The sequence below is a fragment of the Idiomarina xiamenensis 10-D-4 genome (assembly GCF_000299895.1).
Lineage (GTDB): Bacteria > Pseudomonadota > Gammaproteobacteria > Enterobacterales > Alteromonadaceae > Idiomarina > Idiomarina xiamenensis.
Window position 1 is genome coordinate 1 of the sequence record NZ_AMRG01000007.1, and the last position, 115,343, is coordinate 115,343.

Here is a 115,343-nt window from a genome sequence, read left to right on the forward strand (position 1 = left end):
CGGTAGCCGGTGCACAAGTCGCAGGTGTTAGCGGCAATCCGGTATTCGCCGTGGTGCAATTTGAGTACACATCGCGCAACGGCGCGGGCGACTCTATGTACGGCCGCTTACCGTCACCGATTGCGGTGTTGACACTGGATCAGAACCCCGCCAACGGCGCCCTTAAATTAGTTAAATACCATAATATCGACACGGCTCCGGTAAACGGTTTGTGGATCACTTGCGGTGCCAGCCTATCGCCTTGGGGTACGCATTTGTCTAGCGAGGAATACGAACCGGATGCTAATGCTCCCGACGATCCCGTGTTTCGTCAATATTGCCGCAACTTATTCGGCAATGAGCAACAAGGTAACCCGTACGACTATGGTCACTTGCCCGAAGTGACCGTGCACCAAGACGGCACTGGCTCGGTAGTCAAACATTACAATCTGGGGCGTATTTCACATGAACTGGTACAAGTCATGCCCGACCAGCGTACCGTGCTGATGGGTGACGATGCCACCAACGGTGGTTTGTTTATGTTTGTCGCTGATAAGCCTCGCGATTTGTCAGCGGGTAGCTTATACGTGGCGAAGTGGTTGCAACGCACTAAGGTGGGCCCTGGCTCCGCCGATATTAGCTGGATCAAGTTAGGTCATGCGACTAGCGCCGAGGTCAAAGCGCTAATCGATAACGGCATTACCGCGCAAGATATTATGGATATTCGTGTTAGCGACCCCAATGATGACAGCTATACCCGCATTCCCTTCAGTGGCAGCATGAATTGGGTCAAACTCAAGCCCGGTATGCAACAAGCCGCCGCTTTTTTAGAAACCCATCGTTACGCAGCGGTCGGTGGTTCATTAGGCTTCACTAAAATGGAAGGCACCACCGTCAATGCCGCCGATAAGAAAGCCTATTCGGCCATGTCCTACGTGTATAAAAGCATGACCGATGGTAGTACCGATATTCAGGTTCAAGGTCCCAACGCTGGTGCCGTCTATGAGCACAACTTAAGTGGCGACCAAAAAGATAGCGACGGCCAAGCTATCAATAGTGAGTGGGTATCGGTACATATGTCGGTGCCGCCCGCCTTAGTCGGTGAAGATTTGGAAAAAGCGGATGACTTAGGCAACACGGCAAACCCTAATCGCATAGCGAATCCCGATAACCTCAAGTTCTCGGAGCAACTTCGCACGCTGTTTATCGGTGAGGACAGCGGCAATCACGTCAACAACTTTCTCTGGGCTTATCATGTCGATAATGGTCAGCTAACACGCATTATGTCGTGTCCGGCTGGTGCCGAATCGACCGGCTTACATGCAGTTGATGAAATCAATGGCTGGACTTATATCATGAGCAACGTGCAACACCCGGGAGATTGGGAAAGTCCGTTACACGATAAAGTACGGGATAAACTGCAACCCTTGATTGATGCCAATTATCGTCATGGTTATAGCGGTTGTGTCGGCTATATCACCGGTACGCCGCAGCTTAATACTCAGCAGTCCTGATAAAAAAGCCTCAGCCAGCTCACGCTTGGCTGAGGCTTTCATTGCAACATTCTGTGCTATTTATATTCGACCGACACTACTTCGTATTCGACTTCGCCGTTTGGCGTGGTGACCACGGCGACATCGTCAACTTCTTTACCGACTAAGGCGCGAGCGATAGGCGAGTTCACCGAAATCAGATTCTGTTTGATATCGGCCTCGTCGTCACCGACGATCTGATAGCTCACTTCGTCTTCGGTGACGGTATTAAACACCGTTACTGTTGAGCCAAAGATAACCCGGCCGTTGTTCGGCATTTTGGTCACGTCGATGATTTGCGCGTTAGATAACTTGGCTTCGATTTCCTGAATACGGCCTTCGCAAAAACCCTGTTGTTCACGCGCCGCGTGATATTCAGCATTCTCTTTCAAGTCACCATGTTCGCGTGCATCGGCAATCGCCTGAATAATACGCGGGCGGTCTTCCGTTTTTAGGCGCTTCAATTCTTGTCGCAATTTTTCTGCGCCACGTTCCGTCATTGGAATCTGGTTCATACTAGGGCAACCCTCTTGTGCAATTCTTGAACCGAGCTGACACGCGCCCGGTCATCTGCAGTGTGCGCTTTTACTGTCGCAAACGCAGCATTTAAAGTGGTGGTATAAATCACTTTGTTCAGCAACGCTTCACGCCGGATATATACCGAATCTTCGATCGCCTGACGCCCCTCAACGGTGTTGATGATGTAACTATATTCACCGTTTTTGATAGCATCGACAATATTCGGACGGCCTTCTTGCAACTTATTCACCACACTACAGCTAATATCAGCAGCGCGCAGAATGTCCGCAGTACCACGAGTCGCTTCTAACTGGAAGCCTAGTGCAATCAGACCACGTGCTAAGTCTACCACAGGTTCTTTGTCACTGTTACGCACCGACAACAAAGCTTTGCCTGACTTGGCCAAGGCCTCACCAGCACCAAGGTTAGCTTTTGCATAGGCTTCTTCAAAACTTTCACCAACGCCCATGACCTCGCCGGTGGAACGCATTTCAGGGCCGCGAATCGGGTCAACACCTTGGAACTTGGCAAACGGGATGACCACTTCTTTGACCGAATAATACGGTGGAATGATTTCTTTGACGTAGCCTTGTTGCGCTAAGCTCTTACCAACCATGACGCGCGCTGCGATCTTGGCTAACGGTACACCGGTGGCTTTCGACACGAAAGGTACAGTACGTGCCGCACGTGGGTTAACTTCGATGAGGTATACCTCATTGTCTTTAACCGCAAACTGCGCATTCATCAAACCATTCACATTCAGTTCGAACGCTAATTTGCGCATTTGTTCACGTAACTGCGCTTGAATGTCGTCGCTTAACGAGTATGGCGGCAACGAGCAAGCGGAATCGCCTGAATGCACGCCGGCCTCTTCGATATGCTGCATGATGCCACCGATAAGGACATCTTCACCGTCGCAAATGGCGTCGACATCGACTTCGATAGCGTTACTAAGAAAACGATCCAGCAATACCGGCGCGTCATTTGATACTTTTACCGCGTCGTTTAAGTAACGACGTAAGTCGGCTTCGTCATAGACCACTTCCATGGCGCGGCCACCCAATACGTATGATGGCCGTACAACCAGCGGATAGCCGATACGCTTGGCTTCTGACAGCGCTTGCGAAATCTCGGTCACCGTCGAGTTCTCCGGTTGTTTCAGGCCTAAACGTTTGACTGCCGCCTGAAACCGCTCACGGTCCTCGGCTCGGTCAATAGCATCCGGTGCCGTACCAATAATAGGTACGCCGTTAGCCTCTAAATCGCGTGCCAGTTTCAACGGTGTCTGACCACCATATTGCACGATAACGCCCTTCGGCTGTTCGATAGCAACGATTTCTAATACATCTTCCAGCGTGATCGGCTCAAAATATAAGCGGTCAGAGGTATCGTAGTCGGTCGAGACCGTTTCTGGGTTACAGTTGACCATGATGGTTTCGTAACCATCTTCGCGCATCGCTAGTGCCGCATGTACACAACAGTAATCGAATTCGATGCCCTGTCCGATACGGTTAGGCCCACCGCCGATAACCATGATCTTATCGCGATTTGATGGTGCCGCCTCACATTCTTCATCATAGCTGGAGTACATGTAAGCGGTGCTTGAAGCAAATTCAGCCGCACAGGTATCAACGCGTTTATAAACCGGACGAATACCTTGTTTGTGACGCTTTTTGCGCACTTCTTTTTCACTCACGTGCAAGATCTGTGCAATACGTTTATCGGCAAAACCACGCTTTTTAAGTGCTCGCATCACTTCGCTAGTGACGCCGGTCAAACCCATCTCGCTGAGCTCTTTTTCACAGTTAACCAAATCTTCGATCTGCACCAAATACCATTCGTCGATGCGCGTCAGTTCAAACACCTCACGCACCGACATGCCCAACCGGAAAGCATCAGCGATATACCAAATACGCTCGGCACCCGGCTCTTTCAGTTCGCGGATAACACGCGCTTGCGCATCATCATCTTGGGCATCGACAATGGGGTCAAAACCGGTTGCATCCAGCTCCAAACCGCGCAACGCTTTTTGCATCGATTCTTGGAAATTACGACCAATCGCCATCACTTCGCCAACCGACTTCATCTGCGTCGTTAAGCGGTCGTTACAACCGGCAAATTTTTCAAAGTTAAAACGTGGGATCTTGGTGACGACATAATCTAATGCCGGCTCAAACGATGCCGGTGTGACACCGCCGGTAATTTCGTTTTCTAACTCATCCAACGTATAGCCGACAGCCAACTTCGCTGCCACTTTGGCAATTGGGAAACCGGTGGCTTTCGACGCCAGTGCCGACGAACGCGAGACGCGCGGGTTCATTTCGATAATGACCATACGACCGGTATCCGGATTGATACCAAACTGTACGTTAGAACCGCCGGTTTCGACGCCAATCTCGCGTAACACCGCCATCGCTGCATCACGCATGATTTGATATTCTTTATCGGTCAGCGTTTGCGCCGGCGCCACGGTAATCGAGTCACCGGTATGAATACCCATCGGGTCGAAGTTTTCGATGGCACAGACGATAATGCAATTGTCATGCTTATCGCGCACCACTTCCATTTCATACTCTTTCCAACCCAACAACGACTCGTCGATTAACAGCTCGTTAGTCGGTGATAAATCAAGGCCACGCTTACAGATTTCTTCGAACTCTTCGCGGTTGTATGCAATACCACCGCCACTGCCACCCATGGTGAACGATGGTCGAATAATACAGGGGAAACCTAAGCGTTCGAGAATATCGAAAGCTTCTTCCATGCTATGCGCTAATTCAGCGTTAGGCGTTTCTAAACCGATTTTTTTCATCGCCTTATCAAAGCGGTCACGGTTTTCGGCTTTGTCGATAGCATCGGCATTAGCGCCGATCATCTCGACCTGATACTTGTCTAAAACGCCGTGCTTGTCTAACTCTAGCGCGCAGTTCAGTGCGGTTTGTCCACCCATGGTCGGCAAAATCGCATCAGGGCGCTCGATATCAATAATTTTTGCCACCACTTCCCAATGAATCGGCTCAATATAAGTCGCATCGGCCATCTCTGGGTCGGTCATGATGGTAGCCGGGTTCGAGTTTACTAGAATGACTCGATAACCCTCTTCGCGCAGCGCCTTACAGGCTTGTGCGCCAGAATAGTCAAACTCGCAGGCCTGACCGATAACAATTGGGCCAGCGCCGAGAATAAGAATACTTTTTATGTCTGTACGTTTTGGCATAGCGTCGCGTTTGTCCCGTTAAATTCGTCAATTCACAGTGCGCAAACGCCCGGCTTAGGCGCGGGCGCTCATCAGTTCAATAAAGTGGTCAAACAATGGCGCTGCATCGTGCGGACCAGGGCTAGCTTCGGGATGTCCCTGAAAGCTAAAAGCCGGTTTATCGGTACGATGAATGCCTTGTAAGGTGCCATCAAACAACGATACATGAGTGATTTTCAGGTTATCGGGTAGGCTCGCTTGATCAACTGCAAAACCGTGATTCTGACTGGTGATCATCACTCGACCACTGTGTTCGTCTTTGACCGGGTGGTTAGCGCCGTGATGACCAAACTTCATTTTTATCGTGCGCGCACCACTGGCTAGTGCTAACAATTGATGGCCTAAGCAAATACCGAAGACTGGCAGTTCACTATCGATCAAGGTTTTAATCGCACGGATAGCATAATCACACGGCTCAGGGTCGCCAGGACCATTAGACAAGAACACGCCATCGGGATTTAACGCTAACACCTCTTCAGCCGGTGTTTGGGCTGGCACTAGCGTTACTTTACAGCCACGGTCAACCAACATCCGTAAAATGTTGCGTTTAACGCCGTAGTCGTACGCCACGACGTGGAATTTCTGCTCGCTCAATTCGCTAAAGCCTAGCCCTAATTGCCAGCTACCTTGCTGCCAAGTGGTGGTCTCTTTAATACAGACTTCCTTGGCCAAATCCATACCTTGTAAACCAGGAAACTGCTGAGCTTTTGCCAACGCCGCATCGACATCTAACTCGGTGCCTGCCGGTAGCGCCATGATGCAACCGTTTTGAGCACCTTTCTCGCGCAAAATACGGGTTAAACGACGGGTATCAATATCTGCTATGGCGACCACATTGTTGGCGCGTAAATAGTCAGACAATGACTGCTGGTTACGAAAGTTACTGGCAATCATCGATTGGTCACGAATAATCAGACCTTTTGCCCAAACCCGGTCGGATTCGGTGTCTTCTGAGTTAGTGCCGTAATTGCCAATGTGGGGATAAGTGAGGGTAACGATCTGTTCTGCGTAGGAGGGGTCGGTGAGAATTTCTTGATAGCCGGTCATCGCCGTATTAAAAACCACTTCCCCGACTGCCGACCCATCAGCACCCAACGCGGTGCCGTGGAAAACAGTGCCATCTGCGAGCACTAGAATGGCCCTGCTAGCGGATTGACTCGCTAAAATGCTCAAAGGTAACCTCCGTACATAAAAAAACGGGTGAATCAAGTAATTTGACTTCCCCGTTTCGTGTTATGGTTCGCGTATAAACCGCGTTACTCCTGCCTTCTTTAGCCTTATTGTCAGCCTAGCTGTCGAAACCGATTGCGGGCAAATATCGCCGGCAAACTGAATCTGGCAAATTGGACGTAGTGTATTAAAAAATTCACTTTTCGTCTAGCGCTAATTAACCCGCCATGAGCAAATCTGGCGCAGTTTATGCTTAACATCTGTATAGCGTTGCCAGCAGTTCGTTAACACCGGTTTAATCAGACGTTTTCAGTAACTCTGCCAGTGCAGCCTCAATACCCAGCATATCACTCATTTTATAACGTCCCGGCGCTTGTTTCATTAACCAAGCGGCGGCGCGCAGCGCACCATCAGCGAAAACCTGTCGATTAGCCACTCGATGGGTAATTTCGATGCGCTCATTGTCATCGACAAAGTAGGCACTATGTTCACCGACAATATCTCCAGCACGCAAACAGGCGAAACCGATGCTGCCGGTTTGCCGTTCACCCGCACCGCGTATACCAGCGCTAACGTCAGCTAGGCGTTGGCCACGCCCCGCCGCCGCGGCTTCGCCAAGCAGTAACGCGGTACCAGAGGGAGCGTCCAGCTTGCGCTTATGGTGTGCTTCGACAATTTCGATGTCGGCTTCGGCCAGTACCTGACTGCTGATACGCACTAATTGCTGCAACAGATTCACACCCACGCTGGTGTTAGCCGCGTACAATACCGGCACCTTTTTTGCGGCGGCATCTAACAGACGTTGGTCGGTATCTGATAAGCCAGTAGTGCACACCACTATCGGTAATTGTTGACGTTGTGCCAGTGCCAAATTATCGGACAGTGCTTGCACGCTGGAAAAGTCGACGATGACATCACAATGCGACCAGTCAACTTGGTTGACCGCGACTACGTGTTGCTGCTCGGCAAGTGCCGTTGACTGTTCCCGCACGATACCGATAACATCGATATCGCGCGCTGCGGCGGCACGGCTTAATGCTTGTCCCATACGACCAGAGGCGCCTAAAATAGCAAGTTGCATGAACATCCTTGATAGTCGTTATTGATGTAGCTGCTTATGCTACTGATTTCTGGCGTCGGCTGCCAACAAAACCTGCTCATCGACTTGTCCCTCAGATCGTCCCACGACTAGCGCCACCATCATGTCGCCGGTGACATTGGTCAAGGTTCGTACCATATCAATCACGCGGTCGATGGCAGCAACGAAAGCGATCCCCTCTAATGGCAAACCCACAGCGTTCAGGGTAACTGTCAGCATGACCATAGCGGTGCCCGGTACGCCAGCGGTTCCCACCGAGGCTAAGGTTGCGGTAGTAACGATTAACAGATAATCCATCCACTGCAGCGGAATATTGTACAATTGCGCGATAAAAATCGCTGCAATGGCCGGATAAATGCCACCACAACCGTCCATGTTGATCGTCGCACCGAGTGGTAATACGAAGCTGGCATATTCTTTAGAAACCCCAAGCCGTTCGGTAACCGCCTTGTGCGCCGCAGGCAAACTGCCGAAACTACTACAGGTGGTAAACGCCACGACTTGGGCATCGAACACGGCTTTAAAAAAACGCCAAGGGCTGACCCCGCCAGCAAAGCGCACAAAGCTACCGTACACCAATACGATATGAAGCAAGCACGCCAAATAGATAGCACCGACGAATTTGAGTAACGGCAACAAGCTCGCTAAACCATAGCTACCGACGACCCATGCCATCAAACCGAACACCCCTAATGGAGTTAATTGCAATACCATTCGGGTGATGCTGTACATCACTTCGGCGCCACCTTTGATACTACGTTGCAGCGCCGCAGCCGGCTCGCCGACACGATTAATGGCTATTCCTACCAACGCCGCAAACACCACAATTTGCAGCACGTTACCTTGCGCTAATGCAGCAAACGGGTTGACTGGGACCATATTCAGCAACACTTGTGCCGCTGACGGGACTTCTTTTACCACCGCGGCACCTTTTACCAAATGCTCGGTGGGAGTGATATCGAGCAATGAGCCGACCGTTAAGCCGATGACGCTGGCAATCACAGCCGTTAGCAAAAACAGACCGATGGTTTTGACACCTAAGCGACCTAATTGCTGCGAGCTTTGCAGGCTGGTGATAGCGCTGACGATGGCACAAAAAATTAATGGCGCAACGAGCATTTTAATGGCGCTAATAAATAAATCACCGAGTGGCTTCATCGCCATACCGATGTCGGCGTCGATAACCGCCACGACTACACCTAATACGAATGCCGCCAACACCCGTTGCCAAAACGGAATTGCAAACCACCACTTAAGCATCGCTGGTTCCTGCTACGCAAGATAAAAGAAAGGCCGCCACATTAACCAATGTGACGGCCTTGAGAAAGTCGATTTTGCTCTATCTTATAGCGATTGCTTTTGACCGAGATATCGGCTTAAGGTCGGCGACAGTTGGGTAAATCACCTTGTTGCTGACGCCGTTGATAAATTGGCGTGACTTCGGGTAAGCGTTTTTCAATCGCGTTGATACGGCTTTGTGGCGAGGGGTGAGTCGATAAAAACTCCAGCGGCGCTTTGCCTCCTTGCGCCGCCATATTACGCCACAAGTCGGCGGCTGCAGCTGGGTCAAAGCCGGCTGCAGCCATGTAGTCCAAACCGAGCGCATCGGCCTCTGATTCATGCGTACGCGAGAACGGCAAAATTACCCCCACTTGCGTACCCAAGCCTAAACCGGCCATGATCAAGCCAGCGGTATTGTTATCGGTATTGCCAGCAATGTAAGCGCCAGCCACCTCAAGCCCTAAGCCGGCAACCATGTTAGTGGATAACCGCTCATTACTATGACCGGCAATAACGTGGCCGATTTCATGGCCCATCACCGCCGCCAATTGTGCTGGCGTTTCGGCGACTTTTAACAAACCTTGATAAACGCCGATATGCCCACCCGGTAAGGCAAATGCATTCACCTGATCAGACACGAATACATTCACTTCCCACGGCTGTTCTGCATAGGGTGCAGGAAGTTCGGCAATCAACGCATCAGCGATACATTGAACGTAAGCATTGACCTTAGCATCTTTGCTAACTTGTTCCTGAGCTTTCATCTCCTGATAAGATTTATCACCCATTTGATCAAGTTGTGAGCTCGATAATAATTGCAACTGCGAACGCCCCGTTGGCGATTGTGCGCAACTTGCTAAAATCGCTGCCGCGGCGACCGCAGTCAGGGTTAATACCCAACCCTTAACGCTGCTCACGCTTAACTTCCGTGCTTTTACCATGGTTTTATCCTCTATTGACACCGCTTGCCCGAGTCAATCAATTACGCCAACTCGCCTTAACTGCGCAAATCGTCGAAAAACTTTTTCACACCGTCGAAAAAGCCTTTCTCTTTGGGACGATAACGCGCGGCTTCGTCGCCTTCACCCATCGAACTTTCTAATTCGCTGAGTAGATCTCGCTGACGGTCAGACAAATTCACGGGTGTTTCGATTAACACCTTGCAAATCAAATCGCCAGTAGCACCTGTGCGTACCGACTTAACGCCCTTGCCGCGTAATCGGAACAAGCGTCCAGTTTGTGTTTCTTGCGGTACTTTTAGCTTCACTTTGCCGTCGAGTGTCGGTACTTCAATTTCGCCACCTAGGGCCGCTCGCGTAAAGCTCACCGGTACTTCGCAATATAGGTTATTACCGTCGCGTTTGAAAATTGGATGTTCGCGAACGTGAACTTGTACGTATAAATCACCTGCTGGAGCACCATGCTCGCCCGCTTCACCTTCTCCGGCTAAGCGAATGCGGTCACCGGTATCAACACCAGACGGAATTTTCACCGACAAGGTTTTGGTCTTTTCGACACGGCCATGGCCATGACAGGTGCGGCAAGGATCTTTGATCACTTGACCGGTACCACGGCAATGCGGACAGGTTTGCTGCACGGCAAAAAAGCCTTGGCGCATCTGAATCTGACCGGAGCCGTGACAATGACCACAAGTTTCTGGTTTACTGCCCGCGCGAGCACCGCTACCGTTGCAGTCTTCGCAATTGACTAAGGTCGGAATTTTCAATTCAACCGACTTACCGCGTACCGCATCTTCCAACGATAACTCTAAGTTGTAGCGTAAATCAGCGCCACGCTGAGCTCGTGTTTGTTGGCGTCGTCCGCCACCAAAAATATCGCCAAAAACATCACCAAAGATGTCAGCAAAATCGGCACCGCCGGCGCCGCCGCCAAAACCACCACCACCGCGCGCTGGATCAAAAGCATCGTGGCCATATTGATCGTATGCACGACGTTTGTCGGCATCGGCCAACACTTCGTAAGCCTCGTTAACCTCTTTAAACTTGATCTCTAGCGCTTTATCGCCCTTGGTACGGTCTGGGTGATACTTCATCGCCAGGCGTTTATAGGCTTTTTTGATATCGCGCTCGCTGGCGTCGCGAGCGACACCCAGCACTTCATAATAATCGCGTTTCGCCATCGTCCTAATACTTCCGCTCTGTTAAACAAAAAACACGGGCATTACCGTTGGTAACACCCGTGCACTGCGACTGGTATGCACCAACCGATTACTTCTTGTCGTCGTCTTTGACTTCTTCAAACTCCGCATCGACAACATCATCAGCATCCTGCTTGGCGCCGCCGCTATCGGCTGCGTCCGCCGCGCCCTGCTGTGCTTGCTGCTGCTGAGCCGCTTCCATCAATTTTTGCGACGCCTCTAACAAGGCTTGTGATTTCTGGTCGATAGCGTCTTTATCGGTACCTTTTGCCGCTTCTTCCAGTTCATCAGCGGCTTTCTCGATGGCTTGTTTGTCTTCTGCTGGCAATTGCTCACCGGCTTCTTCCAATTGCTTACGCGTTGCGTGCACTAAACCATCGGCTTGGTTACGCGCCTGCACCAACTCTTCGAACTTTTTATCTTCGTCCGCATGAGCTTCGGCGTCGCGTACCATTTTCTCGACTTCAGACTCGTCCAGACCAGAAGACGCCTTAATGGTAATTTTCTGCTCTTTACCAGTGTCTTTATCGCTCGCCGATACGTGTAAGATACCATCGGCATCAATATCAAATGTCACTTCGATTTGTGGCACGCCACGTGCTGCCGCACGAATACCTTCAAGATTAAACTGACCCAGTGACTTGTTATCAGCCGAACGCTTACGCTCACCTTGTAACACGTGAATGGTCACCGCCGATTGATTATCTTCCGCAGTCGAGAACGTCTGCGACTTCTTGGTCGGAACCGTGGTGTTCTTTTCAATCAGCTTAGTCATCACGCCGCCCATGGTTTCGATACCTAGCGACAATGGCGTGACGTCCAGCAACAGTACGTCTTTAACATCACCTTGCAAGACACCGGCTTGTACCGCGGCACCCACAGCAACCGCTTCGTCAGGGTTAACGTCACGACGTGGCTCTTTACCAAAGAAGTCAGTCACCACCGCTTGCACTTTAGGCATACGGGTTTGACCACCCACCATAATAATATCGTTAACGTCGCCAACCGACAGATCGGCATCTGCCAACGCTTGTTTCAACGGCTCTAAGGTACGTGAAATCAAATCTTCAACCAGTGACTCTAACTTAGCACGAGTCACTTTAATTGCCATGTGCTTAGGACCCGACGCATCAGCCGTTACATACGGCAAGTTGACTTCGGTTTGCTGTGCTGATGACAATTCAATTTTGGCTTTTTCAGCGGCTTCTTTTAAACGCTGCATAGCCAACGGATCTTTACGTAAATCGATGCCTTGGTCTTTCTTGAACTGCTCGACCAAATAGTTGATTAAACGGTTATCAAAGTCTTCACCACCCAGATGGGTATCACCATTAGTGGCCAATACTTCAAAGGTGTGCTCACCCTCGACTTCGTCAATTTCGATGATAGAAATATCGAAAGTACCACCACCTAAGTCGTAAACCGCGATAACGTTATCGCCCTTTTTCTTGTCCATGCCGTATGCCAACGCCGCCGCGGTCGGCTCGTTGATAATACGTTTAACTTCTAAGCCAGCGATACGACCGGCATCTTTAGTGGCCTGACGCTGTGCGTCGTTAAAGTAAGCCGGTACCGTAATAACCGCTTCGGTTACTTTTTCACCCAAGAAGTCTTCGGCAGTTTTCTTCATTTTTTTCAGCACTTCGGCTGAAATTTGTGGTGGCGCTTTCTTATCGCCCGCCACTTCTACCCAGGCATCACCGTTATCGGCTTTAACGATACTGTAAGGCATGATGCTGATATCACGTTGAACTTCATCATCTTCAAAACGACGACCGATCAAACGCTTAATCGCAAACAAGGTTTTATTAGGGTTAGTCACCGCCTGACGTTTGGCCGGTGAACCCACTAAAATTTCGCCATCATCGGTGTATGCAACAACCGATGGCGTGGTACGGTCACCCTCGGCGTTTTCGATAACGCGCGCTTTACCGCCGTCTAATACGGCTAAGCAAGAGTTCGTTGTACCTAAATCAATACCAATAACTTTACCCATAATTCCTCTCCAACAATTCTGTGCCAGAAAATATCTGTTACCTGTTATTTGGGGACTTTTGCTGCTATTTCAATACCCCAAGCAGGGTTATTACTAAAAATATTGCGCCAATATTCGGCCGCAGACAATTAAGCTTCGGTGTCCACACCACCACTATTACGAGCCACCATCACCATGGCTGGGCGTAACAAACGACCATTTAACTGATAGCCCCGTTGCATCACCGCCATCACCGAGTTATTCGCGTGTGCTGTCGACTCTTGCATCGACATCGCTTGGTGCAAGTCTGGGTTAAAGGCTTCGCCCTCTTCACCCACCGCGGCCACGCCAAATTTTTCCAACGTAGCAACCAAGCCTTTATGCGTTAGCTCGATGCCCTCGACAAAGTTTGTCGACACGTCATCACTGGTCTGCGCCAGTTGCAAAGCGCGTTCCAGGTTATCAACCGTACTTAATAATTCAGCGGCAAATTTTTCGAGCGCAAACTTTTGCGCTTTTTCTACATCTTGAGCAGCGCGACGACGTACGTTCTCGCTTTCTGCAGCGGCACGTAATACGCTGTCTTTCTGCTCGGTGAGCTTAGCTTCAGCTTTGCTCAGCGCCAATTCCAGCTCAGCCACGCGTTGTTGTAGCTGTGTTTGCTGCTCTTGGTCACCTTGCTCACCTGGCTGTTCAGGCTGTGCCGAGGCATTTGCCTGTGCTTGCTCAGTCTGCTGCTCAGCGGCAGTATCCTGCTGCGTGGACTGAGTCTGCTGTTCGGACGTATTTTTGTCACTCATCGCATTCACTCTTTAATCGTTGCTGATTGATGATGCCTAGTTATGGGGATTGCCCCGACAGTTTCAAGGGCTAATATTGAAACGCAGCATTATTCAGCGTAATTTTAACCGTCGATGGCGAACGAGAAAGGATCACGGTGATGGCCGACGCGCATTTTTCTACCATAGGTTTGCTGGGTAAAGCCCACCACGAGGACGCCCAGAAAACATTACTAAAGCTATATAAAGCGCTGACCGACAGCGGTTACGATGTGCTCATCGAGGAGCGTTGTGCCGAGCAATTGCATTGCGATAACAATGGTCAAGTGGTGAGCTTGGCTGAGCTAGGGGAACGTGCGCAATTAGCTGTCGTGGTGGGTGGTGACGGTAACATGCTAGGCGCGGCACGGGTGTTATGCGAGTACGACATTGGCGTCATCGGCGTAAACCGCGGCAATCTTGGCTTTTTGACCGATTTGAGCCCAGACAATGTGTTAGAGCCGTTGCATGAAGTGCTGGCGGGACACTATGTGGTAGAGCATCGTTTTTTATTAGCCGCTGAGGTGATCACTAGTGGCAGTAGTGCCGGTTTGGGTCGCGCCATCAACGAAGTCGTATTGCATTCTGATAAAGTAGCGCACATGATCGAATTCGAGGTGTACGTCGATGATCACTTTGTCTATAGCCAGCGCTCCGACGGCCTGATCGTCGCGACACCAACCGGCTCAACCGCCTACTCGTTATCCGGTGGCGGTCCGATTTTGACTCCCAATTTAGACGCTATCACCCTGGTGCCGATGTTTCCGCATACCCTCAGTAGTCGCCCGGTGGTGTTAGACGGCAACAGCGAGATACGCCTGCGTGCCGCATTTGACAATGATTTACTACAAATCAGTTGCGACGGTCATGTGCGCATGGCAGTACATCCCGGTGACGATATCTTGATCCGTAAACATCCGCGCTCGTTAAAGCTGATTCACCCTGTCGGTTACAGTTACTTCCATGTATTGCGTAATAAATTGGCTTGGGGCAGCCGCTTGTTTTAACAGCAACTGACAACACCTATAGAAAATTTTGACGCAGCACTTGCGTTCTGCCAGAACTACTGTATAAATACTGTATATAACTACTGTATAAATACACAGTCTGCGGAGGGTCGCATGCTTACCGAACTACACGTTAAACATTTTGCTGTGGTCAAATCGCTGAGTATTGAATTTAAACAAGGGATGACCGCCATTACCGGTGAAACCGGCGCTGGTAAATCCATTGCATTAGATGCCTTGAGCTTGTGTCTAGGTGACCGCGCCGATGCCCAAGCGGTACGCCCCGGCGCCGATAAAGCCGAAGTGATTGCCTGCTTTCAAGTTACTCTCGACAGCCCTGCGTATCACTGGTTACAAGCCCATGAATTTAATACCGATGACTGTGTCTTACGTCGCGTAGTGACACGCGAGGGGCGTTCAAAAGCATGGATCAACGGCAGTCCAGTACCGGCTGCACAATTAAAAAGCTTAGCGCCGCTATTAGTCAATATTCACGGCCAACACGAGCATCAGCTGCTAACCCGTGACGAACATCAGCTACAGTTATTAGATCAGTATGCCGGTCACAACTCATTGTTAATGCAAGTCACCGAGCGCTATCAGCAGTGGGCACAACTGCAACGTGAATGGAAACAACTTAAGCAACAGCGGCAAGAATACGAGGCGCAGCGCCAACTGCTGCAATATCAGGTCTCTGAACTGGATGAATTCGCCTTAGCTGAAGGTGAATTTGATGATATCGAAGAGCAACATAGACGCCTTGCGCATACAGCAACGCTGGCCGATGAAAGCCTATTTGCATTAAACGCCATTTATGAAGGTGAGCACAATAACGCCTTTAGTTTGATTCAAACCGCACTCGAGCGTTTACGTCAACAACTGAGTATTGATAATGGCCTACAGGGTGCGGTTGATATGCTCAGTGAAGGTGCAGTGCAAATTGAAGAAGCGACCCGAGAACTGCGCCATTACCAAGAGTCTCTCGATAGCGATCCAGCGTTGTTAGCGCACTTAGACAAGCGTATGAGCGGTGCCCTGCAACTCGCCAAAAAGCATCAAATTGAGCCAGCGCAACTGTACCAGCATCATCAGCAATTACGCCAACAACTGCAAACTATCGACGCCGCTGGCGAACGCAGTGAAGGCTTGGAAACTGCTATCGAACAAGCACGGCAGCAATATCGGCAAGCGGCTCAACAATTGTCCGAAAGCCGCCAGCATGCCGCTCAACAATTAGGTCAGCGCATTAGCGACAGTATGCAAAAACTCAACATGGCGCATGGTCGCTTTGTCATTGAGGTTGAGCATCAGGCGCAAGCGGCAGCGACAAAATCAGGCACCGATGAGATCAGCTTTATGGTCAGCACAAACCCTGGTCAACCATTGCAGCCGTTAGCAAAAGTCGCTTCGGGCGGTGAATTATCGCGTATCAGTTTGGCGATTCAAGTGATGACCTCAACCCAACTGACCACACCAACGTTGATGTTTGACGAAGTTGATGTTGGCGTGAGTGGACCAACAGCAGCAGTTGTCGGCGCCATGCTGCGTAGCCTAGGTGCGCAAGCGCAGATTATCTGTGTTACTCACTTGCCACAAGTCGCGGCCAAGGCACACCAGCAGTTGCTGGTCAGCAAATTAACCGACGGACAACAAACCGAGACGCAGGTGCTGGCGTTAAACCACGACGACCGCATACAGGAATTAGCACGCTTGCTCGGTGGCGATCACATTACCGCTACCACCCGCGCCAACGCGGAAGAGCTGTTAGCGGGTTAGCGGAACTGCACAATGTATCTATGGTCTATCTAGCAAGAATTCCTTGGCGGCTCTGGTCAACCTGAGCCGCTTTGTTTATTATCGGGTCAGCATCATTTACTCGCATTACAGAATCAAAGTTAGGTGAATATGAAAGCAGTGTTAATGGGGGCCGCGGTATTATTACTGAGCGGTTGCTCAACCTTAGATAAAATGGTTTATCGCATCGACATCCCGCAAGGTAACTATTTAGAGCAACGTGATATCGATAAATTACGTATCGGTATGAGTAAAGAGCAAGTTGCCTTTGTGTTGGGTAAGCCGGTTTCAGCCAATGCGTTTAACCAAGACGTATGGCACTACGTGTATCAACTCGATCCGAACAGTGGCGATATTTATCGTCGCGAAGCCATTTTAACCTTCACCGATGGCGCCTTAAGCAATTATGAAGGCGATTTTGACCTACCCGAAGATTTTAATACACCGCTTGATCAGTAAGCTCACTTAAGCAGTAATAAAATGACGGTGCTGGCAGCAGCGCCGCTTTTTTAACTCAGTTAGTTATGGAAGACGAGGTCGTTACTCACTCAGCTGCGTCGAAACGCCAGAACAAGGAACAATAGCTTATGCCCACAGCGGTGAAGAGCGCTAACCACGAGGTCATTAGTAGTCCCTTAGATCAACGCCAGTACCAGTTACTGCAGCTAGCTAATGGTTTGCCGGTAACCGTGGTGCATGACCCAAAGGCGCAGCAAAGCGCTGCCGCGATGGCGATTAACGCCGGTCATTTTGACGACCCGCAAGACGTGCAGGGGTTGGCTCACTTCCTTGAGCATATGCTATTTTTAGGTACCCAACGCTATCCCGAAGCGGATGACTATCAGCAGTTCATCAGTCAATATGGCGGCCACCATAACGCTTGGACCGGCACCGAGTTTACCAATTTTTATTTTAATATCGACAGTGAGCAGTTTGCGCCTGCGTTAGCACGCTTTTGCGAATTCTTTAAGCAGCCACTATTTAGCCAGCATTGGATAGAAAAAGAGCGACAATCTGTTGAGTCTGAGTTTCGCCTTAAACAACAAGACGAATTACGTCGGCTGTACCAAGTACACAAAGTAACTGCCAATCCCGCGCACCCATTTGCCAAATTTTCGGTCGGTAACCTGCAAACCTTACAAGACACAGCTGACAAAACCTTACAACAGCATCTGCAAGCCTTCTTTAGCGAACACTATTCAGCCAATCGTATGAGCTTGGTGCTCGTTGGCCCGCAAGCGCTAGAGGAATTGGCCCAACTGGCACAACATTACTTTGCCGACGTAGCCAATCACGGCCGTGAAAAGCTCACCGTTAATGAACCGTTATATCGTCCTGAGCAGTTGGCAACTTGCATTTATATGCGACCGATTAAGGTGGCCCGGCGATTAATACTCACCTTCCCGCTGCCCAGCATTGATAACGACTATCGCTACAAAACCACCAGCTTTCTGGCGCACATTATCGGTTACGAAGGCCCTGGTAGCTTGTATTCGGCACTACGACAACGACAGTGGGTGACCAGCCTGTCGGCGGGTGGCGGTATTAGCGGCAGTAACTTTAAAGATTTTAATGTCAATTTGCAGTTAACCGAGTCCGGTTACGAGCAGATAGAAGCCGTCACACGCTGGGTACTTGCCTACATTCGGCTGATCGAGCGGCAAGGGTTGGAAACGTGGCGTTATCAAGAGCGCCATAACACCGTGGCACTGCGTTTTCGCTATCAAGAGCCAACCCGCCCGCTAGATTTGGCGGCGCAATTAGCCATTAACCGCTTTCATTATAGCGCTGAAGATATCGTCTACGGCGATTATCGTATGGATGGTTTAAACATCGAGCAAGCGCAGCAAACACTAGCCTTGATGCAAGTCAATAACCTACGTATGACGGTCATTGCTAACGATGTGCCAGTCGATCAGGTGACGCCACTATACGATGCCGAATACAGTATGGTGCCATTAACAAAACAGCAGCGCTTTGCGCTACAGCAAGTGCCCGACGACTTTCATGCGCAGCTACCGGCACCCAATCCATATATTCCAGAAGACTTGCAAGCACAACCATTGAGCAAAGCAGATGCTGCGAAGCTGAGTCATCCACAAGCCCTCATTAGGCAATGCGGCTTAACCATCTGGCACTATCAAGATCCCGATTTTCGGGTACCCAAAGGCCATATTTACGTCAACTTTTTAGCTGCCAATGTGGTTAAAGATGCACGCCACTTTGCCATTGCCAGGCTTTGGTGTGAAATGCTCATGGATGCCCTAAACGAAGCTTGCTATGACGCCGAAGTGGCCGGTTTACATTTTAATATTTATCCGCAACAAACCGGTATTAGCGTGCATTTAACCGGCCTATCGGCTGGCTTATTGACATTGCTTAAACAGATTTTGGTGGCGTTCAAGCATGCAGTCTTAGATCCATCACGCTGGCAATCGTTAAAACACAATTTAATGAGTAACTGGCGCTCAGCGCACACGCACAAGCCGGTTAACCAATTGTTTGCCGAGCTCAATCATCGTTTGCAACCGGGCTGTTTTCCGTTGCTAACGTTAGCTGAAGCGATCGAAGATTTGAGCTTTGCGGAGTTTCATCAAACCGCCGAGCAACTGTTGCAACAAGTCGAGGCAGTAGCCTTATGTCATGGCGACTGGCAGGCTGACGTTGCCACCGAGTTACAGCAATTGTTAGCGCAACATGTGCACTGTAATGATACTCGCGATCAATTGCCGCATGTGCAGATGTTAGCACGCGGCGAACAACAGGAAACGCTAGCCACGCAACATAACGACAGCGCCATCGTGCTTTATAATCAAGGCCAACAAGACGATTTGCACGAACAAACTGGCTACATGCTACTCAATCACTTGCTCGGTCCGGACATTTTTACGCGCCTGCGCACGCAGCAGCAACTGGGCTATCTGGTCGGCAGTAGCTATTTACCCATGCGCCGCCATCCGGGCTTGCTCATTTATATTCAATCGCCTAGCCATGAACCAGCGCAGTTAAGAGAACATATTAGTCGTTGCTTACAACAATTAGTTGCTGAATTGGCACATTTACAAGCCTCAGAATGGCAAGACGCCTGCGCCAGCATTTGTGCGCAAATTAACGACAGTGACCCTAATTTACGGGTTCGTAGTCAACGTTTTTGGGGCGCCATCAGTCTTGGTGATGAGTGTTTTGACCGTGCTCAGCAGATACAACAGTCACTACAACGATGGGATCAAGCCGCACTGTTACGTTTTGCCCAACAGCGCTTGTTGCAACAGCCTGCAAATTTGTGGCTAATGAGCGATTGAGGCTTTTGACAGGGTTAGGTAATTTCGTTACTTTAGGTTAATAATAACGATAAGAGCTATGCCACGTTATGCTGGCGATTGGCTCAGCCGAGGATCAAGTGTGTGCCTGACCCGTTTTAGCATGTTCCGACGCACCCGCGTGGGCTGGCTAGTTGTGCTTTTTTATAGCACGTTGCTAATGGTTTCATTGCCAAGTCAAGCGCGTGCCGCAGTCGCTGCCACAGCGACTAACACCACAACAAAGACTACGACCAATAGCATAAAAAGCACCGATGCCCTGCCGCCGCAACCGCGCTTTGAGCATTATTCAATTAGCGATGGCTTATCACAAAGCACCGTATTTGCCATCAACCAAGATCGCCGTGGTTTTTTATGGTTTGCGACGTTAAATGGCTTGAATCGTTTTGATGGTTACAGTTTTACTAACTATCACCACCATCGTAACGATCCGAACAGCCTACCTGACGACTTTATTCGCACGCTGTTAAATGATAGCCACGGCAACTTATGGGTGGGCACCCAAAACGGCTTGGCACGTTATCAAGAAAGTCAAAACAACTTCATTCGTTATGGGCTGGAACAAGGCTTAGCCGATAATGAAGTCTGGGATATTTTTCAGGATCGCGAGGGGCGTTTATACGTAGCGACCGCTAGCGCGCTGCATCGTTATGACAGCGAAACCGACGACTTTAGCGCGTTAACGTTAACCTACCAAGGTCAGCCATTACGTGAAATCAAACACATTTTCCAAGATAGCCGAGGCTTACTCTGGTTAGGCACTTTTGATGACGGTATTTACTTATGGCAACGAGAAAGTGGCCAAGTTTATCGCAGCCAACAAGATAACCCTTGGCAAATTAATATTGATGCCAACGCCCTATTCGATATGGCGTCGATCGATGGCGACTATTGGTTAGCCACCGATAATGGTATTTACGTACTGAATAAAAGTTACCGTGTCTTGCATCATTATCGTCAGCAAGACGGTATCGGTAGCAACCGCATTCGATCCATTCAAGCGGTCTCCGACCATTATGTCTGGGCAGCCAGCGAAAATGGCATGGCGCAAATTGACCGCAATAGCCAACACATTCGATTAATTCAAGAGCGCGCAGAACAACCTCACGGATTATCAAACAGCTTCATTTACACATTATTCAAAGACCAGGCAAATACACTGTGGCTAGGTACACTGGGCGGTGGTGTTAATCGTTACAATGCACTGGCCACGCAAGCCGAACACTACAGTAAACTCAGCGATGGCGACTACGGCTTAAGTGACGACATGGTCTGGCATTTTGAAGCGGCGGCTGATGACGGTATTTGGATAGCGACACAACATGGCGGGTTGAACCTGTTTCATACTCGCGATTATCGCTTTGAGCATCACTTGAGCGATATTAATCAGCCGGTCTGGTCAGTGGTCAGGGGCTTACAAGATCGGCTCTGGCTGATCATCGGCAACCAAGTCGCATGGTACGACCCCGAGCAACGTGAATTGCACCCATTGACCAACCAATCAACCGCACCGCTAATCGACTTAAGCTATATTAATGACGCCATGTGGTTAGTTGAGAACGGTAATACCTTGATGCGCATTCGTGCTGACGGTGACGATGGTTTTCGCATTAACCGTTATCCCGTCACTGGGGTGGCCGACGATATTACCGCGTTGGCCGCCGATGTCACTGACCAAGTCTGGATAGCCAGCCGTAATGCATTGTTACGATTCGATATTCGCCGCGGTGAAGTGATTGAACGCATTACTCAATTAGGGCAAACCCCGGTTGACGCTTTAACCGTCAGTCACATTGAGCGTTACGGCGAAAATCTGGTTATCGCAACACTCAATCAAGGCGTGTTCATCTATAATTTGCTGACCGAGGCCGTCAGCCCATTGAACAAAGCTACGGGCGCGCTGGCCGACAACGTCATCATCGCTATGCAACATAGTCATCAGTCTTTATGGATAATGACCCGCAATGGCGCCAGCGAAGTGGATACCGATGGCCATATTAAGCGCCAAATAGACTACCGTAGCAGTAGCGACAACGTTGAATTGAATAACGCTTGGGTTTCCCCGCGTGAACACATATACCTGGCCACCACCAACGGTTTCATTCGGGTTCTACCTAATGCAGTGAGTGAGCCGGCAGCCGCGCTTAACGTCGAGCTGACACAGTTTTTATTACTCAACAAAGCGGTATCGATTAGCTCGCTTGATGAGCGCAACCAGCAACAGCTGTTAAGTGCCGACAACGTCTATGTGAATTACGGCCAATCGCCGTTAAGCATTGAGTTTGCCGCGCCTAATAGTGTTAACCCGAAAGCCCTGAGCTATCGTTATCGCCTATCCGATGTCGACAACGACTGGGTCGTTACCAGCGCCAATAACCGCCGCGCAACTTATACCAACTTATCTCCGGGCAGCTATGAGTTCGCGGTGCAAGCCTCTAGCGACGAATTGAATTGGTCTAACGCTCGTCGTATTACGCTGCATATTGGCTACCCTGTTTGGCTGCAACTGCCTGCTATTGCCGGTTATGCCGGCCTGTTTTTGGTGGCATTACTCATCTTGACGCACATTTTTAACGCCAGACGACAAAATGCCCGGCAATTATTGCACAGTGAAGAACGCCTAAAATTAAGCCTTTGGGGCAGCGGTGATCAACTCTGGGATTGGGATATTCCCAACCATGTGTTATTTCGGCAAAACACTTGGCGCCACTTCACCGAGTTTCCAATCGATGGCGAACGAGTAGGCACCGAACAGCAACCATCGAATATTCATCCGCAAGACAAAGCTCGCATTCAAGAAGCGTTGCGAGACCACCTACAAGGTTTGTCAGAACACTACGAAGTGACTTATCGCGTGCGTCACGGCGAACAATGGTTATGGTTGCTGGATCGCGGCAAGGTTGTCGCTCGAGATGAGAGTGGTCAGGCGACTCGGATGACCGGCACCTTAAAAGACATTACCGATATTGTCGCCGCGCAAGAACGTATTCGTATGTTAGCAACCTCGCTGACGAATATCTCCGATGGTATTTGTATCTACGACCAGCGTTTTATTATTTGTGAAGTCAATAACGCCTTCGAACGCATTACCGGCTTTACCCGCGAGCAAGTCATCAATCAGTCGTTCAAGTTACCGCTTTATAAGCCGGCTTATATCGAACAAATTAAACAACGTTTAGCGAGCGAGGGTAGCTGGCATGGTGAGGTTATGGACAAGCGAGCCGATGGTAGCACTTACCAAATGGAGCTTACCATAGACTGTGTACGCGATGACGCCGGCGATATTAGCCTTTACGTCGCTAGCTTCTCGGATATCAGTGAACGCAAAGCCGCCGAAGTGGAGCTACGCCGCTTGGCTAATACCGATACGTTAACCGGTCTACCCAACCGCTCTTACTTTCAGGTCAGTCATTCCAATCTGGTGCGTAAGCGTTTGAAGCATGCGTTGTTAGTATTTGATTTGGATAACTTTAAGAAGATTAATGATTCGCTGGGTCACGAAGTCGGCGACCACCTGCTCTGCCAAGTGGCGGAGCGACTTAGCGATATTGGCCGGGCACAGGATACGCTATATCGCTTGGGCGGCGACGAATTTGGCTTGTTGTTAGAGGATTGCACCGATTTAACGGTGATCACATCGACCGCCAAAACCATTAACCAACGTCTAGCCAAGCCATTCCATATTGCCGAGGCCGAAGTGGTGGTGACTAGCTCGATCGGCATCGTGGTTTATCCGAACGACGGCAACTCCTCTCAGGAGCTTCTGCAAAATGCCGATAACGCGATGTACCACGCCAAGCGTGAAGGCGGCGACCGCTATCAGTTCTTTAGTGAATCAATGAACCAAAATGCGGTACGCCGTTTACAGCTTGAGGGACAGCTGCGACGGGCGCTAAAACAAAATCATTTAACCGTTTATTATCAACCGAAAGTCGACATTGCTAGTGGTAATATTTGCGGCTTAGAGGCGCTAGCGCGTATTGAGCTACCCGATGGTCAGGTCATCAGTCCGGCTGATTTTATTCCGTTAGCGGAAGAAACCGGGCTGATTGTCGAACTCGGCGAAAAGGTCATGCGTCAGGCTTGTCGTGATATGAAGGCCTTCTTGGCCAGCGGTTTACAGCATTCCCGCGTGGCGGTCAACCTCTCTGCGCGGCAGTTCGCTCTCACCGATTTAAGTCAGCGGCTGCTGAATATTCTGCAACAAGAGCAATTAGCGCCGCAAATGTTAGAACTGGAAATTACCGAGGGCATCGTGATGCCCGATCCCGAGCACGCGATTACCTTAATGACCGCGTTGTCTGAACAAGGTATTCATTTAGCCCTCGATGACTTTGGTACCGGATACTCATCACTGGCCTACTTGAAACGCTTTCCGATTCACAGCCTGAAAATTGATAAAGCTTTTGTGGACGATATTAGTCACAACGATATTGACCGCAACATGGTGGCATCAGTTGTCGCTATGGCACATCATCTGCAACTGACCGTTGTCGCCGAGGGCGTGGAGAGCGCTGATCAGCTAGCCGTATTGCGCACCCTTGGCTGTGACCAAGCACAAGGTTATTACTTTGCTAAACCGCTTAATGCCAGCGAATTCAGACAGCAATGGTTACCGCGTTAACATCGGCAAACGCTTGCCGCCATTTTTTTGGCGGCGAGTGGATGCCGCATAAAAACCGCACAGAAAATCTAACCAATTGATTTTAAAGAATTATTTAAATTAACTTGTCTTGAAAAAGTTGGCACGGATATCGCATTAACCTTTATGAAGATAATCGTGTTACCGGGTAGCCCCAATCTGCACGGTAACGACTTTACGACATAAAGGAGAGTAGAATGATTTCTTCATTAGTACTTGCGGCCTTGTTACAAGCCAACACAGTTGCCACTGCACCTGTAGCGACAAGCATTGATAAGCCAGCCGTGACGATTTCTGAAACTAAGCAATCGGCACAACCTGAGCAATTGTCTGCGCGTAAGCCTGGCAAGATCCGCATTTAAAAGATAACTCAATTATCTGCATTCCCAATAAGGCAAACGCCGGGTCATTCGACTCGGCGTTTTTTCTAGCTATTCACGCGAATAAAATCGATCAGCGGCTTAGGGGAAAAATAATGCGGCTTGAGCTTGTCGGCATTTTAACCAACTGAGACGTTTATGTGTTTGTAATAGCGGTAAACCAAAAGGCCCCATCAATAAACCGAGTAATGCCCAACGCTTTGCCCCCATACCGTTCATAGACGCTTGCACGTAGCAAAAACAAGCAGAAGATAATGACAGTGTTAGTGCTAAAACCACAACTCGACTCCGTTTACGACTGTTTAAATAGTATACAATCGAATTCGAAAAATCTCACTGGGTTAGATGCTATATCGACTGTTAGGGGAATGTTAGGCAGGACAACCGCAGCTTGTGCGGAAACTTGTGCGGCAAAAAGACCAGCTTCAAGTCGAAGCTGGTCTGTTGCTGATCATCAATAAAAACGCTCACCGGCTGCGGCCATTTGCTGCAGTTTTTCGGCTGGCTTAAATTGTTCACCATGCTCGCTTTGCCATTGTTGTAACTGCGTTAATACCGTATCAATGCCTAGGCTATCCATGTAACGGAAGGGACCACCACGGAACGGCGGAAAGCCGATACCGAAAATGGCACCAATATCACCGTCACGCGCACTACGAATAATACCTTCATCAAGGCAATAAACGGCCTCGTTCAGCATCGGTAATACACAACGCATGGCAATTTGCTGCTCTGATAGTTGACCCGACGGCTCGACCGCCAAGGTTTTATACACACTATCATCGACTTTCTTACCCGACTGCTTGCCACCATAAGCATAAAAACCTTTGCCGTTCTTCTTGCCTTTGCGGTCATCGTCTAACAGCCGTTGAAACGCCTGTGGCGCTTGAAAGCGTTCGCCCAGCTCGGCGGCTAATATCGGTGAAACTTTGGCAGCCACATCAATACCGACTTCATCCATGAGTTTCATCGGCCCGACCGGAAAGCCAAACTTAACTAACGCCTTATCCACCTTCTCGATCGGCTCTCCGGCTAACACCAGTCGCGCCGCTTCATTCATATATGGCGCTAAGATACGGTTCACATAAAAACCAGCGCCATCTTTAACCACAATCGGTGTTTTACCCTGTCGGCGAGCAAAAGCTACCGTGGTGGCAATGGTTTTATCCGACGTACCAGCATGAGTTATGATTTCTGCCAACGGCATTTTTTCTACCGGAGAAAAATAATGTAAGCCGATGACTTGCTCGGGACGCTGCGCATTAGCCGCGATCTTGGTGATCGGTAGCGACGAGGTATTGCTCGCAAAGATGGTGTGCTGTGCCGCATGCTGCTCAATATCAGCCACCATTTTTTGCTTTAACTCAATATCTTCAAACACCGCCTCAATGACGATATCGGCGCGCTCAAAGCCACGGTAATCCAAACTGCCACTCAGGCGTAGCATGGTGGTTTCCAGCTCGTTACGAGTGATATGTTTGCGCTTCACTTTTTTCAATAAACGCTCATAGCTGTAATGCAATGCGCTAGCGATACCCTTTTCGGCAATGTCTTTAATGCGTGTCGGCGCTTTTGCATTCACAGCCGAGACATAAGCGATACCGCCGCCCATCAGACCACCGCCTAACACGCCAACGCGCTCGACTTTTTCCGGTTTCACGCCATCGGCGCCGGTCTCTTTTTTCATCGCCGTAGTAGCAAAAAAGATATGCCGTAATTGGCGCGATTGCTCAGTCATCGCTAAGCGGCCAAAATGCTCAGCCTCACGCGATAAGCCCTCTTTAAAACCTTGCTCTTGGCCGACTTTAATACTGTCGATGATGGCATCAATCGCGGGATAGTTGCCATGTGCTTTGGCCTGCGCTTGCTCTCCGGCCTTTTTAAAAATGAAATTGCGTCCAATTGACGTGCCTTCCAACAACTTGTTGATGCCACTATGCTTGACCTTGGCACGCCGCGGTTTACTGCTTAGCGCAAGCTGTTTAGCTGCCTCCAGCAGAATACTGCGAGGTACAACATCGTCAACCAAACCGGCCTTACGCGCTTGCTTAGGACGTAGTTGTTTACCCGTCAAGATCATCGTTAAGCCTTGCTGAATACCGACAATACGCGGTAATCGCTGGGTACCACCGGAGCCGGGTAACAAGCCTAGCTTGACTTCCGGTAAGCCTAATTGGGTACGCTCGTCATCGCTACAAACGCGGTAATGACAAGCCATGGCTAACTCTAAACCGCCACCTAAACAAGCACCGTGAATCGCCGCAACCACCGGCACCGGTAGCTGCTCGATGCGATCGAACATGGCCTGCCCTTGCCGTGCTAAGCTTTCGGTGTCACCAGCAGTTTCACACGCGTCGATCATGCCAATGTCGGCACCGGCAATAAACGAACTCGCTTTGCCGCTGCTAATAACAACGCCGTTAATGTCGCTGTTACCCTCAAGCTGCTGCAAGATTTCGCCAACTTCCTCAGCGAAACTGCTTTTTAAGGTATTCATTGACTCGCCGGGCACGTCAATGGTGATCAGTGCTAAACCTTGCTCATCAATACTCAACTGAAACGCTTTTTCCATGCTCATTATTCAGTCTCCAAAATCATTGCTGTACCTAGCCCACCGGCTGCACAGGCGGTAGTTAAACCGACCCCACCACCGCGACGGCGCAATTCATGCAAGGTCTGCGTGATCATGCGAGCGCCAGTTGCCGCAAACGGATGTCCATAAGCCAGCGAACCACCCAACACATTAAATTTATCAGGGTCGATTTCACCAATGGCTTCACTACGTCCCAGTTTTTCTTGGGCGAAGGTTTTACTGGCAAACATTTTTAAGTTCGCCAGCGTTTGCGCAGCAAAGGCCTCGTGCATATCGATCAGATCTAAATCGTTGAGCGTCATGCCAGCCCGATCCAATGCCATTGGCGTCGCATAAGATGGCCCCATGAGCATATCCTGCCACACATCAATCGCCGCAAAGGCGTAGCTGCGAATATATCCCAATGGCTGATAACCGAGGGCTTTAGCACGGCTTTCGGTCATGAGCACTAAAGCCGCGGCACCGTCGGTCAGTGGCGTACTATTGGCGGCGGTAACCGAGCCATGTTTGCGGTCAAAAACCGGCTTTAACTTGGCTAATTTTTCGAGGCTACCGTCTTCGCGAATATTGTTATCTTGCTTGATAAAGCTACTGTACGGTTCCGGATAAGCGGTCATCACCTGTTGATCGAGATAACCATTCTGCCACGCCTGATGTGCGTATTGATGCGAACGCAGCGTCAATTTATCTTGATCGGCGCGGCTAATATGATGACTTTTTGCCATTTGTTCGGCGGTATCACCCATGCTTAAACCGGTGCTGTATTCAGCAATAGCGGGTGGCACCGGTAATAAATCTTTGAAGCGCAGGGCCTTTAAAATGCCCAGTTTTTGGCCGAAACTACGCGCTTTGTTTAAATCTACCAAAGCCCGCGCTAAGCGTTTACTAACGCCTATCGGTAACACCGATGACGAATCTGCCCCGCCGGCGATACCCACCTCAATGTTGCCCGCCAATATCGATTCAGCGACACTCACGGTCGACTGAAAACTGGTCGCACAGGCTCGTGACACACTGTAAGCATCGGTGCTCACCGGTAAGTTGGTCGCTAATACGATTTCTCGTGCAATATTAGGGGCTTCAGGCATTTGCACCACCTGCCCAAACACCAGTTGCTGTACTTCCTGAGGGTCTAAATTAAAACGATTAAGCAGTTCCTGCACCACCATACGACCTAAATCGACGGCTGGAACACCATGGAACGCCGACGCTTGTTTAGCGAACGGCGTACGTAACCCGGCGACGATGGCAATGCGGTCACCTGCGGCTGTTTGCAAACGCTGAGTTGCCGACATAGAGAACTCCCTTTAAACTGAAATCGGCCCAACTACTGGTCAGACCACATACACAGTTACAAATTTTAACGCCTTACGGTGAAGATTCATACCGTTGTTTTCGGTAAAGTGTCAAAACAGATTATCGAGCAATGGGCTTCGATAGTAATCTAGCTACCAAGCGTAGCTGTTTTTTCTGCAAAAAACAGTGTTGGGAGTCGCATGGCCTTAGAACAAATTAAAGCCCTTCATGACTATTTAAACAGTCAGGTATTAGGGCAACCCGAATTTACCGAGAATCTACTCATCGCTTTATTGGCCGATGGTCACTTATTAGTCGAAGGCCCACCCGGTTTAGCCAAGACGCGTGCGGTTAATGCCTTAGCACAAGGCGTTGAAAGTAATTTTCATCGAGTACAGTTTACACCCGACTTATTACCTGCCGATTTAACCGGTACCGATATTTATCGTCCTGAAACCGGTCAGTTCGTGTTTCAACAAGGACCGTTATTTCATAATCTAATTTTGGCCGATGAGATCAACCGCGCGCCGGCTAAAGTGCAATCGGCGTTATTAGAAGCGATGGCTGAGCGGCAAGTAACGGTTGGTCAGCGCACCTATCCGTTACCCGACTTGTTCATGGTGTTGGCGACGCAAAACCCGCTGGAGCAAGAAGGCACTTACCCACTGCCTGAGGCGCAGTTAGATCGTTTTCTGATGCACTTGAATCTGGACTATCCAGATGCCGAGACCGAACGCAAAATTTTACAGTTAACCCGTGGCGAAACTCTGCACGGCCAAGCCAGTATGCCGCAGCCCTTGAGCCAAGCGGCGCTATTCGCTGCGCGACAAGAAGTGATGCAACTGTATGTTGACGATGCGGTAGAAAATTACTTAGTCGAGCTGGTCATCGCCACCCGTCAGCCGCAAGCCTACGATAGCCAATTAGCTAACTGGATAGGTTACGGTGCTAGCCCGCGTGCCACCATCGCTTTAGAGCGCTGTGCGCGGGCCAAAGCGTGGTTAGGCGGACGTGACTTTGTCACCCCGGACGATGTCATCGCGGTGTACTTTAACGTATTGCGCCACCGTATTTTACTCAGCTATCAAGCCGAGGCCGACGCGATCAGCAGCGATCAAGTATTAACTCACATCCTTAATCAGGTGCCCGCGCCGTAATGACAAGTACTGCCGACTGGTTGCGAACACTACACAGTGACGGGGTGCAACCAGCCATGACCGAACTGCTGTATTACCGCAGTAAAGTCCCCGCATTTGCGCGCCACGCGCGACTTACACCACGCCAAGGCATGGCCGGCGGCTTGGTTAGCCGCAGTAAAGGCCGCGGTATGGAGTTTGACGAAGTCCGGCATTATCAGGCTGGCGACGATGTACGCGCTATCGACTGGCGCGTGACTGCGCGAACCGGGCAAACCCACACGAAGTTGTATCGCGAAGAAAAAGAGCGGCCGGTATTTATTGTGACTGACTTGTCGGCATCGCTATTGTTCGGCTCACAGTTGTTGTTAAAGTCGGTGCAAGCTTGTCATTTAGCCGCCGCACTGGCTTGGCAAGCAGAGCAACGCGGTGACCGAGTTGGTGGCTTGGTCTTTAACGGTCAGGGTCACCAACAACTAAAACCGACCGCCCGCCAGCGCGGCGTACTGCATTACCTTCATAGCCTGCTGGCCATACACCAGCAAAGCCTGCAACAATGGCAGCAACAAGCTGACGAGCAGACGCCAAGTTATCGGCTTGAGGACGCCCTACAGCAGCTTCGGCAGCTGGCGAAGCCCGGTAGTATTATTCACATTATCAGCGATAGTTTTCAGTGTCAGCACGGCTTACAAAGCTTGGCTGGGCTACGTAAACACTGCGATATTCGGTTATATTTATTGACCGATCCGCTCGAGTTACAATTACCCAGTAGTTTACAACCACAACCACTGGATATTAGCGATGGCCGTCGCCAGCAAACGCTGTGGTTAGATCAAGCCACTCGACAACGCTATTCGGAACAAGCCGGAGAACGCTTACAACGCGCACAAACGGCTTGCCGACATGCTGGCATTCGTGCCATCACAGTATCGGCGGCTAGCGCCCTTGAGCAGCAATGGCCGGAGTTAATGCGATGATGCAAACTGCTGACTTAAGCCAACTTCAAGATATCGTCGAAACCAGCGAGCCGAGCTGGTGGCCCCCCGCACCTGGCTGGTGGGTGCTGGCCGCCTTAGTGCTGGTCATTATCACGGCCTCAGTCATACTACTACGCCGATACATCCGTCGCCGTCGAGTCAAGCGCTTGGCCTTGAGACAGTTACGTCAACTCGATAACGATTGTCGTGCCAGTGACATTACGTTGTTGTTAAAACAGGCCGCATTGGCTTACTTTCCACGACAACAAATCGCCGCTTTGCAAGGACGTCGCTGGATCGAGTTTCTAGTTGGCGGGCTACCGTCGTCACAACAACGCACTGCGTTAATCGCAGACATTGAAGGCCAACTGTATAGCGCGCAGGGCGACACCAGCGCCTACCGCGGCTTAGCTCACGACTGGTTGACTAAAGCATTACCGCCGAAAACGTCAAAACCGACGCCAACGGAGGTCTCATGATCAGTTTACAATGGCCCTGGTTGTTACTGTTACTGCCGTTGCCATGGTTGTTGCGTTGGCTGTTACCGCCGCGCCAAGTGCGTCGTGACGCACTGCGCATGCCAACGCTATTAGCCGACGCGCAAACCAGTGAACAACCGTTACAACGGCGCTGGCCGTTGTGGTTAGCCACGCTAATTTGGTTATTACTGGTGCTGGCTGCGGCACGTCCTGAGCGTTTGGGTGAGCCGCTTCCGGTGCGTAGCGATGCACGTGAAATGATGCTCGCGGTAGATTTGTCGGGCAGTATGGAAATCGCCGACATGACATGGCAAGGCAATCGCGTCGATCGCTTAACCATGGTGAAGCACGTGTTAGGCGATTTCATCTTACGTCGAGAAGGTGACCGTTTGGGGTTGATCTTGTTTGGCGATACCGCCTTTTTGCAAACGCCAATGACCTACGATCGTGAAACCGTGCAACAAATGCTTGATGACAGCGTCATTGGCTTAGTCGGACAGCGCACCGCCATCGGCGACGCCGTGGCGCTAGCAATCAAACGTTTTCGTGATAAAGGCGACACTAACCGGGTGGTTATTCTACTCACCGATGGTCAGAATACGGCTGGTAACATCATGCCGCAACAAGCACTGGAATTAGCGCAAGCTTTTGATGTCAAAATTTATGCTATTGGTGTAGGCGCTGATGAAATGGTGGTCGAAAACTTCTTTGGCCGACGACGGGTTAACCCTAGCAGCGACTTAGATGAGAAATTGCTGTCCACATTGGCCGAAAGCACCGGTGGGCAGTTTTTTCGCGCCCGCAACACCGCCGAACTGGAGCAGATTTATCAGCGCTTGGACGAATTAGAGCCGGTCGCGGGCGACAAACAACCGCTACGCCCGCGTACCGCGCTGTTTTACTGGCCACTGGCTGCCGCATTAGTACTCTCGGTGCTGTATGCGCTGCTTATCTGCGGCATCAGTATCGGTCATCACTACCGCCAGAAAAAGGGTCAGCAACGAGCTAACGAGGATAAACAACATGGCTGATTTTCATTGGTTAAGGCCCTGCTGGTTAATCGCTCTATTACCGTTACTGCTACTGTACATCGTACTGTGGATACAGCAGCGTCGCACGCAGGGCTGGCAGCAGTGGCTGGCCCACCATCTAACACCATTGCTGATCGAGAAGCGTGGCGGCGCCATCCGTCATGGCTTACTACATTGTTTGGCCGTGGCTTGGGTAATCGCTACCGCCGCCATGGCAGGACCCACCTGGCAGCGCCTGCCACAGCCGGTATATCAGTTACAAAGCGGACAAGTTATTGTCATGGACATGAGTTTATCGATGCGTAGCGACGATATTGAGCCGGATCGCGTGGCGCGTGCGCGGTTCAAGGCCATGGATTTACTTAGAGCCGGCTTAGATGGCGATACTGGCTTGGTCGCTTATGCTGGCGACGCTTTTGTTATCAGCCCGTTAACTAGCGATAAGCAGAATCTACTGACGCTGATCCCTTCGTTATCGCCAGAAATCATGCCAGAACCCGGTAGTCATCCACTACGAGGACTTACACAAGCGCAGCAACTACTCGCTAACGCGGGTTACGAGCAGGGTGATATTTATTGGATAACCGACGGTATTCAGACGCGCGACCAACAAGCCATCGTACAATTTATTCGGCAGCATGATATTCGACTATCAATATTGGGCGTTGCCACCGAAGCCGGTGCGCCTATTCGCTTGCAAGATAAGCGTCTATTGAAAGACCGCACTGGCGCCGTGGTGGTACCCACCATCAATCATCAGCGCTTACGCGGTTTAGCCGAACTCAGTGGCGGCCGCTACGCGGCAGTCAGCGCCGACGATAGCGACATTAGCTACTTAACCTCACAAGCACCATTAAGCTTAGATAGCAACGATAACGAACAGTCACGAGAAGGCGACCAGTGGCAAGATAATGGCGCGTGGTTAACCCTATTGTTACTGCCTCTAGCGCTGCTGCCTTGGCGCCGTGGCGGGGCTCTAGGTGCGCTGACCTTGCCGCTACTTTGTTTTAGCTTATTAAGCGGTGCGTTATTGCCCAGTTCGGCAGCCTATGCCCAAGAAAACTGGTGGCAACGACAAGACCAGCGAGCGCAGCAGGCTTATCAAGAAAAGTCCTATGACAAAGCGCAGCAGCTGGCGGAAGACCCCTTACTACGTGGTAATGCCGCCTATCGGCAGCAACAATATGAACAAGCATTAACCGACTACGCCCAAGTCGATAGCGCCCAAGGTTGGTACAATCAAGGCAATACCTTGATGCAGTTAGAACAGTACACACAAGCGGTTAATGCCTATAAAGAAGCACTACAAAAACAACCTGATTTCGCTCAGGCAAAACAGAACTTAGCGCTCGCCGAACAGCTAAAACAGCAGCAGCAACAAGAACAACAGCAGCAAGGAGAGCAGCAACAGCAGGGGCAAGGTCAAGCCGGGCAGCAAGGCCAACAAGGCGAGTCCGGTGAGCAGCAAGACGGCGAGCAGCAAGATAACCAACAGTCTGAGCAATCCCAATCCTCGCCAGCCGATCAGCAACAACCGGGCGATCAGCAACCACAAGCGCAGCAGCCGCAGTCGCAGTCGCCAGAACAACAGCAACAGCAGCAAGCTCAACAAATCGCCGAGAATGACGAGGGTGAGGATGAGCAGCAACCTTGGCAACAACATATGCAAGACTTGGACGACGAGCGCGCTAGGCAACTGGAACAGTGGCTTAATCGAGTGCCCGACGATCCCAGTATTCTGTTACGTAATAAAATGCAATTGGAGTACCGGCAACGTCGCTTAGAGCGTCGTCAGCCACCGCAAGGAGTCGATGAAGAATGGTAAGGTTATTGATTATATTGGTCTGTTTAATCAGTAGTTGGGCGGCGCAGGCAGAGATTACCGAGGTTACCGCGAGCATCGATAAAAATCCGGTGGTGGTGAACGAGAGTTTTGTCTTACGCGTGGAAGTTAACGACGACGTTAATGCGGACCAATATCAACCCAGTCAATTATTCGACAACTTTGTCGTCGGACGCACCACCACCAGTCGCGAAACAGCGGTCATTAATGGTTATTTGACCAAAAAAACCCGCTTTACCACGGTGTTAATTTCACAGCAGCCGGGTAACTTTATTATTCCACCAATCCGCATTGGCAATGCGCAAAGTGAAGCCATTGACCTGAAGGTGTTAAAAGCCGGCAGCCAGCCGGCAGGGCGCAGTGACCGCATCGCCTTTATGACCGCACAATTGAGCCATGATAGCGTCTATGTGCAACAGCAAGTGAGTTATATCACTAAGCTCTATTTAGCCGCCGACTTAAATAAAGGCGCGTTAAGTAAGCCGCAATTAGACGACGCTGATATCTATCAAATTGGACAAGACCAAGAATCCAGCGAGATGATCGACGGCCGCCGCTACCGCGTGTACGAACGTCGTTATCAAATTACCCCTAATCGCTCGGGCGAATTTGACATCACTGGCGCGCGTTTTGACGGAGAGGTTTACACCGACCGCAGCCAAGCAATGTTCTCGTCGTTTTCCGGAACCCAGCCAGTTAGCGCTATTGCGCCCTTGCAAAAGCTAACGGTGAAGCCGATGCCCAGCAATTGGCAAGGGGCATGGTTACCCAGCGATTTGGTCACATTAAGCCGCGAGTTCAATCCGGATAGCGATAGCATTAAAGTTGGCGAACCGGTCACCGTCACCATGATGTTAACGGCGGTTGGGGTAAAACCCGAGCAGTTACCCGAGTTGAAGTTGCCTCTGCCCGACCAACTAAAAGTCTATCCCGATAACGAGAACACCGATCAGTTCACTCGTAATGGCACCCATATTGCGCAAAAAACCGTCAGCTTTGCTGTCATCGCTAACGCGGCGGGCGAATTTACCATTCCCGCGATGCGTATTCCTTGGTTGAATACCCGCACCGGTAAAACCAACTACGCTCAGGTGCCAGCAAAAACGTTACAAGTGACCGGCACAGCCGAACAAGTGGATACCCGCAAGCTCGAGAATAGCCAAGCAACGCCAACTCAGCCCACAGCTAGCGTTGAGAATGACAGCCAAGACAGCGACAGCAACGCTAGCGACAATGATGTCAGTAGCAATAGCTTACCAGCGTTCTGGTTATGGTTGAGTGCTGGCTTAGCCCTACTGTGGCTGCTGACAGTGTTATTATGGTGGTGGAGTCTTCGTCGTGCTCATCAGCAACGCCTGCAACACCAGCAACAACGCCAACGTCAGCAACTACAGCGAGTATTGAAGCCATGGCAAGCATTGCAGCGCGCCTGTCGCGATAATCAAGCCGAACCAGCGGCACAAGCTTTATTAGCTTGGTATCAGCAACATAGCGGTAAACCGGTACATCGCCTCAGCGTGGTCGCAGAGGATTTACAAGACGCCGAACTGAGTGCGCAATTACAACGCTTACAGCAGCACCTTTACGGCACCCGACAAGCTCAAACGGCTGATTGGCAAGCGGGTAAAGCGCTATATCAAGCATTAAAACGTGCTGTCGCTGAACAACAGCGGCAGGCCCCCGCAGACGACGCTAACGCTCTCCCTCAGCTTTATCTGCGCTGACCGCCATCACCCTGTCTCACGAATATAAAAAAGCCCGCTTGGTAGCGGGCTTTTTATTATCACGTTAACGCCTCAATAGGTATCGGCGAGGTTTGATCCGGTATTACAGATTACGCGGATAGCGCGTGATCTCGGCGTCGGCCTTGAGTGCTTCCATAAAGGCTTGGAATTCACTTTGAATCTGGCGATTCGCTAAGCGCTCACGTAGTGCCTCAAACTGTTCAGGGTCGACGTTACCGTCTTGCACTTGTGTCAGTTTGATGACGGCGACATTACCGTTATTCATGGCGACCGTATCGATACTAGGCTGAGCATCGCTGGGCTGTGCCATACTGAACAACGCGTTGCGCAGGTTAGCCGGTAATTGCCCTTGCTGACGAGTCACGCTATCGATGCTTTTTAATTCCTGCGACGGCGCTTCGCCATTCAGCCAAGCATCGGCAATTCGCTGCGCTTCCTGCATCGCTAATTGCTGAGCTTGTTCGGCACGCAACTGCTGTTCGATGCTTGCTTTAACCTCTTGCAACGGTTTAACCGCTACTGGCTCATGTTCGGTAACACGGAACACTAAGCTACGCTCACCCAGATCCACCACTTCGCTATTGAGCTTTTCATCGACCGCTTGGCCCGAGAAAATCTGCGATAAGAGTTGCGCATCGCTAAGCGGGGTTGGTGCATTGTTACGGGTAAACCAATCGCTTTGACGAACAGTCAGATCTAACGCTTCTGCGGCTGGTTGCAAACTATCAGGCGCTTCAAAACTCACTTCGGCTAACGTTTGCTGCTGCTCGAAGTATGCTTTATCGACGGCTTGCTCGCGCATTTGCGAGACTAATTCCTCACGCACGTCAGCAAATGGCTCAACCGTGCCCTCACGCAAATCGGTCAACTTGATCAGGTGATAGCCAAACTCTGTCTTGACAACATCGCTAACATCACCCACGTTTTGCAGTGCAAACGCCGCGTCTTCAAAGGTTTCCCCCATAGTACCGCGCTCTAGCCATTCCAAATCGCCACCGGCTTCCGCCGAGAAGGTGTCATCTGAGTTTTGCTGCGCTAAATTGGCGAAATCGGCGCCGTTTTCTAATTGCTGCTTGATGTCGTCAATTTTAGCTTTAGCGGCGGCTTCATCGTCACCAAATTCAATCAAGATGTGCGATACACGACGCTGCTCAGGAGTGCTATAACGATCTTGATTATCATCATAAAACTGACGCGCAGCACTCTCGTCAACATCAACCGTTTGCGCTAATTGCTCACGGCTAATTTCGACGTAAGCGACTTTGACCCGCTCTGGCGTTTCAAACTGTGCTTGGTTAGCTTGGTAATAATCGTTTACCGCTTGCTCGTCCAGCTCCACCTGCTGCATGAACGGCTCAATCGCTAAGGTCACATATTCACCGCTACGGGTTTGCCCTTGCAAGCGTTGGAACGTTGCTAACTCATTAGGCAGCATAAACGACGAAGTAACCACGCCCTGCATCAATTGCGAGCGCACCATATCGTTCTGCATCGCTTGCGCAAAACGTTCAGGGGTGTAGCCCATCTGACGTAAACTCAGCAAGTACATGTCGTTGCTGAACTGACCTGCTTCGCGGAACGCAGGAATGTCACGAATAGCTTTTTTCACCTGCTCAATGGAAACACGCATACCATTGTCTTTGGCAAATTGTTGAGCGAGTTTTTGTTCGATAAGTTGCTCTAACACACCACGACGCATCTGCTGCATATAGCCATCGTCGGCAGCTAAGGTGTCATAAAAGTCACCAAGTTGCTGCTGCATTCGCGAGCGTTCATTATCGAATGCCCGATCATATTCAACCTTACTGATATCTTCGCCATTGACAGATGCCACATTGACCTCAGCACTGCCACCGATATAAGAACTAATACCTGCCAAAGCGAAGGTAAAAATAATCAATACCAGGATGGCTTTCACAGCAAAGCTGTGCTGCGAATTCTCACGTATCCTGTCCAGCATAACCTGTTAATCCTCAAGTTCTGACAAATCGACGCTATTATAGCGACTTGTTGAAAAAACTCACTGCCTAAATAACAAATAACCCGAGGCGAGCCTCGGGTTACTAACGGTCACTATGGGTCATTAACGACTCAGAGTGAGATCAAGAAAAGCGTCCGAAGACGCTTTTCTGAAAGACATTCGCTTAGTTGACTGAGTCTTTAAGCGCTTTACCGGCTTTAAAAGATGGTACTTTTGCAGCAGCGATTTGAATCGCTTTACCAGTTTGAGGGTTACGGCCAGTGCGAGCTGAACGCTCACGTACACTGAAAGTACCGAAACCAACCAGAGCTACTTGCTCACCATTTTTCAGAGCGTCAGTTACTGCATCGATAAATGAGTCCAGAGCACGACCAGCAGCAGCCTTAGAAATATCCGCACCCGCCGCAATTTTGTCAATAAGCTGAGACTTGTTCACAGTATCATCCCCTTAGATTGTTATTATCAAGTTCCATCAGAACCATTCAATATGAAATGGGCCTTAGGTGTTTATAGCAAGCCTGAAGTTTCAGTTCAAGCCTATCCATGAGTTAAAGGATTTCCAATTCCAAAGTACTCACTTCCTTGTTACACAAGGGCTAGAGTTACTTTAATTGCTAGGCTACCACAGTATTTGCCGTTGAAAACCCTTTTTTTTACTTTTTTTGACGAAAGAATGCGGCCTAGCGCATTAAAACCACGCTATAAGCCGCATTTCTTGGTTACTTATCGACTTTAGTCGCAGCCTCAACAGGGTCTCTTTCAAGTGCAACTTTTAACACTTCGTCTATCCATTGCACGGGTTGAATGGTTAAATCGCGTTTGACGTTATCGGCGATTTCTTTTAAATCACGCTCATTATCTTTCGGTATTAAGACATGCTTAATACCGCCGCGATGTGCCGCCAATAACTTCTCTTTTAAGCCGCCAATCGCCAACACTTCACCACGTAATGTGATTTCACCGGTCATCGCCACATCCGAACGTACCGGAATTTGCGTGAACGATGACACTAAAGCCGTGACCATCGCAATACCGGCACTCGGCCCATCTTTCGGAGTCGCGCCCTCAGGTACGTGTACGTGAATATCACGCTTCTCATGGAAGTCTTCGGCAATCCCCAATTTGTCGGCTCGGCTACGAACCACAGTTAATGCCGTTTGAATCGACTCTTGCATGACATCGCCCAGCGAGCCAGTAGAGGTGATCTTACCTTTACCTGCTACATTGGTCGCTTCGATGGTCAACAAGTCACCACCCACTTCGGTCCATGCCAGCCCGGTCACTTGACCAATCTGGTTACTTTCCTCGGCTTTACCGTAATCGAAACGTTGTACGCCCAAGAAATCCGATAAGTTTTCATCGGTAATTTCGACATGGTTGAGCTCGCTATCCAGCAGAATCGATTTCACCGCTTTGCGACATAACCGCGATAGTTCACGCTCAAGGTTACGTACCCCAGCCTCACGGGTATAGTAGCGGATGATGCCGATGATGGCTGAATCTTGTACGGTGATCTCTTTACGTTTTAAACCATTGCGCTCAATTTGCTTGGGTAACAAATGTCGCTTCGCGATGTTCAGCTTTTCATCCTCGGTATAACCCGAAAGACGAATAACTTCCATGCGGTCAAGCAACGGCGCTGGAATATTCATGCTGTTGGAGGTCGCCACGAACATCACGTCAGATAAGTCGTAATCGACCTCTAAATAATGGTCGTTGAATGTGGTGTTTTGCTCTGGATCGAGCACCTCTAATAACGCTGATGCCGGGTCGCCACGCATATCGGCCGACATCTTATCGATCTCATCCAACAAGAACAGCGGATTACGCACACCCACTTTGGACATTTTCTGAATGAGTTTGCCAGGCATCGAGCCAATGTATGTACGACGGTGACCACGGATCTCAGCCTCATCGCGAACACCACCCAACGCCATACGCACATACTTACGCCCGGTGGCCTTAGCAATCGACTGCCCCAGCGACGTCTTACCGACGCCTGGCGGTCCCACCAAGCACAGAATGGCACCGCGTACCTTGCTAGTGCGTTGCTGCACGGCGAGGTACTCGATAATACGTTCTTTTACTTTTTCCAATCCGTAATGGTCGGCATCAAGGATCTTTTCAGCGTTTGCCAAATCTTTTTTGATGCGCGAACGCTTCTTCCAAGGTACCGCCACCATCCAATCGATGTAGCCCCGCACCACCGTCGCTTCTGCCGACATCGGCGACATCATTTTTAACTTCTGCAGCTCAGCCTGTACCTTGTCGCGTGCTTCCGCAGGCATGGCGGCGTCTTCGATCTTTTTCTGCAGTGCTTCAAATTCGTCGGCGCCGTCTTCACCCTCACCCAGCTCGCGTTGAATGGCTTTCATTTGCTCATTCAAATAATATTCACGCTGACTCTTTTCCATCTGCTTTTTGACTCGCGCACGAATGCGTTTCTCAACTTGCAGAATATCGATTTCACTTTCCATTAACGCCATCAAATACTCTAAGCGTTCACGGACATCAGTAATTTCTAAAACGTGTTGCTTATCTGCCAGTTTCAGCGGCATATGTGCCGCCATGGTATCGGCCAAGCGGTCGGCATCATCAATGCCCGACAGCGAGGTCAGTACTTCCGGTGGAATTTTCTTGTTCAGTTTGACGTATCCTTCAAACTGGTTCATGGCAGAGCGCACCATGACATCTTCTTCTTGCTCGGGCAGCGCCTCGGAGGCTAAGTAATGCAGCTCGGCACGGAAAAAATCGTCGCTGTCTTCAAATTTATCGATAGCGGCTCGCTGTAAACCCTCGACCAATACCTTGACAGTACCATCGGGTAGTTTTAATAACTGCAAAATTGTCGCGACTGCACCGACAGGATAAATGTCGTCTGCCGCAGGCTCATCGACAGAAGCGTCTTTTTGTGCCGATAAGAAGATTTGCTTGTCGTTATCCATGGCCGCTTCTAAACAGCGAATAGATTTTTCGCGGCCGACAAATAAGGGAATTACCATGTGCGGATAAACCACTACATCGCGTAATGGCAGAACTGGCATACTGACTCGTTCTGTACGCTCTTCACTCATATGACTCTCCACGGGGATCGGGTCGGGAATTGTTATCTCTTTAATATGCGGCCTTCGGCGGAAAGTTCAATAGAAAACATAAAAAAGGGCCTTAATGGCCCTTTTTTGCATGATTTCTACGCTTAATTGGTGATTTATTCACCAGACGCCTGTTTTTCCTGACTGCCATTTTGATAAATCAGGATAGGATCAGACTCCCCCTTAATCACCGATTCATCAATGACCACTTTGCTGACATCTTGCATCGACGGTAATTCGTACATGATATTTAACAATACCGCTTCAACAATTGAACGTAAGCCACGAGCACCGGTTTTACGCTCCATCGCCTTACGAGCAATGGCTCGTAACGCATCCTCACGGAACTCTAATTCGACGTCTTCCATCTCGAACAATGCCGAGTACTGCTTGGTCAACGCATTTTTCGGTTCGCTTAAGATTTGCACCAAAGCATCTTCATCCAATTCATTCAGTGTCGCTACCACCGGTAGTCGACCAATGAACTCGGGGATCAGGCCGTAACGTACTAAATCTTCTGGCTCAACTTGCGCAATCACTTCGCCTTCAGCGCGCTGGTTCTTACTCTTCACATCAGCACCAAAGCCAATGCCGGTACCCGTGGCTAGGCGCTGTTCAATGACCTTATTCAAACCAGCAAAAGCACCGCCACAGATAAATAGAATTTTCGAGGTATCGACCTGCAAAAACTCTTGTTGCGGGTGCTTGCGTCCACCTTGCGGCGGCACCGAGGCAATGGTGCCCTCAATCAGCTTCAGCAATGCTTGCTGTACGCCCTCACCCGATACATCTCGAGTGATCGATGGGTTTTCTGATTTACGCGAAATTTTGTCGATTTCATCGATGTAGACAATACCGCGCTGGGCTTTTTCAACATCGTAATCGCATTTTTGTAGCAATTTTTGGATGATGTTTTCAACATCTTCACCGACATAACCGGCTTCGGTTAAGGTGGTTGCATCTGCCATCGTAAAAGGCACATCAAGAAAACGCGCCAAGGTTTCGGCTAAGAACGTTTTACCCGAGCCAGTAGGACCAATTAGCAGAATATTACTCTTACCCAATTCAATTTGGTCTTTCTGCTTCGCGTTCGTGCGCAATCGCTTATAGTGGTTATACACTGCAACAGACAATACTTTTTTAGCCAACTCTTGGCCAATCACATAATCATCCAAATGGTGACGAATTTGCTTCGGCACCGGCAGCTCATCCTGCACTTGTTTGGGCGAGATATTTTGTATCTCTTCTTGCAGGATATCGTTACACAAGTCGACACATTCATCGCAAATAAAGACCGACGGCCCAGCAATCAGCTTCCGCACTTCGTGCTGGCTCTTGCCGCAAAAAGTACAGTACAGCGGCTTCTCGCCGTCACCTTGGGTTTTATCTGTCATAGCTATCTCCAAGCTTGGTGATAAGGTACAACTCAGGCTTCCTCACCACGCTGACGCAAAATACCGTCGACTAATCCATAGTCGACAGACTGCTCTGCAGACATGAAGTTATCGCGATCGGTGTCTTTCGCGATGACGTCGTAATCCTTACCGGTATTATCGGCAAGCATCCGATTCAACTTGTCTTTTAAATACAGAATCTGTTTGGCGTGAATTTCAAAATCCGACGCCTGGCCCTGAAAACCACCTAATGGTTGGTGGATCATGACCCGTGAGTTGGGTAAGCAATAACGTTTGCCTTTGGCGCCACCGGCCAACAAGAACGCGCCCATACTGGCAGCTTGTCCCATACAAACCGTGCTGACGTCAGGCTTGATAAAGCGCATGGTATCGTAGATCGCCATACCCGCAGTAACCACGCCACCCGGTGAATTAATATACAAATAAATATCTTTGTCGGGATTATCCGACTCTAAGAATAATAATTGCGCCACGATCAAGTTGGCCATGTGGTCTTCAATTTGACCACAGCAAAAGATAACGCGTTCTTTTAATAAACGCGAATAAATGTCGTATGAACGCTCGCCACGCGAGGTTTGTTCCACGACCATTGGAACCAGTTGAGCTAGCGGATCCTGCAAGTCACTGTTCATTATTGGCTTTCTCCTGAAAACAAAAATGGCTCGTATGCCACAACATACGAGCCATTAAAGCAAGTGGATGACGTAACCGTCAACGCTTATTACTGTTGCTGCGGGTTCATGATCTCGTCGAAGCTGGCTTTTTTCTCGGTGACCGAGGCCTTATCGAGGATCAAATCAATCGCTTGTTCTTCCAAGGCAATGTTGCGGACTTGCTGCATCATTTCTTGGTTGCCTTTGTAATATTCGATCACTTCTTGCGGATCTTCATAGGCAGAGGCTTGAGTCGCGATGATGTCTTCAACCTTCGCTTCGTCAACTTTCAGTTCATTACCGCGGATCACTTCGCCCAGCAACAAACCAACTTTAACGCGCTCTTTTGCTTGTTCTTCGAACAAATCAGCAGGTAATTCAGGCATGTTTTGCTGAGCACCACCAAAACGCTGCATAGCTTGACGACGCAGGTTATCGATTTCTTGGTCGATCAAGGCTTTTGGCATCTCAACGTCGGCACTATCAGCCAGACCTTTCAATACTTGCTCTTTGATCTTACCTTTTAACGCGTTGCTAAGCTCACGCTCCATGTTTTTACGCACTTCAGCTTTCAGCGCGTCAACACCACCTTCTTTAACCCCAAACAGCGCGACGAATTCGTCGTTCAGTTCAGGCAGTTCACGCTCCTCAACCGTTTTCGCGGTGATCACGAACTGCGCTTCTTTACCTTTCAGGTTTTCCGCGTGATAGTCGTCAGGGAAGGTCACTTCGATGGTTTTCTCTTCACCGGCTTTGATACCGATGACGCCGTCTTCAAAACCCGGGATCATGCGGCCTTCGCCTAGTTCTAAAGCGAAGTCAGAGGCTTTGCCACCGTCAAATTCTTCACCGTCGATCGAGCCTACGAAGTCCATTGTGACTTTGTCACCTTTTTTCGACTTACGTTTAACGCTCTTCCAGCCCGCATGTTGCTTGCGTAAGGTTTCCAGCATATTGTCAACATCAGCGTCGGTAACTTCAACGCTAGGCTTTTCAACCTTGATGTTTTCCAAGCCAGTCACTTCAACCTCTGGATACACTTCGACAGTAGCGACGAATTCCAAGTCTTTACCGCTTTCGTTGACCTTAGGTTCGATAGCTGGCGCGCCTGCAGGGCTTAACTTTTCCTGCATGACCGCTTCAAAGTATTTGTTTTGCATCAAATTAGATGCTGCGCGAGCTCGCGCTTCACGGCCAAACATTTTCTGCAGCACGTGAGGAGGAATTTTGCCCTTACGGAAGCCGTTAACACGACGATGACGATACTCGTCTTTTAACAAGCGTTTTACTTCATTATCAATTGTTTCGGCCGGTACCGTGATGGTTAAACGGCGCTCTAAGCCTTGCGTAGTCTCTACAGAAACCTGCATTTCTTGTACCTCGGTTTCAATCTTATAATGCCTCGCCATAACGGCTAGGGGACGCGAAAAATGACGCAGCATTATAGCGACCTCAATGGCATCAGTCGAGGGATAGCCGCATTTTTTTATCATCCTTTAACCAATGGCGGATCAAGCCCATGCTATAATTGGCCTTTATTGGTCTATCGCAATTGAATTTTATGCCTGATAACGATACTGCAACGGCGCTCATGCAAGCTTGGCTGCGTGACTTCATCATTGCACTTAATTTATGTCCCTTTGCCAAAAAAGAAGTCGAACGCCAACGCGTCGCCTATCGACCATTTAACGCCAGTGCCGACGAGTCAATTGAGGTTTGTGCGTTACAAGCGATAGCCGCCGCCTGTGAAGAGCTAGATAATCAGCCTGATATCGCTACCAGCTTGGTTTTTAACCCCGCACAACAAATGGATTTCCTACATTATTTGGATGTCTTAAATACTGCCGAAAGGTTGTTACAGCAACTGAATTACGAGGGTATTTATCAGTTAGCCAGCTTTCACCCCGATTATTGTTTTGCTGATAGTGATGCTGATGATCCGGCTAACTACAGTAATCGCGCCCCCTACCCTTGTTTTCATCTATTACGCGAACAACAGCTTAGTCGTGTACTTGAGCAATACCCCGAACCGGAGCGTATTCCCGAAACCAACATTGCGCGCTTACGCGAATTAGGTAAAGAAAGCATTTGCGCTAAACTTGATAGCAGTTATGCTAGCGCCGTTGCTGCTCAAATTGACAGTGATTAAACCACTCAAAGACGAGGACGCTTGATGCCAGCCGCACTTCCCGACAACGAAGCTAGTCGCCTATTAGCGCTACACGATCACGAGATTTTAGACACCCTGCCAGAGCAACTTTACGATGACATTGTTGAGCTAGCGAGTGCGATTTGTGAAACACCGATAGCGTTAATATCGTTAGTTGACGGGTATCGCCAATGGTTTAAAGCGCAAGTCGGATTAGACGTCTGTGAGACACCACGCGAGCAAAGCTTTTGTGCCTACGCCATCTTACAGCCGAGCGATATCATGGTGGTGGAAGATGCCCATTTAGACCCGCGCTTTCAACACAACCCGTTGGTTACCGAAAAGCCGTTTATTCGTTTTTATGCCGGTGCGCCGCTGGTGACCGACAACGGCTATGCCTTAGGTACATTGTGCGTCATCGACAGTCACCCACGCCAACTTGAGCAACGCCAACGGCGCGCGTTGGCGGCACTAGCGCGGCAAACGGTGGCGCTATTAACACTACGCCGCCATTTGCTACTGCCTAATTAGGCTAGCATGTGCCGGTTACCCATCACCGTTAGCCCGCCGAGTTGAGCGGGCTTGTTGCAATGCTTGTGTCGGCATCGGCGCAAACTGGTTGGGCGGTACCGCCGGAACCGTTAAACTGAGAGCAGGCTCTTCGACCTCGTCTAACAGCTGTTGCAAACGTCTCAGCACATCAGGCTCGGCCTTGGCACGGCTGAGTTTGACTTCGCTTGGCACCCATAACAGACCTAGTCGGCGTAATCCCAAACCCAACTTTAAACTGCTGGAATAGCGCACTATCGGCGCGGCCAACACTAAACCAAATAGAATCGGCGTTAACCACCAAAAGAACACTGGTGCTAAGCTATAGGTTAACCACCCCCACAATCCCGCCGCAATGCTGGTGAGTAAGGTACGGGCAAAGGCTTCTCGCCAAGGTACTAAACGCCCCTCACGCGATTGACTATCCCAGTTTACCGATAAGCCAAGCACCACCGCCAGCACAAAATAGGCATGAAACACCATCATGATGGGTGCAATGATGATGGCAAAGGTAGTTTCAATCAGCGCACTGATGGTTAACCGAATAGCCCCACCAAACTCACGCCGCCGATACAATATAGTCACCAGCAACGAGAGCACTTTGGGTAACAGCAACAGCACCGCCGTAACGCCAATTAAGACGAACATTTGTTCGGTCTTAGCAACCGGCCAATTCGGAAACAGTTGGTAGCTGTGGCTAAAGTATTGGTTACTATTGACACTGCGCAATACCGCATCGATGGTCGAGAATACCAACATCAGTAGCCACAACAATGAGGCAATATAGGCGGTCGCGCCAGCAGCAAAATGGACCCGGCTGATGGCCTGCCAACCGCGTTTAAACAATAAGCCTAAATGCTGAATATTGCCTTGCACCCAACGCCGATCACGAGTGGCATAATCCAGCATATTGCTCGGCACTTCTTCGTAACTACCGCCGATATCGGCCAATAAATAGACGTCCCAGCCCGCCCGTTTCAGCATCGCCGCCTCAACGAAGTCATGGCTGAGAATGTCGCCACCTAACGGTGCTTTACCGGGTAAGGTTGGCAAGCCACAGTGCGCCATAAATGCGCGTACACGAATGATCGCATTATGCCCCCAGTAGTTAGCTGTGTCAGTTTGCCAAAACGCTTGTCCGGTGGCCAGCATAGGACTGTATAAGACGCTGGCAAACTGCACAAAACGACCAAAAAAGGTCGCTTGTCTTACTGGAATAGGAACGGTCTGCATCAGTCCGGCTTGCGGTTGAGCTTGCATTTGCCGCACTAATTGCAAAATACAATCGGCACTCAGCACACTATCGGCATCAAGCACCAACATAAAATCATATTGGCTGCCCCAGCGCTCACAAAACTCTTTTATGTTACCGGTTTTACGTTCACGGTTTTTGTGTCGACGCCGATAAAAAGCCCGTTGCGCCAAATCACCAAGACGCTCTGTCATCGCGTGCCAAGCACTAAGTTCGGCCGCCGCCAGTTTGACGTTTTGAGTATCGCTCAACATATAAAAGTCGAATGGCGCCAAATCGTGATGTGCAGCTAAATCTCGCAAGGTAGCCTCAAACCCAGCCATAATACGCCGGGTGTCTTCGTTATAAACCGGCATGATCAAGGCAGTACGGGAGTCGATGGCGTCTGTCATATTACGCTGCCGCGAAAGGCGTTTTAAGCTAATTGGATCGAGCCGCAACAACTGCAATATAAAACCAAATACCGCACTCCAAAAAGCCATAACAATCCAGCCAAAAGTGACGGTGAAGAGTAATAAAATAGTCGCTTCCAACACAGTAAAGTCGTTACTGCGTAAAATGTCGAACATCAACGCGCTGCCAACCAGTGTACTGACCAGCGTCAGCGCAAAGAACAGCCAACGGCGCCATGCGTCGTTTCTTGCTTTCATCATGGTCCTCGTAACCTATTCGACGGCGTTAGCGCGCCAGACGTAATTCCAGGTTTCGGTTAGCGGTTGTCCGCGCAAATGGACAAATAGTTGCATATCGACAGCATCAGCCTCACCAGGCAACAACTTAAATGCCACCCGAATCGCGCCTTGTTGCTCAGCGTTAGCTGGCAGCCGCTGCACCTGCACGTCTTTAGCTTCACCATTGGATAACTGTAGCTGCGCCGTTAACGGTAACTTAGCGCCAAGCGTAGCTAACTGACCACCACTAAAATCAATGGTAAATTGCCGTTGTGACGCTGGCGGCATTGAGCCATCGGCATTCGGTACTAAGTCTCGACCAATACGAGTGCGCGTCACTGTCGCTTGTTGCTGCTCGGCAATTTTACCCGCAACACTGGTCAACATATAGCGATAATAACGACTATCACCGGCTTTTAACGCGCGTTTAGGAACCCAATACGCACCGATATTATCGTTCACCTCAGTATCGGTGGGTATTTCGAGTAATTCAACGGCGCCTTCGCCCCATTGATTCAACGGCTCGACCCATAACCCTGGGCGCTTTTCGTAAACCGCCTCTAAATCGAGATAATTATCGAAGTCACGATCACGCTGTAATAAACCGAAGCCACGTGGGTTGGTGTCTGATAACGTGACCACGCTGAGATTCTTAGGGTTGGTGAGTGGTCGCCAAATCCATTGCTGATGTGAGGTGTGCAATAACAACCCGTCCGAATCGTGCACTTCGGGGCGATAGTCATCGCTGAAGCGACGACTATTTTCGCCGTGTAAGTACATCGATGTTAGCGGCGCTACGCCAAGCTTGCCGATGTCGCGACGGGCATAAATATGCGCATCCACCAATACTTGAGTGGGCGCCGAAGGGAACACCTCAAATTTATAAGCGCCGGTGACCGACGGACTATCCAGCAACGCATAGATCACCAGACTGGTGGCTTTTTCATCTGGGCGCTGTAACCAAAACTCACGAAACCGCGGAAACTCCTCGCCCTTTGCGGTGGCTGTATCAACCGCCAAGCCTCGCGCCGATAGTCCGTAACTTTGACTCGGTCCTATCAAGCGAAAGTACGAAGCGCCCTGAAACACCAAAAACTCGTCTTTATAATCCGGATCATTCAACGGATAGTGCACGCGAAAACCACTGAAGCCCCATTTTTCGGGATGGCTGTCTGGCTGTTCGCTGACGATTTGCGCAAGGTCTGGAGCGGGTTTATCGTAGTTAAAATAGTCAGTAGAAAAGGGTACAGCTTGTTCGTTATCGGTTATCTCATTGATAGCGACCGGTTCGCGATATAAGAAGCCGGGATGAAACAACTGAATTTCAAAAGGCGACTGGTCATGCCAAAGCGCATTATCGGTTTTGAAGCGAATTGAGCGATAAGCGGTGTAGTCTAACCCGGTTAACGTTTTCGGTAAGACTTGAGCCGGTGCTTGATAGTCTTTTTCGGCTAAGTTCTGAGCCCGCGCTTGCAAGGTTTCAAAAAAACGTTCGCGTAAAGGCGGTTCAGCATCAACAGTGTCTGGCGACGGGTTAGCTGATTGTGATTCAGTGGTTGTTTCGGCCGCCGCCGCTTGTTCACTGTCCGAAGTCAATAATTGATTGACCCAATTCTTAAAACTGTTGCCTGACGCTGGCGAATTAAGCGCCATTGCCGGCGAGGTCCAAACTATAGTGCTGGTTGCGCCTAATACACAGGCCGCCAACACGTTTTTCTTTGCTGCAGAAAAATAACGCATAAGCTTCTCCTAAGTGGCCTTTGGCGTACCGACACGAGCGTCCTGCTGGTGTTAATCAGTCGTGCAAAGGTCAGTAGAATAATGTAGCGAAATCAAGGTAATTACACCACGGCAAAGCATGTAAATGTTTCGTAAGCTAAATAAACAAATGGTCGGCGAGACTGGATTCGAACCAGCGACCCCTTGGACCCAAACCAAGTGCGCTACCAAGCTGCGCTACTCGCCGACTTTTACCTTTTGGCATGACCAACTGACTTGCTGCTGGCTGCCTCACAACGGGGGCGAATATTACCGCCTGCCCCCGTTATCGTCAAACCTTTTTTTGCTAAAACAAGCTGATTGCTTATTTTTAAGACAACCTGTCCGCTTTTCCATCATTTTGTGACAACCGTGCTGAAAATCCTGTAAAATTAACTACCTTTAGCTAAGCCATTCAACATTCAGCCCGAAGAAGATAAACAGCCAACATGTCAGCACAACTTATCGATGGAAAACAAATTGCTCAGCAGGTTCGTCAACAGGTCAAACAGCAAGTTTCAGAACGTCTTGCTGCTGGTAAGCGAGCACCTGGTTTAGCGGTCATTTTAGTCGGCCAAGATCCGGCCTCGGAAATTTATGTGGCCAGCAAAAGACGCGCTTGTGACGACGTTGGCTTCGTCTCTAAGTCGTTTGATATGCCCGCTGAGACAACGCAACAGCAGCTAGCCGAGCTAATTGACCAACTTAACGACGATGCCACCATCGACGGTATTCTGTTGCAATTACCGCTGCCAGCTGGGCTCAACGCGGTCAGCTTGCTAGAGCGCATACGCCCGGATAAAGATGTCGATGGCTTTCACCCATATAACGTTGGTCGCTTGGCGCAACGCATTCCGGCGCTTCGGCCTTGCACGCCAAAAGGTATTATCACGTTATTAGACAGTACCGGTGTCGACTTACATGGCTTAAATGCCGTCGTAGTAGGCGCATCTAATATTGTTGGCCGCCCAATGAGCCTTGAGCTTTTATTGGCCGGTGCAACAACCACCGTTTGTCATCGCTTTACCAACGACTTAGAAAAACACGTGCGTCGGGCCGATATTCTGGTGGTTGCAGTGGGTAAATCGGAGTTTATTCCCGGTGCTTGGATAAAATCCGGTGCTATTGTTATCGATGTGGGTATGAATCGTTTGTCTGATGGTCGTCTGACCGGTGACGTTGAATTTCAGCCCGCCGCTGAACGCGCCGCGTTTATTACGCCAGTCCCCGGCGGCGTAGGCCCGATGACGGTTGCTAGCCTGATCGAGAACACCCTGCAAGCCTGTATTGAATACCACAGTCAGGACTGAACATAAGGCTACGCGGAATAAATGAGCGGGTGACTACTGAAGAACAATTAATTGATGCCTTCACGAAACCCCGACTCCATCGCAAAACCGGCGCTTGCGGTTAACGCCATTAACGGCACCGCCATTGATTCTGCCGCTAATCGACAGGCTGACTGTCCGCTGACGTTGCTCAACAAGCTCAGTTTAGCCAATAATTGATTAACCACTGGCACCCGTAGCGGCAGACACCAGCGAACCTGTATGTGCAACTGGCGCGCCGCCAACCACCGCTGCTGAGTATCAGCATCGGTGCTTTGCAGTAATGCTAAACGCGCAGTCAACTGATCAATCGGCACCTCCCACAACCAACGATCTTGATCGGGCGCATAACGCCACTGCTTAAAAGTCTCCAGTTGCGTGCGGTCAGGCGTAATGCGTTGTAACTCTGCGGCGCGTTGAAAATGTAAGGTCTGCAGCGCTAACTGACGCTGCAACCACTGCGTCGCGGTTTGTCTAGACCACAAACGCTGCCAACTGTTTAACAACGCCATTTGCCCGACCAGCGTTCGCTCCATCACGCGCTGTTGGCCATGAGCCAAACTACCAGCTCGCGCAGCACTCATGGTCGCTAACTGCAAATGCTGCTGCGCCCAACTCAACCCTATTAACTGAATAATCGCCAACACCACAAATAGCAGCAACGGCATCATCAACAAGACTTCGATTAATGCTTGCCCACACGCTTGTCGAACGATAGACAACCCATGCTGTGGCAGACTCATTGGCAACCGCCGTTAGCCAAACACTGCTGCCACAAGTTTTGTAACTGGCTCAACTGTTGCCAGTTTTGGTTAACCGAACTGAAATCACTAACAATATCCTGCGCCTGTAGATATCCCACTTGAGCGCGATCAACGATGATCTGTTGACTAAATAACTGGTCAATATCGGCCTGTTCGATCTGTACATCCGTCGCTCGCACGGTATCACTATCAAGCGTGGCAGATTGCAACTGATGCGCATACAGTTGATTAGCGGTAAATTGCTCGCTGCGCAGCTCATCACTGACCGTCAGACGCTGTGTTAGCAATGCATTATCCGGATGCATCAAGCGCACTCGTCCATCGACAATCAACTCGTCGGCAGACACCGTTAAGCGCTGGCCATCGCTATAAATTTGAGTAGCACCAATTTGTAAGCGCTCATCGACCTGTAACCGTTCGCCGCGCCAAGAGTCAGCTTCGATATAATCGCCACGAAGTTGCTTGGCGTCTAACTCGGCGACATCACGAATATCGTGTTGTGCCATGTTCAACTCGGTTTGCATCTGGTTTAAATACGGACGTTGCGGCTGCGGCTGACGGTGTAACCATTGTTCATCGGCTCCCGCTTGCAACGGCGGGAGTAGCCAGCGCTGCTGCCGACTGCCTTGCAGCATCTTCGCCAGCCATGTCGCGAGACGCCTTGATGGCAGCTCAGTGGTCATCAACAGGCCTTGTGTATGCCGCTCAAATAGCCATTCACTACGCCACGGCCATTGCCAATGCGGTTGCCACAACTGAGCTTGCTGGAGATGCCCCAGATCATCGGCAAACTGATGGAATCGCTGATAATAAAGCTGCTGCGCTTGTTGTAAACGCTCGGTGAGTTGTTGCCATTGCTGTAACCTCGCCTGCTGCTGTTGCGAACTTAACCACTGCGTTAACTGCGCCAGCAATAGACCCACGATAGCAATCGCGGTGATAGCCTCTAATAATAACCAGCCAGCATGCTGACGATTATTCACTTGGCGCATACTGGCAGGCCTCTGACAAATCCAATTCAGCCACTGACGGCGCGACGATGCTAATTGCCGATAATCGATAGTGCCAAGCCATTCGCTTAATACAGCGCTGTTGTTCAGCATTGGGCTTGAGCGTCTGCCCTAACGCGCCAAGCTCGGGGTTTATTAACGTCCACTGGCTCGTCATCAGCATAAAAATCCATAGTAACTGCCACAACACAGTCACACCTCCAGCACATCTTTCAACACTTGTCCCATGGTGTCTTATCCCTGAAAGGTGGCGCTGAGCGTAGAGCCGGTGAAGCTGGCAACCACCGCCGTTTGCGCCAAATCATGCGCTAACCGGGCTCCTTCTGAGGCTCGTGTAATACCGGTTAAACGGATAATGTAACGCGTACTATCAGCACTATCGGCGCTAATATCGATAGCACCGCCCCATGGATTCATTGCCGTGCCGTCAAGCCAATGCGTCGGCACCGCGGCAATGGCAGATAAGGCTTGCGTGGTTACCCCATCGTACAAGCCCCGCTGCGGTTGCCACAACTGCACCCCAGCTTGAGCAGTGGCAATTAGTGCCTTGGCTTCACCAACGCGTGCGTTACTTAACGCCCAGTCACGCATTTTTAAGACTCCCAAGGTTGAAACCGCGATAATGCTGAGCACCGTTAACACTTCAATAAAGGTAAATCCGCGCTGAATAATTCGCATAAGCACTCCTTTGCTTGGCTCGTAATTGATTGAATAAATTAAAAATTAAGAGACAGATGCGGAAGAAAGCGTCATCACTTGCATAACGGCGCTAATCAGCATCCCCATTAATAACGCCACACAGGCATAGCAAATCAGCTGTAAGAACCAACTCAAACGTGTCGCAAAGTTAGCGGCATCCTGCATAGCGTAGTCAGCAGCATGCATGAGCACCGACGCCGCTCGTTTATCATCACGCCGACGCCAACCAGCCACTAACCGAAAATGTAACCGTGCAGGTAAAAACTGAGGTCGAAATAACTGCGCCACCTGACTTTGCCCTTTGTTCAGTTGTTCAGCGATATAGTCAAGCTGCCAGCGGCTGTAACGGTTCGCCTGAGCACGCATTAAAGTCACCGCGCGCAATAGCGACATACCCTGCTGCGCTTGCAAGGCTAACAAATAAAGTAGCTCGACTGCGGCCAACTGACGTTGCAAACAAAAAGCGCCTAAGCGCTGACACCGTAGCCGCCAATCGCCTATCATGCTCGGTGCAGCACGGCGATAGGCAGCAATGACTGCAGCGCTGACAATGATCAATAGCAATGCATAACGGCGCTGCGTGTCGGCCAGCCAGAGTAAGCTTTGCATGCTCAATGGCAGTGCATTGGCACCTTGCTCAAGTTTTAGTGGCGTGAGTACCCTACTCGCGATTACGTGCAACGCGGCAAACGACATCAGCAGCAACACCACGGGATACGCCAATGGCCGCCACAAATGATTTAAAATGCGGCTTCGGTGCTGCTGCAATTGTGCAAACTTTAGTAATTGTTCGGCAAACTGACGAGAGCCGGCCGCCAACCCACATAAATACCTTAAATCATCGTCAAGCCAAGCCTGACAGTCCGAGCTAAGCGGACGCCCGGCATGTAGATTATCGGTAAAGCAACGTAATAATTGTGCCTCGCGTGTCAAACGATAACGCTGAGCCTCAACCGCAAGCTGTCGCAACGCCTGCGGCAGCGCGATGTCCTGTTGTAGCCAGTGGGCAATATCGCTCAGTATCGCTAGCTGTCGTTGCCGGGCTAAGCGCATCGTTCGAACTCGGCTAAACGTGGTTGATATTGCTGTAACTGGCGTAGAAAGCCATCGTCAACCACAACGCAGTCAACCAACAGCTGCGGCGTTGTGGTCTGCGTTAGGCGCTGATGCAGTAGCAAGCGTAGTACGCCAGCTTCGGCCTGTGCCTGATAACTAACACCCAGATCGGCTAGACGTTGACAGGCGCCCAGTGCCGACGCCGCATGAATCGTTGCAGTGACCAAGTGTCCAGTCAATACCGCTCGATAAGCGGCAAGCGCCGTCTCTCGGTCTCGTATTTCGCTGATCGAGAGAATATCAGGGTCTTCGCGCAAGGCTATCTTCACCATCGCCGCAAAATCTCGCTGCGGATCACCAGGTTTGACTGGTTTTTGCTCGATATAAGGCTGCTCTATCTCGATCGGATCTTCTAACGAAATAACTTTCTTATCCGGTTCAATCAGGCGATTTAGGCCAGCTAAGGTGGTGGTTTTCCCTTGTCCCGTGGCACCAATGATCAGAATTAAACCGCTATGTTGTGCTAAGGCTAAACGAAGCTGGGCGACGACTTGCGACGGCATGCCTAAATCGAGCAGATTCTTTGGTTGGTAACGCGTATTTTGCAGCAGGCTACCCTGCTGAATACGTAAGGTGACGGCAAAACCATCGACACAGGGCGATTGCTGCAACCGTAAGCGCAAATCAACGGTGCTCGCCTGACTGTCCGAATAAAATTGCAATTGCAAACTGGCATTGATCAAGCTCTGTTCGTCAAACACTTCGTTGAAGTCTTCTGAGCAATTGTTCAATGATGCAGCAATCGCCTCCACCATTGCCTCACGACTACGCTTTATCGGTGTAGTCAGGCGACCCTGCTGGCGAAAACTCAACAACGCAAAGGTTGGTTTAAAGCGCAGGTGAACATCTGATGCAGACAGACTTAACGCCTGCTCGACGATATCCTGCAAACGCTGTTGAGCACGACTGTCGGCTAACACCGTCGCATCTTGTTGATAGCTCTGCTGACGCCGTCGTTGTGCTTCTTCCAGTAACGTGCGAATGGTGGTTAACGACGCGTAAGCTAGCTGTAACTGCATGACGCCACTGCGCTGCATCAACCAACGCAGGTTTAAAAGTACTTGTGGCTGACGGCTAGGTAAATCAGGCGTGGTTACTAATAAACCACTACTGGTTGCCAGCATCGCTAGCCTTAAATTTTGCTGCTGCCAGTGGTAAAGACATGCCTGACAATAACTGGTCACCGTTTCAGGCAATTCACTGCCCTCTAACTGCTGTAAGGTCAGTTCCTCGGTTTGCATAGACACTCCTTGTCTAAATTATCTTAAGGCCAGCGAATTAAGCGTTGTCGCTCACCTTGTTGTAACAATAAGCCGTTATCCTGCAAGCTCACATCGATGTTTGCCCAAATACGTGACGGTTGACTGAGCTCGAGTTGCTCACCTCGCCAATCTAAAACCGCTCGCCAGTGCCCGGCGGAGCGCCAAAAACTCACTAAGCGAATGGCATAAAATGCCTGATTCGAATCACTTTGCGGTTGCCGCAAGGCCGCGATTGAGACGCGTGCTTCGGCAATTTGTAACTCCCGCTGCAAACGCTTAGCTTGCACATCGGCAAACTGCAGTTGCAGTTCGCCTAAACGCAGTTCCCCGAGTAACGCTTGCTGTTGCTCTAACTGTGGCGTCGACGGTGACTGCTCGATAGGTGCCGGCAGCGCTTTGTGCGCCAACACGAGACTGAACGATGCCGCCACTACCCGCAGCAAAAGCGGCAGGTTAAACCCATTTAACCGATTAATTAGCATGCTTGTCCCCTAGCGTTCGCGAATGTGTTGGTGCATCCACCCGCCTCAGCTCGAGTAGTCCTTGAAGCTGGGAGCGACTAACCTGAAGTTGTGCATTACCGATAGTTAGCGCTTGTCCATCGAGTATGTCTGCGATCTGCGCCAGCGTATCAGGTAAAGCTTGCTGCAATGGCACCTGTAACTGTTCAGCTTGCCGCCTGAGTGGTTGCCCGAGAAGCTGCTGTAACTGCTTTTGTAGGCGCCAAAGCGGAAGCTGTTGCAGCTCAGACCAGCGCTGTAATGCTACACGCCCTACGGTGACATTCAGCTCACCCTGTGCGACAGCTAACGTAATGTCACCGTGATTAATGGCTGCTAATTGAGTCGTTGATGGTGGTGCCGCGGCGGCAGTCGTTGCCACAAAATGCAATTGCCAACCTGAATCAAAAGGCTGAGTAGATGCACGCGAACGTTGGATACCCAATAACTGCCACTGTGGCCAAGCTAACGACTGCAACAGCAAGCGACGTAACTGGCGTAACTCGTCAGCCGCGGTGGCGACCTGCCTGCTCTCCACTACGCGGGGCATTTTTTTAACGATAGCTTGCTCTGGTATAGTGCTTGCCAGACGCTGCTGTTGCGCTCGCCAAAACGCTATTGCAAGCAGTAAAGCGCCACTCAAAAGCAGCAGCAATAGGCCCAAGCGACCATGGCGCCGAATTTTTTCCAGTATATCCATGCGCTGTCCGCGCCTGACCAGCTTAGCACTACGTAACAGCTGCTTCGGGCTTGCCCGAGTCACCAGAGGCTCACTCGCCATCACCTTGACGTTGCTGAGTTGGCATTGTTTAAACCAGTTCTGCTGCTGTAAGCGACTGCGCCAGCTCTGGCACAACACGCAAGTGCGCTCAATACTATCGTCGTTTGCTGGCGTGGCTTTTGTCGCCGTTAACCATGGCTTCAAGTAGGCTTCCTGATGGCCGAGCAGTTGCTGTGTATTGACCTCGCCAACATAGAGCTGGAATGGCGCACACCAATACAAAATGCGTGTTCTATCACCGTATTGATGCAAAATCAGTAGCCACTCAAACCGCTGGCAGAGAGAGAAGTAATCAAGCTGCCATTGCGCCAGTGGCCGCTCGGCGGCGACCAACCAGGGTTGTCGTTGCCAGAACATCAGCGCGCCATAGTCTGCACCCGTTAACCGCAACCATTGTCGCAACTGTGCCGTTAAGCCTTGATGAGCACTTAGTTGTTGCCAAAAAAGTGGGTTCTCGGTCACTTCTAACCACCACATTTAATCAATACTCCCGCTAAGAATATGTGGCGTGATGAGAAGCAATGTCTCAACCTGTGAACGCTGTTGTTGACGACTACCACCTAACCACCAACGGCCAAACGGATGCTCTTGCTGTTGACTATAATGATGTTTACGCAAGCCCGATAACAACAAGGTTTGACCGTCTTCGATCATGGCTTTCATAAAAAACTTTTTACGTGTGGTGTGCGGCGTTTGAATACTCGACTCTCCCGATGACACCCTGTCGATGCTGCGCAAATCCGATAAACTGGTGGAGAGCTGCAACAACACTTGCTTGCCCAAAATTTTCGGAATCAAATAGAGTTCAAAACCCGTACTCACCACACCCGGCACCAGAATGTCGTTGGAACCCACATTGGCAGTGCTACTGCTACCCGACGAGGCTAAATAGGTAGCGTTATCTTGCAGTACCAATTTAGCAATTTGGTTGTTCAGGCTCAGCAAACGCGGCTGATTACTAACCCGGACTTGCCCCTGAGCCGCTAACGCCGATAGCAGTAATGAAGAGCCCGATGCGCTACCTGTTATTTGCTGCAACCCTAAACTCAGCGCTTGCTCGCTATCCAACAGCTGCGCACCGTTATGTAGAAAGTTGCTTAACGTGCCGCCGCCATTTAACTGCTGCAACCATTGCCAATCGATACGTTGCTGTTCGCCGTCGTCAAAAGCCACATCGATGACATGTACATCAACCGCCACCTGTCTGGTTAAACGATGGTTCTGCTCGTTAATATAATCCCGCACACGAGCCACGTTAGCCGGCAAATCACGTACCAATAACGAGGTCGAACTTTGATTAATCACTACCTCGCCCTGTGCCGACAACAACAACGATACCGCCGCCTCTAAATCTTGCCACACCGATAAATCCTCGTGGCGAACATTCAGGTACTGACTCTGATTATCGTTAATGGGGTTGGCGTTGGCGGTTGGTAACTGTTGCCCGAAACGATTACTGACGGTGTTGGGTGTTGCCTCTTCGCCCAGCAAAAAACGTGTGCTACCGACCAAAAATGCAATATCGAATTCGGCCACTTGATAGCGGTACCAACGCACTTGTTGACGCTCAATGCTGTACCCGTATCCGGTTTGTTGCGCCAATTGCCTGAGCAAATCGCCTAATGCGCCATGAAAAGTCAACGTCACCGTTTGTCGGGCATCAATATGTTCACTAAAAAACTGATTCACCCCGGTCTGAGTAAACGCTTGCCGCAGCGCATCTGCCAGAGCAAAGTCATGAAAGCTAACGTTGATCTGGCGACTATACCAGCTCGGTTGTTTGGCTATGTCGGCCGCCAGCGGTGGCGCATACAGTTGTTCGCTAAAAATCACCGTATCGGTCTGCGTCGCCAACGACCAGCGAGGGTCATCCGCTTGCCACTCCTGCGCCGGCTGCTGCGGGCTGGATTGCCTAGCAAATTGACAGGCACTGAGTACCAACATGCCAGTGATGATGACTGCCGCACGGATCATGTCAGGCGCTGCTTGCCAGCGAGCCGATAGCGCACCACCGCGCTGCTATTTGGATAAATGATGACTTGCAAGCCATAAGGTGACAGCACGCGCCGTAATAGTGTGGCCCAACTATCAGCCTCAACCCGGTGGTCGGTCGGCCATTGATGATGCGGCGAGGCCTGCCAATCAATTAATCGAATCGACAGGTGCTGAGTGAGTATCGCGCGAACTTGCTGCTCTAGTGACCCCGCGACCAATTGCATGCTGACCTGGTTAGGCAACGAAGGCTTTGGTTGCGCTTGCAGTTCAGCCGAAACTGCGGCGAAATCTAAACTGGCGCACTTACCCTGAGCAGACCAAACCGGACGAGCCAGCGTACAACACAGGATTAATGGAATAGCGAAAAAGGCGCGCACAATTGGCGCCTGCGGGGTGGTCATAAAGCCTCCTTGCCCGAGCCCGTTGAAGCCTTAAAAGGTAGTCTTCAACATGGCTGTGGACAAGGTTAGGCAGTCTGATTCAAGTGTCAGTTTTTAACGTTTTTTAGCTTCCGTTTCGACCCACTTGCCTTGCTTGTAGTGAGCTTGCCAACCGGTTTGCTTCTTATTTTTCTCGGTCACCACATACTGCTCTTTATTCTTACGACTAAAGCGCACGATGGCGGGGTTACCTTCATCATCTTCCAGCGGCGCTTCCGCTAAATAATGAAATTTCTGCGGAATACGATCTTTAAAGCGGCGCAGTTCCTCAACCGTTACCGCCCGTGTTTCACGCGATTTCGGGAAGGTATTAGCCGATAAGAAAATACCCGAGGCGCCATCACGTAGCACAAAGTAGGCATCCGAGTTCTCACAGGGTAACTCCGGCAGCGGCACTGGGTCCTCTTTAGGTGGCGCTGGCTCACCATTTTTCAACAGTTTGCGAGTATTCTTGCAGTCGTCATTGGTACAACCAAAGTATTTACCAAAACGCCCGGTTTTTAACTGCATGTCGCTACCGCAGCGGTCACACTCGATGGTCGGCCCATCGTAGCCCTTAATACGGAACTCTCCCTGCTCCAGAATTTGCCCATCGCAGACCGGGTTGTTGCCGCACACGTGCAGCTTACGCTTTTCGTCGATTAAATAGCTGTCCATCGCCGTACCACATTTCGGGCAACGTTTCTTGGCACGCAAGGCCTCGGTTTCCAGCTCGTCATCGTTGCTAACTTTGACCGCTTCTTCGCCGGGTTGCAGGTTGATGGTTTGCGTACAGCGTTCTTTCGGCGGCAAATTGTAACCCGAACAACCTAAGAATACGCCGGTGGTCGCGGTGCGAATACCCATCTTACGACCACACTTAGGACAGTCGATATCGGTCATAATTAGGTTGTTTTCGCGCATACCACCTTCGGCAGAGTCCAACTCTGCGCGTTCTAAACGCTGCTTAAACTCTTCATAAAAATCGTCTAGGGTATCGGTCCAATTACGTTTACCGGCGGCAATATCGTCCAGCGCTTGTTCCATATCGGCGGTAAAATTGTAGTTTAATAGCTCGGTAAAATTCTCAACCAAGCGGTCGTTAACAATCTCACCCATTTTTTCGGCATAAAAGCGACGGTTATCGACGCGTACATAGCCGCGATCTTGAATGGTCGAAATGATCGACGCATAAGTCGACGGTCGACCAATGCCACGCTTTTCTAATTCTTTGACTAACGACGCTTCGCTATATCGCGCTGGCGGTTTGGTAAAGTGTTGCTGAGGGTCGAGTTTATCCAGATCCAAGCTATCGCCTTTGTTGATGTCTGGCAATTCAGCGTCTTCATTTTTCTTACTGTTAACCGGCATCACCGCGGTCCAACCGGCAAAGCGCATGACCCGGCCACGGGCTTTCAGTTGATAATCGGCAGCACTGACCGTCAAGGTGGTTGAATCATAACGCGCTGGCGTCATTTGACAGGCGACAAATTGACGCCAAATTAAGTCATACAAACGCTGAGCATCGCGATCTAAGCTACCTAAACTGGCGGCTTTAACTTTCACGTCAGACGGTCGGATGGCTTCGTGCGCTTCTTGCGCATTACTTTTTGCACCGTAACGATTGGGCTTTTCAGGCAAATACTCATGACCATAATCGCTTTCGATTAACTGCCGACAGGCATTCACCGCTTCCTGACTCAAGTTGGTTGAATCGGTACGCATATAGGTAATATGACCAGCCTCGTATAAGCGTTGCGCCAAGGTCATGGTCTTCTTCACGCCGAATCCCATGCGAGTGCTTGCCGCTTGTTGCAAGGTCGAGGTAATAAAGGGCGCCGAGGGACGACTTGAGGTCGGCTTATCCTCACGGTCTTGCACCACATAGCTCGCCTTTTGCAAGGCATCGACGGCTTGTTGCGTCTGCTGTTCGTTATGGGCCTCGAACTTTTTACCTTGATATTTATCTACCTGCATCCGCAATGCGATTTTTTCTGCGGTGCTCAAATCGGCATAAATATCCCAATATTCTTCCGGTACAAAGGCTTTAATTTCCCGCTCACGCTCTACCACTAAACGCGTAGCTACCGACTGCACGCGGCCTGCCGACAAGCCTCGGGCAATTTTTTTCCACAATAGCGGCGACACCATAAAACCCACCACACGGTCCAAGAAGCGCCGTGTTTGTTGTGCATTCACTCGGTGTAAATTTAATTGCGCCGGTTCGGCAAAAGCCTCTTTAATGGCTTTTTTGGTGATCTCGTTAAACACCACTCGACTAAAACGCGAGTCATCACCGCCAATCAGCTCGCGCAAATGCCAAGCAATCGCCTCCCCCTCGCGGTCCAAATCCGTCGCGAGATAAATATGGTCGGCTTTATCGGCCAGCTTTTTCAGCTCTTTAACGACTTTTTCTTTACCCGGTAGCACCTCGTAATGGGCCTGCCAATCATGCTCGGGGTCGACCCCCATACGCGCAATCAGACGCTTATGGTCGCGCTGTTGCTGATATTTTTGCTTTGCTTCGGGCGACATTTTTCGCACTTCTGCCGCCGATTTACTCTTGATGGTTTCGGTGGCCTTGGTGGGTAAATCGCGCACGTGGCCGACACTGGATTTCACCACGAAATCGTTTCCGAGGTATTTATTAATCGTTTTCGCTTTCGCTGGGGACTCGACAATAACGAGCGACTTAGCCATGGGTGATAACGTCTCTTATATTGTATGGTGAGTGGCAAACAGGGCTTTATATAAGTGTTCAGCGCCAAAGATGCAAGGACAGTGTGGAAATTTGTCCATTTTATTCGTTCTTTTTTAAGGTATATCGGTAAACTGCCACAGACTCAACCCGTCTGCGTCGAATCAGATAAAAATTCGTTCCCAGACAATAACCATCCAGTTCGACCGAAATCGCGCTAACCCCTTTAAAATAAAGGCTTACAAGGCGGTAATGGATACGTATAATAAGCCTCATTAAATCACTGTAGACAATCGTCAGGATTGTCGTATCCGTTGTCGCGCAGCGTGGTATGCTACAGCAAGTTGCCGTATTTAAGGAGTATAACCGTGAGCATGAAGCACTTTGAAGTCAATTTCGACGGCCTAGTCGGCCCCACCCATAATTACGCAGGCCTGTCATTTGGTAACGTCGCTTCGTTAAATAATGCCAAATCCAGTTCCAGCCCGCGCGACGCCGCCAAACAAGGCCTACAAAAAATGAAGGCGTTAGCGGATATGGGATTGCAACAAGGCGTGTTAGCGCCGCAGGAGCGCCCAGATATTTATGCACTGCGCCGGTTAGGGTTTTGTGGTACCGATGGTGAAGTATTACAACAAGCGGCGCAACAAGCACCGGCGATTTTTCAGGCAGTCTGTTCAGCATCGAGTATGTGGACCGCTAATGCCGCAACGGTTTCGCCCAGTGCCGATACCGCTAACGGTAAGGTACACTTTACTCCGGCTAACCTGACCAACAAATTTCACCGTTCGTTAGAGCCACAAACAACGGGGCGTATTTTAACCGCGATTTTTAATAACGAACGCTATTTCCAACACCACGGACATCTGCCCGACAACGAACACTTTGGTGACGAGGGTGCGGCCAACCATACACGTTTATGCAGCCAATACGGACACGCCGGAGTGGAGGTTTTTGTTTACGGTCGTCATGCCTTTGATAGCAGCAAACCTGCGCCAAGCAAATATCCTGCTCGACAAACGTTGGAAGCCTCACAAGCGATTGCGCGTTTACACGGTTTAAGTGACGACAATACCGTCTATGTACAACAAAACCCGGATGTCATTGACCAAGGCGTGTTCCATAACGACGTGATCGCTGTCGGCAATCAAAATGTGCTCTTTTATCATCAGCAGGCGTTTGCAGAAACGTCGGCGAAATTGCAGGAAATTCAACAGAAATTCGGCGATGATCGGCTCCATTTCATCGAAGTGAAAACCAGCGAAGTCAGCGTCGAGGACGCCGTTAATACTTACTTGTTTAATACTCAGTTAGTCACCTTAGATAATGGCGATATGGCCATCATCGCACCGACCGAGTGTCAGGAAAACGATGCAGTGGCTGCTTACCTGGCCGATCTGGTTAGCCGTGATACCCCCATCCGTCAGGTACATTATTTTGACGTTAAGCAGAGTATGCGTAACGGTGGCGGCCCAGCTTGCCTGCGCTTACGGGTGGCATTGAACGATGAGGAATTAGCGGCGGTTAATCCGCACAGCCTGATGAACGACGCGCTGTTTGATCGTCTCAACCAATGGGTTGATAAGCACTATCGCGACCGTTTAAGCGTCGATGACCTACGCGATCCGCAACTACTCGATGAATCACGTAGCGCCCTCGACGAACTCACGCAAATTATGCGCCTCGGCTCGGTCTATCCTTTCCAGCGCTAACTCGATACAAAAAACCCCTGAGGGTTAAGTGGCCCGCAGGGGTTTGTTTTATCCACAGTCGACGAATTAGTCGTTGTCGTTATGTAGCTCGAGGTTGGCGTCTTCGCTTTGTTCGCCGTGGCGAGCTTTGTCGTTACGCGCCGCGTCTAGGCGATCTAAGTAATCTTGGTTGACGTCACCGGTAATGTACTGGCCGTTGAAAACCGAGGTTTCGAAGCGCTGCAACTGCGGATTTTCCTCTTTCACGGCGGCAATCAAGTCGTCCAATTCTTGATAAATCAAGCCGTCGGCTTTGATCAGGTCACAGATTTCTTGCCCTTCACGACCGTGACCGATCAGTTCATTGGCGCTTGGCATGTCGATGCCATACACGTTAGGAAAGCGGATCTCAGGCGCTGCCGAAGCAAAATAAACCTTTTTCGCGCCCGCTTCACGAGCCATCTCAATGATTTGTTCCGAGGTAGTACCACGCACGATAGAGTCATCCACCAACAGCACATTTTTACCAGCAAACTCTTTGCTAATCGCATTCAGTTTACGCCGCACTGACTTACGTCGTTGGGTTTGACCTGGCATGATAAAAGTACGGCCGATGTAGCGGTTTTTAACGAAGCCCTGACGATAAGGTAAGTCCAATACGTTGGCCATTTCCAATGCGATATCGCAAGAGGTTTCCGGGATCGGGATGACCACATCAATATCCAAATGCGCGTAATCACGCTTGATCTTCTCACCCAGTTTACGGCCCATGTTAACCCGTGATGCGTATACCGAAATATTATCGATAAATGAATCGGGGCGCGCGAAATACACATACTCAAAAATGCACGGACAGTGCTGTGGCTTGCTAGCACACTGACGCGAGAACAATTCACCCTGTTCGTTGATATAAATCGCCTCACCTGGCTCTACATCGCGCATATAGGTGAAACCCGTACCATCGATAGCAACGCTCTCAGAAGCCACCATATATTCGTTACCATCGGCGGTTTCGCGCTTACCCAATGCCAACGGACGAATGCCCCACGGGTCACGGAACGCCACTAAACCGTGGCCGATGATCATCGCTACAACGGCGTAAGCGCCTTTAGTCTGTTCATGCACCGAGCCTACGGCTTTAAAAATATCTTCATGATCAAGGTGTAGTTTACCGGCACGGTCCAGCTCATGAGCAAAGATGTTCAACAACACTTCAGAATCAGAGGTGGTATTAATATGACGCCGAGCCGACTTAAACAGGTTCTCTTGTAACGCGTCAGCATTGGTTAGGTTACCGTTATGCGCCATCGCGATACCAAACGGCGAATTGACATAAAACGGCTGCGCTTCGGCCGAGCTAGAGCTACCGGCTGTCGGATAACGGGTATGACCGATACCAATATTACCGGTTAAGCGATGCATGTGACGTGTATGAAACACATCCCGCACCAAGCCGTTGGCTTTGCGCAAGCGCAGCGTATTATGATCTACCGTCATAATCCCCGCTGCGTCTTGGCCGCGATGCTGCAACATGGTCAGGCCATCGTACAACGCCTGATTGACCGGTTGCTTACCGACTATTCCAACAATACCGCACATGACCGCTTTCCTCGTCCACTATTGGTTGATAAGAAAACTCGAGGAGTTCTCTAAGTAACTAAAAAACCATTGAATAATGACCCCAAAATGCGGGATCAATTGAGATTTCTGCCACCACTCGCTGCCCGACAGGGTGGTAAACGAATCGATACAAAACAGCAGGGCCGCTACAATCAAGACACCACGTAAGCCGCCAAACACTAAACCTAGCACCCGGTCGGTGCCAGAGAGGCCGGTGCGTTCCACCATTTGCGACAAGATGTAGTTGAGCAGGCTGCCCAAAATCAGGGTGGTGATAAACAAGATGCCAATCGCCGTCGCATTACGAAATAGCGGGTCGTCGATTTGGGTCAGATAAACAGCCAGATCGGGATGAAAGTGCCCGGCGATAAAAAACGCGGCAATCCAGACAGCCAGAGAAACGGCCTCTTTCACAAAACCACGTACTAAACTGACCAATATCGATAGAACGATAATGGCGATAATGGCGTAATCAATCCAGACCATGTCAACCTATTGCGGTGCTGTTCGTCAAGACCGGCGAAGTTTAACAGAACTGAACGAAAATTGCGCCCATTTTTAACGCCGACGATGACTCAGATGTAAGCCAACACCGTTAAGGCTGATAGCTAACCACGGTGCCGTTGAGTTCGGTGAGCGCCTTTAATTCTGGCAGTTGTTTTTCTAATGCCTGCTTTGACGCATCCGGCCCGACTAAAAGTCTTGTCAAACTTTTGCCATCGCTACTGCGCGTAGTCTCGGAAAACGCATTGAAGCCTTTACCCTGTAACTGCTTAACCAAACGCGCTACCGAGTCGGCATTACGAAAAGCACCTAACTGAATAACATAACCCGGCTCATTAGCGACAACCGTTGTTGCCACCTCTCGCGCTGGCGCTTTAACCTCGCTGTCATTATCAATCGCGGCCGCCTCATCAGCGTTGACTGATGGCTCGCTGATAGCAGCAGTGTCAATCGGCGTGCTTTCTGGTTGTGCTGGGATAGGCTTGGGTTGCTGCGGCTGTAGGTCAACATAAGGTTGTTCAGGTATTTGTTCGAACGACTGCTGCGAGGGTGCCTTACCATCAAAAAAACTGGGCACGATAATCACCGCCAAGGCAACCAGAATGACGCTCCCAACCAGACGATTTTGCAACTGACTCGCCACACCGAACTCCTCTTGTATTTAGTCTACTGCGCCTTGCTGCGCTAACACTTGGCCTACAGTGTAAAACGAGCCGAACACCAATACCAGAGGCTTGTCATGCTCACCACGCTCAGCGGCACGAGTGGCATCTCGCAATGCCAGCTGCTGCGCCGTCGTTAAAGCTTGCTCGACGCCATCATGGATAGTCGCAGGGGTATCACTAGCAAGTTGCTGATAGGCACTCTGTAGTTGCGCTGCGCTGGCTCCACGCGGCTGGCTCAGGCTGGCAAAGAACCACTGCTGTAACTGTGCCGCTAGCGGCTTATGTAATGCCGCTAAGGTACCCTCGATGTCTTTATCGGCGAGCATACCGACCACCGCATAAAACCGTCGCTGAGGATAATATTGTTTCAGGTAATCGGCTAAAAAAGTTGCCGCATGAGGATTGTGCGCAACATCTAGCAAACAGTCCGGGCGGTTTTCTGTAGCCGCTAATAACTGTAGACGACCAGCCAAGCGCGCGTGACTTAATCCCTGCGCAATCGCCTGTGCCGATACCGCTAATGGTAATGCTTCTAGCGCAGCAATCGCGGTTGCCGCGTTAGCCAGCGGCAATTGCGGCATCGGTAACTGTGGTAACTGAATCGCTTGGCTGTGATAGTGCCAGCTCGACGACTGCTGTTGATAGCTAAAGTCTTTACCTACCTGGCGCCAATCGCAGTTTAAATCCTGAGCCTGCTTAAGCAGACTTATCGGTGGCTCTGGGTCACCACAAATGGCGGCTCGTCCGGCGCGGAAAATGCCCGCTTTCTCACGCCCGATACTTTCACGGTTGTCGCCCAAAAAGCCAATGTGGTCAATACCAATACTGGTGACCACAGCAACGTCGGCATCGACCACGTTTACGGCATCTAAACGACCGCCCAAACCGACTTCTAAAATCACTACATCCAACGCTTGTTGCTGGAACAACCATAACGCCGCTAAGGTACCAAATTCAAAATAAGTGAGACTGGTGTCGGCGCGCGCGGCTTGCACCGCAGCAAATGCTTCGCTGTGTTGTGAGTCATCTAATAATGCGCCATCAATGCGCACACGTTCGGCATAGCGATATAAATGCGGCGAACTATAAACACCGGTGCGATAACCCGCCGCTTTTAACATTTGCTCTAAATAAGTGACTGTAGAACCCTTGCCATTGGTGCCACCAACGGTGATCACATAGCGTGCCGGTCGCAACACCGCTAGCTGCTCGGCGACCTTCGCGGTGCGCTCTAGCCCCATGTCGATCTCGCTACTGTGAATCTGTTCCAGATAGCTCAGCCAAGTGGCTAGCGGGCTCGCACTCGTTGGTACGGTTTGGCTTGCTGACGATGGTTGACTGACCATAATTGGGATGCCCTAAGGTTAGCTCGGTGGATTTAAAAAAAGCGGCCCACAGGCCGCTTGTTTAACATCAGTGACTGCTTTATCGCAATGCTTCTTACGCTGCCGATTACTCTGCCGGCTCCACTTGGTCGGCCTCAGGTTCCGGCTGTTGGGTAAACTTAGCCAACAAAGCGGCCAGTCGCTGACGCATTTCGCGGCGGTCAACAATCATGTCAATGGCACCATGATCAAGCAAGAACTCGGCACGTTGGAAGCCCTCTGGTAGCGTTTCACGAACCGTTTGCTCGATCACCCGAGGACCGGCAAAACCGATCAGTGCTTTCGGCTCGGCCACATTAATATCGCCGAGCATGGCCAAACTGGCCGAGACACCACCCATGGTCGGGTCAGTCAATACCGAAATAAAAGGAATCCCCTGCTCGCTCATACGTGCTAATGCCGCCGAGGTTTTTGCCATTTGCATCAATGACATTAATGCTTCTTGCATGCGGGCACCGCCAGATGCCGAGAAACACACTAACGGAATTTTTTTCTCGATGCATATTTCGGCGGCTTTAACAAAGCGTGCACCCACCACCGATGCCATCGAGCCACCCATGAAATTAAACTCAAACGCCACAGCAACAATAGGCATACCTTTTAGCGTGCCTTTTTGCGCCACTAACGCGTCTTTTTCGCCGGTACTCTTTTGCGCAGCAGCGATGCGATCTTTGTATTTTTTAGAGTCGCGGAACTTGAGTACATCTTTGGGTTCTAGCTCGGCACCGATTTCAGTTGCACTGCCGCTATCAAGAAAACTTTCCAAGCGACGGCGCGCGGTCATGCGCATGTGGTGACCACACTTTGGGCAAACCTCTAAGCTACGCTCTAAATCGGCGCGATACAGGATCGCGTCACACGAGCTACATTTACTCCATACCCCTTCTGGGATATTGCGACGTTTATTAGCCTTGGGTTTGGCAAGAATTTTTTCAATCCAGCTCATAGTACTTTACGAACACCTTCTCAACGGTCGTCGATAGATTGGTTATTGCCGTCATTAAAGCATATCGGCGGCAGAAGTTGCAGTAAAAAGTGGTCTTAACTGTGCTTAGGGATGCAAATCGGCAGTCAAATCATCGGGTAACCAAAGTGGGCCGATGCGACCTTTGGGCAGCTTGAACTGTTGCGGATAGGTCACATCGACTAAATACAAGCCGTCAGCTTTAGCGGTAGCGGCTGCCACGTTGCGATCTTTTGCTGCTAACACTTCGGCAAGCCAAGCCACCGGTTGCTCACCACGACCAATAACCATCAAACTTCCGACAATATTACGTACCATATGATGCAAGAAGGCATTCGCGGCGATATCGACAACGATAAAGTCGGCGTAACGTTGCACGCGTAAATGATGAACACAACGCCAAGGGGTATTCGATTGACACTGAGCCGCGCGAAACGAGCTGAAATCGTTTTCGCCAAGTAACGCTGGTGCCGCTGCCTGCATACGCTCGACATCGAGGGGTCGATGATGATGAGTCACGCCGTTGCCGAGAATGGCTGGTCGATATTGACTATTATGAATCAGGTAACGATAGCGCCGCGCGCTGGCGCTGAAACGCGCATCAAACTGGTCGCTCACGGGACAAGCCCAACGCACCGCGACGTCGGCTGGCATATTGCTATTTACACCCATGGTCCAAGCAGCGTCACGACGTGCTTGCGAGACCTCAAAATGCACCACCTGACCGGTGGCATGTACGCCGGCGTCGGTACGTCCTGCGCAAGTCACATTGACCGTCTCATCGGCCACTTTCGACAGCGCCTGTTCCAGTACTTCTTGCACGCTGATGACTTCGCGCTGGCGCTGCCAGCCGTAGTAGCGGCTGCCATCGTATTCAATCCCCAAAGCAATGCGCATAGACAACTCCCTTATGCGATGCGTGGCTATGACTGAATGCGCTGTTTCAGAGCGCTGGCCTCAGCCGCCAGTTCTTCATCATCGCCAGCGATGATCTGATCAAGCAACTTCACGGCTTCGTCATAGTCTTCCATTTCAATATAAGCTTGCGCTAAATCCAACTGCGCTGCCAAGCTATCTTCTTCATCGGCGGTGTCGTCACTATCAGTCGTGTCGGCGCCGCTGGTGTCGCCCGGCAATAACTGTTCGATTGACGACTTATCATAGGGATCAGCAGCATCGTCTTCCGCCGCACTGGCCTCATCGATCAACGCATCGATATCGACAAAATCTTGTTCAGCGTCTTGCTCGAACAAATCCTCTAAAGCCTCATCAGCCTGTTGTTCGGCATCCTCGATCTGTTCCTCCGACAACTCCTCGCTAGCCGCTTGCGTTGGCTCTTCAGAGGGTGCCTGAGCGCCGTCGACTGCTTCGTCATCATCAGCCTCGTCCTGAGTGGGCTCAGCAGCGGCTGGCTCGCCCTGTTGGACGTCGGCAAGGAGCGCATCAATATCGTCAACATCGGCGATTTCTTGGTCGCCGTCATCACCGCTGTCAGCGTCATTGCGGCTCTCATCAACCGCGTCATCCGCTTGCTCAGCCTCTCGTTCAACATCTTCTTCAACATCGGCTGAGTCATCTTGTTCTTGCAACTGCTCTTGCAGTCGCTCTGATTCCGCCAATAACGATTCTAGTTCGGTATCGACCTGCTCCGTTTCCGCTTCATCGACACCCAGTTCCGACAACATATCATCGACCGACAACTCTTCCTCAGCGTCTTCGTCAGCAGCTATGGCGCTGTCTGTAGCAGGCTTATCGTTGGCGACATTGGCGTTATCAAAGTCTTCCGGCAACAGACCTTCCAGTTCATCGTCGCCAACTGCATCGGTGCTTAACGCATCGTCATCGGTGCTCGCCGCTGTCTGTTCCTCAGCGCTAGCCAATTCGCTGGAGTCGTGGTCGGGCTGCGGTTGTTTGTCGCTGGCAGCAGGCGCCGGTTCGGCATCGGTATCAATGCTAAAGTCGATGGCCGGTTCACCGTCTTCGGCGAACAATTGATCCAGTTCATCCTGACTCAGCTCGCCACTGGCATCGCCGTCATCTTCAGCAAATAGGCTATCGTCTTCATCGTCGTCTAAGCGAACGTCGTCGACTGGCGTAGTTTGTGGTTCATCGGCAGGCTTATCGGCGGGCAGCTCGGATGCCGCGAAGACATCCATATCATCGGCATCAGCAGCCGTTAACATTTCGTCTTCCAACGAACTTAAGTCGAGGCCGTCGTCGTCCGTGTTGCCACTGCGATCGGTCAACTCGTTATCCAGCGCCAGCAAATCGTTGCCTTGCTCGTCACCGCTGCCCATCAACTCTCGGTCTAAAGCAGCGGCAGCTTCTTCATCGGACATCTCACGGGTCTGCTCCGGTACCTCAACATTATCGCTGGTAGTCGGTTGCTCGCGACGCCGCATAAAAACAAAGTACAGCAAGGCGATGATCAAAGCCGCCGGCAACAAGGACATTAACGCGATGTTTAACGGCGAACTAAACCATTGACTCCAACTATTTTGTTCGGCCAACTGCTGCTGACGACGTTGTTCTGCCAACATTTGTTCTTGCTGTGCCACCAGCTGCTGCAATTGCTGCTGTAACTCGCCATCATCAGACATGCGTTGTTGGAGGTCGTCAATTTGCGTTTTTAACTCGTCTAAACGCTGTTGTAGCGCCGAATTTTCGCTATAAACGCGCTCTAGTGCGGTCATCGACTGCGACACTTGTTCACGTAATTCGGTAAACTCCTGTTGCTGTTGTTGACGAACTTCAGCAACGGCTTGCTGGGCTTGCTGCCGAGCATCGACCAGCATTTGTGTTTGTTGCGCCCGAATCGATTCGGTCTCGGACTGTTGTTGTTTTATTTGTTCCGCTTTTTCTTGTAACTGCTGATCAACCAACACTTGCCGGCGTGCGGCCTCGGGGTTAACCATCTGAATTTCTTGCAGACTTGGAATGCGCAAATAAAAGCCATCAAGCATACGGTTAAGGTTGCCGTTAGCAAATGCGCGCGGGTTAGCTTGCGCGATGGCTACCATGGTTTGATATTGCGATACGCTCGAATGAGGACGAAATCTCTCGGCAATGGTCCAGAGCGTATCTGCCGAGGAGATAGGTCCGTAACGCTCCTCTCCAAGCCGCACATCACGGCTCTCTGAACCACGTTCGCCCTTGATCACGACACCGTCTTGCGCGTGCAGGGTGACGCTGCTACATAACAGCGTTAGCGCCGTGCTTACGCCAATAAAAAAACGTCCGCTGAAGGTATTAGCAGCCAGTAAGCGAAACGGTTTAGCTTTGCGCGTGTCGTTCATAATCCCCAATCTACCTACCATGGTCATCGTTCAGTGTTATTAGCAGAGGCGCCGGCTTTTTTAACGGCGCCAATGCCTATAACTTTATTATTTTTACAGGTAATCGCGAATTAAATGTTCCGCAATTTGGATACTGTTAGTTGCCGCTCCCTTGCGAATATTATCGGCAACGACCCATAAGTTTAAGCCCAAAGGATGAGAAATGTCATTACGAATACGCCCCACAAAAACCGCATCTTTACCGGCCGCATCGCTGACTTGTGTCGGAAACTCTTCGCGGTGCTCGACCAATTCGACGCCCTCGGCCTGACGCAATAAATCGCGCGCATGTTCAGCATCAATGGGTTGTTGTGTCTCTAAATGTATGGCCTCAGCGTGGCCAAAAAACACCGGCACGCGGACCGCCGTGGCATTCACACGGATATTACTATCGCCCAGAATTTTTTGCGTTTCCCACACCATTTTCATTTCTTCTTTGGTGTAATCGTTATCTTGGAATACGTCGATTTGCGGAATGCAATTAAAGGCAATTTGACGGCTAAAGTTTTCTACCGTTGGCTGTTTACCGTTGAGTAACTCGGCCGTTTGTCGAGCTAACTCCTCCATCGCTTCTTTGCCTGCACCCGACACCGACTGATAAGTCGCGACGTTAATACGGTCAATACCCACCGCGTCGTGAATAGGTTTTAGTGCTACCATCATCTGAATGGTGGAGCAATTGGGATTAGCAATGATATTACGGTTACGAAAATCGGCTAGCGCCGACGCGTTAACTTCAGGAACCACTAGCGGAATATCGGCTTCGTAACGAAACTCCGAGGTATTGTCGATAACCACGCAACCGGCTTCTGCCGCACGCGGTGCGTAAATTCTAGAGACACTACCGCCAGCCGAAAAGAATGCGATTTCAACTTGTGACCAGTCAAAATTTTCCGCATCTTCGACGGTTAACTCATCACCCTTAAAATTAACCGTGGCACCGGCAGAGCGACTACTGGCAAGCGGGAACAATTGCCCAACCGGAAACTCTCGCTCGGCTAAAATTTCCATCATGTGTTGACCCACTAAACCGGTGGCCCCTAACACGGCGACATTAAATGAACGCGACATGACATATCCTTACTGACTGATCATCGATAAATAAAATGCGACAGACAATAACAGTGAGCGACATAAGCCCACCTTTACTTGCTTTAGTTGACGTTTCTCGTTGCTGACGGTTAACCCGCTATCACAGTAAATCCGAGTTGCTGCATACGCTCTGCTACTACCGCATCACGCGTCAACACGCGGTCACACGCCAATTGTCTGCGCTGACGCGCTGCGTAATCGCGCCGCGCCTGATCAAAACTCAACGCGCGCGTACCTTGTTGTTGCCACCAGCGGTGGTCGTCACGCACGTCATAACGACTAAGTATTGCCGCCTGCAGCTGTTCTGCTGTCGGCATCTCGGGCCATTGCCACTGTCGGCTAGCCGACGCTGGCAAATAGTCTGCTAAATTAACATCGCAAGCGCGCTTCTGCCAGCGACAAAACGCCTTGTACAAGCTTAACCCACCACCGGCTTTGCCCTCAACGCTATGCCCGGCGATATGCGGCGTGGCAATCGCTACCCGGTTCGCAAGGCATGCGTCCACATGCGGTTCAGATTCCCACACATCTAACGCCAACTTTAAGGCTGCTGGGGTCTGTTGTCGTTGCCGCAGCGCGGTATTATCAACCACCGCACCGCGACTGGCATTAATGAACAACGTGTCTGCGGCTAATTGCGCTAGCGCATCAGCATCAAATAAATGGTAAGTCGGATGTTGGCCGGATTGAGTCAACGGCACATGGCAACTGATGATATCGGCGCTGAGCACTTGTTGCCAGTCGTCATGCGCTAACAAATCTTGGCGTTTGACGCTGTCACAAAAAGCACTCTGTAATTGCGCTAACAAGGGTGGATCGTAATAGCTCACCGTTAGCCCTAACGCTTGTAAGCGCCGCCCGCTGGCTCTGCCGGTATGACCGGCGCCAATAATAGCAACATGCTGCTGACTATCGATGATACTGGCGCCACCCAGTGCCAATACACAACTTAACACGTATTCAGCGACCGAATCGGCGTTAGCACCCGGCGCGCTGGCAAAGGCAATGTTTCGTTGTTGTAACGCCATTTGGTCGACATGCTCGGTGCCGATGGTCGCAGTACCGACAAAACGCAATCGCGGTGCTTGCGCTAATAGCTCGGCGTTAACCGCAGTAATCGAACGTACCAACAAGACATCACAATCGGCCAATTGTGCAGGCGATGGTTGCCGTTGGCTGTAAGTATGAAAGGCACTGACACTATCAAGCGAGGAAAATAAGGACTCGACCAGTGGAATGTTACTATCGGCTAAAACTTGCATGCGCCACCTGAGTATTCATTAACTCAGGTGAGCATACCTTAAAGCGTGGCTGGACTGTAGCCCAGCGCCACGCTTTTCAAGCAGAAAACGCTTAGCCGTTATATTTGCGTAACACTAAGGTGGCGTTGGTACCGCCAAAACCAAAGCTGTTCGACATCACGGTGGTCAACTCGACATCTTGCGCTTCACGTACGATACGCATGCCGTCCGCTTTTTCATCAAGGTTATCGATGTTAATCGACGGCGCGACGAAGTTATTCTTCAGCATCAGTAATGAAAAAATCGCCTCGTGTACGCCGGCTGCGCCTAAAGCATGACCAGTCATCGCTTTAGTGGCGCTGATATAAGGCGTTTGCTCAGGGAATACTGCACGAATCGCCTCTAATTCTTTGACATCGCCTACCGGCGTGCTGGTACCGTGAGTATTCAAATAGTCGACCGGGCCATCAACGTCTTGCAAAGCCATTTGCATACAGCGTACCGCACCTTCGCCAGACGGCGCGACCATGTCATAACCGTCCGAAGTGGCGCCATAGCCGACAATTTCAGCATAGATTTTAGCGCCACGAGCTAACGCCGTCTCTAGCTCTTCAATGACCAAAATACCACCACCACCAGCCGGTACAAAGCCGTCACGGTCGGCATCGTAGGTACGCGATGCTTTCTCTGGCGTATCATTATACTTAGTGCTTAACGCGCCCATGGCATCAAACTCCATGCCTAGGGTCCAGTGTAGCTCTTCACCGCCACCGGCAAAGACTCGGTCTTGTTTACCGAATTGAATCAGTTCGACGGCATGACCGATACAATGTGCTGAGGTCGCACATGCCGAGCTGATTGAGTAGTTCACACCCTTGATTTTAAAAGGCGTCGCCAGACAAGCCGAAGTGCTCGAGGCCATGCAACGAGGCACCATATACGGCCCAACTCGCTTGACACCTTTTTCGCGCAGAATATCGGCAGCGCCAACTTGATGCTCACCAGAACCGACACCGGAACCGGTCACAATACCGGTGCGAATGTTCGAGATCTCGTCTTCGCTTAAACCAGCATCTTCGATTGCTTGCTGCATGGATAAATAAGCGTAGGCAGCGGCATCGCCCATAAAGCGCATGGCTTTACGGTCAATATGCTCTTTCGGGTCTAACTTAACGTTACCCCAGACCTGACAGCGTAAGCCCATTTCGGCAAACTGCTCGGAACGGGTAATACCTGATTTGCCGCTGCGTAACGACGCTAAGACTTCTTCTTGATTGTTACCGATGCTCGATACGATACCGAGGCCGGTGATCACTGCACGTCTCATTCGATTATCCTGTATTGCTAATGCGCACCGTATAGTAACGAAGCGCGAAGAAAAAGTGGTCTGCTTTCCACAATTATAGCGGTCAAACTGATAAACTTGTCGGTATTTCTTCGGCTTATTTGACCTGCGTGGTAGTTATGGCAAAACCTGCGTCGCCTATCGTCGACAATCTACAAGCCGCCGCCGTTCATTTTAACGAGCAAGGCGTACCGGTGTCAGACACTTTTGATGACATTTATTACTCGAACGACGATGGATTAGCCGAAAGCAGTTACGTGTTTGTGCAGCATAATGGATTAATCGAGCGCTGGCAAAATCTGCGCGCCGAGGAATGCTTTGTCATTGCTGAAAGTGGTTTCGGGAGTGGTCTCAATTTCATTAATGCGTGGGCGCAATTTGAACAGCACGCGCCAGCTAGCGCACGCTTGCACTTTGTTAGCTTTGAAAAGTATCCATTAACTGTGGATGCCTTACGCCAGGCGCTATCGCGATTTACTCAATTGGCACAGTACAGTCAGCAATTAGTGGCCGTGTATCCGCTCCCCGTCGCCGGTTTATTCCGCTGTCGGTTAGCTCAGGGACGGGTAACTTTAGATTTAATTTTTGGTGATTTGCTGCACACCTTACCGCGTTGGCAACAGCAAGCCAAAGCCAGTGTTGACGCATGGTTTTTAGATGGCTTTGCACCGGCTAAAAATCCCGATATGTGGCAATCCAGCCTCTACCAAGGCATGGCGGTTAGCGCCAAGCCTGATGCCAGTTTTGCGACTTTTACCGCCGTTGGCGCCGTCAAGCGTGGCCTACAAGCAGCCGGGTTTCAGGTCGAGAAAGTACCGGGCTATGGTCGTAAACGCGAAATGCTACGGGGCCAATTAAGCAGCGCCGACAAGCCGCAACAAAAGGCTAGCAACCCCCGTACCCCGGCACCGGTAGCGGTAATTGGCGCTGGCATTGCTGGCCTTAATACCTGTTACGCGCTACAACAACGCGGTATCGAGACAATATTAATTAGCACCGCCGTTGCCGATGGCGGTTCCGGCAATCGCCAAGGCGCGGTTTATCCACAGCTGCACGCCGAAGCCACCCCGCTCAGTGATTTTTATCATGCGGCATTTCATTACGCTCAGCATTGGTATCCACAGGTGGCCGCCGACCACTGCCATTTTGATGGCTTGTTGCAACTCGCCTTTAATCCACAACGTGAACGTCGTTATCGCGCTGTGGCGGCACGCTGCCCAGCGGCATTGGCGATTTGGCAAACAGCGGCGCAGTTACGCCAGCAGACCGGACTAGCGATTCAACAAGATGGGCTTTATCTAGCCGGTGCGGGTTGGCTAACACCTGCCGCTTTACTCAGCAGCTTACTAGCACGATTCCGCGGTCAGCACTATCAACAAACCGTTACACAACTGCAACCCTGTGGCTCGGACTGGCGCTTGAGTTTGGCGAATGGTAGCGACATCGTTGCTAGTCAGGTCGTGCTCGCTAACGCCCATGCCGCGACCGAGTTATTACAGCCACTGGCGATCGAGCTGCCGTTGCGACCCGTGCGTGGTCAGGTCACGCTGGTACGCGCATCATCAGAAGCCACAAGCGGCTTGGCAGATAACGCCAAGGTCATTTGCCATAAAGGGTATCTAACCCCAGCTTGGCAAGGCGTTCATTGCGTTGGCGCCAGCTTTGTGCGGGGTGATACTGACGTCAGCATACGCGCTAGCGAAGATCAGCAAAATATCGACAGCTTGCGCGAACAGCTACCCGATATCGCTGCGCTTGAGGTGGTTTCATCGCGGGCAGCAGTGCGCTGTAGCACGCCCGATCACTTACCGATAGTCGGGGCACTGACAGCGGCTCCCGGATTGTTTACGCTGTTAGGACTGGGCTCACATGGCCTGACCGCGGCACCGCTATGTGCCGAATTGGTGGCGGCAGCTTTATGCGGCGAACCTGCACCGCTATTACCCCAGTTAAGCGAACGTCTCGCCCCGCAGCGTTTTGCGGCTAAGCGCGGTGAGTAGTAAAAGCTCGCGCATCGGCTGTTTAAGCCGCCGCGCGTGCCTGCAGACGCTGAATCAAGTTATCAATATGCGCTTGGTCGGCCGGTGTCAGTTCATGTCGGGTTTGGCTAACCGCTGCCTGTAAGGCCGGGAACAACTTCTCGGCATCGCTTTCACCAGCCATTTCAAGTTGCGCCACGACCAAGTCGAAATGGCCGCGTAAATACCCACTGGCAAAAAGTTCGTCGTCATCGCCATCGACCACGGCCTCATCAAAAAGCGGTTCTACTTTATCGACCAACTGCTGTAACTGCATGTTTATCCTGCCCCAGAAACGGTATGCCTGAAAAAAATCTGGCGTTATTATACGGACGGATTTGCTACAATGCACGGACGTTACTTGCAAGGAGTCGTAATGTCGTTAAAAATCGGTCTATTTTACGGTTCGACCACCTGTTACACCGAAATCGCCGCGGAACGTATTCAAGCCGCTATCGGTGACGATATTGTTTATTTGCATAATATTAAAGATGTGCCCTTAGCCGATATGCAGGCCTTTGATATCTTAATTTTGGGCATTTCAACATGGGACTTTGGCGAATTACAGGAAGATTGGGAAAGTCATTGGTCAGATATCAACGAGCTGGATTTAAACGGTAAAATCGTCGCTTTATTCGGTATGGGCGATCAACAGGGCTATACGGATTGGTTCCAAGATGCGTTAGGCATGTTACATGACGCCATTGCCGACAAAGGTTGCCAGCGCATTGGTTTTTGGCCCAATCAAGGCTATGAGTTCGCAGCATCGAAAGGGCTTACTGAAGACGGGCAACAATTTGTCGGACTCGCCTTAGACGAAGATACTCAGTATGACTTAAGTGAAGCCCGCATCGAGCAATGGACCACACAAGTTCTGGAAGAAATCGCCACCGTCCTCAGCGCTGACAGTGAATGACGACTCATGACAGCGGCGTGTTATTAACGCCGCTCGTTGCCACTATCTTACCCAGCTTAACTACCCAACAGCGGCCGCCAAGCGCTGCTGCCAAGCAGCCACTTGCTGCTCTGGTTGTAGGTAGGGTTGCGCCGCACTATGGCCCCAGACCGGTCCCGGCCAAGCCGGATCACCAGGATGCCGCAATACCACATGCAGGTGCAGTTGCCGCACCATGTTACCCAGCGCAGCAATATTCACTTTCGCTGGTGACACTGCTGACTCACCGAGTAACAGCCGTTGATGTTGCTGTAAACATTTGCTGGCATCGTTGACCTCGCGCCACAATTGCTGCTGCTGGGCGTCTGTTAACGTCGATATTTCTTCGCAGCCTTGTAGGCGTGGTATCAACAATAACCATGGATAACGTTGGTCATTCATCAAGCGTAACTGACACAAGCGCCAGTCGACCAAATACCAGCTATCATTGGCTAAACGGTCATCTAACTCAAACTGATCAGGGTGTTGCATGCAAGCTCCTTGAGCGCATTCAGGTTTCGGTTGCGCTTGACGGGCAATGACGAGCCTCGTTTGCTGCTTGCCCACATTTAGCGCAAAAAACAGGCAATTGATGTCATCGCTTTAGCCCCGCCCGCCGCTTTGGTATAAGCTAACCCGTTCGAATCACAGATAATAATAAAGGTTAACTATGTATCGCTCACTGCTATTGGCGTTGCTGCTGTTGCTGCCTATCGGCGCGCAAGCCGCAACCGCCGAGCAATTACCCACTATCGACGACTATGTCGCGGGCATGCAGACCGAAACCGGTTATTTTTCTTTTTACTATGACAACAACAATGACCGGGTGTTGCTTCAAGTACCCAAAAACACCACTCAGTTCATTTTACAAACCAGCTTACCTTGGGGTCTCGGCTCTAACGATATTGGCTTAGACCGCGGGCAGCTCGGCGATACGCGATTAGCCGCTTTCGAGCAACATGGTCAACGCGTGTTGCTGCGCCAGTTTAATACCGAGTTTCGCGCCAATACCGATAACGCTGCCGAACGAGCATCGATCGATCAGGCTTTTGCCGATTCGGTATTATGGGGCTTCGATGCGGTCGCGGCGAGCGATGCCTATCTACTGATCGATTATACTCCCTATCTGCTCAGTGATGTGCATGGCGTCAGTCAATCATTAGCCGCCTCGCAACAAGGTCAATATCGCGTCGATAGCAGCCGTTCGGCAGTCTATTTGGCGCGCAGCAAGGCCTTTCCTAAAAATACCGAGCTGGAAGCCATGTTGACCTTTGTCGGTGAAGCGAGCGGACAATACGTGCGCGATGTCGCCGCAAATGCCGACGCCATTACGCTGCATTTGCACCACTCGTTTATCGAGTTACCCGATGACAACTACAGTCCTCGCCGCTTCATGACCAATAGCGGCTTTTGGTCGGTGGGTTACCAAGACTACGCAGCGCCTTTGGGCGAGCCATTAAGGCAACAATTTATTCCACGCCATCGGTTACAAAAGAAAGACCCACTAGCCAGTACCAGCGAAGCCGTGCAGCCGATTATTTATTATCTTGATGCAGGTGTTCCTGAACCGGTCAAAGGCGCCTTGCTCGATGGCGCTAAATGGTGGAATCAAGCGTTTACCGCAATTGGTTATCGCGACGCCTTTCAAGTCAAAGTGTTACCTGCCGATGCCGACCCGATGGATGTTCGTTACAACGTCATTCAATGGGTCCACCGAGCCACCCGCGGTTGGTCTTATGGCTCTTCGATTATCGATCCGCGCACCGGTGAGATCATTAAGGGCCATGTCACCCTAGGCTCTTTGCGAATTCGTCAGGATATGGCCATTGCGCAAGCGTTATTGTCACCGTTTAGCTCGGCTAAGTCCGAGCAACAGTTAAAGCAGGCTATCGAACAAATGGCGTTGGCGCGTATTCGCCAGCTTTCTGCTCACGAAATTGGTCACACGCTGGGCATTGCACATAACTTTGCCGCCAGTGTCAGCGATCGTGCTTCGGTGATGGACTATCCACACCCATTGGTCAGCATTGATACCGATGGCTCGTTGTCGCTAGCACAAGCCTACGACAGTGGCATGGGGGTTTGGGATAAGCAAGTCATCGCCTACGGTTATAGCGACTTTGGCGTCATCAGCGATGAAACCGCGCTGCTAAAACGTATTTTGCGAGAAAGCAAGGCGCTGGGTCTGCAATTTATTTCTGATGCCGACGCGCGTCCACTGAGCGGTGCGCATCCAGATGCCCACCTTTGGGACAATGGCAGCGATGCCGTTACTGAGCTAGAGCGCGTGCTGGCAGTGCGCGATGTGGCTCTGGCACAGTTTGGTTTGGATACGCTACCAGCAGACCAGCCAGTCAGTCGTTTACGCCAGCTACTGGTGCCGATTTACCTGCTACACCGCTATCAAACCGAAGCGACCGCGAAAATGTTAGGTGGTTTTGACTACAGCTACGCGGTTAAGGGTGACGACTTAAGTAAAGTCGGTGCAGTCAACGCACGTCAGCAACGCTTGGCATTACAGCAATTAAAGCAAACGCTCAGCGTCGAGGTGCTAAAACTCCCTAGCAGCATCGAAAAGCTGCTGCTACCGCATGCTTACGGAGACCGCGCTAACCGCGAAAACTTTAATGGCCGCATGGGCTTGGTGCCTGACCCGGTCAGTATGGCCGAAGTCGGCGCACAACTGACCGCGCAGTCGGTGTTTAATAGCGCTCGCCTAAATCGCTTGGCTTGGCAACACCAGCAAGACGATGGAGTCCCCGCGCCCAGCATGGTCGCCGATACACTCTTAACAGTTAACGATCTGGAGCAGTCGGCGCTCAGTCAACGCATTCATTTTGTGGTGTTAAATGCGTTAGTTGAGGTGCTTGATGACAACAGCTTAGCCCCCGAAGTACGAGCCAGCTTATGGCGTTACTTAACTCAGTATCAGCAGCGTTTAAATAAAAATGATGACTATCAAGGTTATATTCAGCAACAGCTGGGCGCTTACCTAGATGGTGGAGAGTGGTCGGTGAATTATACGCCGCGCGCTATACCACCTGGCTCACCGATATAATCGCTACGGCTCTGCTTGACCTTTTAGCGCCCGCTGCAATTTTGTAGCGGGCGCTTTTTGTTGTGGATACGCCAATGCCCTACTATTGACATATCCGTCGCCAACATACAAAGTGTAGCAAAACGTATATATTTTGGATGGTCATGGGTATCGTTAAAATATCAGACACGTTGCATGAAGAAGTACGCAAAACCAGCGCAGTCATGGAACGCTCAATCAACGCCCAAGCGGAGTTTTGGCTAAAAATAGGCCGCTTAGCAGAACAAAACCCCAGCTTAACTTACGAGCAGATATTAGCGCTTGAAATGCGTGCTCAAGCAGTCACTTCGGTAAGGTTAGAACATGAACCTGTCGCTGATTAAATCAACCGATGCGATCCAGCACATGCGCGAATCGGGTCGCTTGTTAGCTCAAGTGTTTGCGCAATTAGACAAATTTATCGCTAGTGGTGTGTCGACAATGGCGATTAACGATTTTGTCGAATCCTATATTGTTGATACGCTGCACGCGCGACCCGCGAGCAAAGGCCAGTATGGCTACCCTTATGTGTTGAATACGTCGATCAACGAGGTGGTTTGTCACGGTGTGCCGTCCGCCGCTAAGCGTTTACGCGACGGTGACATCGTCAATGTCGATATTACCCTAGAAAAAAACGGTTATATTGCCGATAGCAGTAAAATGTATGTGATTGGTCAGGCGTCGGCAATCGCGCGCCAGCTAGTTGATGTTACCTACGCTGCCATGTGGCAAGGTATCGCCTGCGTCAAACCGGGTGCAACGGTAGGTGATATAGGCCACGCCATTCAACGCTTTACCGAGCAACAAGGCTTTAGCGTAGTACGTGATTATTGTGGTCATGGCATTGGTCAAGCCATGCACGAAGAACCGCAAATCATGCACGTGGGTCAAGCGCGTACTGGTATGACGCTGGCTGCAGGCATGACGTTTACTATTGAGCCGATGATCAACCAGGGAAGCTATAAAACTAAACAGAAAAAAGATGGTTGGACGGTGGTCACCCGCGATAAAAAATTATCGGCACAATGGGAACACACCGTGCTGGTTACCGCAAATGGTTACGACGTGCTGACCTTGCGAGATGATGAGCAGCCGCCTTTATGATTTATCCTTGAGTTGACCCATTTTGACTTGCTGCAGTAGATCACGTATTTGTTGATTGTTATGGCGATGGACAATATTTTGCGCATTGAATAACTGCGGCAATTCAATCAATAAGACGGCGACAATCAAGCCACCCCCTAACCACGGCAACGGTTTTAGTAATAAGATACCAATTAACATCAGTACCAAATTAACCATGCCTCGCGCGAACTTACCTAGATAAAAGTGGTGCAGGCCAGCCAAAAAGAAGTAATTTAATACCGCATAGGTATCCGGATCTTTTAAGCGTTGTTGCTCGTGTCTGAAGTAACACTTGCGTTGCTCGTCACTGAGCTGCCGAATTTGCTGACGCAGTTGTTCTTCTTCATCATTTAGTCGTTCCGACGTAGACATCAACTCAACCTCTTATTCAATATCATGTTGGGATCGTTGGCAGCGAGTTTGCCTAACCGAGTGCGGCACCGGATCAAGCCGTTTTTCGACACAGTCAGGATCGTTACAGCGGCAAATGCGTCGCCAACCAAGCCGACAACCACGCACCAAACCAAACTTTTCGATGGCTCGATAAGTATATTCCGAGCAGCTGGGTTGGAAATTACAGTCAATATTAAAAAAACGCTTAGACCCACCACGACGTTGATAATAACGAATCGCTTTAAGTACTGAACGTTTAATCATACTGTTAGCGTGCCAACGTAATAATCGCGGCTTCCCGGGTCCAGAATAAAAAGAAGCGCTTTTGTTCTAATACCTGAAACACTAACTGCCAGCCGTCGGCGGCTTCACGGTTCAGCGTCGATTCGATCTTTTTCAGTGGCAAGCCACTGGAGCCAAGCAGCAAAGTACCGCAACCGCCCTCTGCGACATGAATCACCTTATATTCACTAAACCGTTGTTGAGTTTGCATGCGATTAATCCCTTATTTGATTGCTAAAAATGTTAGCCAATAACGCAATATGCTTTTGCCTAAAGTGCCACGTTATCGGCGCTGCGTAAACTGAGTATATGTAATTCATATAAGCTTTTGAATAAATAATAAAAAAGCCCCAAGTTGCTACTTGGGGCTTGGTTTAGTTTGTCATTGAACGACAGCGACAGAACGCTCGCTGAGCTCAATTAGTAGCGGCTACTGACCGCCAAAAGTTTTACCAAAGAACGAGTCGGCCAACCAATGTGGGCGTTCGTCGGCGTTGGCTACTTCTTTACCAATTTCGTAGTTAATATCGGTAAACACCGCTCCCGCGTCATAGTTGATCGGCAACGACGGCTGGTCGCTTGGGCGGTGATAATGCTCAGCAAAGAATTTACCCCACACTTCGCCACCGTCTTCATCTTCATTTTTTGAGGTAAAGCCGGTCATTAGGAATACCGCCGGAATGCCCTTTTTAACCAAGGTGTAATGATCTGAGCGAGTAAAAATGGCTTGTTCAGGCATCGGGTCCGGACTGAGTTTAATGTCGAATTTGCCAGCGGCTTTAGCCACCGTATCACCCATGCTTGAATGGTTGGCACCAAAAGCAATAACATCAGCAAAATCGTACAACAGAACCGGCATATCTAGGTTAACGTTAGCGACGATGCTGTGTAATGGTACGGTTGGGTTGTTAGCAAAGTAATCGGCACCTAATAAGCCTTTTTCTTCCGCTGTGACCGCCAAAAACATGATTGAACGACGCGGCGCTTGGCCCGCATCGACGAACATGCGTGCGGTTTCCAACATCACCGACACACCAGCGGCGTTATCCATGGCGCCATTATTAATGTTGTCGTCGCTGCTTAAGTCTTGGCTCACACCGATGTGATCGGCGTGCGCAGTATACAACACGTATTCATCGGCCAAACTCTCGTCACTACCCGGTAAAATCGCGGCAACGTTAGGGCTGGTCAACTCTTCGTGGCGCGATTTGCGGCTCAACGTGACCGAGGCATTCAATTCGAATCCTTTTGGACTCTGTCCCTCTGCCAGCTGCTCAAATACGCTATCCAAAGACTGCTCAGCATTAACAAATAGTTGTTGTGCCGGTTTTGAATCGACATAAGCCGTGCCTAATAGACTCTCATGCACACCATGTGGTTTACCCTCGGCGTCTAACCAATGCATGCGAGGTAATTTGGTATAAATCAAACTACTTTTGTAGGGGCGTACTTTTTCGCGCTGTGGCGTGTGAATGGTAATGATGCCTACTGCACCGCGCTCAGCAGCTAAGTCATCCTTAATGCTGTTTAAGTGCGCACCCTCTTCGCTGGGTAAATCGTCAGGACGGCCAGTCACCATCACCGCAATCTTACCTTTAACATCAAGCCCCTCATAATCATTGATACCGAACTCGTCGGCGACCATGCCATAACCGACGAAGACCATCGGTGCCGTAACTTCGTCGGCTTCAGAAAAAGCACTGGGACCGGTAGTGAAGTCGGCTGGGAACTCCAACGCAACATCGCCGTTATCGGTATGCACGATCATACTGGCACTACGGTCAACTAAATAACTCTTACGCGCTGGCATACGTTGAAAGTAAGTACCGTTATCACCGCCCGGTTGTAAGCCCATTTGCTTAAACTCTGAGGCAATGTATTTGGCTGCGATTTCGTGACCGATGCTGCCGGTGTCACGGCCTTTTAGCTCATCACTAGCAAGAAACTCTAAGTGCGCACGAATGGCTTCGGGGTTAGCTTCTACCGCTTGTTTTTGCTGCTGTGTGGGTGCCGCTTCGCCACACGCATTTAGGCTAATGGCTAGCGCCAACGCCGTCATTGCAGAAAGTAATTTCATTGACTGATTCCCGTCATGATTAGTTATTCGACTAAATTGTTAGCTCGCCTAGTCTACCCAAGCTAAAGACCAGTCACCAGCTTTACGCGACAAATGGTAGTTGCATCGCGGGCAACATCCCTGTAATGTTATATTATCACAGAGGCAATTCACGAGTCCGCTCGTTACTCGATAATCGTACCATCAGGGAGTCAGTCAATGTTACGTCGTTCCTCATTATCGTTGGCGATTCTAGCCAGCTTGAATGTAGGCCAAGTTGCCGCACAGCAACAAGATGCAGAAACTCAAGTCAAACCCAGTGAAGTTATTGTCATCACTGGTTCACCGCTGGACAAAACGGCGCTTAACTCAGCTCAGCCAGTCAGTGTTTTATCCGGTGATGAATTACGTCAAAGCCAAGCTCATACGCTGGGCGAAACGTTAGCCACCGAACCCGGTATTAACAATACCCATTTTGCCAATGTCGCTGGTAGCCCGATTATCCGAGGTTTAGATGGACCTCGGGTGAAAATCACACAAAATGGTTTAGATGCTGGCGACCAGTCACGTGGCAGCCCCGATCACGCGGTGACCACCGAAACCACCACAGCTCAACAAGTCGAAGTATTTCGTGGCCCGGCAACATTGTTGTACGGTAGCGGTGCTATCGGCGGTGTTGTCAACGTCGTCGATAACCGTATTCCGGAACAAGCCTTAGACGGTGTGCGCGGTAATTACAGCGTGGGGGCGAATAGCGCCGCCAATCAAAAAGAAGGCAGCTTTAGCGCTGATGCCGGTAATGGGCCGGTGGTTTTTCATGTTGACGCCTTTGCCCGCGATGCGGATGACTATGAAGTTCCCACTTTCACCAACGACGAAGGCGAAACCAACGATAAAGTCGAGAATACCTACATCGAATCTCAAGGTTTGAATTTAGGTGGCAGCTACATTGGTGATCGAGGTTTTATCGGCTTCTCATTTGGTCGTATGACGCAAGAATACGGTATTCCCGGTCACGAACACGCACATGAGCACGAAGAAGAAGAACATGATCATGAAGAAGAGCATGCTCACGAGCACGGCGAAGCTGGTCCATTTGTCGATTTAGAACAGAATCGCTACCAGTTAGCTGGGGCATTAAATAATCCATTCGCAGGCTTCGATAAAGTCGAATTGCGCGCCGCCTACACCGATTACACCCATAGCGAAATTGAAGGCGGTGTTGCCGCCTCAACCTTTGCCAATGAGCAAACCGAAGTGCGTATCACCGCACGCCATCAGCCACTACTCGGCTGGCGCGGTGCAGTTGGCTTGCAATGGAGCGATAGTGACCAAACTAGCCACGGTGAAGAGGCTTTCGCTCCTGATTCGACCACCGAGTCGACCGGTATATTTTGGGTGCTAGAACGTGAATACGCGGGTTTTAACTGGGAAGTCGGCGCGCGTTATGAACAAGTCGATATTGATACCGATGAGTTAGGCGACTTCAGTTATAACCCGGTCTCGTTCTCGGCTGGCTTTACTCGTCCGTTGACCAAGCAACTATCGATGTCGCTGAATTTTAGCCATGCCGAACGTCCGGTTTCCGCGACCGAACTATTGGCAAACGGTGCCCACCTGGCTACCCGTACTTATGAATTAGGCGCGCTCTATGAGCTAGAAGAAGTTGCACCCGAGCATTACCACGTTGAACGTCGCGAGGGTAAGCCGGAGCTGGAAAAATCGAATAACATCGATTTAGGCTTCCACTTAGAACAAGGTGACTTCCACGGCCAAATCAACTTCTTCTACAACAATGTCGATGACTTTATTTACGAGCGCTTTACCGGTGTCGACTCCGCCGATCTGCACATCGAAGATCATGACCACCACGAAGAAGAGGCAGGCGGTGAGCATGAACACGACCACGAGCATGACCACGGTGGTGCGCTCAATGTCGTACAGTTCACGCAAGCCGATGTTGAACTATATGGTTATGAAATCGAAGCAGCCTGGCAATTGGATCGCAATTGGACCGTATCTGGTTTCAGCGACTACACCCGCGCTAAGCTAAAAGATGGTGGTAACTTACCGCGCATTCCTAGCCAACGGATAGGTGCCGATGTGAGCTATCAGGCACAAGCATGGGATGCCAAAGTCGGTTACATCTACTATGCCGAGCAAGAGCGTATTGCCGCCAATGAAACACCCACCGATAGCTACGGTTTGTTAAACGCGCAAGTGAGTTTCTACCCACAAGCATTAGCGCGTAACAACATGACGCTATACGTCAAAGCCGAAAACATTACCGATGAGTTAGGCTTCGTCCACAGCTCGTTCTTAAAAGACGATGCACCGGTCACCGGTCGTAATTTCAGCATTGGCCTACGCGGCGAATTCTGAGTCTCCCCCAGCCCGCCGTTAGGCGGGCTTTTTTATTGGCCTCGCCATTAATCGCATTTCAGCTTCATATTCATCGACAATTTAACGGCACAACAAGTAATCGCCGCATAATTCTGCTACCCTTAACGGCGTTTTTAGACCCCAGATGACGTTGAGGTAAACGCTATGCAGAGCCTGCTGCGCAAGCTGTTGCGCCCGCTTGCACTAACCACTTTAACTTTATGTTCAACGGCTTTTAGTCAGTTGAGCCATGCTAGCCATTTAACGCTGGAACGTATTTTTTCAGCACCAGCGCTGGCGGGCGAAGCTATCCGTCAAGTGCGTTACGCGCCTGATCATCAACATATTAGCTACCTGAAAGCGCGTGCCGATGCCCATCAGCACTATGACTTATGGTGGTACGACAGCAAAACACAAACGCATAAACGTATCTTAAAAAGTGAACAGCTAAACGCCAGCTCCGGCGAATTATCCGAGGTAGAGAAAGCCCGCCGCGAACGGCTACGGATCAGCGCTGAGGGCTTGGTCGATTATGCTTGGCACCCCGACAGTCAGCAGGTGTTAGTGACTGTTGCTGGCGACCTGTATTTATTTAATGTCGCCAGCGGCAACAGCCAGCGCCTGACCCAAACCGAAGCCTACGAAACCGACGCAAAGCTCTCGCCTAAAGGACATTACGTTAGCTTTATCCGTGAACAGAACTTGTACCTGATCGACTTGGCTAATGGTCAAGAACGAGCACTGACCGATGCCGGCGGCGGCGCGATTAGCTACGCCATGGCAGAGTTTGTCGCGCAAGAAGAAATCGACCGCATGAGCGGTTATTGGTGGGCTCCCGACGAACAACACATCGCGCTAACGCGGATTGATGAAACACCGGTGCAAGAAATCACGCGTAGCGAGATTTATGCCGACGAAGTGCGCTTGATCGAGCAACGTTATCCCGCTGCTGGTAGCGCCAACGTCGATATCGATCTCGGCATTATGAACCTCAGTAGTGGCGATACCCAATGGTTGGGACTCGCGCATTTAGGCGACGGTTACCTCGCGCGTGTTAATTGGGTGCCAGATAGCCAACGGCTATTGTACCAATGGCAGAATCGCAGCCAGACCGAGCTAACCTTATACTTGCACCCGCTAGGTAGTGAGCAAGACCAAGCACTGCTTAAAGAGACCAGCACGCATTGGTTGAACCTTAACGATGACCTACGCTTTTTGAACGATAATAACCATTTCGTTTGGGCATCTTCGCGCAGCGGGTACAAACACCTTTATTTATACCGTTTAGATGGCAAGTTGATTCGCCAACTGACTGCTGGCGAATGGATGGTCGATAAACTCGAACACATCGACGAAACCTTGGGCGTGATTTACTTTACCAGTCGCGCCAAGTCGCCTTTAGAGAGCCACTTGTATCGCTCTAGTTTAACTACCACCAACCCGCGTAATCCCACTCAGTTGTCGCAACGGGAGGGCATGCACAACGTTACCTTTAGCGGCGATGGGCAAAGCTACGTGGATGTATTTTCGTCACCACAACAGCCACCACAAGTTAGTATGCACGGCCCCACCGGTGAGCGCATTAACTGGATACTTGAGAACGCAGTCGGTGCCAACCATCCACTGGCCGATTACTTAGGACAGTGGCGCTACCCCAGTTTTGGCAGCATCAAAGCTGACGACGGCAAAACCCTGTACTTTAAAATTACCCGACCGGCGAACTTTGACAAACAAAAGCAGTATCCAGCGATTGTTTATAGCTACGGCGGCCCGGGAGCCCAGCGCGTCACCAAAAGCTGGGGCGATTATTTTACCCAATACCTCGCCCAGCAAGGTTTTGTCGTGTTTACCTTGGATAATCGCGGCACCGCCAATCGTGGTAACGACTTTGAACAGGTTATTTTTAAGCAGCTAGGTCAGGCCGAAGTTGCCGACCAAGTCGCCGGCGTTAAATACCTGCGTAGTCTGGATTACGTCGATGACCAGCGTATCGGCTTCTACGGACATAGCTATGGCGGCTATTTGGCGTTAATGAATATCTTTAAAGCGCCAGAGTATTTTCAAGCCGCTGTCGCCGGTGCGCCAGTGACCGATTGGCGTCTTTACGACACCCACTACACCGAGCGTTATATGGGCATGCCGAATGATGGCGACAACTATGAGAAAGCTTCAGTCTTTCCCTATGTTAAAGGCCTACAAGGTGACTTGCTGATCTATCATGGCATGGCCGATGACAACGTCTTGTTCAGCCACAGCACCAAGCTATTTAAAGTGTTACAAGACAATCGTCAACGCTTTGAAATGATGACCTATCCGGGTAAAAAACACTCGTTGAATGGTCGCGCCACGAAAATTCATTTGTATCGTACGATAACCGAATTTTTTCAGCGTCATCTTGGGGTATAATGGCTTGCAGGGGTTTTCGTCGACAGCGAACCCTGCAAAAACATCCTGCAATGAAATGGAGTGACTATGCGCTTTTTATCTCGCCGTCTGGTAATGCCGAATGATCTGAACTTTGCTGGCTCCCTATTTGGTGGCCGCATTCTCGAGTGGATCGACGAAGAAGCCTATATCTTTGCCAGTTGCCAATTAGGCGCAAAAAGCCTGGTCACCAAGCACATTGGCGCCATCAGTTTTGAAACCTCAGCGTTTCAAGGTGACGTGGTTGAGTTCGGCCTCGAAGTAAAACGCGTGGGTAATAGCTCGTTGACCATTACCTGCGTGGTACGCAATAAACAAACCAAGCAAAATATCTGTATTGCTGACGATATTGTATTTGTTTATATCAACCCTGAAACCCGCAAGCCAGAGCCTCACGGCAAAACTAAAGCCGAGCTAGATGCCGAAGTCCTCGATATTTGATGACGCCCAAAACTGCTGATAAAAAAGGGCCGCTTCTGCTAGAAGCGGCCCTTTTTATTTATTCAGCTAATGGCTTAGCGCGCTAAATAGCAAGCACTCAGACAAGTGACCGGTGCTGCTGTTGGCTTACCATGTTGCCAATCGCCACCTTCAACACCACTACCGGCGATATCAATGTGCACGTACGGCAGCGGCTTATCGCTGCGAGCATTATGCGCATCTAGGCCAGCGGCAATGGTCAAAAACGCCATTGGGAACTGATGCCCACGCGCTGTCGTCGCCGATGGCCCATTATTGCTCGATAACACATCGTCGGCTTTGGTGCGTGGTCGAACGAAATCAAAGTCTTCGCGACGTGACCAAGAAATTTCAGCCGGATCACCAAGCACTTCGCCAACATTGAACAGTTGCTCAGCTAATTGCTGCAAATTAGCCGCACCGTTTGGCACCAAGGCAGTATAAGGCCCCTTGGCCAACGCCGCGTGGCCGGTTAAGGTGGCAATACTAAACAACTGCGGTGCATCGCTTTGCAAGGCGTCCTCGCGCAGATGAGAAAGCAAATCGGCTAGCACTAAGCGACCTTCGGCGTCGGTGTTACCGATTCGGACACGCTTACCGCTGTGCGCAGTAATGATTTCGTCGGCAACAAAGGCATCGGCACCGATACTATTACGTACCGCACCGATTTCGGCAATCACGCTAGTATCTTGCGGCGCTAAACCAGCGACGGTTTTAACAAATCCGGCAACCGCGGCAGCACCACCTTTATCACGGCTCATACCGGCCATGTGGCCACCCACTTTTAAGTCGGCACCACCGGTGTCATAAACTATGCCTTTACCGGCAAACAATAGCGTTCGTTGTGGCTGAGGCGCATGATACTCCAGACGGATAACACAGGGACGATGACGTTCGACCGCCAACGATGCACGGCCAACCGCTGACAGCAGTGGGTACTCGTGCTGTAACTGCTGCACATCATCAATCACACTGACTTTCACCGCGGTATGGGCAAACGCTTGACGGCAATATTCGGCAAACTTTTTCGGTGCCATACGCTCTGGTTCGGTGCCAGCCAGATCACGTGCAACACGTTTACCGGCCTCTACGGCTTGCAACCAGTCAATGTTTAATTGCTCAGCCACTAAGGTAATGTGGGTGACCGTTTCAATGCTTTCTTCGCCCAGCGCTTCACGCGCTTCTAAGGGTTGATAAAGTGCTTGGCAAGCCCCTAAATAGGCCACCCCAGCGGCGTCTTGAAAGCGTTCATCCTGTGGTAAACCGGCGTTTACGATTAACAGTTTTTTTGCGCCAGCAGCACTGGCGATGCTGGTGCCCGCTGCCGCTGCGTCAAATACGCTGCGAACATCATCATAGTCTTGTAGCAATGCGCCGGTTGGCGCGCATATCAGCCGTTGTCCCGGCATATCGGCGTGTTGCAACAGCAATGGCTGCTGACCGACACGTTGGTCGTGCTGCTTGGCCGTGGCAACAATATCGGCAAAAGGTGCAGGCAACGGCTGACTAAAGTCAGCCACCAGCAACACCGCATCGTGCTGCTCAGATGCCAGCGCTGCTGACAATTCGGTTGCTTGCTCTAAAACGGGAAAAGACATACATCAACTCCTTAAGTTCTGGGATTATTGGCGACGCCAACGAGTGCCACCGGCACCATCCTCTAGTACAACACCCAATTCGGTAAGCTGGTCTCGCGCCGCATCGGCCGCAGCCCAGTCTTTATTCGCGCGAGCATTTTCGCGTTGCGCAATCAAGGCCTCGATGCGGGCTACCTCAGCAGCGTCTTGCTGACCTTGTAAAAACGCTTCAGGTGCTTGCTGTAACAAGCCCAACACCGCCGCTAAACGCTTCATCACCGCCGTTAACTGAGCCGCTTGCGCCAAGCTTTCGGCATCACCTTGTTGTTTCATACGTTGGCTATCACGAGCCAGTTCAAATAATAACGGCGTCGCTTCTGGGACGTTAAAGTCATCGTTCATCGCTTGACAGAAACGCTGCCAGTAGCGGTCATAAAGCGTCTCATCTAACGCTTCTGCCGGGGCGATATCACGTAAGGTTCCGTATAAACGCTCCAAGCTCGCGTGCGCTTGTTGCAGGTTATCGCTGGTATAACTCAACTGCGAGCGATAATGGCTAGATAGCAGGAAATAACGGACAGTTTCCGCACTATATTGCGATAACACATCTCGAATAGTAAAAAAGTTACCCAACGACTTCGACATTTTGACATCGTCAACCTGTACCATACCGCTGTGCATCCAATAATTGACATAAGCGCTGTCGTTCGCGCAGCAGCTTTGCGCCACTTCATTTTCATGATGCGGAAAAATCAAATCCGAGCCACCGCCGTGGATGTCAAAGTGGCTACCCAAGTGCTTTTTATTCATCGCCGAGCACTCGATGTGCCAACCCGGACGTCCAGCCCCCCAAGGCGATGGCCAGCTCGGCTCGCCCGCTTTTGCCGGTTTCCATAAGACAAAATCGAGTGGGTCGGCTTTGCTGTTATCAACATCGACTCGGGCCCCCGCTTGCAATTGGCTGAGGTCTTGCTTACTTAACTTGCCATAATCATTGAAAGTCGATACGTCGAACAGCACATCACCATTGTCCGCCACATAAGCTGCACCCTTCTCGATTAAGGCAGCGATCATAGCGATGATGTCGTCCATATGATCGGTAACGGTGGGTTCAACATCGGGTTCAAGTAGATTGAGAGCGGCAAAGTCTTCATGCATCGCCGCGGCAAAATGGCGTGTGATGTCACCGATTTGCTGCCCACTTTCGTTTGCGCGACGAATAATTTTATCGTCGACGTCGGTAATATTACGCACGTATTTAACCTGATAGCCGATGGCTCTTAAATAACGCACAACCACATCAAAAGAAACGTAAGTGCGGGCATGGCCGATGTGGCAAAAATCATAAATGGTCACGCCACAGACGTATAAGTTGACCTGGCCTTCATGAATGGGTTTGAATGCTTCTTTTTGGCGCGTCAAAGTATTAAATAACGTCAACATGCTGCGGTGTTCTCCTTTTCAACACAGTGGCTGTAACGGCAATATAGGAGCTTGTCGCGAACCCGCTTTGGGCGTCGCATCAAGCGATAGAGGGCATTAGCATAGCACAACTGGCGAGCACAAGGGCAGCGCTAGAACGGTGCCTCAACGGCAAATTAATGCTAAACTCGCGGCTGCTTAACGATTTGATCAATTATTCAATAAACACCGAGGTAAAACATGCAAGTCACGCTGCACACCAATCATGGCGATATCGTCTTAGCTATGCACAGTGAAACCGCGCCGAATACGGTAGAAAACTTTTTAACTTACGCTCGTGATGGTTTTTATGACGGCACCATTTTTCATCGTGTGATTGATGGCTTTATGATCCAAGGCGGTGGTTTTACCGACGATATGTCACAAAAAGAAACACAGGCACCTATCGCTAACGAAGCCGCCAGCGCTAAACCGAACACCTTGGGTACAGTAGCGATGGCGCGTACCCCCGATCCGCACTCAGCCACGGCACAGTTCTTCATTAACGTGAATAATAACGACTTTTTGAACTTCCAAAACGAAACCCCTAACGGTTTTGGCTATTGCGTATTTGCCGAAGTTGTCGATGGCATGGATACCGTCAACGCCATCAAAGCGGTTGCTACCGGTTCGCATGGTATGCACCAAGATGTGCCGCGTGAAAATATCGTTATCGAATCGGTCAGCATCAGCGAATAAGCACGCCGACGCCACCTATGACGCAACTGTTTATTTCAGATTTACACCTGAGCCCAGCGCGCCCCGATATTTGCGAGCTATTCTTTGAGTTTTTACAGGGGCCAGCACGTGAAGCCGCCGCGCTCTATATTTTGGGTGATTTATTTGATGCTTGGATCGGTGACGACGATAACAGTCGCTTTGCCGCCGAGGTAAAACAGCAGTTGCGTCAATTAACACAAGCCGGTGTACCGAGCTATTTTATGGCCGGCAACCGCGACTTTATGGTGGGTCAACGGTTCGCTCAGCAAACCGGCATCCACCTGCTTAACGATCCGACGGTAATTGAACTTTATGGGCAGCGTACGCTGCTCATGCATGGCGACTTGTTATGTACGCTGGATACCGGTTATCAACGTTTTCGGCGGGTAATTCAGCATCCCCTGAGCAAATGGTTGCTAGCAAGGCTACCGTTATCCACGCGCATGCGCATCGCCAATAAATTACGCGCCAACAGCCAAACTCAGCAGCCGCAATTGAGCGATGAGCAATTACGTCGCATGGACGTCGAATTAACCACCGTACGTCATGTCATGGAAAGCCACGCCGTAAAATACCTGATCCATGGCCATACGCACCGCCCCGGTCATCATCAATTTTCACTCAGCGACGGTTCTACCGCAGAGCGCTGGGTATTGGGCGACTGGTATGAGCAAGGCAGCCATTTAAGTGTGCGCGAAGAACAGTTTAAGTTGCACTCAACTGCGTTGCCGCCTCGATAGCAGCGGCGCTAGGCACACCGCTATGAAAGCGCAACTGGTCGTCGCTAGCCTTAATCAACTGCGCTTCCCATTCGCCAAACTGCGTAATACGCGCAGCAATTGGCTGACCAGCTAAGCGCTCTGCTAACTGCAAATAATCTTGATAATGACGCGCTTCTGAGCGCAACAGCGACACATAAAACTGTTGTAACTCGCTATCTATGTATGGCGCCAGCGCAGCAAAGCGTTCACACGAGCGCGCCTCGATATAGGCGCCGATGATCAATTTATCCACCAGTGCCGCCGGTTCGTGTGTACGCACATGGCGTAGTAAACCAGCCGCATAACCTGACGCCGGTAAATGACCAATAGCCAATTGCCGTTGCTGAATGATTTGCAGCACTTGATCAAAATGATGCAATTCTTCTTTGATAAGCCGCATCATTTTATCGACGATGTCGTCGCTATATGGCAGATCAGGTTGCGCGGTAAGTGCGTTGGCGACGCCATTTTTTTTCGCGCTGGTTAACGGTCGTTGATTATCACCATGCTGTAGCTGGCGATAAACAAAATCCTCGTAGGGTTTCAACCATTGCAATAACGCCTCACCGCTGCTTTGATCGAGCGCATAACGACGTAGCAAAAATGCGGCACTCTGCGCAGCTTTTAATTCGCAGCGCATATGGTCATTCAAAATCACCGCCAACACTTGCGGTTGCCGCGCCGCCTCTAACCATGCTTGCGGTGTGCGACAATGTAAGAAAGTGTCGATTGGTGCCAGTAACGATTGATACGGTGCTAACAACGGTTGAATCGGTTTTGATAAAGCGGCTTGCGACAAAGTAACGTTCCTAGAATCATTTTATGTCGGCCATTATCCCAAGTTGTAAAAAATACGTCCAGTAAAGCGCTTGACAGGCATCAAAAACTCGTCAATATAAATCATTAGGTGGTGTAATTTTCATCATTTATAACAATAATGTTAAGCGGTACCAAATAAGGGGGTCGCTATGATTCTGAACCACATCTGGGGTTTATACGCGCATCCAGTTGACGAGTGGCGCACTATCGACCAGCGTCACGAGAGTTTTCTCTATGCGTTTACTCATATTCTTGTCGTTGCCATATTGCCCTGCCTCGCCGCTTATTATGCGTCGGCGCATTTGGGTTGGAGTATCGGCGCACGGGATACCATCTTTTTAACCCAAAACAGTGCCGTCACCATGGCGGTATTGATGTACATCGGCATGATCGTCGCGGTTTTTGCCTTGGCTTATCTGATTCATTGGATGGCAAAAACTTTTGGCGCTTCGCCCAGCTATACGCAATCGTTAGAACTGGCAGCTTACACCGCTACGCCAGCGATGATGTCTGGTATCGCGGCACTGTATCCTGAGCTATGGTTCGTGACCATGGCCTTTCTAGCCGGTATCGCCTACTCGGTTTACTTGCTATATGCCGGTGTGCCGATTTTAATGCACATTCCCGAAGAGCGCGGTTTCTTGTATTCCAGCTCAGTGGTGACCGCCGGTTTGATCTTAATGGTTATTCTAATGGTCTCATCAGCCATTCTTTGGACTAACGGTTTGATGCCGCAGTATCAATAAACGATTAAGCTCAGGCATAACATATAACGATATCAGCCCTGCATCGACAGGGCTGATTTTTTTACTAACGATAACTCACATGGCAACACATCAATCTCTGGCAGCAATGTAGCGCTGATATTTTTTCGGTTTAAGCTGTTCAATATCGACTAACACCAAGCCATCGATGGAATCGGAAAAATCCGGGTCGACACCAAAGTCTAGAAACTGTACGCCATCGCCATCACACAGTTCGCTGTATTGCTTATACAGTGTTGGAATGGCCACGCCCATATGTGCTAACTGATGTTTCAGGGTGCTGAAATCGGCTTTGTAGTCATCGCCCACGAACAGCTCATTCAAGCTGCCAGCAGCTTGGCTGACGAAAGGGTTGTGATGGCGCGCCATAGCAGTTTGTGTGGCCGGAAAATATAACCGATAAAAATGTACCAGTAGTTCCCGCGCTTGAATCGGTAACGCACTACTAATACTGACCGAACCGAATAAATAACGATACTGCGGATGTTTACGCAATAAAGCGCCAATACCTATCCAAAGATACTCTAGGCTGCGCTTGCCCCAGTAGCGAGGCTGTACAAAGCTGCGTCCCAGCTCCAAACCATGAGCAAAAATCGGCTGCATGGCAGCCTCATCAAAATCGAACAAGCTGTCGCTATATAAATGACCACGGCCCTTACTCGCATTAATTTTTGCCGTATCACCTAACCGATAAGCGCCGGCAATTTCAAGATCGTCCGCATCCCACAGCAGTAAATGATAATACTCGGTGTCATAACTATCTAAATCACGGCGCTGTAAGGTGCCCTCTCCCACGGCTCGGAACGCCACTTCACGCAGACGACCGATCTCTCGCAAAATCGGTGAACTACCTTGGTACTGGTATAAATAAATATGCTTGTTATCAAAAGTTTTGCCTAAGCACTCGCATTGTTCCACTGCCGCTTTTAACGCCTGCCTTTGCTCTGGCCAAGCGATGGCCGATTGCGTGTTAAACATGCCATTTTTATCATGGCCGATACGATATAAATGCTTTTTAAACAGCTTAACCTTGGCGGGTAATGGAATTTGATTACCGGCAAATGCCGAGAACGGCACCAACTCACCAATGCGCATGTTGATGTTATTGGCTTGCTGGCGGAACATTTCTTTCACCAGCAACATGGTCGCTAATGGCTTATAGACCATCGACGCGCCGTAAAACCAAGCCGAATTACGGGCATCGATAAAGACGGGCAAAATAGGCGCCTGCGCAGTCATTGCCATACGTAAAAAACCGGCTCGCCAACGGGTATCGCGCACGCCATTGGGACGTAAACGTGACACTTCACCGGAAGGAAAAATGATCAACGCTGCATCGTCATTTAAATGCTGATTGATACGTTGTAAATCGCCGCGCTGTGTGGTGCCACCAAATACCCGTACCGGCAACAATAAGTCGGCTAACGGCGGCAGCTCGGCCAGTAGGTCGTTGGCAACGACCTTCACATCGGGCCGAACCTTGCTGACCATTTTCAATAGCGCCAAACCATCAAGCGATCCGATCGGATGATTGGCAATGATCACCACCCGCCCATGACTTGGAATATTGTCTAATTCGGTGTCGCGAACCGAGTAGGTAAAATTGAAATAATCGAGCACTTGCTCGACAAACTCTATGCCGTGTAAATGCGGATATTGCGCAGCAAATTGAGTAAACTCGCGCTCATGGATCAAGTTGCGTAACAACCACGTGGCCGGCCGTTGTAGCCAAGGCTTGCCCTGCAATTGCGGAAGGTTTTCTTGCAGCAAACGTTCAGCGCTTATCATCGGTTTCGCTCCAGCCTATCGATAAACAATAAGGCAAGTATAGGACAGCTGCGTGACAGTCGCGTGGCGAAACCATGTCATTGATATGACAACAGCCCGCGATTCGCCGAATACAGACTTTGGTGAGACACCGATATCTGGTAGTCTAGCGCGGTTATCTATCATTTGCGGATGTTTTATGAGCAATTCTAAGAAAAAACTCAGTCTCACCTCGCGCATTATCATCGGTATGGTGGCGGGGATCATCGTCGGTTCAATCTTGCGTTACGGTATTGGCGAAGCACAGTGGGTCGATGAATACCTGACCAATGGTCTTTTTCACATCATTGGTCAGATATTCATTACTTCACTGAAAATGTTAGTGGTGCCGTTAGTATTTGTGTCGCTGGTGGTGGGTACTTGCTCACTCAGCGATCCAAGTAAACTCGGTCGTTTAGGTGGTAAAGCCGTCGGTATGTATTTAATTACCACCGCCATTGCTATCAGTTTAGCCATTGCTGCGGCGATGTTTGTTAAACCCGGCGAGGGTGTTGAACGCCAAGCTGACACCACCTACAGCGCAGCCGAGGCACCATCGCTAGTTGATGTGGTCATTGGCCTATTTCCTGACAACCCGATTCAGGCGATGGCCGAAGGCAATATGCTGCAAGTCATCGTATTCGCGTTGCTGTTCGGTATCGCCGTAGCACTGGTGGGCGAATCGGGTCAACGCATCAAGTCGTTCTTTGAAGATATCAATGAAGTGATCATGAAATTGGTGGTCATTTTGATGAACCTAGCGCCCTATGGGGTGTTTGCCTTAATGGCGAAGCTGTTTGTCGAAACCGGGTTAGAGACTATCGGTAACTTGGCAAAATATTTTGTCTTAGTGCTGGTGGTATTATTTGTTCACGCATTGGTGACTTACCCGATATTGTTGCGTCTGCTGGCGCGTGTCAGCCCGATGATGTTCTTGCGCAAAATGCGTGATGCACAAATTTTTGGTTTTACCACCGCCAGTAGTAATGCGACGCTACCGATAACGCTCGAAACGGTCACCAAACGTATGGGGGTTAGCAACAGCGTTGGCTCTTTCACGGTACCGCTAGGCGCGACGATTAACATGGATGGCACCGCCATTATGCAGGGTGTCGCAACGGTTTTTATCGCCCAAGTATATGGGCTTGATTTAACCGTTGCCGATTACCTAATGGTGATCCTAACCGCGACGCTAGCCTCGGTCGGCACTGCCGGCGTGCCCGGCGTAGGCCTGATCATGTTAGCGATGGTACTGCAACAGGTCGGTTTGCCGGTCGAAGGTATCGGCTTGATCATCGGCGTCGACCGCTTGTTAGATATGACTCGCACGGCGGTCAATATCACCGGTGATTCAATGGTCAGTATGGTGGTCGCGCGCAGCGAAGGCGACTTAGACGAGGATGTCTTTAACGACAAAGACGCCGGTAAAAAGCTTGAAGAGCTGTAATGACTAAGCACTCATGTTAATTAAAAAGGCGCCGGCTTCGGCGCCTTTTTATTAGTTAGCCCTTAAGGTTGCTTTAAGCTACCAATAAATGCGTGCACCATCGCCGACACAGCGCCTGATAAGCGTTGCGACAAGGCTTTCTTGCTGATGTATTTGACTTGGTATAAGTGATAGTCATTAGCCTGTCGCATCAACACGTCGTCGCTGGTCATGATATCGTCCACTAAACCTTGTTCGATGGCTTGTTGACCGGTCCAGACTTCGCCGGTGGCGATACGGTCAATGTCCAATTCTGGGCGGTGTTGTTGAATATGCGCCTTAAACTGACCATGAATGGCTTCTAAATCTTGCTTAAACTTACGCCTCCCTTCGTCGGTGTTTTCACCAAACAGCGTCAACGTACGTTTGTATTCACCTGCGGTTAACTGTTCGTAATCGACATCATGTTTTTTTAAGAAACGATGAAAATTAGGGATTTGCGCCACCACGCCGACCGAACCGATTAAAGCAAACGGCGCCGCATAAATTTTATGGGCAACACTGGCCATCATATAACCACCGCTAGCCGCGACTTTATCGACGGCTACCGCCACCTGCATACCATGGTCTTTTAAACGCTGTAGCTGAGCAGCTCCCAAGCCATAACCATTAACCGTACCCCCGCCGCTTTCTAAACGAATGAGCGCAATATCTTTATCGGTCGCAACCTGCAGAATCGCATTTACTTCGCGTCTGAGCTGGTCAACTTCTTTAGCATCGATACTGCCGTTAAAGTCCATCACAAACAGGCGTTGGTCGTGCTGCTGTTCACGCTTGCGTGCCTGTTTGACGGCTTTTGCCGCCGCTTTGCGCTGCTTCTTTTGTAGCATTTGCAAGCGCATTTGATCGGCCTGAGCCTTCATCTGTTCTGACAGGTCAATTAATTTCAACTCTCCCTTACTGCTACCCTTTTGCTTTTGTGCCGCACCCGCAACGGCGCTGATGACCAGCATCAATGCCACCACCAGAATAATCGCCTTGAGTAAAAAAGCGCCAATATCCGCGATAAATTCCACCTGTAAACTCCTTAATTAGCAAGGCTAGAATAAATAAAGGCCGACGCATGCGTCGGCCTTAAATTACCTTTACACCGCTTGAGAGCGAGTGTTTTTACTGCTTAACAACACTCTCATTAGTGATAGGCAGCACGGTTGCACCTGAGGCGAACCATGCACCGATTTCCGTCTGCATCTCTTGAGTAGCCGCTGCAGAGGCAGTTGGATCAACCAATGAGCTATGTGAGCCCTCAACAAAACGTACCGCACCCGAGACAGTAGCACCGTCAGCACCGGCTGTCGTGCTGCTCACGGCAGCCAATTGTAACAAGCGGATAAGAGGCTCTGTGCCGGCTAACGGCTTGTTCTCAACGCTGTTAGGGATAACCTGGTCAGCACTGCCTTCGCTGCCATTACCCACCACTTCAATCAGGTGAATAGGTGTTTCGTTGGCACGAATAGTGGCTGCATAGTTAACTGGGTCAGCAGAGTCGACCACGGTTTGCGCAGCAAATGCGAACTGCTCAAAGGTAGCATTGATTTGCGCCAGTTGGCTGTCACTCAAGGCACCGATGAACTGTGGATACACATTTTCTAGCAAGGTAGCAAAAGCGGGAGTACCCGGTGCGATACCTTGCGCCGCAGCAGCATTATCCGCGGTAGCTTTAAATTCTGCGCTGGCAGCGTACAGCAACTGGCTCTTAATGGTCGTAGAGAACGATGGCGACGCTAACAAGAAGTTAGCGATGCTGCCACCCGGCATACCGAGTGTACTTGCACGTACCGCAAATAAACCGTTCGCTTGCGCCGGGAATGCGTCTGGCAACGCACTGTTGGTTAACGCAGTAAAGCCGGTACCGGCGATAGCGCCCAACGAGTGTCCAACAAAATAGACACGCGACACATCTAAGGTCTCACCGTCGTTAGCAACAAAGCCATTCAAGCTCACTCGTAAACCTAATAAATCGGCAATTGACTGACGCAAGTTATCGCGCGTTACCAACAAATTGCTGAGGTTCATGTAGTTGGTCACGCTGACGGTCGACGCATTGATGTCGTCAGTGCCATCCTGATCGACGTCAAAGCCGCGTTCACCATGCAATGGGTGGTCAATCGCAACCGCCGCAAAACCATTCAACGCTAACATACCCGCAATAGGTAGCAGGCTATCTTTATTAGCCGTAATACCGTGTTGGAAAATCACCACTGGCCAGCCGTTAGCCGGCGCCGCCGCAAACGGCTCTAAGCCCTGTGCTTGACGCACCGCATTGACGGTTGCCAGATCCGGAATGGTCACCCGAGCCGGCACCACTTTATCACTTTGCTTAGCGGGGATTGGGTTAACTTTGGTCAAGTTGCGCTCGCTATCGATACCAATATCGATACAGTTGTTGGCCGGGTTATAAGTATCAGGGTTGCTTGGGTCAACCCCCACGCTGCCCGGATCCAGTTCACCCGCTTGAATAGCACCTAAAACCGTTACGGGGCTATCGCAAGCCGCACGCCAGCGGCGATTCAAAGGTGCAGTTGGGTTTTCCGCCGATGGTGAGCCTAAGTAATAATTTAAGGTCACTTGACCACCGTACAGCTTAGCGGTTGATGCCACCGCATAGGCAGGGTTGCTCGGATCGTTAGGCAAACGACCCGCGTTAACTAGCGCATCAGCTACCGTAATACCGGTGTTCATCGCTTGTAACGCTGGCGTACCGGTACCTGAATACTGCTGTGCGTAACGCGCTTTGATCACGCCTAACACGTCACCCACCGACTGCGTGGTGAAGTTGCTAGACATAATCACGGTATCGGTATCAACACCAAAAGCCGCCATCGCGCCTTCATAGCTGTTAATCAACGCTTGCAGGTTCTGCGCGCTGGCGTCACCCGATACCGGCGATTCATCAACAGGGCGTTTCATCAAGTTATAAGTTTGCGATGGCACCACATCGCGCCCTAACGAATCTTGAATTTGATTGGTTAGCGCTACCACATAGCCGGTTTTCGGTTGCAATGGACGTAGCGGGACGACTGCCAAACCGTTTGCTCCGGTCGCCGATACCACAAAGTCTTCACCGTAAGTTAATTCACCAGTAATGGCGCAAACTGCCGCGGGCGATGCCGCTGCACATTCACTGCTGACACTGCTACCACCTTGCACGGCACTAAATACACGTACGGCGCCGGCTTGGGTTACGCTATTGGCGTCGACAGTGACTTGGTTGCCACTTTTATCGGTCGGTAAAGAAAACGAGAAAGTTAAGGTTGAGTGGGTACCCCAGCCATCTAAGCCATTGATCGCGACTTGCGGATCGGCGCTATCGTCGGGGTCATCCACGGGAATATTTAAGGTTAAATCGGTGGTACCACTGAGCAAAATGTTGCTAGGCACAGGAATGACGCTGTTAGTCGGATCAAACACCGCGCGGGTTGCCGCAATTGTGACTTCCTCGTCAGTTAACGGTGCTTCGTCACCACTGCCGCAACCGACGAGGCCTAATGCAGAGCCAATTGCCAATGGGAGTAGAAGTTTCTTCATGAGATATCCCCAATCCATGTTTATGATTGTTATTGTTACGCGGCATCATACCGCGATTGTTGTTCTGCTGTCTGCTGTGCCACAAATTTCACAGCGATTAAACAACACAATTTGCGAATTTTTATACACCCACGCGCGATAACTTTAAAGGTTTTTTGTTTGAAATCATCGCTAACGGCTGCGATATCGCGTAAATGTCAGTACACTATAACCAATTCGTGTACGCTACACTATGGTCATACCACTTCATCTCGTCAAATTTAGTTGCTGAAACGACGTTAGTCGAGTCCGAAGTCGATTTTTTCTCGTTGTATGGTGCTACACACACATCACGATTACATTTTGTATTAAAAAGAGAGTTGTATGTTTGCTTATCAGGCTCCTGCAGATTTATTGAAAGATAAAGTGATTTTGGTCACCGGTGCCGGTGACGGTATTGGTCGCTGTGCAGCGCTCACCTATGCACAACACGGTGCCAGCGTGATTTTATTGGGTCGCACCGTCAGTAAACTCGAAAGCGTTTATGATGAAATTGAAGCTCGTGGCGGCGCCACGCCCGCCATCGGGTGCAACTCGGCAACATTATCGCGATATGGCACAGACCATTATTGATCAGTTTGGTCGCCTCGACGGCTTATTACACAACGCAGGCTTGCTAGGGGTTATGTCGCCGTTTGCGCACATTGATGAAAAGAGTTGGAATGATGTCATGCAAGTCAACGTCAGTGCACAATTATGGATGACGCAAGGGTTATTACCGGCATTGCTCAAGGCCGAACAGCCCAGTATCGTCTTTACCTCGTCGGGTGTTGGTCGCAAAGGGCGCGCTTTTTGGGGCTCTTACGCTATCAGTAAGTTTGCCACCGAGGGCATGGCACAAGTCCTCGCTGACGAGTACGAAGGTAGCCCGCTACGTGTCAACGTGATCAATCCAGGTGGCACGCGCACCGCGATGCGCGCCAAGGCTTATCCGGCGGAGAACGCTAATAAGCTGCCAACCCCAGAAGACATTATGCCGCTATACCTATACTTAATGGGCGACGATAGTATTGGCACTCACGGTCAATCATTAGACGCGCAGGGCTGAGCCTGCGCGAGCCATCAGCGCGCTTCGCTTAACTGCAGTTGTAGCCGTAGCTGAGGTGTTGCCACACCCAATTGCGTTGCCGCGCGGTCAGCGCTAACGGTGATACTATCGTCGGCGCTTGACCACAACGTTAAGCGTAGTTGCGGTTGCTCATGAGCGTTGCTCGCTTGACGCAACAGACTCACTCGATATGGCAACGATGCGGCCGCCTCGGTGTCGCTAAACGTCAGTAATTGCCCTTGGTCGGTGATGGTCAACGGTTCCGCTAAGGGCGCCCAACGCGACTCGCCATCACGCCCGACAATACGATACTGCACACGCATGCTAAAACGTTGAATACGCTCCAGCAGTAACGGTTCACTATCAGCACTGCCTAACACATAATTACCGTCGTCACGCTGCGCCAACTCTTGGTTAGATAACGACCAGCGACTGAGCCGCAGTTGACTGGATAAATGAATAGCGTCACCGCTGTTACTATCGACAAATTGGCAACGTTGGCCATCACGTTCGCCAGTATAGGCTTGCGCCTGAGCCTGCCAATGCCAGACCACATCGCAGCCCGCTAGCGGTTGCGCTTGCTGGATTTGCCACTCGTCGGTGCTGGGCAGGGTATAGACGCGCTGCACAATAGCACCGCGACTATTCTGCGAAAACTGATAAAGTTGGCGTCGATATAACGCCTCATCAGCGTTACTCAAATACATCTCGGCCAGCAGCAATTGTCCTTGCATTTGGCGATGATTAAGAGAGTCATCGAGCATTTGATAGTGATGTCTGACCAACGCCTGCTGCGCACCAGCGGGTTGCGCCGCACGCTGCTGATAATTGCTAAAGTCACCACTGTGCCAGCGTAAAAACTGTGTCAGTGCATCATTTTTTGCGGCAACCGCTGCAGGTGCTACCAGCAACCCCAACAGCGCAGTACTTAACGATACTGACGATAGCAAACCACGGAGCCATTTAATGTTATTGTTCATCGCTGTGCTTCTCCTTGCTTTGAGCGTCATGATTAACGACTAAACGCCTGTAATCCAGTTTGTGCACGTCCCATGATGAGAGCGTGAATATCGTGCGTTCCCTCGTAGGTATTAACGGTTTCTAAGTTAATTAAATGGCGCATGATTGGGTACTCAGCGGAAATCCCATTGCCGCCCAGCATGTCTCTAGCCTCACGGGCAATGCTAAGCGCTTTGCCGCAATTATTCCGTTTCATCATCGAAATCAGCACCGGATCGGCAGCATTATCATCTAACAATCGTCCGACGCGTAAACTGCCTTGCAAGCCTAAGGCAATCTCGGTTTGCATATCGACCAATTTTTTCTGAACCAATTGCATTTGTGCTAAGGGTTTGCCGAACTGTTGCCGCTCTAGTGCGTAACTGCGAGCCGTGTGCCAACAGTTTTCGGCAGCTCCCATGGCTCCCCAAGAAATGCCATAACGCGCTAAATTTAAACAGCTAAAGGGTCCCGATAAACCAAAGCCATCGTTAAAAGCATTCTCTGCTGGGACAAATACGTTATCCATAACGATTTCACCGGTGATAGACGCGCATAAACTCAGCTTATTCTTCACTTCAGGCGTACTTAAACCGGCCATCCCCCGCTCAAGCACAAAACCACGTATCTGATTATCGTGGGCGCGGCTCTTAGCCCACACCACAAATACGTCAGCAATCGGCGAGTTGGTGATCCACATTTTATTGCCGCGCAAACGATAGCCACCGTCAACCGCTTCCGCAACGGTCGTCATACTACCCGGGTCAGAGCCTGCATCAGGCTCCGTTAAGCCGAAACAACCAATAAGCTCACCGCGGCCTAACGCAGGTAGAAAGCGTTCACGTAGCGCTTCGCTCGCATAACGATAAATGGGGTACATGACTAACGACGACTGCACACTCATGGCTGAACGGTAACCGCTATCAATACGTTCCACTTCACGGGCAATCAGGCCGTAACTGACATAATTGACACCCGGACAATCGTAACCTTGAATGGTGGCACCGAGTAGGCCGGCCTCGCCCAACTCACGCATGATATTGGGATCAAAGCGATGATCGATGAAGGCCTGCTGAATACGAGGCTGTAACTGACGTTGACAAAACTGCTGAGCGCTCTGTGCGATCATCCGTTCTTCGTCAGTTAATTGCTGATCTAATAATAAAATGTCCTGCCAGTGCGATAAGGTTGCCTGCCCCATACAATCATCCTTTTTGCGATACGTTCAGCCAAGTTTGAGATTTGCCAGTGTAGCATGACCCAAGGTCAGACTGGACGTCGATTTGTTGCGCCAGATTATCTTGTTAGCGGTTTTCATGTAGACTGAAACGGTCTTGCTACTGCAACGGGAAATTGATTGCCAATGCTTACTGCTATCGCATTTAACTACTTAAAGTCACCGTACAGCTTGCCCCTACGCTGGTGCACTGCAATGTGGATGTTGGGCTTACCCTTCGGTTTGGCCAGTCAGGCATTAGCTAGCGAAGTCAGCAGCGCCTCAGTAGCGCTGACGGTGTTACCGAGCGACCAGCAACAAACCCATTGGATGGCCGTCAACGCCATTAATCAGCAAACGGTTTGGATCAGTGGTAGCCAAGGTCGGGTGGCGCGGACCACCGATGCCGGTAAAACTTGGCAGTATTTTCAACCGGGCCCTAGCGACTTGCAGTTTCGCGATATTGCCGCCCTCGATGACCGGGTTGCCTATGCCCTCAGCGTCGGCGAAAACGGTCGCTCTCGTATTTATTCGACCCACAACGGCGGACGTAGTTGGCAGCAACGCTATCGTGCTGACGCCGACCGCTTTTTAAATTGCTTTGCCTTTTCAGATAGTGGCGAAGCCTGGGTTTATGGCGATACGGTGAATGAACAATGGACCATTGTACGGTCAGCCGATGGCCGCAATTGGCTGACCGCCGCCAGTGCCATCTCCGAGCCAGCGCAAGCCAACGAAGGTGGGTTTGCTAGCGGTGGAGGCTGCGTTCGTTACGCCAATGAAACTTGGGCAATGGTGACTGGTAACGCCGATAAAGCGCGGTTATTGTTAAAGGGACGCTTTGGTATTCGCTTTCAGGTGGTCGATACGCCGATGAGCGCGGGCCCCATGGCGGGCATCACCAGTGTTTGGCCAACCAGCCCCGATAGCGGCTACATCGTTGGTGGTAACCTGCAACAGGACGAAGCGACGGGACCACGCTTATATCATTATCAAGAGAAGCAATTTAGCGCACTTGCTGAACCGCCTTTAGCGGGCGGTGCGCTTTATCATGTCAGTCTGGCTGATAACTACTTACTCGTGAACAACCCTGCCGGGGCGGCGTTACTCGCGCTTACCGATGACCATGACCCAGCGCATAAGGCCAGTAGCCCGCAGTGGCAATCGGTTAGCACCGCCAACGTCTGGTCGAGTAGCTGTATCAGCCGACGCTGTTGGCTAGTTGGCAAAGACGGCTATGTAGCTTATTTCTCGCTCCCCAATTAAGCCGAGCGTTGTTGTTCCGCCAACCAAAAACCGATACCACCTTGCAATTGCTGGACTTGGCTAAAACCTTGTCGTACCAATGCTGCCGCCGCTAAACGGCTGCGGTTACCAGACCGACAAACACAGACTAACGGCCGCTGCCGTGTCTGCGCATCAGCTTGCTGCACAAATTGCGCCAAGCGCGTTAAGGGGACATTTTTTACTTCACCGGCAGCAGCAATCGGCTGCATGAGATGCTCTTGCTGCTCACGCACGTCCAAGATCAATAATTCGCTATCGGTTAACCAGGCCAAGTCGGTTCCCACCGGCACATCCACGTGAAATACCTCGGCTTGGCAATCGCTTTGCAGTTCGCAAAGGTTAAAAAACAATTGGTTGTCATCATCATCGCTGGGACATAACAACGTGTCGTTAGTCACTAGACCAGCGAGTTGCTGTGCCTCTCGATGCTTGCCAATAAAAGCAAAGTCGATGGCATCATTCAACGAATTGCTGAGTAAGTATAACGGCTGCCGACTGCCAACACGGGATAACTGTCGATCGCCAACGGTTAACTTGGCATCCGCCTGCTGTTGGCTGCCAGCAATGTGCAGGTCGGACGCGGTTGACTTAACTGGCCACCCCCACGCATCAACCTCACGTTCCGCTAAAAACAGTTGATTGAGCAGTGCTAAGCTGCCATCGACATGCGCCAACTCGGCATCGCTGCTAATCACACCCTGTACTTGATAATGACGGCAGCGAATAATATTACAAATACGCTCAGATAAGGCCGCAACCGGATCGATAACGATCACCTGATGACTTTGCTGGTCGATCAACAAATAGCAACAGTGCTGATCGAATTTTAGCTGTACCACACCATCAAGCCGATGGTCGGCGCCGTCGTCTTGGCTATCGCTAACAATCATACAAGCTTGCTTTAGCGCCTCGCCAGCTTGGCGAATGCGTTGGCAAGCCTGACTGACCTCGGCTTGGCTAATCGCCGGACCGAAAGATAGCCGAATCGCGCCTTCGCTACACCATTTGGGCCGCTGCATGGCGTCTAATACAAAGCTGCGAGCAACTTTAGAGCTGCATGCAGAACCACTGCTGACACGGATATTGGACGCATCAAACACATCCATGATGTCGCGAGACAAAATCCCTTTCACAGAAAAATTTAAGGTGGTCGGCACCGAACGTTGAAAGTCATGATTAAAGCTGATGCTTGGGAAGCTATCACGTAATGCCGCGGCCAACTGCTGACGATAGTCACACAGCACCTGATGAGACTGGAAAGGTGACGCCCCACTGTCATCAAGTAGTAACTCAAACAAGGTGTGCAAGGCGGCAATACCCGGTAGGTTTTCGGTACCTGAACGCAAACCGGATTCTTGTCCACCACCGATGATCAACGGTGTGTAGGGCGCACCTTCACGCACATAAAAAAAGCCGATCCCCTTTGGCGCGTAGAGTTTATGCCCGGAAAATGGCGCGTAATCGATACTCAATGTATCGAGCTGTAGATCCAGTTTACCCAGCGCTTGCACACAATCGACCATCCATAGCGTGTCAGGGTTGCTCGAACGGATCAGCTTGTCGAGCCCTTGCAAGTCTTGATAAACGCCGGTTTCATTATTAACCGCCATGGTGCATATTAATAGGCAATGAGGGAGGTGCTGCCGAATAAAAGATTGATCAAGTAAGCCCTCATTATCTACAGGAATTGCTAACAATTCGGCGTCAATTGCCAATACCGACAACCAATGCTGCAACGACTGCGGCACCGCTTTATGTTCAGTGGCGCCATACAGCACCACCGGTTTATGCTCATTAGCACCTGCCTGTGCGCGCCGCGACCGCTGATAGGCAGTCAGCGCCGATAATACCGCAGTTTGAATGCCCTCAGTGGCACCACTGGTAAAAATGAACTGACCGCGCTGAGCGCCGATCAGCTGACGCCCTAAACGTCGGGTATGATCGAGTATATAGCGCGCCTTGAGGCCGGTTATATGGCTACTACTGGGGTTACCATAGATAGCCTGCATGGTATGAGTTACCGCCTCGGCGATTTGAGGCAATACGGGTGTGGTCGCATTGGCATCTAAATAGACTTCTGCGACTGACTGCTGCAATGCTAACGGATTGACCATGACACACCTTTATAACTAAATAGCATAAGTTATTACTAAATATTAAACAGTGTATACCAAGCGTCTACAGATACCAACTGAGCGTCGGCAAAAACAGCAACGGCGCCTATCCAGCGCCGTCGTTTTTACAAATTGAGATAAGCCGCTAACGACTTAATGAATTTGCTGTTTCTTCCACTGCGCTTCTTTCTCCATGCGAGCTTTGCGCTTATCGCAGGGCTCGTCACAATCGCAGGCTTTATCTAATCCTAATGCGCCGATACCACCGCAGCTACCGGATATGGATTTGCGTTGTAGCAAATAACCCACGGACATTGCTAATACGGCGATCAAGAAGAGTGCGAAGACCAAAATAAACGTTTGCATGTGCCCTCCTACTGCATGTACGGCTTAAATGCAGTACTAGTATACTCTTTAAACTCATCACCTTCACGTGCAATCAGTAAAGCCGGAATGTCATGCGCTTCGGCAAATGCCAACGCTTCTTCGGTGCCCATCACCAATAAAGCCGTTGAATAGCCATCGGCAGTCATACAATCTTTTGCAAATACCGTTGCCGACACTAAGTGATGATTGATGGGGTAACCGGTGCGCGGATCGATAACGTGCGAATAACGGCGTCCATCTTCAATATAAAAATTACGATAATCACCCGAGGTCGCTACCGCATTATCGCCGGGCTCAAGCACGCGCTGAATCGCGCGGTCGCTGCTAACGGGCTTTTCGATAGCAATTCGCCAAGGCTCATTACCGGGTTTGCGTCCCTTCAAGCGCATCTCACCGCCGATTTCGACCAAATAGTTATTGATGCCTAGCTGCTCTAGTACTTCGGCCACCCGATCGACGCCGTAGCCCTTTGCGATGGTCGATAAATCGACATATAGTTCGGGTTCTTGCTTGATCAGTTGGTGGTTCTCAACCGCTAAATGATGATAACCGGTTTTTGCTCGTATGCGTGCAATTTCGGCTTCGCTAGGGCTATGCTCAGGGCGCGCATCGGGACCGAAGCCCCACATATTGACCAAGGGGCCAACGGTGACATCCAAAACACCACCGGTGTCCTCTGCAATTTCCAGCGCACGTGCAACCACCAACTCCAAGCCGCGCGAAATTACCACCGGCTCGCTACTGCGTAACTGGTTGAATTTCGACAGTTCGGAATCAGGGTCGTAAGTCGACATCTGAGCGTTAACGCGCTCTAACACACGGTCAATGGTCGCCTGAATATCACTGGCGCTATGTTCCGGATTAGCGCTGACAAAACGAACGTGATAGGTGGTACCCATGGTCGAGCCTTCAAGCAGGATCTGCTCGGGTGCACGACTACATGATACTAAAAAGGCTAGCCCCAGAAGGACTAGCCAGTATTTCATTATGGTCTTAGTGTGCGACATAGTGTCTTTTAACCACCAAAGTCATCCAACATAATGTTTTCATCTTCTACACCCAAATCTTTGAGCATATTGATAACCGCGGCGTTCATGACCGGCGGACCACACATATAGAATTCACAGTCTTCTGGCGCGTCATGGTCTTTCAAGTAACGCTCATACAAGACGTTGTGAATAAAGCCTGTATCGCCTTCCCAGTTATCTTCCGGCTGCGGATCTGAAAGCGCCACGTGCCAGTCAAAGTTATCGTTTTCACGCGCTAGCATGTCGAAGTCTTCAACATAGAACATTTCTTTCTTCGAACGTGCACCATACCAGAACGTCATCTTACGCTTGGTGTTAATACGACGCAGCTGATCAAAAATGTGCGAACGCATCGGCGCCATACCTGCACCACCACCGATAAAGATCATTTCGGCTTCGGTTTCTTTGGCAAAGAACTCACCAAATGGACCCGAGATAGTGACGTGATCACCTGGCTTCAAACTCCAGATATAAGATGACATTTTACCCGCTGGCAGGCTCAAATTGTTGGGTGGCGGCGTAGCAATACGCACGTTCAACATGATGATGCCTTTTTCTTCCGGATAGTTCGCCATCGAATAGGCGCGCTCAACATCTTCAGTGGTTTTTGACTCAACATTGAAGAAGCCAAAGCGTTCCCAATCGGCGTGGAATTTTTCAGGGATATCAAAATCCTTGTATTTCACATGATGGGGTGGCGCTTCGATCTGAATATAACCACCGGCACGGAACGGTACTTCTTCGCCTTCCGGCAACTGTACCACGAACTCTTTAATAAAGGTCGCGACATTATCGTTAGACTTAACCGTACAATCCCATTTACGAATACCAAACACTTCTTCTGGTAATTCGATTTTCATATCTTGTTTAACGTTTACCTGACAAGACAGACGACAACCTTCACGCGCTTCGCGTTTGGTCATATGGTCCATTTCTGTCGGTAACACGTCACCGCCGCCTTCTTTGACGACAACGCGGCACTGACCACATGAGCCACCGCCACCACAAGCTGATGAAACGAAAATGCCAGCGTTAGCCAAAGCGCCCAACAGTTTGGTGCCCGGCTGGGTGACGATTTTCTTATCTTCATCATCATTAATTAAAATTTCGACATCGCCCGATGGTACTAATTTGGACTTCGCAAACATGATGATTGCGACCAGCACCATGACGATGAGCGTAAACATACCTACGCTGAGAATAATCTCTTGCATCGATCTGACCCTTTGCTCTTAACTGTTCAATTTATGCGGGTTTATAGCTGGATGCCGGAAAACGACATAAAGCCCAGGCCAATCAGACCTACGGTCATGAACGTTACGCCCAGTCCACGCAAACCATCAGGCACATCGGCATATTTCAGCTTTTCACGTACCGCAGCCAGCGCCACGATAGCCAAAGCCCAGCCAACACCACTACCGATACCGTAAACCACACTCTCGCTAAAGTTGTAGTCACGCTCAACCATGAACGCAACGCCACCGAAAATAGCGCAGTTAACGGTGATCAGCGGCAAGAAGATACCCAGCGCGTTATAAAGCGCAGGCACATATTTATCTAGCGTCATTTCCAAAATCTGAACCAACGCGGCGATAACACCAATGAAGGTTAAGAAGCGTAGGAAACTCAAGTCGGCATCAGGGAAGCCCGCCCAAGCTAAAGCGCCCGGCGCCAGAATGTTGTGATAAACCAAGTTGTTAACCGGCACTGAAATACCCAGTACCACGATAACCGCAACACCCAGACCAAAGGCGGTGGTGACTTTCTTTGATACCGCTAAGAAGGTACACATACCTAAGAAGAAGGACAGAGCCAAGTTCTCGATAAATACCGCGCGGATGAAAAGGTTTATATACTGTTCCATGCGCTGCTTACTCCTTTGGTTCTACTTGTTCGGTGCGGAAGGTACGCAGTACCCAAATAAAGCCACCGATGATGAAGAAGGCGCTCGGTGGTAACACCAACAAGCCGACAGGTACATACCAGCCACCTTCAGAAGCCAACGGTAAGATTTGTGCGCCAAACAGGCTACCCGAGCCAAATAGCTCACGGATAAAGCCGACGGTTAACAACACAATCGAATAACCTAAACCGTTACCGATACCATCCAAGAATGACATGAATGGCGGGCTCTTCATCGCATAGGCTTCAGCACGACCCATCACGATACAGTTGGTAATGATCAAACCAACGAAGACCGATAGTTCTTTAGCAATGCTGAACGCATAAGCCCGTAAGATCTGGTCGACCACGATAACCAAACTGGCAATGATGGTCATTTGTACGATGATCCGCACACTCGAAGGGATGTGATTACGAATGATCGAAATAAACAAGTTTGAGAACGCCGTTACCAACGTTAATGCAATACACATAACGACGGTATTCGACATTTTTGAGGTTACGGCCAAGGCCGAACATATCCCCAAAATCTGCAAAGCAATCGGGTTGTTTGCGAAGATCGGTCCAAACAGTACCGACTTCATTTCTTTAGCACTAGCCATTGATCAAAGCCCCCTCACGCATTTTATCCAACAACGGCTTATAGCCATTCGGGCCCATCCAGTATTGGAAAAGATGTTCCACACCGTTGCTGGTTAAAGTGGCACCTGATAACGCGTCAACTTTGTAAGTCGCGTCTTCGCTGGCGCCGCCTTTTACCAATTCAATTTTAACCTTGCCGTCGTCACCGTAGATCTTTTTACCGATCCACTTTTGTACCCATTTGGGGTTGGTGATTTCGCCACCTAAGCCCGGAGTTTCACCGTGCTCATAGAAGTTAAGACCTTTCACGGTATTCATATCGTCAGCAGATAATGCTAACAAACCGTACATGGTGCCCCACAAACCATAGCCGCGAATATGTAATACCACGGTTTCTGGTTGGTTGGTTTCCTGATTACGGATGATATAAATTTGCGTGATGTCTTCACGGCTACCGATACTCGCGATATCTTCCGAACGCGGTACATCGGTACTAGTTTCCGGATCAGATGCCGCTTTACGGTTATCAAACGTCGTTGGGTCTTTATCTTCAACTTCGGTGTAGTCTTTTAAGCTCACGACCATCGACTCAACGCGCTCGTTATAAACCTGCGCGGCGTCCATGCCCGGCTCTAAAATACCGGCTGCGGCTAAGACGTTACGCTGCATGTCTAATGCAGCATTCTTTTTCTGTGTTGGCTTAAGA

Annotated in this window: 92 protein-coding genes, 1 tRNA gene and 1 pseudogene (1 of these 94 running past the window's edge); 31 read left to right on the top strand and 63 right to left on the bottom strand. The window is 50.4% G+C overall.

The window, feature by feature from the left end:
• Positions 1-1,493, top strand: a 1,493-nt coding sequence (locus A10D4_RS06470) for a PhoX family protein (RefSeq protein ID WP_008488481.1), incomplete at its 5' end; no start/stop codon positions are given.
• A 56-nt stretch (positions 1,494-1,549) separates the two neighbouring features.
• Here the strand turns inward: A10D4_RS06470 and greA are convergent.
• The 9 genes from greA to grpE all read right to left on the bottom strand — a co-directional run bounded on the left by greA (position 1,550) and on the right by grpE (position 13,769).
• Entirely contained in the window at positions 1,550-2,026 is a 477-nt protein-coding gene (gene greA, locus A10D4_RS06475; RefSeq protein WP_008488482.1) for a transcription elongation factor GreA, read from the bottom strand.
• Positions 2,023-5,247 carry a carbamoyl-phosphate synthase large subunit gene (gene carB / locus A10D4_RS06480; protein WP_008488483.1) on the bottom strand — a complete coding sequence of 1,075 codons (3,225 nt, stop codon included), beginning with the start codon at positions 5,245-5,247 and terminating at the stop codon, positions 2,023-2,025. Before carB ends, greA begins: the two co-directional genes overlap by 4 nt.
• 54 nt (positions 5,248-5,301) lie before the next feature.
• Entirely contained in the window at positions 5,302-6,459 is a 1,158-nt protein-coding gene (gene carA / locus A10D4_RS06485; RefSeq protein WP_008488485.1) for a glutamine-hydrolyzing carbamoyl-phosphate synthase small subunit, read from the bottom strand.
• 292 nt (positions 6,460-6,751) lie between these two features.
• Positions 6,752-7,537 carry a 4-hydroxy-tetrahydrodipicolinate reductase gene (gene dapB, locus A10D4_RS06490; protein WP_008488488.1) on the bottom strand — a complete coding sequence of 262 codons (786 nt, stop codon included), beginning with the start codon at positions 7,535-7,537 and terminating at the stop codon, positions 6,752-6,754.
• 39 nt (positions 7,538-7,576) lie between these two features.
• Positions 7,577-8,815, bottom strand: coding sequence for a dicarboxylate/amino acid:cation symporter (locus A10D4_RS06495; protein WP_008488489.1), 1,239 nt, complete (start codon positions 8,813-8,815; stop codon positions 7,577-7,579).
• 116 nt (positions 8,816-8,931) lie between these two features.
• Entirely contained in the window at positions 8,932-9,777 is an 846-nt protein-coding gene (locus A10D4_RS06500) for a M48 family metallopeptidase (protein WP_008488490.1), read from the bottom strand.
• Between the two features lie 56 nt (positions 9,778-9,833).
• A complete protein-coding gene (dnaJ, locus tag A10D4_RS06505) occupies positions 9,834-10,976 on the bottom strand; it encodes a molecular chaperone DnaJ (protein WP_008488491.1) in 1,143 nt (380 codons plus the stop codon).
• An 88-nt stretch (positions 10,977-11,064) separates the two neighbouring features.
• Positions 11,065-12,990 carry a molecular chaperone DnaK gene (gene dnaK / locus A10D4_RS06510; protein WP_008488492.1) on the bottom strand — a complete coding sequence of 642 codons (1,926 nt, stop codon included), beginning with the start codon at positions 12,988-12,990 and terminating at the stop codon, positions 11,065-11,067.
• A gap of 128 nt (positions 12,991-13,118) precedes the next feature.
• Entirely contained in the window at positions 13,119-13,769 is a 651-nt protein-coding gene (gene grpE / locus A10D4_RS06515; protein WP_008488493.1) for a nucleotide exchange factor GrpE, read from the bottom strand.
• A 140-nt stretch (positions 13,770-13,909) separates the two neighbouring features.
• Here grpE and nadK point away from each other — a divergent pair, with 140 nt between their 5' ends.
• From nadK to A10D4_RS14070, 6 genes are all read left to right on the top strand, one after another.
• Positions 13,910-14,794, top strand: a complete 885-nt coding sequence (gene nadK, locus A10D4_RS06520; RefSeq protein WP_008488494.1) for an NAD(+) kinase — start codon at positions 13,910-13,912, stop codon at positions 14,792-14,794.
• Positions 14,795-14,908: 114 nt separating this feature from the next.
• On the top strand, positions 14,909-16,570 hold the full coding sequence (gene recN / locus A10D4_RS06525; protein ID WP_008488496.1) for a DNA repair protein RecN: 1,662 nt from the start codon (positions 14,909-14,911) through the stop codon (positions 16,568-16,570).
• Positions 16,571-16,699: 129 nt separating this feature from the next.
• Positions 16,700-17,047, top strand: coding sequence for an outer membrane protein assembly factor BamE (locus A10D4_RS06530; protein WP_008488497.1), 348 nt, complete (start codon positions 16,700-16,702; stop codon positions 17,045-17,047).
• 128 nt (positions 17,048-17,175) lie between these two features.
• Positions 17,176-19,890: an insulinase family protein gene (locus tag A10D4_RS06535; RefSeq protein WP_008488498.1), complete on the top strand. Its 2,715-nt coding sequence runs from the start codon at positions 17,176-17,178 to the stop codon at positions 19,888-19,890.
• Between the two features lie 178 nt (positions 19,891-20,068).
• Positions 20,069-24,532 (top strand): EAL domain-containing protein, encoded by a 4,464-nt coding sequence (locus A10D4_RS06540; protein ID WP_192811517.1) that lies wholly within the window; start codon positions 20,069-20,071, stop codon positions 24,530-24,532.
• Positions 24,533-24,747: 215 nt separating this feature from the next.
• Positions 24,748-24,912 carry a hypothetical protein gene (locus A10D4_RS14070; protein WP_156812096.1) on the top strand — a complete coding sequence of 55 codons (165 nt, stop codon included), beginning with the start codon at positions 24,748-24,750 and terminating at the stop codon, positions 24,910-24,912.
• Positions 24,913-25,011: 99 nt separating this feature from the next.
• On the opposite strand, the gene A10D4_RS14075 is transcribed toward A10D4_RS14070, so the two are convergent.
• From A10D4_RS14075 to fadI, 3 genes are all read right to left on the bottom strand, one after another.
• Positions 25,012-25,209: a hypothetical protein gene (locus A10D4_RS14075; protein WP_008488500.1), complete on the bottom strand. Its 198-nt coding sequence runs from the start codon at positions 25,207-25,209 to the stop codon at positions 25,012-25,014.
• A 175-nt stretch (positions 25,210-25,384) separates the two neighbouring features.
• On the bottom strand, positions 25,385-27,508 hold the full coding sequence (gene fadJ / locus A10D4_RS06545) for a fatty acid oxidation complex subunit alpha FadJ (protein ID WP_040502695.1): 2,124 nt from the start codon (positions 27,506-27,508) through the stop codon (positions 25,385-25,387).
• Entirely contained in the window at positions 27,508-28,818 is a 1,311-nt protein-coding gene (gene fadI / locus A10D4_RS06550) for an acetyl-CoA C-acyltransferase FadI (protein WP_008488503.1), read from the bottom strand. The genes fadJ and fadI overlap by 1 nt, the downstream gene beginning before the upstream one ends.
• Positions 28,819-29,019: 201 nt before the next feature.
• On the opposite strand from fadI, the gene A10D4_RS06555 reads away from it, so the two are divergent.
• Genes A10D4_RS06555 through A10D4_RS06580 form a run of 6 tightly spaced genes read left to right on the top strand, consistent with a single transcriptional unit; the run spans position 29,020 to position 36,009 of the window.
• Positions 29,020-29,976 carry an AAA family ATPase gene (locus A10D4_RS06555; protein WP_008488504.1) on the top strand — a complete coding sequence of 319 codons (957 nt, stop codon included), beginning with the start codon at positions 29,020-29,022 and terminating at the stop codon, positions 29,974-29,976.
• Positions 29,976-30,932: a DUF58 domain-containing protein gene (locus A10D4_RS06560; RefSeq protein WP_008488505.1), complete on the top strand. Its 957-nt coding sequence runs from the start codon at positions 29,976-29,978 to the stop codon at positions 30,930-30,932. The genes A10D4_RS06555 and A10D4_RS06560 overlap by 1 nt, the downstream gene beginning before the upstream one ends.
• Positions 30,929-31,411: a DUF4381 domain-containing protein gene (locus A10D4_RS13625; protein ID WP_008488506.1), complete on the top strand. Its 483-nt coding sequence runs from the start codon at positions 30,929-30,931 to the stop codon at positions 31,409-31,411. The genes A10D4_RS06560 and A10D4_RS13625 overlap by 4 nt, the downstream gene beginning before the upstream one ends.
• Complete coding sequence (locus tag A10D4_RS06570) at positions 31,408-32,442, top strand: vWA domain-containing protein (protein ID WP_008488507.1); 1,035 nt, start codon at positions 31,408-31,410, stop codon at positions 32,440-32,442. The genes A10D4_RS13625 and A10D4_RS06570 overlap by 4 nt, the downstream gene beginning before the upstream one ends.
• The gene (locus tag A10D4_RS06575; RefSeq protein ID WP_008488508.1) at positions 32,435-34,267 is read left to right on the top strand and encodes a VWA domain-containing protein; all 1,833 of its coding nucleotides are present in this window, start codon (positions 32,435-32,437) and stop codon (positions 34,265-34,267) included. The genes A10D4_RS06570 and A10D4_RS06575 overlap by 8 nt, the downstream gene beginning before the upstream one ends.
• Positions 34,261-36,009 (top strand): BatD family protein, encoded by a 1,749-nt coding sequence (locus tag A10D4_RS06580; protein WP_008488510.1) that lies wholly within the window; start codon positions 34,261-34,263, stop codon positions 36,007-36,009. Before A10D4_RS06575 ends, A10D4_RS06580 begins: the two co-directional genes overlap by 7 nt.
• Before the next feature lie 103 nt (positions 36,010-36,112).
• Here A10D4_RS06580 and A10D4_RS06585 read toward each other — a convergent pair whose 3' ends face one another.
• The 6 genes from A10D4_RS06585 to tig all read right to left on the bottom strand — a co-directional run bounded on the left by A10D4_RS06585 (position 36,113) and on the right by tig (position 44,541).
• Complete coding sequence (locus tag A10D4_RS06585; protein ID WP_008488511.1) at positions 36,113-37,990, bottom strand: SurA N-terminal domain-containing protein; 1,878 nt, start codon at positions 37,988-37,990, stop codon at positions 36,113-36,115.
• 184 nt (positions 37,991-38,174) lie between these two features.
• On the bottom strand, positions 38,175-38,447 hold the full coding sequence (hupB, locus tag A10D4_RS06590) for a nucleoid-associated protein HU-beta (RefSeq protein ID WP_008488512.1): 273 nt from the start codon (positions 38,445-38,447) through the stop codon (positions 38,175-38,177).
• Positions 38,448-38,730: 283 nt separating this feature from the next.
• Positions 38,731-41,085, bottom strand: a complete 2,355-nt coding sequence (lon, locus tag A10D4_RS06595; protein ID WP_008488513.1) for an endopeptidase La — start codon at positions 41,083-41,085, stop codon at positions 38,731-38,733.
• Positions 41,086-41,219: 134 nt separating this feature from the next.
• On the bottom strand, positions 41,220-42,497 hold the full coding sequence (gene clpX / locus A10D4_RS06600; protein WP_008488514.1) for an ATP-dependent protease ATP-binding subunit ClpX: 1,278 nt from the start codon (positions 42,495-42,497) through the stop codon (positions 41,220-41,222).
• A gap of 32 nt (positions 42,498-42,529) precedes the next feature.
• Positions 42,530-43,150 carry an ATP-dependent Clp endopeptidase proteolytic subunit ClpP gene (clpP, locus tag A10D4_RS06605; RefSeq protein ID WP_008488516.1) on the bottom strand — a complete coding sequence of 207 codons (621 nt, stop codon included), beginning with the start codon at positions 43,148-43,150 and terminating at the stop codon, positions 42,530-42,532.
• Positions 43,151-43,239: 89 nt separating this feature from the next.
• Complete coding sequence (tig, locus tag A10D4_RS06610; protein WP_008488517.1) at positions 43,240-44,541, bottom strand: trigger factor; 1,302 nt, start codon at positions 44,539-44,541, stop codon at positions 43,240-43,242.
• Positions 44,542-44,732: 191 nt separating this feature from the next.
• Here tig and A10D4_RS06615 point away from each other — a divergent pair, with 191 nt between their 5' ends.
• Positions 44,733-45,320: a DUF1415 domain-containing protein gene (locus A10D4_RS06615; protein WP_040502710.1), complete on the top strand. Its 588-nt coding sequence runs from the start codon at positions 44,733-44,735 to the stop codon at positions 45,318-45,320.
• 24 nt (positions 45,321-45,344) lie between these two features.
• A complete protein-coding gene (locus A10D4_RS06620) occupies positions 45,345-45,851 on the top strand; it encodes a GAF domain-containing protein (protein WP_008488519.1) in 507 nt (168 codons plus the stop codon).
• Positions 45,852-45,866: 15 nt separating this feature from the next.
• Here the strand turns inward: A10D4_RS06620 and mdoH are convergent, their stop codons facing one another.
• The 3 genes from mdoH to A10D4_RS06635 all read right to left on the bottom strand — a co-directional run bounded on the left by mdoH (position 45,867) and on the right by A10D4_RS06635 (position 49,758).
• Positions 45,867-47,774: a glucans biosynthesis glucosyltransferase MdoH gene (mdoH, locus tag A10D4_RS06625; protein ID WP_008488520.1), complete on the bottom strand. Its 1,908-nt coding sequence runs from the start codon at positions 47,772-47,774 to the stop codon at positions 45,867-45,869.
• Positions 47,775-47,786: 12 nt separating this feature from the next.
• The gene (locus tag A10D4_RS06630; protein ID WP_008488521.1) at positions 47,787-49,532 is read right to left on the bottom strand and encodes an OpgD/OpgG family glucan biosynthesis protein; all 1,746 of its coding nucleotides are present in this window, start codon (positions 49,530-49,532) and stop codon (positions 47,787-47,789) included.
• A 149-nt stretch (positions 49,533-49,681) separates the two neighbouring features.
• Positions 49,682-49,758, bottom strand: a tRNA-Pro gene (locus A10D4_RS06635).
• Positions 49,759-49,999: 241 nt separating this feature from the next.
• Here A10D4_RS06635 and folD point away from each other — a divergent pair.
• Positions 50,000-50,860, top strand: coding sequence for a bifunctional methylenetetrahydrofolate dehydrogenase/methenyltetrahydrofolate cyclohydrolase FolD (folD, locus tag A10D4_RS06640; RefSeq protein WP_008488522.1), 861 nt, complete (start codon positions 50,000-50,002; stop codon positions 50,858-50,860).
• A gap of 47 nt (positions 50,861-50,907) precedes the next feature.
• Here folD and A10D4_RS06645 read toward each other — a convergent pair whose 3' ends face one another.
• The 11 genes from A10D4_RS06645 to topA form a co-directional block, all read right to left on the bottom strand.
• Positions 50,908-51,621, bottom strand: a complete 714-nt coding sequence (locus A10D4_RS06645) for a TadE/TadG family type IV pilus assembly protein (protein ID WP_008488523.1) — start codon at positions 51,619-51,621, stop codon at positions 50,908-50,910.
• On the bottom strand, positions 51,618-52,634 hold the full coding sequence (locus A10D4_RS06650) for a hypothetical protein (RefSeq protein ID WP_008488525.1): 1,017 nt from the start codon (positions 52,632-52,634) through the stop codon (positions 51,618-51,620). Before A10D4_RS06650 ends, A10D4_RS06645 begins: the two co-directional genes overlap by 4 nt.
• Positions 52,618-52,842 carry a hypothetical protein gene (locus A10D4_RS14080; RefSeq protein WP_008488526.1) on the bottom strand — a complete coding sequence of 75 codons (225 nt, stop codon included), beginning with the start codon at positions 52,840-52,842 and terminating at the stop codon, positions 52,618-52,620. Before A10D4_RS14080 ends, A10D4_RS06650 begins: the two co-directional genes overlap by 17 nt.
• A 44-nt stretch (positions 52,843-52,886) precedes the next feature.
• Complete coding sequence (locus A10D4_RS06655) at positions 52,887-53,330, bottom strand: type II secretion system protein (RefSeq protein ID WP_008488527.1); 444 nt, start codon at positions 53,328-53,330, stop codon at positions 52,887-52,889.
• Between the two features lie 45 nt (positions 53,331-53,375).
• Entirely contained in the window at positions 53,376-54,404 is a 1,029-nt protein-coding gene (locus A10D4_RS06660) for a type II secretion system F family protein (RefSeq protein WP_008488528.1), read from the bottom strand.
• Positions 54,395-55,708 carry an ATPase, T2SS/T4P/T4SS family gene (locus tag A10D4_RS13630; protein WP_008488529.1) on the bottom strand — a complete coding sequence of 438 codons (1,314 nt, stop codon included), beginning with the start codon at positions 55,706-55,708 and terminating at the stop codon, positions 54,395-54,397. Before A10D4_RS13630 ends, A10D4_RS06660 begins: the two co-directional genes overlap by 10 nt.
• 23 nt (positions 55,709-55,731) lie before the next feature.
• Entirely contained in the window at positions 55,732-56,211 is a 480-nt protein-coding gene (locus A10D4_RS06670; RefSeq protein ID WP_008488531.1) for a hypothetical protein, read from the bottom strand.
• The gene (locus A10D4_RS06675; protein WP_008488532.1) at positions 56,201-57,487 is read right to left on the bottom strand and encodes a hypothetical protein; all 1,287 of its coding nucleotides are present in this window, start codon (positions 57,485-57,487) and stop codon (positions 56,201-56,203) included. Before A10D4_RS06675 ends, A10D4_RS06670 begins: the two co-directional genes overlap by 11 nt.
• Complete coding sequence (locus tag A10D4_RS06680; RefSeq protein WP_008488533.1) at positions 57,488-58,984, bottom strand: hypothetical protein; 1,497 nt, start codon at positions 58,982-58,984, stop codon at positions 57,488-57,490.
• Entirely contained in the window at positions 58,981-59,406 is a 426-nt protein-coding gene (locus A10D4_RS06685) for a hypothetical protein (RefSeq protein ID WP_008488534.1), read from the bottom strand. The genes A10D4_RS06680 and A10D4_RS06685 overlap by 4 nt, the downstream gene beginning before the upstream one ends.
• Before the next feature lie 93 nt (positions 59,407-59,499).
• Positions 59,500-62,124 (bottom strand): type I DNA topoisomerase, encoded by a 2,625-nt coding sequence (gene topA, locus A10D4_RS06690; RefSeq protein WP_008488535.1) that lies wholly within the window; start codon positions 62,122-62,124, stop codon positions 59,500-59,502.
• A 372-nt stretch (positions 62,125-62,496) separates the two neighbouring features.
• Between topA and astB the strand changes: the two genes are divergently transcribed.
• Positions 62,497-63,834 carry an N-succinylarginine dihydrolase gene (astB, locus tag A10D4_RS06695; protein WP_008488536.1) on the top strand — a complete coding sequence of 446 codons (1,338 nt, stop codon included), beginning with the start codon at positions 62,497-62,499 and terminating at the stop codon, positions 63,832-63,834.
• A gap of 66 nt (positions 63,835-63,900) precedes the next feature.
• Here astB and purF read toward each other — a convergent pair whose 3' ends face one another.
• The 10 genes from purF to fabB form a co-directional block, all read right to left on the bottom strand.
• Positions 63,901-65,412, bottom strand: coding sequence for an amidophosphoribosyltransferase (gene purF, locus A10D4_RS06700; RefSeq protein ID WP_008488538.1), 1,512 nt, complete (start codon positions 65,410-65,412; stop codon positions 63,901-63,903).
• 18 nt (positions 65,413-65,430) lie between these two features.
• Positions 65,431-65,919 carry a CvpA family protein gene (locus tag A10D4_RS06705; RefSeq protein WP_008488539.1) on the bottom strand — a complete coding sequence of 163 codons (489 nt, stop codon included), beginning with the start codon at positions 65,917-65,919 and terminating at the stop codon, positions 65,431-65,433.
• Positions 65,920-66,028: 109 nt separating this feature from the next.
• Positions 66,029-66,580 (bottom strand): SPOR domain-containing protein, encoded by a 552-nt coding sequence (locus tag A10D4_RS06710; RefSeq protein ID WP_008488540.1) that lies wholly within the window; start codon positions 66,578-66,580, stop codon positions 66,029-66,031.
• A gap of 18 nt (positions 66,581-66,598) precedes the next feature.
• Complete coding sequence (folC, locus tag A10D4_RS06715; RefSeq protein ID WP_008488541.1) at positions 66,599-67,948, bottom strand: bifunctional tetrahydrofolate synthase/dihydrofolate synthase; 1,350 nt, start codon at positions 67,946-67,948, stop codon at positions 66,599-66,601.
• A 106-nt stretch (positions 67,949-68,054) separates the two neighbouring features.
• Positions 68,055-68,933 (bottom strand): acetyl-CoA carboxylase, carboxyltransferase subunit beta, encoded by an 879-nt coding sequence (gene accD, locus A10D4_RS06720; protein ID WP_008488542.1) that lies wholly within the window; start codon positions 68,931-68,933, stop codon positions 68,055-68,057.
• A 105-nt stretch (positions 68,934-69,038) separates the two neighbouring features.
• Positions 69,039-69,848, bottom strand: a complete 810-nt coding sequence (gene truA / locus A10D4_RS06725; RefSeq protein WP_008488543.1) for a tRNA pseudouridine(38-40) synthase TruA — start codon at positions 69,846-69,848, stop codon at positions 69,039-69,041.
• Positions 69,849-69,874: 26 nt separating this feature from the next.
• Positions 69,875-72,247: a FimV/HubP family polar landmark protein gene (locus A10D4_RS06730; RefSeq protein ID WP_008488545.1), complete on the bottom strand. Its 2,373-nt coding sequence runs from the start codon at positions 72,245-72,247 to the stop codon at positions 69,875-69,877.
• Positions 72,248-72,340: 93 nt separating this feature from the next.
• Positions 72,341-73,357: an aspartate-semialdehyde dehydrogenase gene (locus A10D4_RS06735; protein WP_008488546.1), complete on the bottom strand. Its 1,017-nt coding sequence runs from the start codon at positions 73,355-73,357 to the stop codon at positions 72,341-72,343.
• A gap of 110 nt (positions 73,358-73,467) precedes the next feature.
• Positions 73,468-74,640 (bottom strand): 4-phosphoerythronate dehydrogenase, encoded by a 1,173-nt coding sequence (locus A10D4_RS06740; protein WP_008488547.1) that lies wholly within the window; start codon positions 74,638-74,640, stop codon positions 73,468-73,470.
• Positions 74,641-74,731: 91 nt separating this feature from the next.
• Entirely contained in the window at positions 74,732-75,946 is a 1,215-nt protein-coding gene (gene fabB / locus A10D4_RS06745; protein WP_008488548.1) for a beta-ketoacyl-ACP synthase I, read from the bottom strand.
• 137 nt (positions 75,947-76,083) lie between these two features.
• Between fabB and mnmC the strand changes: the two genes are divergently transcribed.
• Positions 76,084-77,964, top strand: coding sequence for a bifunctional tRNA (5-methylaminomethyl-2-thiouridine)(34)-methyltransferase MnmC2/FAD-dependent 5-carboxymethylaminomethyl-2-thiouridine(34) oxidoreductase MnmC1 (mnmC, locus tag A10D4_RS06750; RefSeq protein ID WP_008488549.1), 1,881 nt, complete (start codon positions 76,084-76,086; stop codon positions 77,962-77,964).
• 22 nt (positions 77,965-77,986) lie between these two features.
• On the opposite strand, the gene A10D4_RS06755 is transcribed toward mnmC, so the two are convergent.
• Positions 77,987-78,259 carry a YfcL family protein gene (locus A10D4_RS06755; RefSeq protein WP_008488550.1) on the bottom strand — a complete coding sequence of 91 codons (273 nt, stop codon included), beginning with the start codon at positions 78,257-78,259 and terminating at the stop codon, positions 77,987-77,989.
• Between the two features lie 99 nt (positions 78,260-78,358).
• On the opposite strand from A10D4_RS06755, the gene fldB reads away from it, so the two are divergent.
• Positions 78,359-78,898 (top strand): flavodoxin FldB, encoded by a 540-nt coding sequence (gene fldB, locus A10D4_RS06760; RefSeq protein ID WP_008488551.1) that lies wholly within the window; start codon positions 78,359-78,361, stop codon positions 78,896-78,898.
• Between the two features lie 60 nt (positions 78,899-78,958).
• Here fldB and A10D4_RS06765 read toward each other — a convergent pair whose 3' ends face one another.
• Entirely contained in the window at positions 78,959-79,408 is a 450-nt protein-coding gene (locus A10D4_RS06765; RefSeq protein WP_008488552.1) for an HIT domain-containing protein, read from the bottom strand.
• 178 nt (positions 79,409-79,586) lie between these two features.
• Between A10D4_RS06765 and A10D4_RS06770 the strand changes: the two genes are divergently transcribed.
• From A10D4_RS06770 to map, 3 genes are all read left to right on the top strand, one after another.
• Positions 79,587-81,974: a zinc-dependent metalloprotease gene (locus A10D4_RS06770; RefSeq protein ID WP_008488553.1), complete on the top strand. Its 2,388-nt coding sequence runs from the start codon at positions 79,587-79,589 to the stop codon at positions 81,972-81,974.
• Between the two features lie 143 nt (positions 81,975-82,117).
• Positions 82,118-82,336, top strand: coding sequence for a ParD-like family protein (locus A10D4_RS06775; RefSeq protein ID WP_040502722.1), 219 nt, complete (start codon positions 82,118-82,120; stop codon positions 82,334-82,336).
• On the top strand, positions 82,317-83,096 hold the full coding sequence (gene map / locus A10D4_RS06780; protein ID WP_008488556.1) for a type I methionyl aminopeptidase: 780 nt from the start codon (positions 82,317-82,319) through the stop codon (positions 83,094-83,096). Before A10D4_RS06775 ends, map begins: the two co-directional genes overlap by 20 nt.
• Here map and A10D4_RS06785 read toward each other — a convergent pair.
• From A10D4_RS06785 to A10D4_RS06800, 4 genes are all read right to left on the bottom strand, one after another.
• On the bottom strand, positions 83,091-83,489 hold the full coding sequence (locus A10D4_RS06785; RefSeq protein WP_008488558.1) for a TM2 domain-containing protein: 399 nt from the start codon (positions 83,487-83,489) through the stop codon (positions 83,091-83,093). The genes map and A10D4_RS06785 overlap by 6 nt on opposite strands.
• A gap of 12 nt (positions 83,490-83,501) precedes the next feature.
• A complete protein-coding gene (gene yidD, locus A10D4_RS06790; RefSeq protein ID WP_008488559.1) occupies positions 83,502-83,774 on the bottom strand; it encodes a membrane protein insertion efficiency factor YidD in 273 nt (90 codons plus the stop codon).
• Positions 83,775-83,778: 4 nt separating this feature from the next.
• Complete coding sequence (locus A10D4_RS06795; protein WP_008488561.1) at positions 83,779-84,003, bottom strand: DUF4177 domain-containing protein; 225 nt, start codon at positions 84,001-84,003, stop codon at positions 83,779-83,781.
• A gap of 219 nt (positions 84,004-84,222) precedes the next feature.
• Positions 84,223-85,869 carry a M28 family metallopeptidase gene (locus A10D4_RS06800; RefSeq protein ID WP_008488562.1) on the bottom strand — a complete coding sequence of 549 codons (1,647 nt, stop codon included), beginning with the start codon at positions 85,867-85,869 and terminating at the stop codon, positions 84,223-84,225.
• A gap of 198 nt (positions 85,870-86,067) precedes the next feature.
• On the opposite strand from A10D4_RS06800, the gene A10D4_RS06805 reads away from it, so the two are divergent.
• The 3 genes from A10D4_RS06805 (at position 86,068) to A10D4_RS06815 (ending at position 91,095) form a co-directional block, all read left to right on the top strand.
• Positions 86,068-88,230 (top strand): TonB-dependent receptor, encoded by a 2,163-nt coding sequence (locus A10D4_RS06805; protein WP_008488563.1) that lies wholly within the window; start codon positions 86,068-86,070, stop codon positions 88,228-88,230.
• 165 nt (positions 88,231-88,395) lie between these two features.
• Positions 88,396-90,636, top strand: coding sequence for a S9 family peptidase (locus tag A10D4_RS06810; protein ID WP_008488564.1), 2,241 nt, complete (start codon positions 88,396-88,398; stop codon positions 90,634-90,636).
• Between the two features lie 66 nt (positions 90,637-90,702).
• Positions 90,703-91,095: an acyl-CoA thioesterase gene (locus A10D4_RS06815; protein WP_008488565.1), complete on the top strand. Its 393-nt coding sequence runs from the start codon at positions 90,703-90,705 to the stop codon at positions 91,093-91,095.
• A gap of 74 nt (positions 91,096-91,169) precedes the next feature.
• On the opposite strand, the gene A10D4_RS06820 is transcribed toward A10D4_RS06815, so the two are convergent.
• Complete coding sequence (locus A10D4_RS06820; RefSeq protein WP_008488566.1) at positions 91,170-92,711, bottom strand: M17 family metallopeptidase; 1,542 nt, start codon at positions 92,709-92,711, stop codon at positions 91,170-91,172.
• A gap of 24 nt (positions 92,712-92,735) precedes the next feature.
• On the bottom strand, positions 92,736-94,133 hold the full coding sequence (cysS, locus tag A10D4_RS06825) for a cysteine--tRNA ligase (protein WP_008488567.1): 1,398 nt from the start codon (positions 94,131-94,133) through the stop codon (positions 92,736-92,738).
• Positions 94,134-94,352: 219 nt separating this feature from the next.
• Here cysS and A10D4_RS06830 point away from each other — a divergent pair, with 219 nt between their 5' ends.
• Together A10D4_RS06830 and A10D4_RS06835 are read left to right on the top strand one after the other, a co-directional pair.
• Positions 94,353-94,850 (top strand): peptidylprolyl isomerase, encoded by a 498-nt coding sequence (locus A10D4_RS06830; protein ID WP_008488568.1) that lies wholly within the window; start codon positions 94,353-94,355, stop codon positions 94,848-94,850.
• 17 nt (positions 94,851-94,867) lie between these two features.
• Positions 94,868-95,611, top strand: coding sequence for a UDP-2,3-diacylglucosamine diphosphatase (locus tag A10D4_RS06835; protein WP_008488570.1), 744 nt, complete (start codon positions 94,868-94,870; stop codon positions 95,609-95,611).
• Here the strand turns inward: A10D4_RS06835 and miaE are convergent.
• Positions 95,577-96,431 carry a tRNA isopentenyl-2-thiomethyl-A-37 hydroxylase MiaE gene (gene miaE / locus A10D4_RS06840; RefSeq protein WP_008488571.1) on the bottom strand — a complete coding sequence of 285 codons (855 nt, stop codon included), beginning with the start codon at positions 96,429-96,431 and terminating at the stop codon, positions 95,577-95,579. The two genes, A10D4_RS06835 and miaE, sit on opposite strands and share 35 nt — an antisense overlap.
• Positions 96,432-96,600: 169 nt before the next feature.
• On the opposite strand from miaE, the gene A10D4_RS06845 reads away from it, so the two are divergent.
• Positions 96,601-97,197, top strand: a complete 597-nt coding sequence (locus A10D4_RS06845) for a Yip1 family protein (protein ID WP_008488572.1) — start codon at positions 96,601-96,603, stop codon at positions 97,195-97,197.
• A gap of 90 nt (positions 97,198-97,287) precedes the next feature.
• On the opposite strand, the gene olsF is transcribed toward A10D4_RS06845, so the two are convergent.
• Positions 97,288-99,003: a bifunctional ornithine lipid synthase OlsF gene (olsF, locus tag A10D4_RS06850; protein ID WP_008488573.1), complete on the bottom strand. Its 1,716-nt coding sequence runs from the start codon at positions 99,001-99,003 to the stop codon at positions 97,288-97,290.
• Positions 99,004-99,181: 178 nt separating this feature from the next.
• On the opposite strand from olsF, the gene A10D4_RS06855 reads away from it, so the two are divergent.
• Entirely contained in the window at positions 99,182-100,468 is a 1,287-nt protein-coding gene (locus A10D4_RS06855; RefSeq protein ID WP_008488574.1) for a dicarboxylate/amino acid:cation symporter, read from the top strand.
• Positions 100,469-100,530: 62 nt separating this feature from the next.
• Here A10D4_RS06855 and sohB read toward each other — a convergent pair whose 3' ends face one another.
• Entirely contained in the window at positions 100,531-101,523 is a 993-nt protein-coding gene (gene sohB / locus A10D4_RS06860) for a protease SohB (RefSeq protein ID WP_008488575.1), read from the bottom strand.
• A 94-nt stretch (positions 101,524-101,617) separates the two neighbouring features.
• Complete coding sequence (locus A10D4_RS06865; RefSeq protein ID WP_008488576.1) at positions 101,618-104,035, bottom strand: VolA/Pla-1 family phospholipase; 2,418 nt, start codon at positions 104,033-104,035, stop codon at positions 101,618-101,620.
• Positions 104,036-104,398: 363 nt separating this feature from the next.
• Here A10D4_RS06865 and A10D4_RS06870 point away from each other — a divergent pair.
• A pseudogene (locus A10D4_RS06870) lies at positions 104,399-105,122 on the top strand (YciK family oxidoreductase).
• 14 nt (positions 105,123-105,136) lie between these two features.
• On the opposite strand, the gene A10D4_RS06875 reads toward A10D4_RS06870, so the two are convergent.
• Together A10D4_RS06875 and A10D4_RS06880 are read right to left on the bottom strand one after the other, a co-directional pair.
• Positions 105,137-106,102: a CpcT/CpeT family chromophore lyase gene (locus A10D4_RS06875; protein ID WP_008488581.1), complete on the bottom strand. Its 966-nt coding sequence runs from the start codon at positions 106,100-106,102 to the stop codon at positions 105,137-105,139.
• Positions 106,103-106,134: 32 nt separating this feature from the next.
• Positions 106,135-107,322, bottom strand: a complete 1,188-nt coding sequence (locus tag A10D4_RS06880) for an acyl-CoA dehydrogenase (protein ID WP_008488582.1) — start codon at positions 107,320-107,322, stop codon at positions 106,135-106,137.
• A gap of 231 nt (positions 107,323-107,553) precedes the next feature.
• Here A10D4_RS06880 and A10D4_RS06885 point away from each other — a divergent pair, with 231 nt between their 5' ends.
• Entirely contained in the window at positions 107,554-108,603 is a 1,050-nt protein-coding gene (locus A10D4_RS06885; protein ID WP_008488583.1) for a WD40/YVTN/BNR-like repeat-containing protein, read from the top strand.
• On the opposite strand, the gene A10D4_RS06890 is transcribed toward A10D4_RS06885, so the two are convergent.
• The 7 genes from A10D4_RS06890 to A10D4_RS06920 form a co-directional block, all read right to left on the bottom strand.
• A complete protein-coding gene (locus A10D4_RS06890; RefSeq protein ID WP_008488584.1) occupies positions 108,600-110,738 on the bottom strand; it encodes an aminotransferase class V-fold PLP-dependent enzyme in 2,139 nt (712 codons plus the stop codon). The genes A10D4_RS06885 and A10D4_RS06890 overlap by 4 nt on opposite strands.
• 153 nt (positions 110,739-110,891) lie before the next feature.
• Positions 110,892-111,104, bottom strand: coding sequence for a (Na+)-NQR maturation NqrM (gene nqrM, locus A10D4_RS06895; protein WP_008488585.1), 213 nt, complete (start codon positions 111,102-111,104; stop codon positions 110,892-110,894).
• An 8-nt stretch (positions 111,105-111,112) separates the two neighbouring features.
• Entirely contained in the window at positions 111,113-112,111 is a 999-nt protein-coding gene (locus tag A10D4_RS06900) for an FAD:protein FMN transferase (RefSeq protein WP_040502705.1), read from the bottom strand.
• A gap of 29 nt (positions 112,112-112,140) precedes the next feature.
• A complete protein-coding gene (gene nqrF, locus A10D4_RS06905) occupies positions 112,141-113,367 on the bottom strand; it encodes an NADH:ubiquinone reductase (Na(+)-transporting) subunit F (RefSeq protein WP_008488587.1) in 1,227 nt (408 codons plus the stop codon).
• Between the two features lie 41 nt (positions 113,368-113,408).
• Positions 113,409-114,017: an NADH:ubiquinone reductase (Na(+)-transporting) subunit E gene (nqrE, locus tag A10D4_RS06910; RefSeq protein ID WP_008488589.1), complete on the bottom strand. Its 609-nt coding sequence runs from the start codon at positions 114,015-114,017 to the stop codon at positions 113,409-113,411.
• Between the two features lie 7 nt (positions 114,018-114,024).
• A complete protein-coding gene (locus A10D4_RS06915; RefSeq protein ID WP_008488590.1) occupies positions 114,025-114,657 on the bottom strand; it encodes an NADH:ubiquinone reductase (Na(+)-transporting) subunit D in 633 nt (210 codons plus the stop codon).
• A protein-coding gene (locus A10D4_RS06920; protein ID WP_008488591.1) for a Na(+)-translocating NADH-quinone reductase subunit C crosses the window boundary here: on the bottom strand, positions 114,650-115,343 show its 3' portion. 95 nt of this gene lie beyond the right edge of the window; the window shows 694 of its 789 coding nt (coding positions 96-789); the start codon falls outside the window, past its right edge; the stop codon is at positions 114,650-114,652. The genes A10D4_RS06915 and A10D4_RS06920 overlap by 8 nt, the downstream gene beginning before the upstream one ends.

What these genes read in the sequence shown, in the direction of transcription:
- greA (WP_008488482.1), bottom strand. Translation starts at nt 2,026, where the DNA reads ATGAACCAGATTCCAATGACGGAACGTGGCGCAGAAAAATTGCGACAA.
- carB (WP_008488483.1), bottom strand. Translation starts at nt 5,247, where the DNA reads ATGCCAAAACGTACAGACATAAAAAGTATTCTTATTCTCGGCGCTGGC.
- dapB (WP_008488488.1), bottom strand. Translation starts at nt 7,537, where the DNA reads ATGCAACTTGCTATTTTAGGCGCCTCTGGTCGTATGGGACAAGCATTA.
- A10D4_RS06495 (WP_008488489.1), bottom strand. Translation starts at nt 8,815, where the DNA reads ATGCTTAAGTGGTGGTTTGCAATTCCGTTTTGGCAACGGGTGTTGGCG.
- A10D4_RS06500 (WP_008488490.1), bottom strand. Translation starts at nt 9,777, where the DNA reads ATGGTAAAAGCACGGAAGTTAAGCGTGAGCAGCGTTAAGGGTTGGGTA.
- dnaJ (WP_008488491.1), bottom strand. Translation starts at nt 10,976, where the DNA reads ATGGCGAAACGCGATTATTATGAAGTGCTGGGTGTCGCTCGCGACGCC.
- dnaK (WP_008488492.1), bottom strand. Translation starts at nt 12,990, where the DNA reads ATGGGTAAAGTTATTGGTATTGATTTAGGTACAACGAACTCTTGCTTA.
- grpE (WP_008488493.1), bottom strand. Translation starts at nt 13,769, where the DNA reads ATGAGTGACAAAAATACGTCCGAACAGCAGACTCAGTCCACGCAGCAG.
- nadK (WP_008488494.1), top strand. Translation starts at nt 13,910, where the DNA reads ATGGCCGACGCGCATTTTTCTACCATAGGTTTGCTGGGTAAAGCCCAC.
- recN (WP_008488496.1), top strand. Translation starts at nt 14,909, where the DNA reads ATGCTTACCGAACTACACGTTAAACATTTTGCTGTGGTCAAATCGCTG.
- A10D4_RS06530 (WP_008488497.1), top strand. Translation starts at nt 16,700, where the DNA reads ATGAAAGCAGTGTTAATGGGGGCCGCGGTATTATTACTGAGCGGTTGC.
- A10D4_RS06535 (WP_008488498.1), top strand. Translation starts at nt 17,176, where the DNA reads ATGCCCACAGCGGTGAAGAGCGCTAACCACGAGGTCATTAGTAGTCCC.
- A10D4_RS06540 (WP_192811517.1), top strand. Translation starts at nt 20,069, where the DNA reads ATGGTTTCATTGCCAAGTCAAGCGCGTGCCGCAGTCGCTGCCACAGCG.
- A10D4_RS14070 (WP_156812096.1), top strand. Translation starts at nt 24,748, where the DNA reads ATGATTTCTTCATTAGTACTTGCGGCCTTGTTACAAGCCAACACAGTT.
- fadJ (WP_040502695.1), bottom strand. Translation starts at nt 27,508, where the DNA reads ATGAGCATGGAAAAAGCGTTTCAGTTGAGTATTGATGAGCAAGGTTTA.
- fadI (WP_008488503.1), bottom strand. Translation starts at nt 28,818, where the DNA reads ATGTCGGCAACTCAGCGTTTGCAAACAGCCGCAGGTGACCGCATTGCC.
- A10D4_RS06555 (WP_008488504.1), top strand. Translation starts at nt 29,020, where the DNA reads ATGGCCTTAGAACAAATTAAAGCCCTTCATGACTATTTAAACAGTCAG.
- A10D4_RS06560 (WP_008488505.1), top strand. Translation starts at nt 29,976, where the DNA reads ATGACAAGTACTGCCGACTGGTTGCGAACACTACACAGTGACGGGGTG.
- A10D4_RS13625 (WP_008488506.1), top strand. Translation starts at nt 30,929, where the DNA reads ATGATGCAAACTGCTGACTTAAGCCAACTTCAAGATATCGTCGAAACC.
- A10D4_RS06570 (WP_008488507.1), top strand. Translation starts at nt 31,408, where the DNA reads ATGATCAGTTTACAATGGCCCTGGTTGTTACTGTTACTGCCGTTGCCA.
- A10D4_RS06575 (WP_008488508.1), top strand. Translation starts at nt 32,435, where the DNA reads ATGGCTGATTTTCATTGGTTAAGGCCCTGCTGGTTAATCGCTCTATTA.
- A10D4_RS06580 (WP_008488510.1), top strand. Translation starts at nt 34,261, where the DNA reads ATGGTAAGGTTATTGATTATATTGGTCTGTTTAATCAGTAGTTGGGCG.
- A10D4_RS06585 (WP_008488511.1), bottom strand. Translation starts at nt 37,990, where the DNA reads ATGCTGGACAGGATACGTGAGAATTCGCAGCACAGCTTTGCTGTGAAA.
- lon (WP_008488513.1), bottom strand. Translation starts at nt 41,085, where the DNA reads ATGAGTGAAGAGCGTACAGAACGAGTCAGTATGCCAGTTCTGCCATTA.
- clpX (WP_008488514.1), bottom strand. Translation starts at nt 42,497, where the DNA reads ATGACAGATAAAACCCAAGGTGACGGCGAGAAGCCGCTGTACTGTACT.
- clpP (WP_008488516.1), bottom strand. Translation starts at nt 43,150, where the DNA reads ATGAACAGTGACTTGCAGGATCCGCTAGCTCAACTGGTTCCAATGGTC.
- tig (WP_008488517.1), bottom strand. Translation starts at nt 44,541, where the DNA reads ATGCAGGTTTCTGTAGAGACTACGCAAGGCTTAGAGCGCCGTTTAACC.
- A10D4_RS06615 (WP_040502710.1), top strand. Translation starts at nt 44,733, where the DNA reads ATGCCTGATAACGATACTGCAACGGCGCTCATGCAAGCTTGGCTGCGT.
- A10D4_RS06620 (WP_008488519.1), top strand. Translation starts at nt 45,345, where the DNA reads ATGCCAGCCGCACTTCCCGACAACGAAGCTAGTCGCCTATTAGCGCTA.
- mdoH (WP_008488520.1), bottom strand. Translation starts at nt 47,774, where the DNA reads ATGATGAAAGCAAGAAACGACGCATGGCGCCGTTGGCTGTTCTTTGCG.
- A10D4_RS06630 (WP_008488521.1), bottom strand. Translation starts at nt 49,532, where the DNA reads ATGCGTTATTTTTCTGCAGCAAAGAAAAACGTGTTGGCGGCCTGTGTA.
- folD (WP_008488522.1), top strand. Translation starts at nt 50,000, where the DNA reads ATGTCAGCACAACTTATCGATGGAAAACAAATTGCTCAGCAGGTTCGT.
- A10D4_RS06645 (WP_008488523.1), bottom strand. Translation starts at nt 51,621, where the DNA reads ATGAGTCTGCCACAGCATGGGTTGTCTATCGTTCGACAAGCGTGTGGG.
- A10D4_RS06650 (WP_008488525.1), bottom strand. Translation starts at nt 52,634, where the DNA reads ATGCGCCAAGTGAATAATCGTCAGCATGCTGGCTGGTTATTATTAGAG.
- A10D4_RS06655 (WP_008488527.1), bottom strand. Translation starts at nt 53,330, where the DNA reads ATGCGAATTATTCAGCGCGGATTTACCTTTATTGAAGTGTTAACGGTG.
- A10D4_RS06660 (WP_008488528.1), bottom strand. Translation starts at nt 54,404, where the DNA reads ATGCGCTTAGCCCGGCAACGACAGCTAGCGATACTGAGCGATATTGCC.
- A10D4_RS13630 (WP_008488529.1), bottom strand. Translation starts at nt 55,708, where the DNA reads ATGCAAACCGAGGAACTGACCTTACAGCAGTTAGAGGGCAGTGAATTG.
- A10D4_RS06670 (WP_008488531.1), bottom strand. Translation starts at nt 56,211, where the DNA reads ATGCTAATTAATCGGTTAAATGGGTTTAACCTGCCGCTTTTGCTGCGG.
- A10D4_RS06675 (WP_008488532.1), bottom strand. Translation starts at nt 57,487, where the DNA reads ATGTGGTGGTTAGAAGTGACCGAGAACCCACTTTTTTGGCAACAACTA.
- A10D4_RS06680 (WP_008488533.1), bottom strand. Translation starts at nt 58,984, where the DNA reads ATGATCCGTGCGGCAGTCATCATCACTGGCATGTTGGTACTCAGTGCC.
- A10D4_RS06685 (WP_008488534.1), bottom strand. Translation starts at nt 59,406, where the DNA reads ATGACCACCCCGCAGGCGCCAATTGTGCGCGCCTTTTTCGCTATTCCA.
- topA (WP_008488535.1), bottom strand. Translation starts at nt 62,124, where the DNA reads ATGGCTAAGTCGCTCGTTATTGTCGAGTCCCCAGCGAAAGCGAAAACG.
- astB (WP_008488536.1), top strand. Translation starts at nt 62,497, where the DNA reads ATGAAGCACTTTGAAGTCAATTTCGACGGCCTAGTCGGCCCCACCCAT.
- purF (WP_008488538.1), bottom strand. Translation starts at nt 65,412, where the DNA reads ATGTGCGGTATTGTTGGAATAGTCGGTAAGCAACCGGTCAATCAGGCG.
- A10D4_RS06705 (WP_008488539.1), bottom strand. Translation starts at nt 65,919, where the DNA reads ATGGTCTGGATTGATTACGCCATTATCGCCATTATCGTTCTATCGATA.
- folC (WP_008488541.1), bottom strand. Translation starts at nt 67,948, where the DNA reads ATGGTCAGTCAACCATCGTCAGCAAGCCAAACCGTACCAACGAGTGCG.
- accD (WP_008488542.1), bottom strand. Translation starts at nt 68,933, where the DNA reads ATGAGCTGGATTGAAAAAATTCTTGCCAAACCCAAGGCTAATAAACGT.
- truA (WP_008488543.1), bottom strand. Translation starts at nt 69,848, where the DNA reads ATGCGCATTGCTTTGGGGATTGAATACGATGGCAGCCGCTACTACGGC.
- A10D4_RS06730 (WP_008488545.1), bottom strand. Translation starts at nt 72,247, where the DNA reads ATGAACGACACGCGCAAAGCTAAACCGTTTCGCTTACTGGCTGCTAAT.
- A10D4_RS06735 (WP_008488546.1), bottom strand. Translation starts at nt 73,357, where the DNA reads ATGTCGCGTTCATTTAATGTCGCCGTGTTAGGGGCCACCGGTTTAGTG.
- A10D4_RS06740 (WP_008488547.1), bottom strand. Translation starts at nt 74,640, where the DNA reads ATGCAAGTTTTAGCCGATAGTAACATTCCACTGGTCGAGTCCTTATTT.
- fabB (WP_008488548.1), bottom strand. Translation starts at nt 75,946, where the DNA reads ATGAGACGTGCAGTGATCACCGGCCTCGGTATCGTATCGAGCATCGGT.
- mnmC (WP_008488549.1), top strand. Translation starts at nt 76,084, where the DNA reads ATGGCAAAACCTGCGTCGCCTATCGTCGACAATCTACAAGCCGCCGCC.
- A10D4_RS06755 (WP_008488550.1), bottom strand. Translation starts at nt 78,259, where the DNA reads ATGCAGTTACAGCAGTTGGTCGATAAAGTAGAACCGCTTTTTGATGAG.
- fldB (WP_008488551.1), top strand. Translation starts at nt 78,359, where the DNA reads ATGTCGTTAAAAATCGGTCTATTTTACGGTTCGACCACCTGTTACACC.
- A10D4_RS06765 (WP_008488552.1), bottom strand. Translation starts at nt 79,408, where the DNA reads ATGCAACACCCTGATCAGTTTGAGTTAGATGACCGTTTAGCCAATGAT.
- A10D4_RS06770 (WP_008488553.1), top strand. Translation starts at nt 79,587, where the DNA reads ATGTATCGCTCACTGCTATTGGCGTTGCTGCTGTTGCTGCCTATCGGC.
- A10D4_RS06775 (WP_040502722.1), top strand. Translation starts at nt 82,118, where the DNA reads ATGGGTATCGTTAAAATATCAGACACGTTGCATGAAGAAGTACGCAAA.
- map (WP_008488556.1), top strand. Translation starts at nt 82,317, where the DNA reads ATGAACCTGTCGCTGATTAAATCAACCGATGCGATCCAGCACATGCGC.
- A10D4_RS06785 (WP_008488558.1), bottom strand. Translation starts at nt 83,489, where the DNA reads ATGTCTACGTCGGAACGACTAAATGATGAAGAAGAACAACTGCGTCAG.
- yidD (WP_008488559.1), bottom strand. Translation starts at nt 83,774, where the DNA reads ATGATTAAACGTTCAGTACTTAAAGCGATTCGTTATTATCAACGTCGT.
- A10D4_RS06795 (WP_008488561.1), bottom strand. Translation starts at nt 84,003, where the DNA reads ATGCAAACTCAACAACGGTTTAGTGAATATAAGGTGATTCATGTCGCA.
- A10D4_RS06800 (WP_008488562.1), bottom strand. Translation starts at nt 85,869, where the DNA reads ATGAAATTACTTTCTGCAATGACGGCGTTGGCGCTAGCCATTAGCCTA.
- A10D4_RS06805 (WP_008488563.1), top strand. Translation starts at nt 86,068, where the DNA reads ATGTTACGTCGTTCCTCATTATCGTTGGCGATTCTAGCCAGCTTGAAT.
- A10D4_RS06810 (WP_008488564.1), top strand. Translation starts at nt 88,396, where the DNA reads ATGCAGAGCCTGCTGCGCAAGCTGTTGCGCCCGCTTGCACTAACCACT.
- A10D4_RS06815 (WP_008488565.1), top strand. Translation starts at nt 90,703, where the DNA reads ATGCGCTTTTTATCTCGCCGTCTGGTAATGCCGAATGATCTGAACTTT.
- A10D4_RS06820 (WP_008488566.1), bottom strand. Translation starts at nt 92,711, where the DNA reads ATGTCTTTTCCCGTTTTAGAGCAAGCAACCGAATTGTCAGCAGCGCTG.
- cysS (WP_008488567.1), bottom strand. Translation starts at nt 94,133, where the DNA reads ATGTTGACGTTATTTAATACTTTGACGCGCCAAAAAGAAGCATTCAAA.
- A10D4_RS06830 (WP_008488568.1), top strand. Translation starts at nt 94,353, where the DNA reads ATGCAAGTCACGCTGCACACCAATCATGGCGATATCGTCTTAGCTATG.
- A10D4_RS06835 (WP_008488570.1), top strand. Translation starts at nt 94,868, where the DNA reads ATGACGCAACTGTTTATTTCAGATTTACACCTGAGCCCAGCGCGCCCC.
- A10D4_RS06845 (WP_008488572.1), top strand. Translation starts at nt 96,601, where the DNA reads ATGATTCTGAACCACATCTGGGGTTTATACGCGCATCCAGTTGACGAG.
- olsF (WP_008488573.1), bottom strand. Translation starts at nt 99,003, where the DNA reads ATGATAAGCGCTGAACGTTTGCTGCAAGAAAACCTTCCGCAATTGCAG.
- A10D4_RS06855 (WP_008488574.1), top strand. Translation starts at nt 99,182, where the DNA reads ATGAGCAATTCTAAGAAAAAACTCAGTCTCACCTCGCGCATTATCATC.
- A10D4_RS06865 (WP_008488576.1), bottom strand. Translation starts at nt 104,035, where the DNA reads ATGAAGAAACTTCTACTCCCATTGGCAATTGGCTCTGCATTAGGCCTC.
- A10D4_RS06875 (WP_008488581.1), bottom strand. Translation starts at nt 106,102, where the DNA reads ATGAACAATAACATTAAATGGCTCCGTGGTTTGCTATCGTCAGTATCG.
- A10D4_RS06880 (WP_008488582.1), bottom strand. Translation starts at nt 107,322, where the DNA reads ATGGGGCAGGCAACCTTATCGCACTGGCAGGACATTTTATTATTAGAT.
- A10D4_RS06885 (WP_008488583.1), top strand. Translation starts at nt 107,554, where the DNA reads ATGTGGATGTTGGGCTTACCCTTCGGTTTGGCCAGTCAGGCATTAGCT.
- A10D4_RS06890 (WP_008488584.1), bottom strand. Translation starts at nt 110,738, where the DNA reads ATGGTCAATCCGTTAGCATTGCAGCAGTCAGTCGCAGAAGTCTATTTA.
- nqrM (WP_008488585.1), bottom strand. Translation starts at nt 111,104, where the DNA reads ATGCAAACGTTTATTTTGGTCTTCGCACTCTTCTTGATCGCCGTATTA.
- A10D4_RS06900 (WP_040502705.1), bottom strand. Translation starts at nt 112,111, where the DNA reads ATGAAATACTGGCTAGTCCTTCTGGGGCTAGCCTTTTTAGTATCATGT.
- nqrF (WP_008488587.1), bottom strand. Translation starts at nt 113,367, where the DNA reads ATGCAAGAGATTATTCTCAGCGTAGGTATGTTTACGCTCATCGTCATG.
- nqrE (WP_008488589.1), bottom strand. Translation starts at nt 114,017, where the DNA reads ATGGAACAGTATATAAACCTTTTCATCCGCGCGGTATTTATCGAGAAC.
- A10D4_RS06915 (WP_008488590.1), bottom strand. Translation starts at nt 114,657, where the DNA reads ATGGCTAGTGCTAAAGAAATGAAGTCGGTACTGTTTGGACCGATCTTC.